The sequence below is a fragment of the Pseudomonas sp. AM14(2022) genome, from assembly GCF_036346455.1.
Classification (GTDB): Bacteria; Pseudomonadota; Gammaproteobacteria; order Pseudomonadales; family Pseudomonadaceae; genus Aquipseudomonas; species Aquipseudomonas putida_A.
Genome location: NZ_JAOTNY010000004.1, coordinates 395,700 through 510,725, shown reverse-complemented (window position 1 = coordinate 510,725; position 115,026 = coordinate 395,700). Strand labels below are relative to the sequence as shown.

The 115,026-nt window shown below is 60.0% G+C and carries 102 protein-coding genes and 5 pseudogenes (2 of these 107 running past the window's edge); 62 read left to right on the top strand and 45 right to left on the bottom strand.

What is annotated here, in order from left to right; translation table 11 throughout:
- The 9 genes and pseudogenes from V3W27_RS11880 to gap all read right to left on the bottom strand — a co-directional run.
- Positions 1-872, bottom strand: partial view of a CoA transferase gene (locus V3W27_RS11880; RefSeq protein WP_330206659.1) — the 5' portion only. Its footprint begins 475 nt before the window's first position; only the first 872 of its 1,347 coding nucleotides appear in the window; it begins with the start codon at positions 870-872; the stop codon falls past the left edge of the window.
- Between the two features lie 191 nt (positions 873-1,063).
- A pseudogene (locus V3W27_RS28155) lies at positions 1,064-1,588 on the bottom strand (methyl-accepting chemotaxis protein); the annotation flags it as partial.
- A gap of 333 nt (positions 1,589-1,921) precedes the next feature.
- Positions 1,922-2,938 (bottom strand): annotated as a pseudogene (locus V3W27_RS28150) (PDC sensor domain-containing protein); the annotation flags it as partial.
- A gap of 624 nt (positions 2,939-3,562) precedes the next feature.
- Positions 3,563-3,955: a YbaN family protein gene (locus V3W27_RS11870; RefSeq protein WP_139054334.1), complete on the bottom strand. Its 393-nt coding sequence runs from the start codon at positions 3,953-3,955 to the stop codon at positions 3,563-3,565.
- Between the two features lie 166 nt (positions 3,956-4,121).
- Positions 4,122-4,718 (bottom strand): biliverdin-producing heme oxygenase, encoded by a 597-nt coding sequence (locus V3W27_RS11865; RefSeq protein ID WP_222018562.1) that lies wholly within the window; start codon positions 4,716-4,718, stop codon positions 4,122-4,124.
- Positions 4,719-4,829: 111 nt separating this feature from the next.
- Positions 4,830-7,415, bottom strand: a complete 2,586-nt coding sequence (locus V3W27_RS11860; RefSeq protein WP_330206657.1) for a TonB-dependent receptor — start codon at positions 7,413-7,415, stop codon at positions 4,830-4,832.
- A 122-nt stretch (positions 7,416-7,537) separates the two neighbouring features.
- A complete protein-coding gene (locus V3W27_RS11855) occupies positions 7,538-8,503 on the bottom strand; it encodes a FecR family protein (protein WP_330206656.1) in 966 nt (321 codons plus the stop codon).
- Positions 8,504-8,627: 124 nt separating this feature from the next.
- A complete protein-coding gene (locus tag V3W27_RS11850) occupies positions 8,628-9,146 on the bottom strand; it encodes an RNA polymerase sigma factor (RefSeq protein WP_247269617.1) in 519 nt (172 codons plus the stop codon).
- 191 nt (positions 9,147-9,337) lie between these two features.
- Positions 9,338-10,339 (bottom strand): type I glyceraldehyde-3-phosphate dehydrogenase, encoded by a 1,002-nt coding sequence (gene gap / locus V3W27_RS11845; protein ID WP_095137054.1) that lies wholly within the window; start codon positions 10,337-10,339, stop codon positions 9,338-9,340.
- Between the two features lie 220 nt (positions 10,340-10,559).
- Between gap and edd the strand changes: the two genes are divergently transcribed.
- From edd to V3W27_RS11790, 11 genes are all read left to right on the top strand, one after another.
- Entirely contained in the window at positions 10,560-12,386 is a 1,827-nt protein-coding gene (gene edd / locus V3W27_RS11840) for a phosphogluconate dehydratase (protein ID WP_047599558.1), read from the top strand.
- A complete protein-coding gene (locus V3W27_RS11835; protein WP_330206655.1) occupies positions 12,383-13,342 on the top strand; it encodes a glucokinase in 960 nt (319 codons plus the stop codon). The genes edd and V3W27_RS11835 overlap by 4 nt, the downstream gene beginning before the upstream one ends.
- A gap of 178 nt (positions 13,343-13,520) precedes the next feature.
- The gene (locus tag V3W27_RS11830; RefSeq protein ID WP_007917879.1) at positions 13,521-14,252 is read left to right on the top strand and encodes a response regulator; all 732 of its coding nucleotides are present in this window, start codon (positions 13,521-13,523) and stop codon (positions 14,250-14,252) included.
- On the top strand, positions 14,242-15,711 hold the full coding sequence (locus V3W27_RS11825) for an ATP-binding protein (RefSeq protein ID WP_134787168.1): 1,470 nt from the start codon (positions 14,242-14,244) through the stop codon (positions 15,709-15,711). Before V3W27_RS11830 ends, V3W27_RS11825 begins: the two co-directional genes overlap by 11 nt.
- 212 nt (positions 15,712-15,923) lie before the next feature.
- Positions 15,924-17,183, top strand: a complete 1,260-nt coding sequence (locus tag V3W27_RS11820) for a D-mannose isomerase (protein ID WP_330206654.1) — start codon at positions 15,924-15,926, stop codon at positions 17,181-17,183.
- Positions 17,184-17,301: 118 nt separating this feature from the next.
- Entirely contained in the window at positions 17,302-18,603 is a 1,302-nt protein-coding gene (locus tag V3W27_RS11815) for an ABC transporter substrate-binding protein (protein WP_027612563.1), read from the top strand.
- A gap of 150 nt (positions 18,604-18,753) precedes the next feature.
- Entirely contained in the window at positions 18,754-19,662 is a 909-nt protein-coding gene (locus tag V3W27_RS11810; RefSeq protein WP_007917874.1) for a carbohydrate ABC transporter permease, read from the top strand.
- On the top strand, positions 19,655-20,500 hold the full coding sequence (locus tag V3W27_RS11805; protein ID WP_007969317.1) for a carbohydrate ABC transporter permease: 846 nt from the start codon (positions 19,655-19,657) through the stop codon (positions 20,498-20,500). Before V3W27_RS11810 ends, V3W27_RS11805 begins: the two co-directional genes overlap by 8 nt.
- A gap of 2 nt (positions 20,501-20,502) precedes the next feature.
- Entirely contained in the window at positions 20,503-21,663 is a 1,161-nt protein-coding gene (locus tag V3W27_RS11800) for an ABC transporter ATP-binding protein (protein ID WP_103369644.1), read from the top strand.
- Between the two features lie 191 nt (positions 21,664-21,854).
- Positions 21,855-23,204: a carbohydrate porin gene (locus V3W27_RS11795; protein ID WP_027612565.1), complete on the top strand. Its 1,350-nt coding sequence runs from the start codon at positions 21,855-21,857 to the stop codon at positions 23,202-23,204.
- Between the two features lie 285 nt (positions 23,205-23,489).
- Positions 23,490-24,344 carry a D-hexose-6-phosphate mutarotase gene (locus tag V3W27_RS11790; protein WP_007969321.1) on the top strand — a complete coding sequence of 285 codons (855 nt, stop codon included), beginning with the start codon at positions 23,490-23,492 and terminating at the stop codon, positions 24,342-24,344.
- Positions 24,345-24,481: 137 nt separating this feature from the next.
- Here the strand turns inward: V3W27_RS11790 and V3W27_RS11785 are convergent, their stop codons facing one another.
- Positions 24,482-25,342: a MurR/RpiR family transcriptional regulator gene (locus V3W27_RS11785; protein ID WP_169842436.1), complete on the bottom strand. Its 861-nt coding sequence runs from the start codon at positions 25,340-25,342 to the stop codon at positions 24,482-24,484.
- A gap of 226 nt (positions 25,343-25,568) precedes the next feature.
- On the opposite strand from V3W27_RS11785, the gene zwf reads away from it, so the two are divergent.
- The 4 genes from zwf (at position 25,569) to V3W27_RS11765 (ending at position 29,283) form a co-directional block, all read left to right on the top strand.
- Positions 25,569-27,035: a glucose-6-phosphate dehydrogenase gene (zwf, locus tag V3W27_RS11780; protein WP_027612566.1), complete on the top strand. Its 1,467-nt coding sequence runs from the start codon at positions 25,569-25,571 to the stop codon at positions 27,033-27,035.
- Positions 27,022-27,735 (top strand): 6-phosphogluconolactonase, encoded by a 714-nt coding sequence (gene pgl, locus V3W27_RS11775; protein WP_027612567.1) that lies wholly within the window; start codon positions 27,022-27,024, stop codon positions 27,733-27,735. Before zwf ends, pgl begins: the two co-directional genes overlap by 14 nt.
- A 17-nt stretch (positions 27,736-27,752) precedes the next feature.
- Positions 27,753-28,418, top strand: a complete 666-nt coding sequence (locus tag V3W27_RS11770; RefSeq protein ID WP_003227433.1) for a bifunctional 4-hydroxy-2-oxoglutarate aldolase/2-dehydro-3-deoxy-phosphogluconate aldolase — start codon at positions 27,753-27,755, stop codon at positions 28,416-28,418.
- Between the two features lie 175 nt (positions 28,419-28,593).
- Positions 28,594-29,283, top strand: a complete 690-nt coding sequence (locus V3W27_RS11765; protein WP_330206653.1) for an intradiol ring-cleavage dioxygenase — start codon at positions 28,594-28,596, stop codon at positions 29,281-29,283.
- Between the two features lie 41 nt (positions 29,284-29,324).
- Here V3W27_RS11765 and V3W27_RS11760 read toward each other — a convergent pair whose 3' ends face one another.
- Positions 29,325-30,506, bottom strand: coding sequence for an aminotransferase class V-fold PLP-dependent enzyme (locus V3W27_RS11760; protein WP_330206652.1), 1,182 nt, complete (start codon positions 30,504-30,506; stop codon positions 29,325-29,327).
- A gap of 27 nt (positions 30,507-30,533) precedes the next feature.
- The gene (locus V3W27_RS11755; protein WP_003227425.1) at positions 30,534-30,770 is read right to left on the bottom strand and encodes a DUF3820 family protein; all 237 of its coding nucleotides are present in this window, start codon (positions 30,768-30,770) and stop codon (positions 30,534-30,536) included.
- Between the two features lie 205 nt (positions 30,771-30,975).
- Between V3W27_RS11755 and V3W27_RS11750 the strand changes: the two genes are divergently transcribed.
- Positions 30,976-31,443: a ferritin-like domain-containing protein gene (locus tag V3W27_RS11750; protein WP_003227422.1), complete on the top strand. Its 468-nt coding sequence runs from the start codon at positions 30,976-30,978 to the stop codon at positions 31,441-31,443.
- 124 nt (positions 31,444-31,567) lie between these two features.
- Here the strand turns inward: V3W27_RS11750 and V3W27_RS11745 are convergent, their stop codons facing one another.
- Positions 31,568-32,038 carry a MaoC family dehydratase gene (locus tag V3W27_RS11745; protein ID WP_003227420.1) on the bottom strand — a complete coding sequence of 157 codons (471 nt, stop codon included), beginning with the start codon at positions 32,036-32,038 and terminating at the stop codon, positions 31,568-31,570.
- A 43-nt stretch (positions 32,039-32,081) separates the two neighbouring features.
- Positions 32,082-33,026, bottom strand: coding sequence for an alpha/beta hydrolase (locus tag V3W27_RS11740; RefSeq protein ID WP_330206651.1), 945 nt, complete (start codon positions 33,024-33,026; stop codon positions 32,082-32,084).
- Between the two features lie 243 nt (positions 33,027-33,269).
- Between V3W27_RS11740 and fadD2 the strand changes: the two genes are divergently transcribed.
- The gene (fadD2, locus tag V3W27_RS11735; protein ID WP_330206650.1) at positions 33,270-34,958 is read left to right on the top strand and encodes a long-chain-fatty-acid--CoA ligase FadD2; all 1,689 of its coding nucleotides are present in this window, start codon (positions 33,270-33,272) and stop codon (positions 34,956-34,958) included.
- A gap of 362 nt (positions 34,959-35,320) precedes the next feature.
- The gene (gene fadD1 / locus V3W27_RS11730) at positions 35,321-37,018 is read left to right on the top strand and encodes a long-chain-fatty-acid--CoA ligase FadD1 (RefSeq protein WP_183784121.1); all 1,698 of its coding nucleotides are present in this window, start codon (positions 35,321-35,323) and stop codon (positions 37,016-37,018) included.
- A 164-nt stretch (positions 37,019-37,182) separates the two neighbouring features.
- Here fadD1 and V3W27_RS11725 read toward each other — a convergent pair whose 3' ends face one another.
- Positions 37,183-37,560 carry a hypothetical protein gene (locus V3W27_RS11725; RefSeq protein ID WP_007969330.1) on the bottom strand — a complete coding sequence of 126 codons (378 nt, stop codon included), beginning with the start codon at positions 37,558-37,560 and terminating at the stop codon, positions 37,183-37,185.
- A gap of 196 nt (positions 37,561-37,756) precedes the next feature.
- Between V3W27_RS11725 and V3W27_RS11720 the strand changes: the two genes are divergently transcribed.
- From V3W27_RS11720 to def, 3 genes are all read left to right on the top strand, one after another.
- Entirely contained in the window at positions 37,757-37,948 is a 192-nt protein-coding gene (locus tag V3W27_RS11720; protein WP_027612573.1) for a CsbD family protein, read from the top strand.
- Positions 37,949-38,111: 163 nt separating this feature from the next.
- Positions 38,112-39,068 carry a YihY/virulence factor BrkB family protein gene (locus V3W27_RS11715; RefSeq protein WP_047599583.1) on the top strand — a complete coding sequence of 319 codons (957 nt, stop codon included), beginning with the start codon at positions 38,112-38,114 and terminating at the stop codon, positions 39,066-39,068.
- Positions 39,065-39,604 carry a peptide deformylase gene (gene def, locus V3W27_RS11710; RefSeq protein ID WP_103522058.1) on the top strand — a complete coding sequence of 180 codons (540 nt, stop codon included), beginning with the start codon at positions 39,065-39,067 and terminating at the stop codon, positions 39,602-39,604. The genes V3W27_RS11715 and def overlap by 4 nt, the downstream gene beginning before the upstream one ends.
- A 125-nt stretch (positions 39,605-39,729) precedes the next feature.
- Here the strand turns inward: def and V3W27_RS11705 are convergent, their stop codons facing one another.
- On the bottom strand, positions 39,730-40,146 hold the full coding sequence (locus V3W27_RS11705; protein WP_330206649.1) for a GNAT family N-acetyltransferase: 417 nt from the start codon (positions 40,144-40,146) through the stop codon (positions 39,730-39,732).
- A 325-nt stretch (positions 40,147-40,471) separates the two neighbouring features.
- Between V3W27_RS11705 and V3W27_RS11700 the strand changes: the two genes are divergently transcribed.
- From V3W27_RS11700 to V3W27_RS11685, 4 genes are all read left to right on the top strand, one after another.
- A complete protein-coding gene (locus V3W27_RS11700) occupies positions 40,472-41,413 on the top strand; it encodes a fatty acid desaturase (RefSeq protein WP_330206648.1) in 942 nt (313 codons plus the stop codon).
- Positions 41,414-41,555: 142 nt separating this feature from the next.
- On the top strand, positions 41,556-42,347 hold the full coding sequence (locus V3W27_RS11695; protein WP_330206647.1) for a phosphate/phosphite/phosphonate ABC transporter substrate-binding protein: 792 nt from the start codon (positions 41,556-41,558) through the stop codon (positions 42,345-42,347).
- Positions 42,348-42,472: 125 nt separating this feature from the next.
- Positions 42,473-43,000: a sigma-70 family RNA polymerase sigma factor gene (locus tag V3W27_RS11690; protein WP_330206646.1), complete on the top strand. Its 528-nt coding sequence runs from the start codon at positions 42,473-42,475 to the stop codon at positions 42,998-43,000.
- Positions 42,997-44,010, top strand: a complete 1,014-nt coding sequence (locus tag V3W27_RS11685) for an ABC transporter substrate-binding protein (RefSeq protein ID WP_330206645.1) — start codon at positions 42,997-42,999, stop codon at positions 44,008-44,010. Before V3W27_RS11690 ends, V3W27_RS11685 begins: the two co-directional genes overlap by 4 nt.
- Before the next feature lie 117 nt (positions 44,011-44,127).
- Here V3W27_RS11685 and gstA read toward each other — a convergent pair whose 3' ends face one another.
- Positions 44,128-44,721 (bottom strand): glutathione transferase GstA, encoded by a 594-nt coding sequence (gene gstA / locus V3W27_RS11680; RefSeq protein WP_330206644.1) that lies wholly within the window; start codon positions 44,719-44,721, stop codon positions 44,128-44,130.
- A gap of 99 nt (positions 44,722-44,820) precedes the next feature.
- On the opposite strand from gstA, the gene V3W27_RS11675 reads away from it, so the two are divergent.
- The 3 genes and pseudogenes from V3W27_RS11675 to V3W27_RS28140 all read left to right on the top strand — a co-directional run bounded on the left by V3W27_RS11675 (position 44,821) and on the right by V3W27_RS28140 (position 47,437).
- The gene (locus V3W27_RS11675; RefSeq protein ID WP_330206643.1) at positions 44,821-45,711 is read left to right on the top strand and encodes a LysR family transcriptional regulator; all 891 of its coding nucleotides are present in this window, start codon (positions 44,821-44,823) and stop codon (positions 45,709-45,711) included.
- 406 nt (positions 45,712-46,117) lie between these two features.
- Positions 46,118-46,894, top strand: a pseudogene (locus tag V3W27_RS28145) (PAS domain-containing protein); the annotation flags it as partial.
- 3 nt (positions 46,895-46,897) lie between these two features.
- Positions 46,898-47,437 carry a methyl-accepting chemotaxis protein gene (locus V3W27_RS28140; RefSeq protein WP_256214240.1) on the top strand — a complete coding sequence of 180 codons (540 nt, stop codon included), beginning with the start codon at positions 46,898-46,900 and terminating at the stop codon, positions 47,435-47,437.
- Positions 47,438-47,563: 126 nt separating this feature from the next.
- On the opposite strand, the gene V3W27_RS11665 is transcribed toward V3W27_RS28140, so the two are convergent.
- From V3W27_RS11665 to V3W27_RS11655, 3 genes are all read right to left on the bottom strand, one after another.
- Entirely contained in the window at positions 47,564-48,124 is a 561-nt protein-coding gene (locus V3W27_RS11665) for a hypothetical protein (protein WP_330206673.1), read from the bottom strand.
- Between the two features lie 155 nt (positions 48,125-48,279).
- A complete protein-coding gene (locus tag V3W27_RS11660) occupies positions 48,280-49,704 on the bottom strand; it encodes an MFS transporter (protein ID WP_330206641.1) in 1,425 nt (474 codons plus the stop codon).
- A gap of 125 nt (positions 49,705-49,829) precedes the next feature.
- Positions 49,830-50,270, bottom strand: a complete 441-nt coding sequence (locus V3W27_RS11655; RefSeq protein WP_096795052.1) for a PACE efflux transporter — start codon at positions 50,268-50,270, stop codon at positions 49,830-49,832.
- A gap of 120 nt (positions 50,271-50,390) precedes the next feature.
- Between V3W27_RS11655 and V3W27_RS11650 the strand changes: the two genes are divergently transcribed.
- On the top strand, positions 50,391-51,263 hold the full coding sequence (locus V3W27_RS11650) for a LysR family transcriptional regulator (protein WP_330206640.1): 873 nt from the start codon (positions 50,391-50,393) through the stop codon (positions 51,261-51,263).
- A 143-nt stretch (positions 51,264-51,406) separates the two neighbouring features.
- Here V3W27_RS11650 and V3W27_RS11645 read toward each other — a convergent pair whose 3' ends face one another.
- Positions 51,407-52,438 carry a LacI family DNA-binding transcriptional regulator gene (locus V3W27_RS11645; RefSeq protein WP_330206639.1) on the bottom strand — a complete coding sequence of 344 codons (1,032 nt, stop codon included), beginning with the start codon at positions 52,436-52,438 and terminating at the stop codon, positions 51,407-51,409.
- Positions 52,439-52,654: 216 nt separating this feature from the next.
- Here V3W27_RS11645 and V3W27_RS11640 point away from each other — a divergent pair, with 216 nt between their 5' ends.
- Together V3W27_RS11640 and V3W27_RS11635 are read left to right on the top strand one after the other, a co-directional pair.
- Positions 52,655-53,188 carry a gluconokinase gene (locus V3W27_RS11640; RefSeq protein WP_027612589.1) on the top strand — a complete coding sequence of 178 codons (534 nt, stop codon included), beginning with the start codon at positions 52,655-52,657 and terminating at the stop codon, positions 53,186-53,188.
- A gap of 82 nt (positions 53,189-53,270) precedes the next feature.
- Positions 53,271-54,626, top strand: a complete 1,356-nt coding sequence (locus V3W27_RS11635; protein WP_027612590.1) for a GntP family permease — start codon at positions 53,271-53,273, stop codon at positions 54,624-54,626.
- A 181-nt stretch (positions 54,627-54,807) separates the two neighbouring features.
- On the opposite strand, the gene alaC is transcribed toward V3W27_RS11635, so the two are convergent.
- The gene (gene alaC / locus V3W27_RS11625) at positions 54,808-56,025 is read right to left on the bottom strand and encodes an alanine transaminase (protein ID WP_095137080.1); all 1,218 of its coding nucleotides are present in this window, start codon (positions 56,023-56,025) and stop codon (positions 54,808-54,810) included.
- Positions 56,026-56,162: 137 nt separating this feature from the next.
- Between alaC and V3W27_RS11620 the strand changes: the two genes are divergently transcribed.
- The 3 genes from V3W27_RS11620 (at position 56,163) to V3W27_RS11610 (ending at position 58,204) form a co-directional block, all read left to right on the top strand.
- Positions 56,163-56,825 carry a LysE family translocator gene (locus V3W27_RS11620; RefSeq protein ID WP_330206638.1) on the top strand — a complete coding sequence of 221 codons (663 nt, stop codon included), beginning with the start codon at positions 56,163-56,165 and terminating at the stop codon, positions 56,823-56,825.
- Between the two features lie 68 nt (positions 56,826-56,893).
- Entirely contained in the window at positions 56,894-57,391 is a 498-nt protein-coding gene (locus tag V3W27_RS11615) for a GyrI-like domain-containing protein (RefSeq protein ID WP_247269593.1), read from the top strand.
- Positions 57,392-57,715: 324 nt separating this feature from the next.
- Positions 57,716-58,204 (top strand): GNAT family N-acetyltransferase, encoded by a 489-nt coding sequence (locus tag V3W27_RS11610; RefSeq protein ID WP_247269592.1) that lies wholly within the window; start codon positions 57,716-57,718, stop codon positions 58,202-58,204.
- Between the two features lie 137 nt (positions 58,205-58,341).
- On the opposite strand, the gene V3W27_RS11605 is transcribed toward V3W27_RS11610, so the two are convergent.
- Together V3W27_RS11605 and V3W27_RS11600 are read right to left on the bottom strand one after the other, a co-directional pair.
- On the bottom strand, positions 58,342-58,947 hold the full coding sequence (locus V3W27_RS11605) for a pyridoxamine 5'-phosphate oxidase family protein (RefSeq protein ID WP_330206637.1): 606 nt from the start codon (positions 58,945-58,947) through the stop codon (positions 58,342-58,344).
- Between the two features lie 18 nt (positions 58,948-58,965).
- A complete protein-coding gene (locus V3W27_RS11600) occupies positions 58,966-59,451 on the bottom strand; it encodes a GNAT family N-acetyltransferase (protein ID WP_098965211.1) in 486 nt (161 codons plus the stop codon).
- Positions 59,452-59,592: 141 nt separating this feature from the next.
- Between V3W27_RS11600 and V3W27_RS11595 the strand changes: the two genes are divergently transcribed.
- Genes V3W27_RS11595 through V3W27_RS11585 form a run of 3 tightly spaced genes read left to right on the top strand, consistent with a single transcriptional unit; the run spans position 59,593 to position 61,625 of the window.
- Positions 59,593-60,018, top strand: a complete 426-nt coding sequence (locus V3W27_RS11595; protein ID WP_027612596.1) for a YybH family protein — start codon at positions 59,593-59,595, stop codon at positions 60,016-60,018.
- A gap of 40 nt (positions 60,019-60,058) precedes the next feature.
- Entirely contained in the window at positions 60,059-60,403 is a 345-nt protein-coding gene (locus tag V3W27_RS11590) for a YciI family protein (protein ID WP_003227360.1), read from the top strand.
- Positions 60,396-61,625 (top strand): RNA polymerase sigma factor, encoded by a 1,230-nt coding sequence (locus tag V3W27_RS11585; protein WP_330206636.1) that lies wholly within the window; start codon positions 60,396-60,398, stop codon positions 61,623-61,625. The genes V3W27_RS11590 and V3W27_RS11585 overlap by 8 nt, the downstream gene beginning before the upstream one ends.
- A gap of 262 nt (positions 61,626-61,887) precedes the next feature.
- Here the strand turns inward: V3W27_RS11585 and V3W27_RS11580 are convergent, their stop codons facing one another.
- Positions 61,888-62,742 carry a LysR family transcriptional regulator gene (locus tag V3W27_RS11580; RefSeq protein ID WP_285373566.1) on the bottom strand — a complete coding sequence of 285 codons (855 nt, stop codon included), beginning with the start codon at positions 62,740-62,742 and terminating at the stop codon, positions 61,888-61,890.
- 89 nt (positions 62,743-62,831) lie between these two features.
- Between V3W27_RS11580 and V3W27_RS11575 the strand changes: the two genes are divergently transcribed.
- The gene (locus V3W27_RS11575; protein ID WP_330206635.1) at positions 62,832-63,263 is read left to right on the top strand and encodes a multidrug/biocide efflux PACE transporter; all 432 of its coding nucleotides are present in this window, start codon (positions 62,832-62,834) and stop codon (positions 63,261-63,263) included.
- A gap of 159 nt (positions 63,264-63,422) precedes the next feature.
- Here V3W27_RS11575 and V3W27_RS11570 read toward each other — a convergent pair whose 3' ends face one another.
- Positions 63,423-64,178 (bottom strand): SDR family NAD(P)-dependent oxidoreductase, encoded by a 756-nt coding sequence (locus tag V3W27_RS11570; RefSeq protein WP_123588718.1) that lies wholly within the window; start codon positions 64,176-64,178, stop codon positions 63,423-63,425.
- Positions 64,179-64,298: 120 nt separating this feature from the next.
- On the opposite strand from V3W27_RS11570, the gene V3W27_RS11565 reads away from it, so the two are divergent.
- Positions 64,299-65,195: a LysR family transcriptional regulator gene (locus tag V3W27_RS11565; RefSeq protein WP_330206634.1), complete on the top strand. Its 897-nt coding sequence runs from the start codon at positions 64,299-64,301 to the stop codon at positions 65,193-65,195.
- Positions 65,196-65,316: 121 nt separating this feature from the next.
- On the opposite strand, the gene V3W27_RS11560 is transcribed toward V3W27_RS11565, so the two are convergent.
- Together V3W27_RS11560 and V3W27_RS11555 are read right to left on the bottom strand one after the other, a co-directional pair.
- The gene (locus V3W27_RS11560) at positions 65,317-66,930 is read right to left on the bottom strand and encodes an inorganic phosphate transporter (protein ID WP_330206633.1); all 1,614 of its coding nucleotides are present in this window, start codon (positions 66,928-66,930) and stop codon (positions 65,317-65,319) included.
- Between the two features lie 383 nt (positions 66,931-67,313).
- On the bottom strand, positions 67,314-68,336 hold the full coding sequence (locus V3W27_RS11555; RefSeq protein ID WP_330206632.1) for a transporter: 1,023 nt from the start codon (positions 68,334-68,336) through the stop codon (positions 67,314-67,316).
- A 276-nt stretch (positions 68,337-68,612) separates the two neighbouring features.
- On the opposite strand from V3W27_RS11555, the gene V3W27_RS11550 reads away from it, so the two are divergent.
- Positions 68,613-70,235 (top strand): methyl-accepting chemotaxis protein, encoded by a 1,623-nt coding sequence (locus V3W27_RS11550; protein WP_330206631.1) that lies wholly within the window; start codon positions 68,613-68,615, stop codon positions 70,233-70,235.
- 110 nt (positions 70,236-70,345) lie between these two features.
- Positions 70,346-70,792, top strand: coding sequence for a hypothetical protein (locus tag V3W27_RS11545; RefSeq protein WP_330206630.1), 447 nt, complete (start codon positions 70,346-70,348; stop codon positions 70,790-70,792).
- 123 nt (positions 70,793-70,915) lie between these two features.
- On the opposite strand, the gene V3W27_RS11540 is transcribed toward V3W27_RS11545, so the two are convergent.
- The 3 genes from V3W27_RS11540 to V3W27_RS11530 all read right to left on the bottom strand — a co-directional run bounded on the left by V3W27_RS11540 (position 70,916) and on the right by V3W27_RS11530 (position 73,820).
- A complete protein-coding gene (locus V3W27_RS11540; protein WP_330206629.1) occupies positions 70,916-72,091 on the bottom strand; it encodes a GAF domain-containing sensor histidine kinase in 1,176 nt (391 codons plus the stop codon).
- Between the two features lie 160 nt (positions 72,092-72,251).
- Complete coding sequence (locus V3W27_RS11535; protein ID WP_007917758.1) at positions 72,252-72,557, bottom strand: PepSY domain-containing protein; 306 nt, start codon at positions 72,555-72,557, stop codon at positions 72,252-72,254.
- Between the two features lie 138 nt (positions 72,558-72,695).
- On the bottom strand, positions 72,696-73,820 hold the full coding sequence (locus tag V3W27_RS11530; RefSeq protein ID WP_330206628.1) for a glycerophosphodiester phosphodiesterase: 1,125 nt from the start codon (positions 73,818-73,820) through the stop codon (positions 72,696-72,698).
- 222 nt (positions 73,821-74,042) lie between these two features.
- Here V3W27_RS11530 and V3W27_RS11525 point away from each other — a divergent pair, with 222 nt between their 5' ends.
- Positions 74,043-74,369, top strand: coding sequence for a DUF2025 family protein (locus tag V3W27_RS11525; RefSeq protein WP_247267093.1), 327 nt, complete (start codon positions 74,043-74,045; stop codon positions 74,367-74,369).
- A 192-nt stretch (positions 74,370-74,561) separates the two neighbouring features.
- Here V3W27_RS11525 and V3W27_RS11520 read toward each other — a convergent pair whose 3' ends face one another.
- Positions 74,562-74,876 (bottom strand): antibiotic biosynthesis monooxygenase family protein, encoded by a 315-nt coding sequence (locus V3W27_RS11520; protein WP_027612609.1) that lies wholly within the window; start codon positions 74,874-74,876, stop codon positions 74,562-74,564.
- The gene (locus V3W27_RS11515; protein ID WP_330206627.1) at positions 74,873-75,574 is read right to left on the bottom strand and encodes a CTP synthase C-terminal region-related (seleno)protein; all 702 of its coding nucleotides are present in this window, start codon (positions 75,572-75,574) and stop codon (positions 74,873-74,875) included. The genes V3W27_RS11520 and V3W27_RS11515 overlap by 4 nt, the downstream gene beginning before the upstream one ends.
- A 52-nt stretch (positions 75,575-75,626) precedes the next feature.
- Between V3W27_RS11515 and V3W27_RS11510 the strand changes: the two genes are divergently transcribed.
- Positions 75,627-76,568: a LysR family transcriptional regulator gene (locus V3W27_RS11510; RefSeq protein ID WP_330206672.1), complete on the top strand. Its 942-nt coding sequence runs from the start codon at positions 75,627-75,629 to the stop codon at positions 76,566-76,568.
- Here V3W27_RS11510 and V3W27_RS11505 read toward each other — a convergent pair whose 3' ends face one another.
- The 5 genes and pseudogenes from V3W27_RS11505 to V3W27_RS11490 all read right to left on the bottom strand — a co-directional run bounded on the left by V3W27_RS11505 (position 76,569) and on the right by V3W27_RS11490 (position 80,594).
- Positions 76,569-77,102 (bottom strand): DUF1003 domain-containing protein, encoded by a 534-nt coding sequence (locus V3W27_RS11505; RefSeq protein ID WP_027612612.1) that lies wholly within the window; start codon positions 77,100-77,102, stop codon positions 76,569-76,571. It lies immediately after the preceding gene.
- Between the two features lie 144 nt (positions 77,103-77,246).
- Positions 77,247-77,684 (bottom strand): annotated as a pseudogene (locus V3W27_RS28135) (methyl-accepting chemotaxis protein); the annotation flags it as partial.
- A gap of 108 nt (positions 77,685-77,792) precedes the next feature.
- Positions 77,793-78,476 (bottom strand): annotated as a pseudogene (locus V3W27_RS28130) (PAS domain-containing protein); the annotation flags it as partial.
- A 303-nt stretch (positions 78,477-78,779) separates the two neighbouring features.
- Positions 78,780-79,829 carry a diguanylate cyclase gene (locus V3W27_RS11495; protein WP_027612614.1) on the bottom strand — a complete coding sequence of 350 codons (1,050 nt, stop codon included), beginning with the start codon at positions 79,827-79,829 and terminating at the stop codon, positions 78,780-78,782.
- Positions 79,830-79,985: 156 nt separating this feature from the next.
- Complete coding sequence (locus V3W27_RS11490) at positions 79,986-80,594, bottom strand: TetR/AcrR family transcriptional regulator (protein WP_027612615.1); 609 nt, start codon at positions 80,592-80,594, stop codon at positions 79,986-79,988.
- Positions 80,595-80,809: 215 nt separating this feature from the next.
- Between V3W27_RS11490 and V3W27_RS11485 the strand changes: the two genes are divergently transcribed.
- Complete coding sequence (locus V3W27_RS11485) at positions 80,810-81,886, top strand: MBL fold metallo-hydrolase (RefSeq protein WP_330206626.1); 1,077 nt, start codon at positions 80,810-80,812, stop codon at positions 81,884-81,886.
- A 112-nt stretch (positions 81,887-81,998) separates the two neighbouring features.
- Positions 81,999-83,516, top strand: coding sequence for an amidase family protein (locus V3W27_RS11480; RefSeq protein ID WP_330206625.1), 1,518 nt, complete (start codon positions 81,999-82,001; stop codon positions 83,514-83,516).
- Positions 83,517-83,525: 9 nt separating this feature from the next.
- Here V3W27_RS11480 and V3W27_RS11475 read toward each other — a convergent pair whose 3' ends face one another.
- Both V3W27_RS11475 and V3W27_RS11470 read right to left on the bottom strand, forming a co-directional pair.
- Positions 83,526-83,834: a hypothetical protein gene (locus V3W27_RS11475; protein ID WP_027612618.1), complete on the bottom strand. Its 309-nt coding sequence runs from the start codon at positions 83,832-83,834 to the stop codon at positions 83,526-83,528.
- Positions 83,835-83,927: 93 nt separating this feature from the next.
- Entirely contained in the window at positions 83,928-84,695 is a 768-nt protein-coding gene (locus V3W27_RS11470) for an AraC family transcriptional regulator (protein WP_330206624.1), read from the bottom strand.
- 112 nt (positions 84,696-84,807) lie between these two features.
- On the opposite strand from V3W27_RS11470, the gene V3W27_RS11465 reads away from it, so the two are divergent.
- Both V3W27_RS11465 and V3W27_RS11460 read left to right on the top strand, forming a co-directional pair.
- Positions 84,808-85,623: a sulfite exporter TauE/SafE family protein gene (locus tag V3W27_RS11465; protein ID WP_330206623.1), complete on the top strand. Its 816-nt coding sequence runs from the start codon at positions 84,808-84,810 to the stop codon at positions 85,621-85,623.
- A gap of 63 nt (positions 85,624-85,686) precedes the next feature.
- Positions 85,687-86,823, top strand: coding sequence for a hypothetical protein (locus tag V3W27_RS11460; protein ID WP_330206622.1), 1,137 nt, complete (start codon positions 85,687-85,689; stop codon positions 86,821-86,823).
- A gap of 3 nt (positions 86,824-86,826) precedes the next feature.
- On the opposite strand, the gene V3W27_RS11455 is transcribed toward V3W27_RS11460, so the two are convergent.
- The gene (locus V3W27_RS11455) at positions 86,827-87,810 is read right to left on the bottom strand and encodes a hypothetical protein (protein WP_330206621.1); all 984 of its coding nucleotides are present in this window, start codon (positions 87,808-87,810) and stop codon (positions 86,827-86,829) included.
- 275 nt (positions 87,811-88,085) lie between these two features.
- The gene (locus V3W27_RS11450; RefSeq protein ID WP_330206620.1) at positions 88,086-88,595 is read right to left on the bottom strand and encodes a BRO-N domain-containing protein; all 510 of its coding nucleotides are present in this window, start codon (positions 88,593-88,595) and stop codon (positions 88,086-88,088) included.
- 574 nt (positions 88,596-89,169) lie between these two features.
- On the opposite strand from V3W27_RS11450, the gene dcm reads away from it, so the two are divergent.
- The 3 genes from dcm (at position 89,170) to V3W27_RS11435 (ending at position 92,516) form a co-directional block, all read left to right on the top strand.
- Positions 89,170-90,606 (top strand): DNA (cytosine-5-)-methyltransferase, encoded by a 1,437-nt coding sequence (gene dcm / locus V3W27_RS11445; protein ID WP_330206619.1) that lies wholly within the window; start codon positions 89,170-89,172, stop codon positions 90,604-90,606.
- 160 nt (positions 90,607-90,766) lie between these two features.
- Entirely contained in the window at positions 90,767-91,978 is a 1,212-nt protein-coding gene (locus tag V3W27_RS11440) for a type II restriction endonuclease (protein WP_330206618.1), read from the top strand.
- 79 nt (positions 91,979-92,057) lie between these two features.
- A complete protein-coding gene (locus tag V3W27_RS11435) occupies positions 92,058-92,516 on the top strand; it encodes a very short patch repair endonuclease (RefSeq protein WP_330206671.1) in 459 nt (152 codons plus the stop codon).
- A gap of 94 nt (positions 92,517-92,610) precedes the next feature.
- Here the strand turns inward: V3W27_RS11435 and V3W27_RS11430 are convergent, their stop codons facing one another.
- The gene (locus tag V3W27_RS11430) at positions 92,611-93,861 is read right to left on the bottom strand and encodes a ribonucleotide-diphosphate reductase subunit beta (RefSeq protein WP_003227292.1); all 1,251 of its coding nucleotides are present in this window, start codon (positions 93,859-93,861) and stop codon (positions 92,611-92,613) included.
- 565 nt (positions 93,862-94,426) lie between these two features.
- The gene (locus V3W27_RS11425) at positions 94,427-94,687 is read right to left on the bottom strand and encodes a DUF2790 domain-containing protein (RefSeq protein WP_027612631.1); all 261 of its coding nucleotides are present in this window, start codon (positions 94,685-94,687) and stop codon (positions 94,427-94,429) included.
- Positions 94,688-95,162: 475 nt separating this feature from the next.
- On the opposite strand from V3W27_RS11425, the gene acs reads away from it, so the two are divergent.
- From acs to argR, 7 genes are all read left to right on the top strand, one after another.
- Entirely contained in the window at positions 95,163-97,118 is a 1,956-nt protein-coding gene (gene acs, locus V3W27_RS11420) for an acetate--CoA ligase (RefSeq protein WP_007963105.1), read from the top strand.
- 940 nt (positions 97,119-98,058) lie between these two features.
- Positions 98,059-98,832 (top strand): ABC transporter substrate-binding protein, encoded by a 774-nt coding sequence (locus V3W27_RS11415; protein ID WP_027612633.1) that lies wholly within the window; start codon positions 98,059-98,061, stop codon positions 98,830-98,832.
- Positions 98,833-98,923: 91 nt separating this feature from the next.
- The gene (locus V3W27_RS11410) at positions 98,924-99,613 is read left to right on the top strand and encodes an ABC transporter permease (protein WP_003227287.1); all 690 of its coding nucleotides are present in this window, start codon (positions 98,924-98,926) and stop codon (positions 99,611-99,613) included.
- On the top strand, positions 99,610-100,308 hold the full coding sequence (locus V3W27_RS11405) for an ABC transporter permease (protein WP_003227285.1): 699 nt from the start codon (positions 99,610-99,612) through the stop codon (positions 100,306-100,308). Before V3W27_RS11410 ends, V3W27_RS11405 begins: the two co-directional genes overlap by 4 nt.
- A gap of 1 nt (position 100,309) precedes the next feature.
- A complete protein-coding gene (locus V3W27_RS11400; RefSeq protein ID WP_330206617.1) occupies positions 100,310-101,422 on the top strand; it encodes a M14 family metallopeptidase in 1,113 nt (370 codons plus the stop codon).
- A 27-nt stretch (positions 101,423-101,449) separates the two neighbouring features.
- Positions 101,450-102,214 (top strand): ABC transporter ATP-binding protein, encoded by a 765-nt coding sequence (locus V3W27_RS11395; RefSeq protein ID WP_003227281.1) that lies wholly within the window; start codon positions 101,450-101,452, stop codon positions 102,212-102,214.
- Positions 102,215-102,446: 232 nt separating this feature from the next.
- Positions 102,447-103,439, top strand: coding sequence for a transcriptional regulator ArgR (gene argR, locus V3W27_RS11390; RefSeq protein WP_027612635.1), 993 nt, complete (start codon positions 102,447-102,449; stop codon positions 103,437-103,439).
- A 26-nt stretch (positions 103,440-103,465) separates the two neighbouring features.
- Here the strand turns inward: argR and V3W27_RS11385 are convergent, their stop codons facing one another.
- On the bottom strand, positions 103,466-108,511 hold the full coding sequence (locus V3W27_RS11385) for a dermonecrotic toxin domain-containing protein (protein WP_330206616.1): 5,046 nt from the start codon (positions 108,509-108,511) through the stop codon (positions 103,466-103,468).
- Between the two features lie 310 nt (positions 108,512-108,821).
- Between V3W27_RS11385 and V3W27_RS11380 the strand changes: the two genes are divergently transcribed.
- The 5 genes from V3W27_RS11380 to astB all read left to right on the top strand — a co-directional run.
- Entirely contained in the window at positions 108,822-110,042 is a 1,221-nt protein-coding gene (locus V3W27_RS11380; RefSeq protein WP_330206615.1) for an aspartate aminotransferase family protein, read from the top strand.
- Positions 110,043-110,243: 201 nt separating this feature from the next.
- Complete coding sequence (gene aruF / locus V3W27_RS11375) at positions 110,244-111,263, top strand: arginine/ornithine succinyltransferase subunit alpha (protein WP_059404897.1); 1,020 nt, start codon at positions 110,244-110,246, stop codon at positions 111,261-111,263.
- Positions 111,264-111,314: 51 nt separating this feature from the next.
- On the top strand, positions 111,315-112,340 hold the full coding sequence (gene astA, locus V3W27_RS11370; protein ID WP_027612638.1) for an arginine N-succinyltransferase: 1,026 nt from the start codon (positions 111,315-111,317) through the stop codon (positions 112,338-112,340).
- The gene (gene astD, locus V3W27_RS11365; protein WP_330206670.1) at positions 112,337-113,806 is read left to right on the top strand and encodes a succinylglutamate-semialdehyde dehydrogenase; all 1,470 of its coding nucleotides are present in this window, start codon (positions 112,337-112,339) and stop codon (positions 113,804-113,806) included. Before astA ends, astD begins: the two co-directional genes overlap by 4 nt.
- Positions 113,807-113,969: 163 nt before the next feature.
- Positions 113,970-115,026, top strand: the 5' portion of a protein-coding gene (astB, locus tag V3W27_RS11360) for an N-succinylarginine dihydrolase (RefSeq protein ID WP_115984193.1). Its footprint extends 290 nt past the window's final position; only the first 1,057 of its 1,347 coding nucleotides appear in the window; the start codon lies at positions 113,970-113,972; its stop codon lies off the right edge, out of view.

The following is a 115,026-nucleotide window of genomic DNA, read 5'->3' as shown; positions in this document are numbered from 1 at the left end:
CGGCGGCGTTCGGCGCCGAAACCGAGGTGTTCCAGGGCATCGGCGCGGTAGCCGTGCACGAGAATGTCGGCGTCCTTCAACAGGTTTTCGAACAATGCATGATCGGCCGGCTGCTGCAGATCCAGTCGCGCACAACGTTTGCCCAGGGTCATGTCAGGGATGACGCCCGGCTCGTTCCAGCTCGGCGGATCGATGCGCAGCACGTTGGCGCCGAGGCCCGCGAGAAAGCGGCTGGCGGTGGGGCCGGCGAGCACGCGGGTCAGGTCGAGCACCTTGAGCCCGGCCAGCGGTTGCGCCACCGAGCCTTGCCATGGTTTGAGTGTTTCGTCCTGATCGGTGCGGAAATGCACCAGCGGCTCGGCATTCACTGCCAACCCTTGCGGGTGCTGCTGCCATTGCGCCCAGCTGCGCATTTCGGCAGCGCAACCGTTGGCCTCGACCACTGCTTGTTCCAGGTCGGCGCTGCGCCACTGCGCGACTTTCTTCGCCATCGCGGAACGGTCGGCGCAGGCACCGAGCACGCGTTCAGCTGCGGCACGATGATGTGGGGCGTTGGTGTGCAGGCGGATCCAGCCGTCCTTGGTTGCGTAGTCACCAGCGACCGGATCCCACAGCGGCGGGACTTCCCAGCCGATCGGCCGCAACGAGGTGGCAAACCAGAACGACGCCAGACGCCGATCGACTTCCACGGCGGGCAAGTGCCCGGTCTGTTGCCGGAGCAGTTCGCTGACGGCCTGACCGGCAGCGCCGATGCTGGCGCAGGCCAGGTCGGTGACGGCAAACGCCGAGGGCAGGGCGCCACTGGCGGTGAACGGAATCGGCGTGTGGGGCAAGCCGAGTGCGGCTTGAATGGACGTGATTAAATCAGTCATCGAAGGCCCTCCGGGAGAGAGGGCGATGATAGTGCAAAAAAATCTCGGGCCAGATGAAAAAACCGAACGCCGAACACTCAACCCTGTGGGAGCGGGCTTGCTCGCGAATGCGGAGTGTCAGTCACTTCAAATGTCGCTGACATACCGCCTTCGCGAGCAAGCCCGCTCCCACAAAGGGACTGTGGTGATTTTCAGACGCGGAACTGATCCATCAGCTTCATCTGCTGGCTCGCCAGGGCATTGAGCTGGCTGCTGATCGCCGCCGACTCGGTGGCCTGCTCGGTCAGGGTTTCAGTCACGGTGCGAATCGCCGAGACGTTGCGGTTGACCTCTTCGGCCACGGCGCTCTGCTGTTCGGCGGCGCTGGCGATCTGCAGGTTCATATCACTGATCACGGTCACCGCATCGCTGATCTTGCCCAGCGCATCCACCGCCTGACGGATCTGCCCGGCGTTGTTGTGCGCCTGAGTCTGGCTCGAGTGCATGGTCGCGACCACGCCACGGGTGCCGGTCTGGATGCGTTCGATGACGATGCGGATTTCTTCCACCGAATCCTGAGTGCGCTTGGCGAGGTTGCGCACCTCGTCGGCCACCACCGCAAAACCACGACCGCTTTCCCCGGCGCGCGCCGCTTCGATGGCGGCGTTGAGCGCCAGCAGGTTGGTCTGTTCGGCGATGCTGCGGATCACTTCCAGCACCGAACCGATCTGCTCGCTGTTGACCGCCAGCGCTTCGACTTCGGTCACCGCTTTGCTGACTTCATCGGCCAGTTGATTGATGTCGCGGGTGCTGCGCTCGATGATCGACAGGCCGTCCCTGGCCGACTGATCGGCGCCCTTGGCGGCGTTGGCCGCGTTCGACGCGCTGTTGGCGACGTCGTGGGCAGTGGCGCTCATTTCATTGGAGGCGGTGGCGACCTGATCGATTTCGCGGAACTGCACCTGCATGCCTTCGCTGGTCTGGCGAGCGATTTCCGATGACTGATCAGCAGTGCCACGCGCTTCAGTGATGCTCTGTTTGATCTGGGCGATGGTCGGTTGCAGCTTGTCGAGGAAGCGGTTGAACCAGTTCACCAGTTCGCCCAGTTCATCTTTCTTGCTGTAGTTCAGGCGCTGGGTCAGATCGCCTTCACCGCTGGCGATGTTCTTCAGCATCTCGGCGACGCTGTTGATCGGGCGTGTGACGCCGGAAGCCGTCAGCCAGATCAGCAACAAGCCAATCAGCCCGGCGACGACAGCCACCGCCAGCGCCGTGATCACGCCGGTTTCCTGCGCGTCGTCGAGGACCGCTTGCAGCTTGACCGAGTCGGCCAGCAGCACCTGTTTCGGCAAGTCGATGACCACACCCCAGGCCCGCGAGTTGCCAATCGGATCGACCGGATACACCGCGCGAATCAGCTCGCCCTGTTCGAGAATCTTCGGCGTGCCGCTGCTGACCAGTTGCAGCAGATCCTTGCCGTCGGCACCGAGGGTATCGCTGATCTTTTTACCGACCTTGGTCGCATCGGAACTGTCGGCAGCGAGCACGCCGCTGCCCGAAACGATCAGCATGTGTCCGGCGTTGTTGAACAGGTTGCGTTGGGACTCCACCGCCGCCGCTTGCAGGGCATCAAGGGCGATGTCGACACCGACCACGCCGATGGCCTTGCCGTCGACGATCAACGGCACGGAAATGGTGGTCATCAACATTTCCTTGCCGCCCACGGTGTCGGCATACGGATCGAGCAGGCAAGTACGCTTGTTGTCGCGAGGGCAGGTGTACCAGCTGTTGTACGGCGTGCCGCTGACGCTGAGGGTGGTCTTGGTCATGTCTTCTTCGACCATGATCGTGTTCAGCGCCGAGCCGGCAGCGCGGCTCCAGTAGCTCGCAAAACGCCCGGCTTCGTTGGACTGACGCGCGGCATCGTTGACGAATTCGCTGTCCTTGCCGTCGAGGCCGTTGGGTTCGAAGGCGAGCCAGATGCCGAGTACCTTGTCGTTACGCTGGAATGCGGTTTTCAGGCTCTGGTTCAACTCTTCACGCAGGGCACCGGCGTCCAGCGAACGCTTGGCGGCCAGTGCGCGCATGTCCTTGATCTGATCGGCCAGCGCGGTGATCACCGTGAGGCTTTTGCCAAAGGTCTTCTGCACCCGCACTGCTTGTTCGGCCGCCTTGGCTTGCAACAGGTTCTGCACACTGGCAGTGAGCAACTGGTTGCTGGAGTTACTGACCAGTTCGTCGTTCTGGTTGGTCTGGTAAATGTTCATGCCGACGATCAGCGCAACCACCCCCAGCAGGCACAGGCCGGAGAGCAGGACGATTTTCAGGCGAATGGAGAGAGAGTCGAACATGGGGCGATCTCGTGAATGAATGAGCAGGTGGCCACGGGATGAACTACCCGGTTCGCCAAATCCATTCAGCGCCATGCATTGCTCATCGGCGCGCAGCGAGAGGGCATGAGCCGCTTGCCGACGAACGGTCAGCGCTAAACGTTTGCGCAGGGGAATGTGCTGAAAAGGCGATTAATTACAGGGAAGTTTCAGCCTGATGAATGACGGAGAGGTGATGAGGCTGTTGTGGCGAGGGAGCTTGCTCCCGCTCGGCGGCGAAGCCGTCGCAAACCCGGTAAACACGGTGAATCAGAAGAAATGCAGGGGAGCGCTTCGCACTCCAGCGGGAGCAAGCTCCCTCGCCACAGGGGGATCTGTGAGTCAGGAGGAGGGCATGGTTTCCGGGCGCGACCAGATCCACAGGTTGCCCAGACTCATCCCGGCAATCGCCAGATACACCGGCCAGCCGTGATCGAGCATTACCAGCATCAACGTCGCGCACAGCAGCATGCTGATCGTGGCGCTGACCTTGGCTTTGCGCGCGATGATCTTGCCGTTGCGCCAGTTGCTCAGGATCGGCCCGAACAGCCGATGGTTTTCCAGCCAGGCGCTCAGGCGCGGCGAGCTGCGAGTCGCGGCCCAGGCGGCGAGCAGGATGAACTCGGTGGTCGGCAGGCCGGGCACGACGATGGCGATCAGGCCAATGCCGAGGCTGACGTAGGCCAGCAGGCCGAACAGCAGGCGAGCGAGTTTTGAGGTGGCGGGTTGCGGCATGGGCTCAGTGGTTGCTTTTGAAGCGGGACGGGAATCTTACAGGCTTACACCGTTCCCCTGTAGGAGTGAGCCTGCTCGCGATGGCATCCGGTCATTCAACATTAATGTCGACTGATACACCGCCATCGCGAGCAGGCTCACTCCTACAAGGGGAATTTGCTGTGTGTCAGGCCGGTTCGGCCTCGGTGGCGTAAGCCTGTTCCAGCAGCACGGTGAAGCGGTTGAACGCGTCGATTGCGCCTTGCTCGACTTCGGCTTCCTCTTCGGCGGTGAACGGCAGGGAATCGAGGGTGCGCACGAAGCTTTTCCAGCCTTCGGCACGGCCGCCTTCCGGCTCACCCAGGTGACGGGCACCAAAGGTTTCGCTCAGCTCCAGCGCCACCGCACGTTTGATCAGGAACGCAGCGCCGAGCTTCGAACCTTCGGAGACGAAAATCCAGCCCAATGCACGGGCTTTGCTCGGGTTTTTCAGCGCACCGGCCACTGGTGGGGGGATATCGGTATCGAGATCCGCCAGGTCAGCCTTGGCCGCATCCGCGCGGCAACGGCCCGGCAGATCCGGGACGATGGCAGTCAGTTCGGCATTGTTATAGAGATCGACCAGTTCCGACTGGAACAGGTACTGCGCGACCACGAAACGCGCGAAGTTGGCGCGGGTTTCGAACGGCGCGTGGGCCTTGACCAGGGCGTCGAGCTTGCTGTGCGGCTCGTGGGTGATCTGGTTCAGGCGTTGTGAACGCAGGGCTTTTTCCGAAGTGGTCATGGGGGTGTCCTTGATAAAAGAGGCGCTTGATAACGAGACGAACGGGCAGGTGCCAAACCGTAAAAAAGCCCCGCGACGCGCTGATCAATGCGCGTCGCAGGGCTGTGCGGTTCAGATGTCCCAGACCAGATTGATCGCGAAGTTGCGGCCCGGCTGGGTCAGGCGATCGAGGTTGGCCGGTTGTGTCACCGAGGCTTCGCCGACGCTGTCGTAACCGCGCACGTCATCCCACAGCCAGTACTTCTTGTCGGTCAGGTTGTAGATGCCGCCGCTGACGGTGACGTCGTCGGTGACTTTGTAATAGCCGGCCAGATCGAGAATGCCGAAGCCCGGGGTCTTGAACTGGCTGCTGACGCCATCCGGCGATTTGAAGTTGCTGTCGTCGACGCGGTCCTTTTTCTTCACCACGGTCCAGCTCAGCAGGCCGCCGTAATTGTTCTGGTCGTAACCCAGACCGAATACGCCAGTCAGCGGATTGACGCTGTTGAGTGGCTCGCCGTTGTCGTTGTTGCGACCGTAGGCATAGGCGATCGAGCCTTGGGTGTAGAGGCCCTGCGGCGCGCCGAACGCATCGAGGTTCAGGCGACCTTTGACTTCGGCGCCCTTGATGGTCGCGTGCTTGATGTTGCTCGACTGGAAGGTCAGCTCGTCGTAACCGGGAGTGACCGCGTCTTCGTTGATGAAATCGCGGTACTTGTTATAGAACACCGCCACGTCGAACGAGCCTTGTTCGAAGTTGCCGCGCAGACCGGTTTCATAGCTTTTGCTTTTCTCCGGTTCCAGGTTCGGGTTGGGCGCCACGTTGTAGCCGGTGGTGCTGTTTTCAAAGCGTCCGTACAGCGCTTTAGCGGTCGGCGTGCGGAAACCTTCGGCGTACTGGCCGTACCAGGTGTAATTTTCGGTCAGGGCGTAGGTCAGGCCGAATTTGGGCGAGACTTTGTGCCAGCTCTTGTTCGCGTCGCTGACCGTGCCGTTGCCGTCGGCGGCCACGGTGTTGAGGAATTCCTGGGTGATGTGCGGCTTTAGCTGGGTGTGGTCGTAGCGCAGGCCCGGCAGGAAGGTCCACTTGTTCCAACTGATCTGATCCTGGGCGAACAGGCTGTAGGTGTTGATGGTCGGATCCGGGAAGTCGCTGGATTTTTTCAGCACATCCGCCGCGCTGGTGGCGCCGATGGCGGTGCAGCCACGGCCGACTGCCAGGCACTTGCCGTCGCCGCTGCGTGAGCCGGTGACTTTCTGCTGCTTGATTGTGGTGCCGTAGGTCAGCACGTGATCGGTGTCACCGATGGCGAAGGCCTTGTCCAGTTGCGCATCGAATATCCACTGTTTTTCCTCGTAGACCGTGTCGCGGGTGCGCAGCACTTTACGGGTCATCGGATAGTAGAACTCTTCGGTGCTCTGATCGGTTTTGGCGATCTGGTGATTGAGGCTCCACTTCACGTTGTCGGCCAGCAGGCTGTCGAGGGCGAAGCTGTGCTCGAGGCCGAAACGCTCGCGGGTGATGGTGTCGTTGCCGGTGCGCCACTGGTACATGCCGCCGGGCAGCACGCTGTTGGGGATGGTCGGGGCACCGTTGAAGTACGGGCCGCCGTAGGCACTTTTCTGATCAGTGTCGCGATCGTCCTTGTACTTCTCGTAGGTCAGGCCCAGACGCGAATCGTCGTTGTAGTTCCAGCCGATCTTCGCCAGGACGTTGGTGGCCTTGACGTCTTCCGGGTTGGCAGCGGTGCGCGCCAGGCCAGTGCCGTTGTTGCTGCCGTAGGAATCGGTTTCGTGACCGTCGCGCTGGCTGAAGTGCAGCAAGCCGTCGAACTGCTCGGCACGCCCGGCGACGGTGGCGGATTTCAGCCAGCTCTCATCGGCGGAGCTGTAACCGGTTTTCAGGCGAGCGCCGACGTCTTTGCCGGGCTTGATGATGTCGTCCGGGTCGAGGGTGTAGTAGCTGACGGCGCCGCCGATGGCGTTGCTGCCGTACAGCACCGAGGCCGGACCCCGGAGGATTTCCACGCGTTTGACGATTTCCGGGTCGACGTAATTGCGCTGGGTCTTGGCGTACGGGCCGTTGAAGAAACCGTCCGGCACTTCGACACCGTCAACCTGAGTCAGGATGCGGTCGCCGTCGATGCCACGGATGTTATAGCCGCTGATACCGCCACGCTGGCCGGCGCCGCCGACGGACACGCCCGGCTCGTAGCGCACCAGATCCTTGATGGTGTTGACGTTGTTGCGATCCAGATCCTGGCGGGTCTGCACAGTGACGGTGGCCGGAACGCTATTGACCGACTGTTCCTGGCGGGTGGCGCTGATGGTCACCTGATCCAGATTGAGTGCGCCGCTGGAGCTGCGCTTCTCCAGCACCACGTTGTTGTTGCTCAGCTTGCGGAAGCTCAGGTTGGTCCCCACCAACAGGCGTTCCAGGGCTTTTTCCGGCGGCAGCGAACCGCGCACACCCGGCGACGACACGCCTTGACCCAGTTCTGCCGGCAAGCCGACCTGCCAACCAGTGACGCTGGTAAAGGCATTGAGCGCCGACACCAGCGGTTGCTGGCCGATGGAGAACGAATAATCACCCATGTTGCGCGCCGGCTGTTCGCTGGCAGCCATCAGCGGTGCGGTGCCGGCCATGAGGATGGCGGCCGTCAGCAGCGACAATACGCGGGAAGGGGAAGCAGTCTGGCGGGTAAGGCGAGAGGACATCGATAGCGCTCCGTGTCGCACGAATCTTTATAGGTGCTGATTCGCCTCCGAAGATGCGAATCAATTGCATTGGCTATAACGAGACGAACGGGCTTTCGCTATCGAGTAAAAATAATTCTCATTTAGTTCAGGATCACCAGCGCGGGGAATTCCTGCAGGCGCGCCGAGGTGATGTGGGCGAGGGAACGCACCACGTCCAGCGGCTGGTCGAGGCGGTAGTTGCCGGTGACGTTGACGTCGGCCAACTGCTCGTTGGTGTTGATGATCCAGCCCGGGTAGTAGCGGCGCAGTTCGGCCAGCACCTGATTCAACGGGCAGTTCTCGAACACCAGGCGGCCCTGGACCCAGGCCAGATCAGTCGCAGCATCGAGCTTGGCCGGGCGATCGAAACCGTTGGGCCCGATACGGATGCTTTCCCCGGCGGACAAGCGCACCCGCGCGTCGTTGTGCGTGGCGCGCAGATCGACATCGCCGCGCTGCACATTGACCTGCGCAACGCCGTCCAGATAGCGCACGGCGAACGCGGTGTCGCGCACGCTGGCCTGCACCGGGCCGGCATCGATTTCCAGCGGTTGACCACGGTTGCTGGCCACCTCGAAAAACGCTTCGCCCTGATACAGCCGCGCCACGCGCTGGCGCTCATTGATGGTGCTGGAGAATGCCGAGTTCGTGTTGAGCAGCACCTTGGAGCCATCCTCCAGTTGCAGGCGCTGACGTTCGCCGACCACGGTCAGGTGATCGGCCTGAATGCGCATCGGCAGATTGCTGAAACTGAACAGGCCCAGAATCAGCACCGCAGCGGTGGCCAACGGTTTCCAGTGCGGACGCAACCGCTTGAGGACGGTGACTTTCGCCGGTTTGGTCGCGAGGCTTTGCGCGCACTGGGCGACTTGCGGCCCGTCCCAGACTGCCTGCGCCTTGGCGAACGCCTCGGCATTCAACGGAGCGGCCGCCAGCCAGGCATGGAACTGCCGGGTCTGTTCCTCGTCCGGGCTGCCGAGCACAATGAGCCAGTCGAGTGCCTGATCCATTGCACGGGCGGCGTCCTGCGCCGTTGCGGGCGAAGGCGAGCGGTGGGTGTCCGTCACGGTGTTTCCTCGGCAGTGTCTGTGCACGGCTGTTTTTTAAGTGAAGCGTAAAAGTCGGCCAAGGGTAGCAAAGCCCAATGATCAGTGCAGGCGATCCCGACACTTACAGAAAAGCCCTACGACTTCAGTCGCCATTCAGACGTTCGGCGACGCCAATACAAATGGTCATGATCAGCTTGAGTTCTTTCTGCACGGTGCTGAGGGAAACATTCAGTTCGTCGGCGATTTCCTGATAGCTGTGCCCGTGCAGGCGGCTGAGGATGAAGATCTGCTGCTGACGCGGGCTGAGTTGACTGAGGCTCACGTTCAGGCGCTCCAGCAATTGTTCGGCGTGGGCGGCGTCTTCGGCGCTGCTGACAGGGGCGGCGACGCTGTGCACCACATCCTGCGGCACGTCATCGACCATGGTCCGCGAATGGATCTTGCGCGCACGCAGGTGATCCAGCGCCAGATTGCGCGCGGTCTGGAACACGAAGGGTTCAAGGTGATCGATGGCGCGCTCGCTCAGCGCCCGCGTGACGCGCAGGTAGGTCTCCTGCAACAGGTCTTCGGCGGTGCTGTGGTTGTTGACCATCCGCTCGATCGTGCGCAGCAGGGACGTGCGCTGAGAGAGGAAGACATGATTGAAGCGCGATTGACTCACGGGGGAACCTGATCCATTTCGAGCGAATGATAATGCTTATCATCTAGTCGAGTGGTCAAGTGTTGATTTCAGATTGAAATCAGAAACCTGTGGGAGCGGGCTTGCTCGCGAATGCGGTGGGTCAGTCGATATATTAATTGCCTGACACGACGCCTTCGCGAGCAAGCCCGCTCCCACATGGGAGGAGGGAATTACTCCGCGTTGCAGAGCGCCAGGCAGTTATCCAGCATGCGGTTGGAGAAGCCCCATTCGTTGTCGTACCAGGCCAGCACTTTCAGCAGTTTGCCGCTGGCTTTGGTGTGGTTGGCGTCAAAGATCGACGACAGCGGGTTGTGGTTGAAGTCGCTGGAAACCAGCGGCAATGTGTTGTAACCCAAAATTTTCGAATGCTGGCTGGCGGCTTTCATCAGCGCGTTGACCTCATCGGCCGTGGCTTCCTTCTTCAACTGCACGGTCAGGTCCACCAGCGACACATTGATCACCGGCACGCGCACCGCCATGCCGGTCAGTTTGCCCGCCAGTTCCGGCAGCACCAGGCCTACCGCTTCAGCGGCGCCGGTCTTGCTCGGGATCATGTTCTGCGTGGCCGAACGCGCGCGGTACGGGTCGGTGTGGTAGACGTCGGTGAGGTTCTGGTCGTTGGTGTAGGCATGAATAGTGGTCATCAGGCCGCTTTCAATCCCCAGCTCGCGGTGCAGCACCTGCGCCACTGGCGCCAGGCAGTTGGTGGTGCACGACGCGTTGGAGATGATCTGGTGCGACTGGCGCAGAATGTCGTGGTTCACGCCGTAAACCACAGTGGCGTCGGCGCCTTTGGCCGGGGCGGAGATGATGACTTTGCGCGCGCCGGCAGTAAGATGCGCGGCCGCTTTGGCGCGGTCCGTGAACAGACCGGTGCATTCGAACACCACGTCGATCTTTTCCGCAGCCCATGGCAGCTCGGCCGGGTTGCGAATGGCGCTGACCGCAATACGGTCGCCATTGACCGTCAGGCTTTCGTTGTCGTGAGCCACTTCGGCGTCGAATGTGCCATGAACGGTGTCGTATTTGAGCAGATGGGCATTGATGGCGCTGTCGCCCAGATCGTTGATGGCTACGATCTGCAAATCCTGTCGATAGCCTTGGGTATACAGTGCGCGCAGGACATTACGGCCGATGCGGCCAAAACCATTGATTGCGATTCGAAGAGTCATTGAACAGCGCCGCCGTCGTTTTGTTGTTGGAATTACAAGATTATTCGCATAAAAATAGAAAACAAGCCTTTTTAGTGGCAATATTTTGTTTTATCTACAACGAGTGACCTGAATCAACTGGTCCGAATGGTCAAAAAAGCCGTCTGTCATTCCAACAACAACGGCGTTTGATCAGCATAGACAATCAGGTCGCCACATCCGTTAGCCTGGAGTTCTACACATGCATCCCCGCGTTCTTGAGGTCACCGAACGGCTTATCGCCCGCAGCCGCGCCACGCGTCAGGCTTACCTTGCACTGATTCGCGGTGCCGCTACCGACGGGCCGATGCGCGGCAAGCTGCAATGCGCCAACTTCGCCCACGGCGTGGCCGGGTGCGGCAGCGAAGACAAGCACAGCTTGCGGATGATGAACTCGGCGAACATCGCCATTGTTTCTTCGTATAACGACATGCTCTCGGCGCACCAGCCGTACGAAGTCTTCCCCCAGCAGATCAAAAACGCCTTGCGCGAAATCGGCTCGGTCGGCCAGTTCGCCGGTGGTACGCCGGCGATGTGCGATGGCGTGACCCAGGGCGAGCCGGGCATGGAGCTGAGCCTGCCGAGCCGCGAAGTGATCGCGATGTCCACGGCGGTGGCGCTGTCGCACAACATGTTCGACGGCGCGCTGATGCTCGGCATCTGCGACAAGATCGTGCCGGGGCTGATGATGGGTTCGCTGCGCTTCGGCCATCTGCCGACGATCTTCGTCCCGGGCGGGCCGATGGTCTCGGGGATTTCCAACAAGGAAAAAGCCGACGTCCGACAGAAATACGCCGAAGGCAAGGCGACCCGCGAAGAGTTGCTTGAATCGGAGATGAAGTCCTACCACAGCCCGGGTACCTGCACCTTCTACGGCACCGCCAACACCAACCAGTTGCTGATGGAAGTCATGGGCCTGCACTTGCCGGGCGCGTCTTTCGTCAACCCGAACACTCCGCTGCGTGATGCCCTGACCCGCGAAGCCGCGCATCAGGTCACACGCTTGACCAAGCAGAACGGCAACTTCATGCCGATCGGCGAAATCGTTGACGAGAAGGCGCTGGTCAACTCGATCGTCGCGCTGCACGCCACCGGCGGCTCGACCAACCACACCCTGCACATGCCGGCGATCGCCATGGCTGCGGGTATTCAATTGACCTGGCAGGACATGGCCGACCTCTCCGAAGTCGTGCCGACCCTGAGCCACGTCTACCCGAACGGCAAGGCCGACATCAACCACTTCCAGGCCGCTGGCGGTATGTCGTTCCTGATCCGTGAGCTGCTCGAAGCCGGCCTGCTGCACGAAGACGTCAACACCGTGCTCGGCCATGGCTTGAGCCGCTACACCAAAGAGCCGTTCCTCGATAACGGTGAGCTGGTGTGGCGCGAAGGCCCGATCGAAAGCCTCGACGAAAACATCCTGCGCCCGGTCGCCCGTGCATTCTCCGCCGAGGGCGGTCTGCGTGTGATGGAAGGCAACCTTGGTCGCGGGGTGATGAAGGTTTCAGCCGTGGCGTTGGAAAACCAGATCGTCGAAGCACCGGCCATGGTGTTTCAGGATCAGCAGGATCTGGCCGATGCGTTCAAGGCCGGTCTGCTGGAGAAGGATTTTGTCGCGGTCATGCGCTTCCAGGGCCCGCGCTCCAATGGCATGCCCGAGCTGCACAAGATGACGCCGTTCCTCGGCGTGCTGCAGGATCGCGGCTTCAAAGTCGCGCTGGTGACCGACGGGCGCATGTCCGGCGCGTCGGGGAAAATCCCGGCGGCGATTCACGTCAGCCCTGAAGCTTATGTAGGTGGTGCTTTGGCGCGGGTGCAAGAGGGCGATATCATCCGCGTCGATGGCGTCAAAGGCACTTTGGAACTCAAGGTCGACGCCGCCGAATTTGCAGCGCGTGAACCTGCCAAAGGCCTGTTGGGCAACAACATCGGCAGCGGTCGCGAACTGTTTGGCTTCATGCGTTTGGCCTTCAGCTCGGCGGAGCAGGGCGCCAGCGCCTTCACTTCTGCCCTGGAGACGCTTAATTGAAACTGGCTTTGGTCGGTGATATCGGAGGCACCAACGCGCGGTTCGCGTTGTGGAAAAACCAGCAACTGGAATCGGTTCAGGTGCTGGCGACAGCCGACCACGCCAGCCCGGAACAGGCGATCAGCCTGTACCTGAGCGGCCTCGGTCTGGCGCCGGGTTCGATCGGTTCGGTGTGCCTGTCGGTGGCGGGGCCGGTGAGTGGTGATGAATTCAAATTCACCAACAACCACTGGCGCCTGAGCCGCACTGCGTTCTGCAAAACCTTGCAGGTCGAGCAACTGCTGCTGATCAACGACTTCTCGGCGATGGCGCTGGGCATGACCCGCTTGCAACCCGGCGAATTCCGTGTGGTCTGCGAAGGCACGCCGGAGCCTTTGCGCCCGGCGGTGGTGATCGGCCCGGGCACTGGCCTGGGCGTCGGCACCTTGCTCGATCTCGGCGAAGGGCGGTTTGCCGCCTTGCCGGGGGAGGGCGGTCACGTTGATCTGCCGCTGAGCAGCCCGCGTGAAACCCAGCTCTGGCAGCACATCCACAACGAGATCGGCCATGTCAGCGCCGAGACTGCGTTGAGCGGCGGCGGCTTGCCTCGTGTGTATCGGGCGATCTGTGCGGTGGACGGACATGAACCAAAGCTTGATACGCCGGAAGCGATCACCGCAGCCGGCCTGGCTGGCGATCCGATCGCGCTGGAAGTGCTGGAGCAGTTCTGCTGCTGGCTCGGCCGCGTGGCCGGCAACAACGTGCTGACCACCGGTGGGCGTGGCGGCGTGTACATCGTTGGCGGGGTGATTCCGCGCTTTGCCGATTTCTTCGTCGAAAGCGGCTTCGCCCGCAGCTTTGCCGACAAGGGCTGCATGAGCGATTATTTCAAGGGCATTCCGGTGTGGCTGGTGACGGCGCCGTATTCCGGGTTGGTGGGTGCCGGTGTGGCACTGGAGCAAGCAATCCCTGCCTGAAACACGATCCAATTGTGGGAGCGGGCTTGCTCGCGAAAGCAGGGTGTCAGTCACCGTAGATGTCTCTGATACACCGCTTTCGCGAGCAAGCCCGCTCCCACAGTGGTTCTGTGGTGTTTGCAAGTTCGATGCTTAAGGCATAATCCGCCCCAATTCCAACAACAAGGATGCCTTCGAAGTGAGCTCAGTCAACAAGTCGATATTGTTGGTCGATGACGACCAGGAAATACGCGAGTTGCTGGAAACCTACCTGACCCGCGCCGGGTTTCAGGTGCGGGCCACGGCCGATGGCGCCAGTTTCCGCCAGGCCCTCAACGAGGCGCCCAGCGATCTGGTGATCCTCGATGTGATGCTGCCCGATGAAGACGGTTTCAGCCTGTGCCGCTGGGTGCGCCAGCATCCGCGCCAGGCGCAGGTGCCGATCATCATGCTCACCGCCAGTTCCGACGAAGCCGATCGGGTAATCGGGCTGGAGCTCGGCGCTGACGACTACCTCGGCAAACCTTTCAGCCCCCGTGAACTGCAAGCGCGAATCAAGGCTTTGCTGCGGCGTGCGCAGTTCGGTCAGGAACGCAGCGGCAGCGACGTGCTGGCCTTCGACGAGTGGCGGCTGGACATGGTCAGCCATCGACTGTTCCACACCGACGGCGAAGAAGTGATTCTCTCCGGCGCCGACTTCGCGTTGCTGAAGTTGTTTCTCGATCATCCGCAGGAAATTCTCGACCGCGACACCATCGGCAACGCCACCCGTGGCCGTGACCTGATGCCGCTCGACCGGATTGTCGACATGGCCGTCAGCCGTTTGCGTCAGCGCCTGCGTGACACGGAAAAACCGCCACGGCTGATCCGCACCGTGCGCGGCAGCGGCTACCAACTGGCAGCCAATGTGGTTGCCGGCAATGCTCACTGAGTCGCTGCGCCGGCTCGCCAGCAAAGTGCCGGTACCGCGTTCGCTGCTTGGGCGGATGCTGCTGCTGACCTTGTTGGCGGTGTTGTTTGCGCAGACGTTGTCGAGCGTGATCTGGGTTTCGCAACTGCGTGCCACCCAGCTCGAAGGCCTGGTCACCAGCGCCCGCAGCCTTGCCCATTCGATGACCGCCAGCGTCAGTTATTTCCGTTCGCTGCCAGTGGCTTACCGGCCGCTGGTGCTCGACCAGTTGCGCAGCATGGGCGGCACCCGTTTCGTGGTGACGCTCAACGACAAACCGCTGGGTATGGACGTGCTGCCGATCACTCCGCGAAAGGCCGCGGTGATTCAAGCGGTGGATGAAGTGCTGCGCCAGTCGCTGGGCCATGACACTGATATTTCGGTGACCTTCGTCAGCCCCGAGGATCTGCGGATCTTCAATGCCGGGCTGAAACTCGATGAGCTGCCGCGTTCGTGGGCGCATTACGCGCTGACGCTGGAACCGGTGAATCCGCCGGTGCTGGTCACGCAGATTCAGATGGCGCCGGGCGAATGGCTGTACATCGCCTCGCTGTTGCCCGAACCCTACACCAGTCTTGAAGAGCAAGGCCTGCCGGCGCAGCAGGTGTGGTTCATCGTCCTCACCAGCGGCTTTTTGCTGCTGTTCATCGGCCTGCTGGTGCACTGGCAGAGCCGGCCGCTCAAGCGTCTGGCGCGGGCGGCGCGGGATCTGTCGCTGGGTGCCGATGTCGAGCCGGTGGCCGAGGGCGGCGGCAGTGAAGTGGTGGAAGTGGGTCGTGCGTTCAACACCATGCGCGAACGCATCAGCCGTTACCTGACCGAACGCAGCCAGTTGTTCAGCGCGATTTCCCATGACCTGCGCACGCCGATTACCCGCCTGCGCTTGCGTGTCGAGCTGCTCGAAGACGAGAAACTGCAAGCCAAGTTCGGTCGCGATCTGGATGAACTGGAGTTGCTGGTCAAAGGCGCGCTGCAGTGCGTGAAAGACACCGACATCCACGAGAACATCGAACCGGTGGATCTCAATCATGTGCTCGATTGTCTGGTGGAGCCGTACCTGGCGCCCAACGGCAATGGCCGCGTGACCCAGCAGGGCAAGGCACTGGCGGCGTATCCGGGCAAGCCTCTGGCGTTGAAGCGCTGCATCGGCAACCTGATCGACAACGCGTTGAAGTACGGGCAGAACGCGCACCTGCACATCGATGACGATGAGCGCGCGTTTGTCCTGCACGTCGACGACGAAGGCCCGGGCGTACCGGAGCAGCGGCTGGAGCAGGTGTTCGAGCCGCACTTTCGTTTGGCCGGGCAGCAGCAGGGTTATGGTCTCGGATTGGGCATTGCGCGCAACATTGCCCACAGCCATGGCGGTGAGGTGACGTTGCAGAATTTGCGTGAGGGCGGGTTGCGGGTGACGTTGCAGTTGCCGCGCAGTGCTGACTGATACCGCCCCTGTGGCGAGGGAGCTTGCTCCCGCTGGACTGCGCAGCAGGCCTCTTTTGGTGCCGCTTCGCGCCACAGCGGGAGCAAGCTCCCTCGCCACAAGTAATATTTGAATGTCACGAGCTGGTGACAAAACCCGCCCCCTTCGTTACAAGCCCACCCCGGCCCGTTGTTTAGACTGCCCGCAGTCATAACAACAAAAAAGGGCCACTCATGGACACCTTTCACCCAGACTTCAGCAGTTGGCTGAATGCCCCTGCCCACCAGCAATGGCTCGCCGACGAAGGTCTGCGCCTGCTGGCATTCGCCAAGGCTTCCAGACTGCCCGAGGGTTTCGGCAATCTCGACGAGCGCGGCCGTTTGCCGGCGCACGCGCAAGCCGAAACCATGAACACTGCACGCATGACCCACAGTTTCGCCATGGCTCACATTCAGGGTCTGCCGGGGTTCGCGGAGCTGGTCGATCACGGCATTGCGGCGCTGCGCGGGCCGTTGCGGGATGCGCTGCACGGCGGCTGGTTTGCGGTCGCCGAACATCGCGATGGCAACACCGGCAAGAGCGCCTATCTGCATGCCTTTGTCGCACTCGCGGCCAGCTCGGCGGTGGTCGCGCAGCGTCCCGGCGCCCAGGCGCTGCTGGATGATGCGATCGACATCATCGACACGTATTTCTGGAGCGAAGAAGAGGGCGCCATGCGCGAATTCTTCAACCGCGACTGGCGCGAAGAAGAAGCCTATCGCGGCGCCAACAGCAACATGCACGCCACCGAAGCGTTCCTCGCGCTGGCCGATGTCACTGAAGATCCGCGCTGGCTGGTACGTGCGCAGCGCATCGTCGAGCGGGTGATTCACGGTCACGCCGCCGCCAATGGCTACATGGTCATCGAACACTTCGACCGCGACTGGCAACCGCTGCGCGAATACAACCGCGACAATCCGGCCGACGGCTTCCGCCCTTACGGCACCACGCCGGGCCACGGTTTCGAGTGGGCGCGGCTGTTGCTGCACCTTGAAGCCGCGCGGGTTCAGGCCGGGATGCTCACGCCGGGTTGGCTGGCGACCGATGCACAGAAACTCTTCGAACAGAATTGCCGAAACGGCTGGGACGTCGATGGCGCGCCGGGGATCGTTTACACCCTCGACTGGGGCAACAAAGCCGTGGTGCGTCATCGCTTGCACTGGACCCATGCTGAAGCCAGCGCGGCTGCCAGCGCCTTGCTCAAACGCACCGGTGATGCGCAATACGAAACCTGGTACCGGCTGTTCTGGGAATTCTGTGAAGGCCATTTCATCGATCGCTGCGACGGCAGCTGGCATCACGAACTCGATCCGCAAAACCGTCCGAGCGCCGATATCTGGCCGGGCAAACCCGATCTGTATCATGCCTGGCAGGCAGTACTGATCCCTCGTCTACCCTTGTCACCGAGTATGGCGACAGCTCTGGCGCAAATATCCCGGCCTGTTCCTGTGTAACCATGTGGTGACATTTGCGCGTCCCTTCGTTACCTGCGAAGGGAATCGCCCTGTTTAAACTCCTGTGCAGCGCAAGCACCAGACTTGCATGCATAACAACAAGAAAGGTACATCTCAGATGAATGCGATTTCTCGCCTCGCTACTGTCATTTCTGTCGCCTCCCTGTTCCCGCTCGCAATTCTGCCTCTCAGTGTTTCCGCTGCCGAATCCAAAGGTTCGGTCGAAGTCGTGCACTGGTGGACGTCCGGTGGCGAAAAAGCCGCTGTCGATGTGCTCAAGGCGCAAGTTGAAAAAGACGGTTTCACCTGGAAAGACGGCGCTGTCGCCGGCGGTGGCGGTGCCACGGCGATGACCGTGCTGAAAAGCCGCGCCGTTGCCGGCAACCCACCAGGTGTCGCCCAGATCAAGGGCCCGGACATCCAGGAGTGGGCTTCCACCGGTCTGCTCGACACCGACGTCCTGAAGGACGTGGCCAAAGAAGAGAAGTGGGACAGCCTGCTCGACAAGAAAGTCTCCGATACCGTGAAGTACGACGGTGATTACGTGGCCGTACCGGTGAACATTCACCGGGTGAACTGGCTGTGGATCAACCCGGAAGTCTTCAAAAAGGCCGGCATCACCAAGAACCCGACCACCCTCGAAGAATTCTACGCCGCCGGCGACAAGCTCAAGGCTGCGGGCTTCATCCCGCTGGCCCACGGCGGTCAGCCTTGGCAGGACAGCACCGTGTTCGAAGCCGTGGTGCTCTCGGTCATGGGCGTTGATGGTTACAAGAAAGCCCTGGTCGACCTGGACAACAAAGCGCTGACCGGTCCGGAAATGGTCAAGGCGCTGACCGAGCTGAAGAAAGTCGCGACCTACATGGATCAGGACGGCAAAGGCCAGGACTGGAACCTGGAAGCGGCCAAGGTCATCAACGGCAAGGCCGGCATGCAGATCATGGGTGACTGGGCCAAGTCCGAATGGACCGCCGCCAAGAAAGTCGCCGGCAAGGATTACGAGTGCGTGGCCTTCCCGGGGACCGACAAGGCGTTCACCTACAACATCGACTCCCTGGCGGTGTTCAAGCAGAAAGACAAAGGCACTGCGGCCGGTCAGCAGGACATCGCCAAAGTCGTGCTGGGTGAAAACTTCCAGAAAGTCTTCAGCATCAACAAAGGCTCGATCCCGGTACGTAACGACATGTTGAACAACATGGACAAACTCGGTTTCGACTCCTGCGCGCAGACCGCTGCCAAGGACTTCCTGGCAGACGCCAAGTCCGGTGGCCTGCAGCCGAGCATGGCGCACAACATGGCGACCACGCTGGCGGTGCAGGGCGCGTTCTTTGATGTCGTGACCAACTACATCAACGACCCGAAAGCCGACCCGGCCGATGCGGCCAAGAAACTGGGCGCGGCGGTTCAGTCGGCCAAGTAATCCTTGGCCCCTGTAGGAGTGAGCCTGCTCGCGATAGCAGTTTGTCAGGTAACAGATTCATCAACTGACACACCGCAATCGCGAGCAGGCTCACTCCTACAAGGGGACGAGTTGCCCAAGTAGTCCTTTTCTCTCGTACTGGATTTCCCCATGAGTTCTGTTGCTGTGTTCAGCAAGGCCTCGCCGTTCGATGCACTGCAGCGCTGGCTACCGAAACTGGTGCTGGCGCCGAGCATGTTCATCGTGCTGGTGGGCTTCTATGGCTACATCCTGTGGACGTTCGTGCTGTCGTTCACCACCTCGACGTTCCTGCCCAACTACAAGTGGGCCGGCCTGGCGCAATACGCGCGGCTGTTCGACAACGATCGCTGGTGGGTGGCGAGCAAGAACCTCGCGGTGTTCGGTGGCATGTTCATCGGCATTACGCTGGTGATCGGCGTGCTGCTGGCGGTGTTCCTCGACCAGCGCATCCGTCGCGAAGGCTTTATCCGCACCATTTACCTGTACCCGATGGCGCTCTCGATGATCGTCACCGGTACCGCGTGGAAATGGCTGCTCAACCCGGGCATGGGCCTGGACAAATTGTTGCGTGACTGGGGCTGGGAAGGCTTCCGTCTGGACTGGCTGATCGACCCGGATCGCGTGGTCTACTGCCTGGTGATCGCCGCCGTGTGGCAAGCCTCGGGCTTCATCATGGCGATGTTCCTCGCCGGCCTGCGCGGGGTTGATCAGTCGATCATCCGTGCCGCACAGATCGACGGCGCGAGCATGCCGACCATCTACTGGAAAGTCGTGCTGCCAAGCCTGCGTCCGGTGTTCTTCAGTGCGGTGATGATTCTGGCGCACATCGCGATCAAGAGCTTCGACCTGGTCGCGGCGATGACGGCGGGTGGCCCGGGTTATTCCTCCGACCTGCCGGCGATGTTCATGTACTCCTTCACCTTCAGTCGCGGCCAGATGGGCATGGGCTCGGCCAGTGCGATTCTGATGCTCGGTGCGATTCTCGCGATCATCGTGCCTTACCTGTACTCCGAGCTGAGGACCAAGCGTAATGACTAGTCTCGCTGCCAAACCCGCTTTCAGCCTGAGTCGCGTGGCGATCTACGCGGTGCTGATCCTCGCGGTCCTGCTGTACCTGATTCCGCTGGTGGTGATGCTGCTGACCAGTTTCAAGACCCCGGAAGACATCAGCACCGGCAACCTGCTGAGCTGGCCGACCGTGGTCAGCGGCATCGGCTGGGTCAAGGCCTGGGCCACGGTTGACGGTTACTTCTGGAACTCGATCAAGATCACCGTACCGGCCGTGGTCATCTCCACCGCCATCGGCGCGTTGAACGGCTACGTGCTGTCGTTCTGGCGCTTCCGCGGTTCGCAGCTGTTCTTCGGTCTGCTGCTGTTCGGCTGCTTCCTGCCGTTCCAGACCGTGCTGCTGCCAGCCTCGTTCACGCTCGGCAAGATGGGCCTGGCGAGCACCACCACCGGCCTCGTCTTCGTCCACGTGGTCTACGGTCTGGCGTTTACCACGCTGTTTTTCCGTAATTACTACGTGAGCATTCCCGATGCGCTGATCAAGGCTGCACGGCTGGATGGCGCGGGTTTCTTCACGATTTTCCGGCAGATCATTCTGCCGATGTCGACCCCGATCATCATGGTTTGCCTCATCTGGCAGTTCACCCAGATCTGGAACGACTTCCTGTTCGGTGTGGTGTTCTCCAGCGGTGATTCGCAACCGATCACGGTGGCGCTGAACAACCTGGTCAACACCAGCACCGGCGCCAAGGAATACAACGTTGATATGGCAGCGGCGATGATCGCCGGCCTGCCGACCCTGCTGGTCTATGTGGTCGCAGGCAAGTATTTCGTGCGCGGGCTGACGGCCGGCGCAGTCAAGGGGTAATCATGGCTACGCTCGAACTTCGCAACGTCAACAAGACTTATGGTGCCGGCCTGCCGGACACCCTGAAGAACATCGAACTGTCGATCAAGGACGGTGAGTTCCTGATCCTGGTCGGCCCGTCGGGCTGTGGCAAGTCGACCCTGATGAACTGCATCGCCGGCCTCGAGACCATCACCGGTGGCGCGATCATGATCGGCGATCAGGACGTCAGCGGCATGAGCCCGAAGGATCGTGACATCGCCATGGTGTTCCAGTCCTACGCGCTGTACCCGACCATGAGCGTGCGCGAGAACATCGAGTTCGGTCTGAAAATTCGCAAGATGAGCCAGTCGGCGATCGACGAAGAAGTCGCGCGCGTGGCCAAGCTGCTGCAGATCGAACACTTGCTCAACCGCAAGCCGGGCCAGCTCTCCGGTGGTCAGCAACAGCGGGTGGCGATGGGCCGTGCGTTGGCGCGTCGTCCGAAGATCTATCTGTTCGACGAACCGCTGTCCAACCTCGACGCCAAGCTGCGCGTCGAGATGCGCACCGAAATGAAACTGATGCACCAGCGCCTGAAAACCACCACGGTCTACGTGACCCACGACCAGATCGAAGCAATGACCCTGGGCGACAAAGTGGCGGTGATGAAGGACGGGATCATTCAGCAGTTCGGCACGCCGAAAGAGATCTACAACGACCCGGCCAACCTGTTCGTCGCGAGCTTTATCGGTTCGCCGCCGATGAACTTCATTCCGCTGCGTCTGCAACGCAAGGACGGTCGTCTGCTGGCGCTGCTCGACAGCGGTCAGGCGCGTTGCGAGTTGCCGATGAGCATGCAGGATGCAGGGCTGGAAGATCGCGAAGTGATCCTCGGCCTGCGCCCGGAACAGATTGTTCTGGCGAACGGCGAGGGCAATGGTCTGCCGAGCATCAAGGCCGAAGTGCAGGTCACCGAGCCGACCGGTCCGGACACCCTGGTGTTCGTCAACCTGAATGAGACCAAGGTCTGCTGCCGCCTGGCGCCGGACGTGGCACCGCAGGTGGGCGAAACCCTGACCCTGCAATTCGATCCGTCGAAAGTGTTGTTGTTCGATGCCAGGACTGGCGAGCGTCTGGGCGTTGCGGGCCAGGCGCAGACCGAAGCGCGGTCGGCGAACGTGGCCCAGTTCAAGGGTCGCTGAAGATCAATGTAGGAGTGAGCCTGCTCGCGATGACGGTGTATCAGTCGACAGAGATGTTGAATGTAAAACCGCTATCGCGAGCAGGCTCACTCCTACAAGGAGCAAGCGCTGCCCGGTCTGTCGAGCATCGCAATTTATGTAAACCGCGTTGGAAAAAAACAGTTAATAACAATAAAGACGAGGATGTAGGGATGAAAAAGAAACACGTCAATGCCCGGTTGATCTGCCAAGTGTCAGCTGCGGCGGCATTGGTGCTGGCCGGTAACGCCATGGCGGCGGATGCCTTCAGCTCCGACTCGAAATGGATGACCGGTGACTGGGGTGGCGAGCGGACCAAGCTGATCGAGCAGGGTATCGACATCAAGGCTGACTACGTTGGGGAAATGGGCGCCAACCTGCATGGCGGCTATAACGACGACAAGACCGGTCGCTACAGCGATCAGTTCGGTCTGGGCGTGGCGCTGGACCTGCAAAAACTCTGGGGCTGGGACAACACTCAGGCCAAGATCCAGCTGACCAACCGTAACGGGCAAAACATCTCCAACGACCGCGTTGGCGATCCGCGTGCCGGCACTCTGTCGTCTTCGCAGGAAGTCTACGGTCGTGGCCACATGGTGCGTCTGACCCAGTTGTGGATTCAGCACCAGTTCTTCGACAACAAGCTGGACGTCAAGGCCGGTTACTTCGGTGAAGGCGAAGACTTCAACACCTTCCCGTGCGACTTCCAGAACCTGGCGTTCTGCGGCTCGCAAGTGGGTAACTGGGCGACCAACATCTGGTACAACTGGCCGGTCAGCCAGGCCGCGATCCGTGTGAAGTACAACATCAACGACGAGCTCTACGCGCAAATCGGTGCGTACAACCAGAACCCGTCGCAGCTGGAACACGGCAACGGCTTCAAGCTCAGCGGCAGCGGCACCAAAGGCACCGTTCTGCCAGTCGAACTGGTCTGGTCGCCGAAGGTCAACAGCCTGCCGGGCGAATACCGCGTCGGTTACTACAAGAGCACGGCTGACGCCAATGACGTCCGTGAAGACGTCAACGGCTTCGACGCTGCAACCACTGGCGACGCGTACAAGACCCACAGCAGCAAACACGGCTACTGGTTCGTCGCGCAGCAGCAACTCACCAGCCACAACGGTGATGCTTCGCGCGGTCTGAACATCGCCGCCAACGCCACGTTCCACGACAAGGACACCAACTTCATCGACAACTACCAGTCGGTGATGTTTGTCTACAAGGGCCCGTTCGACGCGCGTCCTAAAGATGACGTCGGCATTGGTGCGGCGCGTATCCACGTCAACGATGACGTGAAGAAAAACGCCGAGTTCCTGAATGCTTCCAACGGTGTTTCGGACTACGACAACCCGGTGTTCTCGCCAATTCGTGAAACCGAATACAACTACGAGATCAACTACGGCTTCCACGTCACCAACTGGCTGACCGTACGCCCTAACCTGCAATACATCACTCACCCGGGTGGTGTGGATGAAGTGGACAACGCTTTGGTCGCTGGCCTGAAAATTCAGTCTACGTTCTAACGCTGTTGCGATAAGCTCCTCTCTATGTGCGCATATTTGCGGACAGCCAAGGCTGTCCGCTTTTTTTTGCGACTCGTATACAAGGTTTGTGTCGTGCCCATTTGTGGCGAGGGAGCTCGCTCCCGCTCGGCTGCGCAGCAGTCGTAAATCCTGATGATGAGGTTTAAATGACACACCGCAGTGAATGGTTTTGGGGCCGCTTCGCAGCCCAGCGGGAGCAAGCTCCCTCGCCACAAGAGCAATGTGGATTGTTGAGTACCCCCATGATTTTCAGGACCGTGGCCAATGCATGAGCATCCGCTGCAACGCTTCTTCAAATCCCTGCGCGAACGACCGGTGTTTGCCTGGGAGCGCTATCAGATGCGCGATGTGCTGGTGATCGACCATCCGCTGTGTCAGGCGGTGTTCAGCCGCCAGGGCGCGCAGTTGCTGCACTTTCAGCCACGCGGGCAGAAACCGTGGTTGTGGTGTGCGGCGAAGTGGCCGCACGTTGGCGCCATTCGCGGCGGCGTGCCGGTGTGCTGGCCGTGGTATGGCCGCCATCCGAGCGAAAATGCCTGGCCATCCCATGGCTGGGCACGACTGCTCGACTGGAAATTGCTCGACAGCAGCAGCGCCGAGGATGGCGTGCGACTGCACTGGCAATTGCAGTTGTGCGACTGGCAGGTTGACCTGCATGCGCACCTGGGTGAACGCATGGAGTTACGCCTGAGCACCGAGCATCAGGACGACATGCCGTGCCAATTGAGCCAGGCTTTGCACGCTTACTGGCGTATTGGTGATGTCGGTGAGATAGCGCTGTCTGGGCTCGAAGGTGCGCAGGGTTATGACCAACTGAGCCGCCAGTCCTGTCAGCAGGAAGGCGAGCTACGCGTCGATGGCGGTTGTCAGCGGGTGTTCCAGCACGACGGCGAATTACAGCTCAAGGATCACGCCTGGCAGCGCGAGTTGTGCATCGATACCGGTGACAGCGGAGACACCGTGGTCTGGCATCCGGGCTCGCGCCCCCTGTTGGGCGTGAGCTGGGATGAAGTGACGGAGTTTGTCTGTGTCGAAGCGGCGGCGGGCGGTACCGACAGCCTGCATCTGGCGCCGGGGGAGAAGGCGCATTTGAGTTTGCAGGCGTGGGCGGCGGCCTAGATTTGCGGTGAGTCGACTGGCGCCTTCGCGAGCAAGCCCGCTCCCACAGTAGATGGCATTCCAATTGAAGGAACCCGATCACCTGTGGGAGCGGGCTTGCTCGCGAAGAGGCCGGATCAATCAGCCTAAATTCTGGATCAGTTGAACTCATCACCCACCGGATACCGGCTGGCATTCAAGCTCTCTTTGATCTTGCGCAGATGCGGCTGGAAATCCACCCCGCGACGCAGCGTCATGCCGGTCGCCAGCACATCCAGTACCGTCAACTGAATGATCCGCGAGGTCATCGGCATATAGATGTCGGTGTCTTCCGGCAGCGGAATGTTCAGGCTCAGGGTACTGGCTTTGGCCAGCGGTGAATTCTCGGCGGTCAGGCCCAGCACCGAAGCGCCGTTCTCCCGGGCGATGCGCGCCACTTCCACCAGTTCGCGGGTGCGGCCGGTGTAGGAAATGATCACGAACAGCTCACCGGTATGCGCCACCGAAGCAATCATTCGCTGCATCAGCACATCGGCATGGGCGGTGACGGCGAGGTTGAAACGGAAGAATTTGTGCTGCGCATCCAAAGCCACAGGCGCTGACGCACCGAGGCCGAAGAAGTGAATCTGCCGCGCCTGAATCAACAGGTCGACGGCGCGGCTGATCAGGTTCGGATCGAGCGCCTGACAAGCACTGTCCAGCGAAGCGATGGCGCTGCCGAAAATCTTCTGCGTGTACGCCTCGGGATTGTCATCGGCCTCCACTGCACGGCTGACATACGCTGCGCCACTGGCCAGGCTTTGCGCCAGTTGCAGCTTGAGTTCAGGGTAGCCGCTGACACCGAACGAACGGCAGAAACGGTTGACCGTCGGCTCGCTCACCGATGCGGCCTGGGCGAGGGCGGCGATGCTGAAGCGGGTGGCCTGCTGCGGGTTGAGCAGGATCACCTCGGCGACTTTGCGTTCGGCCTTGTTCAGCTCTTCAAGGCGACTCTGGATCTGTTCCAGTAAATTTCGCACGCGGTCCATATGGAATTCCTAATTCACCTGCGCAAAGGTGCGCCGGGCTATGCAAATTGGGCCTTTGATGTGGCCCGTAACGGTGGCCTATCCTACTGGTGGCTCCGACCGACCACCACTCGGAATCTGTATTTTGCGAAAATGTTGTGGTTATTACTACATTTTCCCTTGAGTGATGCCTTGAAAAAAGGTATTTGTAGCTTAACTTGATAAAAGAACAAACATCATGCCTTCGATTACGGTTGAACCGTGCACCTTTGCCTTGTTCGGCGCTCTGGGCGATCTGGCCCTGCGCAAGCTGTTTCCTGCCCTTTATCACCTCGATGGCGCCGACCTGTTGCACGAAGACACGCGCATCATCGCGCTGGCCCGTGAACCCGGTTCCGAGCAGCAGCACCTGGCGTTCATCGCCGCCGAATTGCGCCGTTACGTCGGCAAAGAGCTGGACGAGGCCGTGGCCGAGCGCTTTCTGGCGCGCCTGAGCTACCTGCACGTCGACTTCCTCAAGGCTGAAGACTATGTGGCTCTGGCCGAAGCCGCCGGCAGCGCGCAACGCATGATTGCCTACTTCGCCACACCGGCAGCGGTGTACGGCGCGATCTGCGAGAACCTGGCGAAAGTCGGTCTGGCAGAAAACACCCGCGTGGTCCTGGAAAAGCCGATCGGCTCCGATCTGGAATCCTCGCGCAAGGTGAACGACGCCGTGGCGCAGTTCTTCCCGGAGAACCGCACCTACCGCATTGACCACTACCTGGGCAAAGAGACCGTCCAGAACCTGATCGCCCTGCGTTTCGCCAACAGCCTGTTCGAAACCCAGTGGAACCAGAATTACATCTCCCACGTGGAAATCACCGTGGCCGAGAAGGTCGGCATCGAGGGCCGTTGGGGCTACTTCGACAAGGCCGGCCAGCTGCGCGACATGATCCAGAATCACCTGTTGCAGCTGCTGTGCCTGATCGCCATGGACCCGCCGGCCGACCTGTCCGCCGACAGCATCCGTGACGAAAAGGTGAAAGTGCTCAAGGCCCTGGCGCCGATCAGCCCGGAAGGCCTGACCACCCAAGTGGTGCGCGGTCAGTACATCGCCGGGCACAGCGAAGGCAAGTCCGTGCCGGGCTACCTCGAAGAGCCGAACTCCAACACCCAGAGCGACACGGAAACCTTCGTCGCCCTGCGTGCCGACATCCGCAACTGGCGCTGGGCCGGTGTGCCGTTCTACCTGCGCACCGGCAAGCGCATGCCGCAGAAACTGTCGCAGATCGTCATCCACTTCAAGGAACCGTCGCACTACATTTTCGCGCCGGAACAGCGCCTGCAGATCAGCAACAAGCTGATCATCCGTCTGCAACCGGACGAAGGCATTTCCTTGCGGGTGATGACCAAGGAGCAGGGCCTGGACAAGGGCATGCAGCTGCGCAGCGGTCCGCTGCAACTGAATTTCTCCGACACCTGGCGCAGCGCACGGATCCCCGATGCCTATGAGCGGTTGTTGCTGGAAGTGATGAACGGCAATCAGAACCTGTTTGTCCGTAAAGATGAAATCGAAGCCGCGTGGAAGTGGTGTGACCAGTTGATCGCCGGCTGGAAGAAGTCCGGTGACGCGCCCAAGCCGTATGCGGCCGGGTCGTGGGGGCCGATGAGCTCGATTGCACTGATCACGCGGGACGGGAGGTCGTGGTATGGCGATATCTGATGTGAAACTGCCCGCGGGCGTGAATGCCCACGAATTCAAGAGCCCGGTGCTGTTGGCCGAAGGTCTGGCGCTGAACGTCGCCAAGCAGTTGAGCGATGCCATCGCTGCACGCGGCAACGCGGTGCTGGTGGTCTCAGGCGGTCGCAGCCCGGTGGCGTTTTTTCAGCACCTGGCCAAGCAGGAGCTGGACTGGTCGAAGGTCGTCGTGACCCTCGCCGACGAACGCTGGGTACCGGTCGAACACGCCGACAGCAATGCCGGTCTGCTCAAGCAGTACCTGCTCAAGGGGCCGGCGGCGAAAGCAAAGTTCCTGAGCCTTTATAGCGCGGCGGCCAACGTCGAGCAGGCTGCGGAACAGGCCGACCGTCTGCTCGCGGAATTGCCGCCGATCGACGTGCTGGTGCTGGGCATGGGCGATGACGGTCACACCGCGTCGCTGTTCCCCGACAGCCCGAACCTGACTGAAGCCTTGCAGGCTGACGGCAGCCGTCGCTGCTGGCCGATGCTGGCGCCGAGCGTGCCGCGTCAACGCCTGACCATGAGCCGCGCGCTGCTGGCTTCGGCGAAGCACAAGATTCTGTCGATTTCCGGTCAGTCGAAACTGACCACTCTGAATGCCGCACTGGCATCCGACGACGTCGCGGCCATGCCGGTGCGCGCGTTTCTGCAACCTACGTTAGAGATTTACTGGTGCCCATGAGCCAAGGATCAGCCGCTATGAAAAATCCATCCCCGACCGTTTCCATGGCGGACAAAGTTGCCCTGATCGACAGCCTCTGCGCCAAGGCGCGGATCCTGCCAGTGATCACCATCGCCCGTGAACAGGACGTGCTGCCACTGGCCGACGCGCTGGCCGCCGGTGGCCTGACCGCGCTGGAAGTGACCCTGCGTTCGCAGTTCGGTCTCAAGGCGATCCAGATCCTGCGTGAGCAGCGTCCGGAACTGGTGACCGGTGCCGGCACCGTGCTTGATCGCAACATGCTTGCAGCAGCGGAAGCGGCGGGTTCGCAATTCATCGTCACCCCGGGCATCACCCGTGACCTGCTCGAAGCCAGCGTCGACAGCCCGATTCCGCTGTTGCCCGGCATCAGCAACGCCTCTGGCATCATGGAAGGCTATGGCCTGGGCTATCGCCGCTTCAAGCTGTTCCCGGCGGAAGTCAGCGGTGGCGTGGCAGCGATCAAGGCCCTCGGCGGCCCGTTCGGCGAAGTGAAATTCTGCCCGACCGGTGGCGTCGGCCCGGCCAACATCAAGAGCTACATGGCGCTGAAAAACGTCATGTGCGTGGGCGGTAGCTGGATGCTCGATCCCGAATGGATCAAGAACGGCGACTGGGCGCGCATTCAGGAATGCACCGCCGAGGCCCTGGCGCTGCTGGACTAAACGTTTTACCTGACACTTCGTTGTGTGTTCTACGGCTTTACGGTGCGCTTGGTCGGTGCACCGTTTTTTTTTGCCCGGCAAAAATACTCATGGAAACGGCGCGACACATAGTTACCGCACCGCGGGGCTCGTGCGCCGTTAATCTGCGTTCATCTTATGGAAAAGAGAACGCGTCATGGAACGAGACACTTCAACCGCATCGTCATCATCAATCTACCAGTTGGCCCCCGAGCAGATCGCCGGGCCGTACTTTCGCAATCCCAAATTGCTGCGGCGCAACATCAGCGAAGGCGCCGAAGGGCTACCCTTACTGTTGCGCCTGAGCATTGTCGACGCGATGACCGGTCAACCGGTGAGCGGAGCATTGGTGGACATCTGGCACTGCAATGCACGAGGCGCCTATTCGGGGTGGAGCCGGATCAATCCGGATCTGGAGGTCGACTCCGATGCTATCGGCTCGGTGCCGCGCACCGACGATGACACCTATCTGCGTGGCAGCCAGTTCTGCGATCAGCAGGGGCGGGTGCGCTTCACCACCATCTATCCGGGGTTCTATGCCGGTCGGGCGCTGCACATTCATGTGGCGGTGCGCATGGTCAGCGGCAGTGAATATCTGGAGGAGCGCAACGTGGCCTGGGTCGGTCAGCTGTATTTTCCCGAAGTGGTGTCACGCGCGGTGCTCAATGCCCGTGACTATCGTGGGCGTGCCTCGGCACCATTAAACAACGCCGATGACAGCTACTACAGCAACATGCGCGGCGAAGACTCGACCCTGACCGTGTGGCCGATCGGCCGCGACTCTCACGAGGACGGTTTCTTCGGCCACCTGACCATCGGCATCGACACCTTTGCCGCCTCGTCGTAGATCAAACCCGAGGACTTCGACAAGTACACCGTGTGAACCGATCAACGCAGCTCGTTGAGTGCACGGGTCAGCAACTGCATGTCAGCCGCAGTGGTGGTCAGCCCCGGCGTGATGCGAATGCTCGGCCCGCTCGCTGCGCCGTTGCGTACCACGGTGAACAGGTCGTACTCGTTGAGCAGGCGCTCGACCATTGCCTGTTGATCGGCGTGGCGAGTGAAACGCATCGAGGTGATCCCGCAATACAGGCGCGGATCGTCCGGGGTCATCACCTCGATCCCCGGCAGGTGCCGCACCGCGCTGACCCACAGATTGCGCAGGTAATTGAGCCGGGCGCTTTTGGCCGCAGCGCCGCCGAGCGAGCGGTGCTCCTCGAGCGCCAACGGCAGTGACATCAGCGCGGGAATGTTCGGCGTGCTGTACGGCGTGCGCGCGCGGACGTCGGTGGCCGGAAAGTGCATTTCGCCCATGTCCGGATCGATGTCGGCCAGACGCTGCGGGGCGATGTACAGAAAGCCCAGGGTCAATGGCGCGCCAATCCACTTGTGCAGGTTGAAACCGGCGAAGACGATGCCCATTGCCTCAAGGTTGAACTCGATCTGGCCAAGGGCGTGAGCGCCGTCGAGGATGATGTCCACGCCATGCTGTTTCGCCAGTTCGGCGACGGCCTGCACCGGCATCACCAGACCGGTGCGGTGGGTAACATGGGTCAGGGCCATCAGTTTGAGTTTCGGATAGCGGATGAAGGCTTCGCGGTAACTGTCCAGCAGGCTGTCGAAACTGGCCGGGTGAGTGTGGTTGATCTCGATCACGTCGACGCCGCGATGGCGTGACAGCCAGCGCATGGCACCTTTCACCGTGTCGTATTCCAGGTCGCTGATCAGCACCTGATCGCCCGGAAGCAGGCGATTGTAATTGCGGATCAGCGATTGCAGCGCATCACTGGCGTTGCGGGTGAAGGCCACGCTCTGCGCGCGCACACCGATGGTCTCGGCCAGTTGCGCACGGATCTCCAGGCTGTCGTGTTGTTCGAAACGCTGGCGCACGTACACCGAGTTGCTGGTGTTGATCAGCTCGATATTGCGCTGATAGTCCTCGATCACTGTGCGCGACATGCGCCCGAAGTAACCGTTCTCCAGGTTCAGCGGGCCGGTTTGCGCTTCGTAACGATCGGCGAAGGTTTGCCAGAACGCTTCGTCACGGGCACGGCGGGTGTTATCAGGCATGGTCGAGGCTCTAGGGAGGAGGGCGCTTCAGTGGCGCGGGGCAGGTTTGCCGTGTTTGGCGCGTAACGGTTCGAGCAGGTCCGACAGGCCGTTATGGTCGATTTCCTGCATCAGCGCCAGCAGTCCGCCGAGTTCGCCGTGAGGAAAACCCTCGCGGGCAAACCAGTTCAGGTAAGGCCCCGGCAGGTCGGCAATGATTCGGCCCTTGTACTTGCCGAAGGGCATTTCACGGGTGATCAGCAGTTCAAGTTTTTCAGGATTCATCAGTGGCAGTCATCTGGATTCAATCAGTCAGGAAAATACAGGCATTCTGCATGCAGGCCAAATGACAGATCATGCAAATAACCGTGATACAGATAGTTCAAATATCTTTAAGTTGTTGAAAAATAACGATTTATTTTTGAATGAAAAGCTGGCACGCACACTGCAATAACCCTTGCATCTTCAACCAACCGCAAGGAATTGAAAAATGACTGACATGAATAAAGAAGCGATCTCTGTACTCAACGACCTGATCGAAACCTGCAAGGACGGCCAGGAAGGGTTCAAGACTTGCGCTGAAGACATCAAGCATCCAGAACTCAAAACCCTGTTCGTGACCCGTTCTGCCGATTGCGCGACTGCCGCCGCTGAACTGCAGGCTGAAGTGCGTAAACTGGGCGGTGATCCGGAAACCTCTACCAGCGTCAGCGGTGACCTGCACCGTCGCTGGGTCGACGTCAAAGCCATGTTCACTGGCAAGGACGAAGAGGCTGTGCTGAACGAAGCCGAGCGCGGTGAAGACCACGCCCTGAAGGCCTATCGTGAAGCCATCGAGAAAATCAACAAGCACGGCCTGGTCGGTATTCGTGACCTGGTTGAGCGTCAGTACCACGGCGTACAACGCAACCACGACCAAGTGAAAGCCCTGCGTAACCAGGCTCGCGCTCGTTCGTAAGCCACGCTAAAAAACTGTGGGAGCGGGCTTGCTCGCGAAGCGGTGTGTCATGCAACGATGCTGTTGCTGACACGACCCCTTCGCGAGCAAGCCCGCTCCCACTTTCGTTTTGTGTACCTGATGATCAGCCGATGCTGATCGCCGGCAACGTCGGCAAGGTCACGGTCTGCTGCTTGCGCGGTGCCAGAATCTCGGCCTCGCCATCCACCACCAGCTCATCACGCTGGTTGAACACGCGAGTGGCGATGCGCACGCGAAACTTCGGCAGCTTCTCGAGAATTTCCAGGCGTACGGTCAGGGTGTCGCCAATCTTCACCGGCTTCTGAAAGCTCATCTGCTGACCGATGTAGATGGTGCCCGGCCCAGGCAGCTCGCACGCCACGGCCGCACTGATCAGTGCACCGCTGAACATGCCGTGGGCGATGCGTTCCTTGAACATGCTGGCGGCAGCGAACTCGGCATCCAGGTGCACCGGGTTGTGGTCGCCCGACATCGCGGCGAACAGCTGAATGTCGCGCTCTTCGACAGTCTTGCTGTAGCTGGCGGTCTGGCCGACTTCGAGGGCTTCGTAAGGGATGTTGGTAACCTGGGTCATCGGTCTTGATTCCTGTGACGGATTAAAGTGAATCCACAAAAAATTATTCGCTGCGATGGGGGCGGCGATGGCTCAGCGCCTGGTCGATCCAGGTCAGCACATCGGCAATCACTTCGTCGCGATTGGTTTCGTTGAACAATTCGTGCCGCGCCTGCGGGTAGATCTTCAGTTGCAGGTTCTGGCTGCCGGCCGAGCGCAACGCTTCGGCCAGATCTGTCAGACGCTTGCCTTCGCTCACCGGATCACATTCACCGCCGATCACCAGCAGCGGCAGGCCCGGGTCGATCTGGGCGAGATTGGACGCTTTGCTGATCTGCTGCAAGCCGCCGAGCAAGTCGATCCACAATTGATTGGTGCAGCGGAAGCCACACAACGGGTCGTTGGCATACAGATCGACCTCGACCGGGTCGCGGCTCAGCCAGTCGAACGGCGTGCGCGCCGGTTTGAATTTCTTGTTGAACGAGCCGAACGACAACCACTCGATCAGCGCACTGCGGCCCTTGCCACCCTGACGCAGTTTTTCGAAACGGGCGATTTGTCGCGCCGCGCCGTAAAGCGCCACCGGCTGGAAGTTCGAACCGCTGAGAATCGCCCCATGCAGGCTGGCGCTGTGATGCAGCAGGTAACCCTGAGCGAGGTAGCTGCCCATGCTGTGCCCGAGCAGGATGATTGGCACGTCGGGATGCTGCTGGCCGATGTGCTGATTGAGGCTGGCCAGATCGCCGATCACCTTGCACCAGCCGTCGTCATCGGCGAAATGCCCGAGCGTCCCGTGTTCGGCGGTTTTGCCATGGCCGCGCAGATCCGGGGCGTACACACCATAGCCTTGAGCACAGAACGCATGCGCCAGCCGCTCGTAGCGGGCGCTGTGTTCGGCCATGCCGTGGGCCAGCAGGATCAGCGCTTTCAAGGGCGCAGCCGGCAGCCACTGGTTGACGAACAGGCGGCTGCGGTCACTCGCGTCCAGCCAAAAGCCTCGGTGGATCATGGCAATTCCTTTTTTATCGAGCGGTATCGGCCCGCAGTCGTTGCATTGTATAGCGCGTCCGATCAGCTCACGCCACGGCAGGAAGATTCATACGATCAATGTCGCCATCGCCCATATTTGCCTCAATGGCCATAACTGCTAGTGTCCGTGAAGCTCCGCTTTTTGCTTTGTGCCCTCAGGGATCAGCGCGAAACCACAGAAAAGCGGCTCCCGGATCGATTCAGGTAAAAGAGGACAAGAACAATGCAACCTGATTTCTGGAATGACAAACGCCCCGCCGGCGTACCACTGGACATCGACATGGGCGAGTTCAAGTCGGTGATCGAGGTGTTTGAGCGTTCCTGCAAGAAATTCGCGGACCGTCCGGCCTTCAGCAATATGGGCGTGACCCTGACCTACGCTGAACTCGAGCGCTACAGCGCGGCGTTCGCCGGTTACCTGCAAGCCCACACCGATCTGGTGCCGGGGGATCGCATCGCGGTGCAGATGCCCAACGTGCTGCAATATCCGATTGCCGTGTTCGGTGCCTTGCGCGCCGGGCTGATCGTGGTCAACACCAACCCGCTGTACACCGCGCGCGAGATGCGCCACCAGTTCAAGGATTCCGGTGCCCGCGCGCTGGTGTACCTGAACATGTTCGGGCAGAAGGTCCAGGAAGTGCTGCCGGACACTGACATCCAGTACCTGATCGAAGCGAAGATGGGCGACATGATGCCCACCGCCAAGGGCTGGCTGATCAACACCGTGGTCAGCAAAGTGAAGAAAATGGTCCCGGACTATTCGCTGCCGCAGGCGATCTCGCTCAAGAGTGCGCTGCGCCTGGGCCGTGGTCTGGGGATCAAGCCGCTGAAAGTCGGTCTCGACGACATCGCCGTGTTGCAATACACCGGCGGCACCACCGGCCTGGCCAAGGGCGCGATGCTGACCCACGGCAACCTCGTGGCGAACATGCAGCAGGTGCGCGCGTGTCTTGCGCAGTTGGCGCCGGACGGTCAGCCATTGCTGCGCGAAGGGCAGGAGGTGATGGTGGCGCCATTGCCGCTGTACCACATCTATGCCTTCACGGCGAACTGCATGTGCATGATGGTTTCCGGCAACCACAACGTGCTGATCACCAATCCGCGCGACATCGCAGGCTTCATTAAAGAGCTGAAGAACTGGCGCTTCTCGGCGTTGCTCGGACTGAATACGTTGTTCGTCGCGCTGATGGAGCACCCGGACTTCAAGACCCTGGATTTCTCCAGCCTCAAGCTGACCAACTCCGGCGGTACCGCGCTGGTCAAGGCCACCGCCGAGCGCTGGGAGCAGATCACCGGTTGCTGCATCACCGAGGGTTACGGCCTCACGGAAACATCGCCGGTGGCCTGCACTAACCCGTATGGCGACAAGTCGCGTCTGGGCACCGTCGGTCTGCCGGTGCCGGGTACGCTGCTGAAGGTCATCGATGACGAGGGTGTCGAGCAGCCGATGGGCGAGCGTGGCGAGCTGTGCATCAAAGGCCCGCAGATCATGAAAGGCTACTGGCACAAACCCGAAGCCACCGCCGAAGTGCTGGATGCCGAGGGCTGGTTCAAGTCCGGTGATATTGCGGTGATCGACCCGGACGGTTTTGTGCGCATCGTCGATCGCAAGAAGGACATGATCATCGTCTCCGGCTTCAACGTGTATCCCAATGAGATCGAAGACGTGGTGATGGCCCACCCGAAAGTCGCCAACTGCGCGGTGATCGGTGTGCCGGACGAGCGTTCGGGCGAAGCGGTGAAGCTGTTTGTGGTGGCGCGGGAAACCGGGGTCAGCCTCGAAGAACTGAAGGCGTACTGCAAAGAGAATTTCACCGCTTACAAGGTGCCGAAACACATCGTGCTGCGTGAGTCGTTGCCGATGACGCCGGTCGGGAAGATTCTGCGGCGGGAGTTGCGCGATATCGCCTGATCGGTGAATGGCCGCGCGTGGCGCGGATCGCGGGCAAGCCACGCTCCCGCAGGGATCTCCACCAACCTTGTGAGAGCGGGCTTGCCCGCGATGCTTTTTTGGGGGGGAAGGCCCGGAAAACCGGGGCTTTCAGGGGTGTATAGGATTTTTGCTCTAAAATGACTGCTGGAAAGTCTTGAGTCACTAAAGTGACCATGGAGGCCGCTTTTGGCTCTAGTCGGCCCTCGGCAAAGCTGCTACTCTCGGCGCGCTTTGTGACTTCTCGGCCTGTAGAAAAGCCAGATTCACCAATACAAAACACACACCAATAATAATCGCATCAAATGCGGTGAAGAATTCGCGTTGCTGAGGAGTGGGCTTCCATGATCGAAGACTTTTGGAAGGATAAATACCCGGCTGGAATTGCTGCCGACATCAATCCAGACGAGTACCCGAATATTCAGGCAGTGTTGAAGCAATCCTGCCAACGCTTCGCCAACAAGCCGGCTTTCAGCAACCTGGGCAAGACAATCACCTACGGTGAACTGTACGAATTGTCCGGTGCGTTTGCCGCGTATCTGCAACAGCATACCGACTTGCAGCCCGGTGATCGAATCGCCGTGCAACTGCCCAACGTTCTGCAGTACCCGGTGGCCGTCTTCGGTGCGATCCGCGCCGGGCTGATCGTGGTCAACACCAACCCGCTATACACCGCGCGGGAAATGGAACACCAATTCAATGACTCCGGCGCCAAAGCCCTGGTGTGCCTGGCCAACATGGCGCACCTGGCGGAAGCCGTGGTGCCAAAAACCGGGGTCAAGCACGTCATCGTCACCGAAGTCGCCGACCTGCTGCCGCCGGTCAAGCGCCTGCTGATCAACAGCGTGATCAAGTACGTGAAGAAGATGGTGCCGGCCTATCACCTGCCCAAAGCCGTCAAGTTCAACGACGTGCTGAGCAAGGGCCAGGGCCAGCCGGTGGCCGAAGCCAATCCGCACAGCAGCGATGTCGCGGTGTTGCAGTACACCGGCGGCACCACCGGCGTGGCCAAAGGCGCGATGCTCACCCATCGCAACCTCGTCGCCAACATGCTGCAGTGCAAGGCGCTGATGGGCTCCAACCTCAATGAAGGTTGCGAGATCCTGATCACCCCTCTGCCGCTGTACCACATCTATGCGTTCACCTTTCATTGCATGGCGATGATGCTGATCGGCAACCACAACATCCTGATCAGCAACCCGCGCGACCTGCCGGCGATGGTCAAGGAACTGTCGAAATGGAAGTTCAGCGGTTTTGTCGGCCTGAACACGCTGTTCGTCGCGCTGTGCAACAACGAAGGTTTCCGCAAGCTGGATTTCTCCAACCTGAAAGTCACCCTGTCCGGCGGCATGGCCCTGCAACTGGCCGCCGCCGAGCGCTGGAAAGCGGTGACCGGTTGCTCGATCTGCGAAGGTTACGGCATGACCGAAACCAGCCCGGTGGCCACGGTCAACCCGATCCAGAACATTCAGATCGGCACCATCGGCATTCCGGTGCCGTCGACCCTGTGCAAAGTCATCGACGATGCGGGTGTCGAGCAGCCCATGGGCGAAATCGGCGAGCTGTGCGTCAAGGGCCCGCAAGTGATGAAGGGCTACTGGCAGCGTCAGGAAGCCACCGACGAGATCCTCGACAGCGAAGGCTGGCTGAAGACCGGTGATATCGCGCTGATCCAGCCCGATGGCTACATGCGCATTGTCGATCGCAAGAAAGACATGATCCTGGTATCCGGTTTCAACGTTTACCCGAACGAACTGGAAGACGTGCTGGCGACCCTGCCGGGCGTATTGCAGTGCGCGGCCATCGGCGTGCCGGACGAGAAGTCGGGCGAGGCGATCAAGATTTTCATCGTGGCCAAGCCGGGCGTGACCCTGACCAAGGAAACCGTGATGGACCACATGCGCGCCAACGTCACCGGTTACAAGGTGCCGCGTTCGGTGGAGTTCCGCGATGCGCTGCCGACCACCAACGTCGGCAAGATCCTGCGCCGTGAGTTGCGTGATGAAGAGCTGAAGAAGATCAAGGCCAAGTCCGCCGCCTGAAGCAAAAAGCCCCGCAGATGCGGGGCTTTTTGTTGGAATAGGTGGTGGATCTGTAGTGACTGTGATGCCGCCTTCGCGAGCAAGCCCGCTCCCACATTCAACCGCGTTCCTCCAGTTGGAATACAGTCAAATGTGGGAGCGGGCTTGCTCGCGAAGCTTTTCGGTTACTGCCGGAACGGCGCGAAATTCACGTTGGTTCCCGCCGGACGCATGTCCTGCAGATACGAATCCTTGTCTGCACTCAATTCCAGGCTCAACGCCGCCTTGCGCTTGCCTTCGTTGCGAATCACCAGGCCTTCGAGCTTTTCCCGCAGGAACACGGTCGGCACTTTCAGGTGCAGCAGTTCGTCGGTGGCCGGGGTGTGCATCAGCAGGTGAATCCACTCGTACTGACCGACGGCGAGGCGCGTCACCGGCAGGTCGAACCACCAGATGTTGCGGTTGCGGTTCAATTCGGCGAAGTGGCAGTTGTTGGTGCCGAGCACAGCGCCGCCCAGTTCCTGGTTGCGACGGGCAATGGCCTGCTTTTTATCGAGTTTCATAACATTCCTGCGGGATCTGATCGTTGGCGCACGGCGCCCATAGCTGCGCATTCTCGGGGCTTGCGGGGCAAACATAAAGCCCAACCTGCATGGCACGACGAAATGAAGGGCAAAAATAAATGAAACTCGTGGCAAACCCGGCCAGTCAATCTTTACGTACTGACTTTTCCCCTTCAATGCACCAAGGAGAAACACCATGAGTAGCACTGGCGATAAAGTAAAAGGCATGGCTAACGAAGCAGTCGGCAACGTCAAGCAAGGCGTCGGCAAAGCCACCGACAACACCAAGCTGCAAGCCGAAGGCAAACTGCAAGAGAAAAAAGGTGAAGCCCAGCAAGCTGTCGGCAAAGCCAAAGACGCCATCAAGAAAGGTGTCGACAAGGCGTAATTCCGCCTTGAACGAAACACACGAGCGGCCATCCAAGGATGGCCGTTTTTGTGTCAAAACCCGACAGCCATCCACGAAGGTCGCCAAGTAGGCTACCGTGATGTAGAAAACGGCCCCTGAGTCGCCACGACTTCAACCTGTAATGCGGCGAAAGGAGACGCGAATGATTTTTCCAGACATGAAAGGTCTGCCACTGCACCGGGTGATGGTGCGCACGGTCACTGAATTCGTCGACGACGAGATGTCGACCTACGCCTCGGCACTGGCCTACCAGATGCTGTTCTCGCTGTTCCCGTTCATTCTGTTTTTGATCGCCCTGATCGGTTTCCTGCACCTGCCGGACTTCTTTAGCTGGTTGCGCCTGCAGTCGGAACTGGTGCTGCCACCGCAGGCGCTGGAACAGGTCAACCCGGTGATCGATCAGTTGCAGCAGTCCAAGGGCGGCTTGCTTTCGGTCGGTATCGTCATCGCCCTGTACACCGCGTCTGCCGGCGTGCGGCTGATGATGAGCGCGATGAACGCCGCTTACGACGTGGTCGAGGGCCGGCCGATCTGGAAGCGTTTTCCGCTGTCGGTGTTCTACACCGTCGGCATTGCCGGCATGTTGCTGGTGGCGGCCGCACTGATGGTGCTCGGGCCGCAAGTGATGGGCTGGATTGCCGCGCAGGTGGGGCTGGAAGACTTCATCGTCACTGTGTGGACGATTGCGCGCTGGCCGGTGATCGTGTTTCTGATGATGGTCGCGGTGGCGCTGATCTATTACGTGATGCCCGACGTCAAACAGGAATTCCGTTTCATCACCCCCGGCTCGGTACTCGCCGTGGTGGTGTGGATCATCGCCTCACTGGGCTTTGCGTTCTACGTCAAAACCTTCGCCAACTACAACGCGATGTATGGCAGCATCGGGGCGATCATCGTGCTGTTGCTGTATTTCTACATTTCCTCGGCGGTGCTGCTGCTCGGCGCCGAGATGAATGCGGTGATCGAACACATGTCCAGCGAGGGCAAGGACGAGGGCGAGAAAGTCCCCGGCGAACTCGATGAACATCCCAAACAACATGTCTCTGGCCTGGGGCGTGACCACTCGCTCAAGCCGGACACTGACGAAGCCCGACCATGATCCGTGAAATCCTCAAAATGGGCGACGAACGCCTGCTGCGCATTGCTCCACCCGTGCCGCCGGAAATGTTCGACAGCCCCGAGCTGTGGCAACTGATCGATGACATGTTCCAGACCATGGAAAGCGTCGGTGGCGTCGGCCTGGCTGCGCCGCAGATCGGCGTCGACCTGCAACTGGTGATCTTCGGTTTCGAGCACAGCGAACGCTACCCGGACGCCGAGGCAGTGCCGCAGACAATCCTGATCAATCCGCTGATCACGCCGCTGAGTCCGCTGACCGAGGAGGGCTTTGAAGGCTGTCTGTCGGTGCCCGGCCTGCGCGGTGCGGTGGATCGTTATCAGCAGATTCGCTACGAAGGCTTTGATCCCAAGGGCGAGCCGATCGTACGCGTGGCGTCAGGCTTCCATGCGCGGGTAGTGCAGCACGAATGCGATCATCTGATCGGCCGCTTGTATCCGTCGCGGATTACCGATTTCAGCAAGTTCGGCTTTACCGAAGTGATGTTCCCGGATCTCGATCCCGCAGCCGACGACTGATCCTGAGAACACCTCTATCCCAATGTGGGAGCGGGCTTGCTCGCGAAGGCGTCGTATCAGTCAATTGATGCAGCGACTGACACGACGCCTTCGCGAGCAAGTTCGCTCCCACATTGGGATTCGCATCAGATCGAAGGTGTCAGCCCCATCGCAATCATCGGCTTGCTCCGCGCATACCGGCTCAACCGCTCGGCCAGTGCGTAGGGCAGGGCGGGATCGAAACTGAAACCGCGCCGCTCGTAAAACCCGCGCAAGTCCGGATGACAGAACAGCCACACCGGCTCCTGCAAATCCTTCACCGCCGCCGTGATCAACTCTCCGGCAATCCCTTGCTCACGGCAACCCGGATCAACAAACAATCCGGTCAACCAGTACCCGCCCGCCACCGGCCGCAAGCACAATGCGGCAACGATGTCCTCTCGACGGGCCACCCATAACTGCGCATCGCGCACCGCCTTCATCGACGATTGGTGGCGGCGGTAAAACTTGTTCATCAACGGCCACAAAGGCTCGTCGAGCAGGACGTATCGGGTATCAGGCATGGGATCGGACTGGCGGAGGGTCAAAGCGCCGATTATAAAAGAACGGGCGATGCTGGATAGGTGTATACCTGAGCCTACATCCCTGTGAGTGGAGTACGCATCATGTCCAAAGGTATGGATTCAAAGAAAGCCGCGAAGAAGAAACCGGTGAAGACGGCGATTGAAAAGCGTGCAGAGAAGAAAGCCAAGAAGGTCGATATTTTCGGTCATTGATCACGTCCTTCGGGAGCCCGTCCCCCGGGCTCCCGTTTCAGCGCAAAAATAATCTGCAAGATTGCTCGGCTTCGTTGCACAGAAGGGGAAGATTCCCGTTCCGAGCCACGCCATGCCGAATTACTTCGACGCCGACCATCGCCAGCAGATCGAAACCCTGCGCCAGCGCTTCACTGCCCGCACCGAGTGGCCGACGTGGCTGCTGCTGATCGGCGTGTATGGCGGCTGGTTCGCAATCATCCTCAACAGCCACTGGCTCGGTCGCGGCTTGAGCACATTGCTGCTGATTCCGCTGCTGGTGCTGTGGTTGTCAGTGCAGCATGAATTGCTGCATGGGCACCCGACCCGCTCGGTGCTTTTCAATAAAATCCTCGGCTACGCACCTTTTGCGGTGTGGTACCCGTATACCTTGTATCGCGACAGCCACCTGCTGCATCACCGCGATGAACACCTGACTGTGCCCGGTATCGATCCGGAAAGCCGTTATCTGACGGCCGCGCGTTGGCAGGGCAGTTCCTTGTTCGAACGCAGCCTGCACTGGCTGAATAAAACCGTAATCGGCCGCTTCATCATTGGTGCGCCGCTGGGATTGATCGCGCTGGCTGCCGAAGAACTGCAACGCCTGAAAAACCGCGAGCGTCAGGCCTGGTCGATGTGGCTGACCCACGGTGCGTTCAGCGTGTTGATGCTGTGGTTTATCGCGCGCTTCAGCGTGTTGCCGGTCTGGCATTACCTGCTGCTGATCAGTGTGCCGGCACTGTCGATCACGATGATCCGCTCCTACTATGAACACCGCCCGCACGCACAACCGGAGCAGCGCACCGTGCTCAACGAAGCCGGTTGGCCGTGGCGCTGGCTGTTTCTGAATCTGAATTTTCATCTGGTGCATCACGACCTGCCGGGGCTGGCGTGGTACGACTTGCCGGCGGCCTACCGGATGCGCCGCGAACAATGGGTGGCGCGCAGTGGCGGGTTTCTGGTGCAGGGTTATGGGCAGTTGTGGCGGCAGCATGGATTCAGGCCGATCGACAGTCCGCAACATCCTTACCACTAACCTCAAAAACACCACAAAACCCCTGTGGGAGCGGGCTTGCTCGCGAAAGCGGTGTGTCAATAACGCATATGGAGGCTGACACACCGCATTCGCGAGCAGGCGAAGGCCTACAGTGGAAATCTGTTGTCCGGGAATAATGTGTATGACCCAACACCACCTCGAACTGCTGATGTACACCGCCCCCGAGCCCATTCGCGCGGCCAACGAACGCTGGATCGCCCGCATTCTTGAACACCTCGGCCATTCCCGCCTGAACGCCGCAAGCCTGTCGCTCCCCGAGCTTTGGTTGTCGCCGGATCTGCTGCTGACCCAGACCTGCGGCTATCCCTTGATGACCTTGCTGCGCGATCAGGTACGCATCGTCGGTCGCCCGCGCTACGAATTGCCCGACGCCACTGCCGGCAATCATTGCAGCCTGATTCTCAGCCGTGCTGACGATACGCGCAAAACCCTGGCGGATTTTCGCGGCAGCCGTGGGGTGATCAACAGTGACGACTCCAACAGCGGCATGAACCTGTTGCGCCAGCGTCTGGCGCCTTTACACCGCGACGGGCAGTTTTTCGCCACGGTCGGCATCAGTGGGGCGCACCGCGAAAGTCTGCGTTGGTTGCGTGAAGCGCGCGCCGATCTGGCGGCCATTGACAGCGTGACCTATGCCTGCCTTGCGCAATACGCACCTGAGGAGGTCAACGGATTGCGGGTTGTGGCGCGTAGTGCGTTCAGCCCGACGTTGCCGTTTATCACCGCCGCGACTGCCACGAATGAGCAGATCGAACAGTTGCGCCGGGTAATGAATCAGGCGTTGCGTGAATTGCCTGATGTGGCGCAGATCCTCGGCTTGCCTGAAGTGTTGCCCGCCAGCGAAAGCGATTATCAGATCTTGCTCGACTATCACCGTGAGGCTGAAGAGTTGGGCTACGGCCGCTTGCGCTGAACAGCCTTATATCTCCAAAAAGAATATAAGAATAAAATATAAATATTATTAATGCATAAGGCGCCTTGCTACGATCGCGCCACCGGATCACCGGACATTCAGCGACCCCTTACCCAGGAGCCCTTATGTCCGGCGCCGACACCGCTCATCGCAATCATCTCGACGCACTGTTCCGCGCGCACTACCGCTGGCTGTGCACTTACCTGAGCCGACATCTGCACGACGCCGCAGGCGCGGAAGACATCGCTGCCGAAACCTTCGCGCAATTGCTGCAGGCGCCCAGTATCACGGCGATTCGCGAACCCCGCGCGATGCTCACCACGATTGCTCAGCGCTTGCTTTATCAGCGCTGGCGCCGGGCGGATCTGGAGCGCCGGCATGCGCAGCAGGTCGACATCGATGCTGCCACCTCGCCTGAAGACCTCGCGCAACTGAGCCAGACCCTCAAGCGCCTCGATCACAGCCTGCAACGCCTGCCCGGCAAGGTCCGCTCGACCTTTCTGCTGGCGCGGATCGATGGCCTGACCTACCCGCAAATCGCCGCCGAACTGGGCATCTCTCAGCGTTCGGTCAGCGTTTACATGAGCCGCTCCCAAGCCCTGTGCGATCGCCACAGCGCCAACCAAATCCTGACAGACAAGAGGTCCGCATGAGATCGATCAAAACCCTGCTTGGCCGTTCGTTACTGGCGCTGAGCCTGAGCGTCGGCGCTGTTTCGGCGGCGGAAAAAACCGCACCGATCCACTTCGGTGACATCACTTGGGAAAGCGGCAGTTTCATCACCGAAGTGCTGCGCCTGATCGTCGAAAAAGGTTACGGCTACCCGACCGACACGCTGCCGGGCAGCACCGTCAGCCTGGAAGCGGCGCTGGCGAAAAACGATATTCAGGTGATCGGCGAGGAATGGGCCGGGCGCAGTCCGGCGTGGGTCAAGGCTGCCAATGAAGGCAAGGTGTTCGGCCTGGGCGATACGGTCAAGGGGGCGACCGAGGGCTGGTGGGTGCCGGAATACGTGATCAAGGGTGACCCTGAACGCGGGATCAAACCGCTGGCCCCGGAGCTGAAGTCGGTGGCCGACCTGCCGCGCTACAAAGACGTCTTCCGCGACCCGGAAGACCCGCGCCGTGGACGCTTCCTCAACAGCCCGACCGGCTGGACTTCGGAAATCGTCAACAGCCAGAAGCTCAAGGCCTATGCGCTGACCGACAGCTACGTCAACTTCCGCACCGGCTCCGGCGCGGCGCTGGATTCCGAGGTGGCATCGTCGATCAAACGCGGCAAACCGGTGCTGTTCTATTACTGGTCGCCGACACCGCTGCTCGGTCGCTTCAAACTGGTGAAGCTCGAAGAGCCACCGTTCGATGCTGAAGCCTGGAAAACCCTGGCCGATGCCAACAACCCGAATCCCAAGGGCACCCGCTCGATGCCGGCCAGCCTGGCGATTGGCGTGTCGGCGCCGTTCAAGGCGCAATACCCTGAGCTGGTGTCGTTCTTCGAAAAAGTCGATTTGCCGATTGATCTGCTGAACCAGACGCTGGCCGGGATGAGCGAAAAACGCCAGCCACCACGGCAGGTAGCCGAAGCATTTTTACGCGATCAGCCGCAGGTGTGGAGGGCGTGGGTGCCGGGGGAGGTGGCGAGCAAGGTGACGGCGGGGCTTTGAGTTTCTCCCGGTTGATCTGCGTTGTTTGAACGGACGCCTTCGCGAGCAGGCTCGCTCCCACACTGGATTTTTGACGTGCACAAAACTCCTGTGGGAGCTCGCGAATGATCTAAAGACTTACGCCGCTTCCGCAGCCAACGCCGCCGCCACGGTCGGCCTCTGCTCAATCCGCGCCTGAAACCGCGCCAGTGCCGGCCACTGCCCCAGTTCGATCCCGAACAACCCGGCCCAGCGCAACACCACAAACAGCAGCGCATCCGCCACGCTGAAACCACTCGGCAGCAAATAATCCTGCTGCTCCAGCACTGCGACCAACACCGCAAAACGCTTGAACAACTTCTCCTTGATCACCTCGGCCGGCAGTCGCTCATCGAACAGCGCACCAAGGCCGCCATGGATCTCGCTCGAAATGAAATTCAGCCACTCCTGCAGACGCAGTCGTTCGAAACTGCCGGGCGCCGGGGCCAACCCTGACTGTGGTTGCAGATCCGCCAGATATTGCAGGATCACCGGGCCTTCGGTCAGCACCGCGCCGTTGTCCAGTTGCAGTGCCGCGACGTACCCCTTGGGGTTGATCGCGAGAAAGTCTTCACCGCTGGCGGTGCGCTTGCTGCGGTTGTCGACGCGAATCAGCACGAAGGGCAGCTTAAGTTCGCGCAAGACAATGTGCGGCGCCAGTGAACAGGCTTGCGGGGCGTAATACAGCTTCATCTGCAGCTCTCTGGTGAGGATTTGGCGCCAGTGTCATAGTGCGCCGCACTCTCGGTAAAATTAATCTTTCAGAAAGCCGCCATAAGGACAGCTACTGCCATGATGAACCTGATGCATTGGCGGCTGGTGGTCGCCGTGGCCGATCACGGCAACATCACCCGCGCTGCCGAGCGGGTCGGCATGACCCAGTCCGGCGCGAGCCAAGCCCTGGCGCTGATGGAAGAAACCCTCGGCGTGCAACTGTTCAGCCGCGAAAGCCGACAGACCTTGCCCACCGCCATCGGCCTGCCGGTGATCGAGCAGGCGCGGCTGATGCTCGGTGCGTTGGAGACCATTCGCCAGACCGTCGACAGCGTGCGCCCGATGCTGCGCGGGACGATCCGCCTGGCGAGTTTTCCCATGGTGCTGGCGAGTTTTCTGCCACCGCTGCTGCGCCAGTTCAATCGGCTTTACCCGGGGATCGAAGTGGTGGCGCTGGAGGTCAGCGATGACGAGGTGGAAACCCTGCTCGCGGCCGGGCTGGTGGATGTCGGCGTGGTGCTCAACCCGGCACCCGAACGCAACGCCGGGCCATTGGGTCGCGACGCATGGGTGGCGGTCGTGCCGGCAGGGCATCCGCTGGCGCTGCGAGGAACCGAGCAGGGCGTCAGCCTGCAAGAACTGACGGCGCTGCCTTTTGTGCTGGCCACCGGCGGTTGCTCGACCAACGCCCGCAGCCTCGCCGCCGAGGCCGGGTTGCAGTTGCAGGATGTGCGGGTCGAAGTGCGTGAATGGAGCAGCGCCTTCACTCTGGTTCGAGAAAACCTCGGCGTAACGCTGGTGCCGGAAATGACCTTGCCGGCCGAGCGCCAGGGCTTGCGCGTGATTGCCCTGCAGCCACGTATCGAACGGGTGTTTTCGCTGGTGCTGCCTGCGGGGCAGACGCCGTCAGCGACGGTGCAGGCGTTGCTGGATCTGGTGGCGGAGACGGCGGTCGCGACAGCTCGCTGAACCGTTTCTTGTGCAAAAAGTGCCAGATACTGGCCGACTAGTGGCCTTGCGCACGGCATGGCGCTGGCTATGCTAGCTGTAACTAACTATGTCGACCGTCATCTGTTAGCCGTGATTTCAACGCTGCCAGAGTGCGCAACCCAAGGCACCGGACACTGAACCAACAAGGAGCAAGTTGTACATGGAAGTTGTCTGCACGTTAGGGCTGGCCCGCTGCTGGGCTATCAAGAGAAGGATGTCTTGATTAGAGCGTCGCTGCATGGACCCTCGGATTAAACATCATTTATCACCTGACAACTTCCTCCCGTGGAGGAATGCGTGTGCCTGTTCTGTGGAACGTAGTGGTGGATGCTGAAAGACCTGAACTTTCATCAAATCAAAAGACCGCGCGGAAGGTGATACAACCATGTTCAACCTACATCACAAGGCTGACCTGCAGGAAATCGAGCGTTTCAGCTGCGCCTTGACCGAAGCCAACGCCAAGCTCGAAGCGATCAGCCGCTCCATGGCGATGATCGAATTTACCCCCGAGGGCATTGTTCTGGATGCCAACGAAAACTTCTGCAAGACCATGGGTTACAGCGCCGAGGAAGTGCGCGGCAAACATCACCGGGTGTTTTGCGAAGAAGCGTTTTACCGCAGCGAGGAGTACGCCAGATTGTGGCGCGACCTGGCCCGGGGTGAGCCGATCAGCGGCACGTTCCTGCGTTTGAACAAGTCCGGCAAGGAGATCTGGCTCGAAGCCAGTTACATGCCGGTGTACGGCCCGGACAAACAAGTCAAAAGTGTGATCAAAGTGGCGTCGGACATCACCGCCCGGGTCAACAAAGAACACGAAGAAGAAAGCATGCTGGCGGCGATCAGCCGTTCGATGGCGGTGATCGAGTTCACGCCCGAGGGCAATGTGATAACCGCCAACGACAACTTTCTGAAAACCATGCAGTACTCGCTCAACGAAATCGTTGGCCATCACCACAGCATGTTCTGTCACCGTTCCGAATCCGAATCGGCGCAGTACAAGGCGTTCTGGGCGTCGCTCAATCGCGGCGAATATCACTCGCACCGTTTCGAACGCAAGAACAAGTCCGGGCAGATGGTTTATCTCGAAGCCTCGTACAACCCGCTGTTCGACACCAAAGGTCGTTTGTACAAGGTGGTGAAGTTCGCCAGTGACATCACCAACCAGATGACCACGCTGCAGAACGCCGCGGAATCGGCCCACAGCACCTCGGTACAGAACGACGCCTGCGCGCAAAAAGGCTCACAGGTGGTGCAGCAAACGGTGCAGATCATTCAGGACATTTCCCGCGACCTCAACGAAGCGGCGCTGAGCATTGATGCGGTCAGCAAGCAGTCGGACATCATCGGCACCATCGTCCAGACCATCCGCGGCATCGCCGACCAGACCAACCTGCTGGCGCTCAACGCGGCCATCGAAGCGGCGCGAGCCGGTGAACACGGACGCGGTTTTGCGGTGGTGGCGGACGAGGTGCGCAGTCTTGCGGCGCGTACCAGTCAGGCGACCCTGGAGATTGTCGAAGTGGTACGCAAAAACCACGACCTGTCGCTGAGTGCGGTGTCGAGCATGCAGTCGAGCCTGAGCCGCACCGGGCTGGGTGTGGAGTTGGCGAATGAGGCGGGGGAGGTGATTCTGGAAATTCAGCAGGGATCGCGACATGTGGTGGATGCGATCGGGCAGTTCAATGCGACGTTGCAACTAAACTGACACCCATCAACAACGGTAGGAGTGAGCCTGCTCGCGATTGCGGTGCGTCAGTCACTGGATAAGTAACTGATGTATCGCTATCGCGAGCAGGCTCACTCCTACATTGGTTTCTAAGCAACTTTCAGATCAAAGCGCCGCGAGAAACTTGTCCGCCAGTTTGTCGCTGTCTTTGACGTCATTGACGTTGTCTTTTTCCGCTTGCGCCAGCTTCATCTTGTCCTGCAGACGCTCGGCGATCTCTTTGCCGATGGCCAGTTGTTTCTCCGGCGGCATGGCTTTGATGTCGTCTTCGGTGATGCCCATGCTCTGAAAGATACTGTCGCGCAGGCGCTGTTCCGGCGACTTGCTCATGTAGTCCTTGAACGCGTCAGTGGCCGAGGTCCCGGTGGTGGTGCCGGCCGCCGTGGCGTCGGTGGTTTGCAGGCCGACACGGGTCTTGGCGAACGCTTCGTCGACGTTATCGCTGATGCGCGTGGCGGCGGCCACTTGCTGGGTGGCGATCTGCGTGGCCGAATCCTCAACCTTGGAGGTCGCGTCGGTCGCCTGCGACTGGGCCTGGTTCTGCAGCGATTGCAGCATGGCGCCGTGCAGGCCGCTTTGCAGACCGGCAGCGGCGGTCGTGGTCGCGTCATCCGCCAGCCGCTTGGGCAGGTGGATGGGCTGCTGCTGTTTGGCACTGACCAACATCATGATGGAGACCTTTGGATAATTGCTGACGGGCGTATCCGAGCAATTAGCGTGCCTTTAAAGAAAGTTATTTTATTTCAACGTGTTAGTGATCTGGCATGTGCAACAAAGCGGTCATCCCTTGCCGTCGGGCGGCAGAGGATGACCGTGTAGCCTCAGCGGTGGGCAATGTTTTCCAGCGCCAGATTGCGCGTGCGCGGGCCGAACCAGCCGATGGTCAGCATCACGATCAGCATGCTGCTGACAATGAACGCGAGCACCCCGGGCGTGCCGAAGTTGTCGAGGAACAGCCCGATCAACAGGCTGCTGAACACCGTCGACAAGCGACTGAACGAATAACAGAAGCCCACCGCCCGGGCGCGGATGTTGGTCGGGAACAGTTCGCTCTGGTACGAGTGATAACTGAAGCTCAGCCAGGCATTGCAAAAGGTGATCATCACTCCGCAGACGATCAGGCCGAAGGCGCTGGTCTGCAACGCGAACAGAGTGCCGAAGGTCATCGCGCCGAGGGCTGAGCCGACGATCTGCCATTTGTTCTCGAAACGGTTGGCAAACTTCACGAACAGCAACGGCCCGAGCGGGTAGGCGAGGGTAATGATGAACGCGTACATCAGGCTGTGGGTGACGCTCACGCCCTGGCCGGACAGCAGCGCTGGCAGCCAGTTACCAAAACCGAAGAAACCGATCGCCTGGAACACGTGAAACACGATCAGCATCAATGCGCGACGCCGATATGGCGGCTGCCAGATGTCGGCGAAGCGACCCTTGCCCTCGACATCCACGGGCACCGTTTCTGGAGCATCCAGTGGTTGGCGGTAATCCTTCTCGCAGCGGGCTTCGATGTCGTCGAGAATCCCGTTCGCTTCATCGAAACGCCCATGTTGCGCCAGCCAGCGCGGCGACTCGGGAAGACGCTTGCGCAGCCACCAGATGAACAGTGCAAACACCGCGCTCGCCAACACCACCCAACGCCAGCCGGACACGCCGAACGGCGCCTGCGGCACCAGCCACCACGACATCAATGCCACCGCCGGCACCGAGAGAAACTGCACAAAAAAGGCGAAGGCGAACGCTGAACTGCGCATGCGTTTGGGCACCAGCTCCGAGAGGTAGGCGTCGATGGTCACCAGCTCGATACCGAGGCCGATGCCCACCAGAAAGCGCATGCAGATGATCCCCAGCGCCGAACTTTGAATGCCCATCAGTACCGTGGCCACGGTGTACCAGACCAGCGCAAAGGTGAAGATCGAGCGACGGCCGAATCGATCGGCCAACGGGCTGAGCAGGCTGGCGCCGAGGAACAGGCCGAGGAAGGTCGCCGACGCGAACGCCGCCTGATCGGAGAAGCCGAACACGCCCTGATTGCCGGTGGCGAAGATCCCGTCACGGATCAGTCCCGGACTGATGTAGGCGGTCTGGAACAAATCGTAGAGTTCGAAGAAACCACCAATCGACAACAGCGCCACCAGTCGCCAGATGGTGGCGACGGCGGGCAGGCGGTCGATGCGGGCGGAAATCTCGGCGGCGCGTATCGGGTCGATACCGTCGCGTTGCACGGCGGCGGGAGCGTGAGCAGTCATCGGCGGATCCATTTTTTATTGATGGAAAAGCTTAGCCTGCTATCGGAGTTGATGGATTGTGAATTTCGGCGGTTAGCCCCGGAGAACCGCCGATTTCTTGCAATAACTGCTTACCAATTAACGATTTATGCCGCAGCAGTCGAATCGGGCAGCGCCGAGGCCGGCAAGCCGAAGACGCGATCGAACAGCCAGTTGAAGGCAAACGTGTAACACGGGATGAAGATGATCAGCGCCAGATCCAACAGGAACGCCTGCACCAGACTGATGTTCATCCACCAGGCAATCAGCGGAATCAGGAACACTATCAGCGTCAGTTGAAAACCCACTGCATGAGCGATGCGCCGTTTGACCGTGCGGGTGCGTGACTGCTGGCGGCTTTCCCAGTGCTCGAACAGCGAGGTGTAGATGAAATTCCAGGTCACGGCGATGGTGGTGATGATCACCGCCAGTGGGCCAGTGCTGCCGGGCGAAGTGCCGGATAACAGCGCCAGGCCGAGGGCGGAGAAGGTCATGCCGATCACTTCGTAGAGCGACACGTAGACCAGTTTGCGTTTGACGCCTTGCATGGGGATTTGCCTCTGTCTTGAACTCGATGGCCAGCGGGACTGGCGAAGGCGGCGAAAGATAGCTTCAATAGGCGTGACAGAAAAAGTCAGTAGCTTTCAGTTTTGGTGATAGGTGGTGTTTTGAATTTCAACAGCGACAGCATCGAACTGTTCCTCGCAGTGATCGAGCGTGGCTCGTTTTCCGCTGCTGCCCGCGCTTTGGGGCGGGTGCCGTCGGCGGTGAGCATGGCTATCGGCAATCTGGAGGCGGAGCTTGGCTACGCCTTGTTCGACCGCAGCCATCGCGAGCCGCAGCCGACAGCGATGGCACTGTCACTGGTGCCCCACGCGCGGCTGATTGCCGAGCAGCTCAAGCAACTGCAAGTGCATGCGGTGGAGTTGTCGCTGGGGCTGGAGAGCAGGCTGTCGATAGGCGTGGTCGCGGACGTCGACCGTCGCCGCTTGCTCGCCGCGATCAAGGTGATTGCCGAGCGTCATCCGCTGCTCGACATCGAAGTGCTGACCGCGCCGCAGGACGATGTGCTGGCGATGCTGCACAGTGGCCGCGTCAGCGTGTGTCTGGCGTTCGCCGGGTTGAGCATGAACGTGCTGGAGCGTTTTCAGTTTGTCGGCAGCGAACGGATGATCGCCACGCTCGCAGCGGACAGTCCGCTGTTACAGGGGCAGGATCTGTTTCTTGAAGACCTGGTACATGTGCGGCAGATCTTCGTCGCCAGCCGCGACTTGCCGATCAGCGAAACCCGGCCGCTGGTGGCCGAATCGCATTGGCGCACCGACACGCTGGAGACCGCGTTGGAGATGGTCGAGGCAGGGCTGGGCTGGGGCAATTTCCCGTTGTCGGTGGTGCAGCCGTGGCTGGACAGCGGGCGCTTGAAGCGACTGAATTTTTGCAACATCGAAAACGGCCTGGTACTGCCGGTGCACGCGGTGTGGCTCAAGAGCCAGCCGCTGCAGAAGGGCGCGCTGGCGCTCGTCGAACTGCTCAGCCACTGAACCCGACTCAGATCTCCTGTGGGAGCGGGCTTGCTCGCGAAGGCGGTGTGTCAGAAAAGTATGTGCTGACTGATCCACCGCTTTCGCGAGCAAGCCCGCTCCCACAGGATTTTGCAGTGTGCAGGCGATCCTTGTAGGAGGTTTCAGGTACTCTCGCGAATCTTCAATTCAAAACCCATATCTTCAACGGGCCGCGCCACGCTGTTGCCCGCCATCAACGTCAACATCTGCTCCGCCGCACGCCGGCCGATCGCTTCACGCGGGGTGTTAATGCTGCTCAGGCGCGGCACCATGTGTTCGGACATCGGCAAGTCGTTGAAGCCGAGAATCGCCACCTGCTCGGGGATCTTGATCCCGTTGCGCAGCGCCTCCAGCAGCGCACCCTGCGCCAGGTCGTCGTTGCCGAAGAAGATCGCATCCACATCCGGATGCGCTGCCAGCAGTTGCAGGAACAGCTCACCGCCCAGGCCCACGGACGAGGAGCGCGGCGTCAGCACTTCCAGATCCGGGTCGTAGCGCCCGGCCTTCTGCAGGGCTTTGCGGAAACCTTCACCGCGCAACAAGGTGCGCTGATCGAGTTGCGCACCGATGTAGGCCAGACGCTTGCGACCGCGCGAGAGCAAATGTTCGGCCGCCGTTTCGCCGGCGCTGAGCTGGGAGAAACCCACGCAATTCACGCCGGCGGCGCTGTCTAGTTCCATCATATACACGCAGGGAATATTGCTGGCCTCGATCATCCGCCGCGAACTTTCCGTGCGGTCGAAGCCGGTCAGCAGCAAACCACGTGGCTGATAGGCCATATAGTTGCGCAGCAGGTTTTCTTCTTCATCGCGCGAATAGTGGAAGTTGCCGATCAGCACTTCGAAGCCCTTGGGTGTCAGCACCCGATGAATGGCTTCCAGCGTATCGATGAACAGCAGGTTGGACAGCGATGGCACCAGCACCACCACCGAATGGCTTTGCGCCGAGGCCAGGGCGCGGGCGGCAGGGTTGACCACGTAGTTGAGTTCACTGGCTGCTTTCTGCACTTTTTCCACCAGCTCCGTGGCCACGGTGCTGACCCCGCGCAAGGCGCGGGAGGCGGTAATCGGGCTCACGCCGGCGAGGCGGGCAACTTCATTAAGGGTGGGACGGCCGGTGGTGCGAGTGTTTTTATCGTTTTTAGGGGTGGTCATCGGGCGGCTTGCCAAACAAAAATCAAGGCACTAAGGTAGCGCTGTCCTGATGCAGCTGCAAATGCGTAAGCGAGGTCCTGCCTGATCTTCGCTTTTTGGCGTTGGGAACAAACCTGCTGCAACCCAAAAAAACGACAAGAAGGCGTCGGCAACTTCTGCCTGTGCACTAGAGTCATAGCTAGCAAAGGTAGCGCTGTCTGCGCGCTGAGGTGTTATATGAGTCATCCCATCACCGCCCTGGTCATCATGGGCGTTGCCGGTTGCGGCAAGACGTGCGTCAGCGAGGCCCTGTGCCAATTGAGCGGCGCCACTGCCATTGAAGGCGATACTTTTCATCCGGCCGCCAACATCGAAAAGATGAGCGCGGGGATCCCCCTGAACGACGACGACCGTGCCGGCTGGCTCGACAGCCTGTGCGATGAACTGCGTCGCGTCGATGCATCGGGTAAACGCCCGGTGCTGACCTGCTCTGCCCTTAAACACAGTTATCGCGAAGTGCTACGCAGTGCCTTGCCGGGCCTGGGCTTCGTGTTTCTTGAGCTGACCCCTGAAGTCGCCGCCGACCGCGTATCGCATCGTCCGGGCCACTTTATGCCGGCAACGTTGATCGAAAGCCAGTTCGCCACCCTCGAATCGCCGGTAGGTGAGCCGTTGACCCTGGCGCTGAATGCTTCGATCCACAGCGTCGAAGAATTGGCTGCCCAGGCGCACGTCTGGTGGCAGGCCCACGGTTTGAAACAGGCGGTATGAGTGTGTTGAAAGAGCTAGCGCTGTCCTCACGAATTCTGTTTAACCCGCTTTAATAACAACAACAAGCCAGGAGACACCCCCAATGTTTGGCATGTCCCACGACGCCTACCTGCTGCTCGATGCAGTGGTCACGGTAATCGGCCTGATTATCCTGATCACCAAATTCAAGATTCACCCCTTTATCTCGCTGACCATCGCGGCCGCGTTCCTCGGCCTGACGTCCGGCATGCCGATCGGCACCATCATCAAGGCGTTCCAGGACGGCTTCGGTGGCGTGCTCGGTTTCGTCGGCATCATCCTCGCGCTGGGCACCATGCTCGGCAAAATGATGGCCGAATCCGGTGGTGCCGATCAGATCGCCCAGACACTGATCCGCGCCTTCGGCAAGGACAAGGTGCAGTGGGCAATGATGTTCGCCGCGTTCCTCGTCGGTATCCCGCTGTTCTTCGAAATCGGCTTCGTGCTGTTGATTCCGCTGGTGTTCATCGTGGCCCGGCGCACCGGCGTGTCGATCATCAAGATCGGTATCCCGCTGCTCGCCGGCCTGTCCGCGGTACACGGTCTGGTGCCACCGCACCCGGGCCCGCTGCTGGCCATCGGCGTGTTCGGCGCTGACATCGGCAAGACCATTCTCTACGGTCTGATCGTCGCACTGCCGACCGCCATCATTGCCGGTCCGATCTTCGGTACCTTCATCGCCAAGCACATCCCCGGTCACCCGAATCAGGAACTGGTTGATCAACTGGCCCGTGAAAGCGACGACTCAACCAAGTTGCCGAGCTTCAGCATCACCCTGATTACCGTGCTGTTGCCGGTGTTCCTGATGCTGCTGAAAACCTTCGCTGACGTCGCGTTGCCGGACGGTCACTTCTTCCGCACCTGGATGGACATGATCGGTCACCCGATCTCGGCCCTGCTGCTGGCCTTGCTGCTGTCGCTGTACACCTTCGGTCACAAGCAGGGCATCGGTTCGCAGCAGATGCTCAAGTGGCTGGACGCGAGCCTGGCGCCGACCGCCGCGATCATCCTGATCATCGGTGCTGGCGGTGGCTTCAAGCAGATGCTGGTGACCAGTGGTGTGGGCGACGTGATCGGCCACATGGCAGTCAGCGCGCAGATCTCGCCGATTCTGCTGGCATGGCTGGTGGCGGCGGTGATTCGTATCGCCACCGGTTCGGCCACCGTGGCGACCATCACGGGCGCCGGCATCGTGGTGCCGGTGGTGGGGATGATCCCGGGCGTTAACCGTGAGCTGCTGGTGCTGGCCACCGGTGCCGGTTCGTTGATTCTGTCCCACGTGAACGACGCCGGTTTCTGGCTGGTGAAGCAGTACTTCAACATGACCGTGGCCGAAACCTTCAAGACCTGGACCGCTATGGAAACTATCCTGTCGGTGGTGGGCCTGGGCTTTATCCTGCTGTTGTCGCTGTTCGTCTAAGCAGCTTCTTGCACACACAAAAAAACCGCAGCGATGCGGTTTTTTTGTGCCCGACGATATCAGGATGAATGCATTACCCCTGTGGGAGCGGGCTTGCTCGCGAAAGCGGTGTATCAGTCGCTGAAAATGTTGACTGACACGACGCCTTCGCGAGCAAGCCCGCTCCCACAGGGGGGAGGTGTCAGGCAGTGGTTTTCGGGGCCAGGCCATCCGCCCGGAACATCCCGCGAATCCCGCGCACCGCCTGACGAATCCGGTCCTGGTTCTCGATCAGCGCGAAGCGCACGTGATCATCGCCATACTCACCAAAACCCACCCCCGGCGAGACGCAGACCTTGGCCTCGGCCAGCAGCTTCTTGGCGAACTCCAGCGAACCCAGATGCGCGTACGCCTCGGGAATCTTCGCCCAGACATACATCGAAGCCTTCGGATTCTCGACCATCCAGCCCAGCTCATGCAGGCCTTTGACCAGCACGTTGCGGCGCTGGCGGTACTGCTCGGCGATGTCGCGCACACATTGCTGATCGCCTTCCAGCGCGGCAATCGCCGCCACTTGCAGCGGAGTGAAGGTGCCGTAGTCGTGATAGCTCTTGATCCGCGCCAGGGCGTTGACCAGCTCCGGGTTGCCGACCATGAAACCGATGCGCCAGCCAGCCATGTTGTAGCTCTTGGACAGGGTGAAAAACTCCACCGCGATGTCCTTGGCGCCGGGTACCTGCATGATCGACGGGGCTTTCCAGCCGTCGTAGACGATGTCGGCGTAGGCCAGGTCGTGAATCACCAGCACGTCGTACTGCTTGGCGAGGGCGATCACCCGTTCGAAGAAATCCAGCTCGACGCACTGCGCGGTGGGATTGGACGGGAAACCGAGGATCATCATTTTCGGCTTGGGGATCGAACCGCGAATCGCCCGCTCCAGTTCATCGAAGAAGTCCACGCCCGGCACCAGCGGCACCGAACGCACCTGGGCGCCGGCAATCACCGCGCCGTAGATGTGAATCGGGTAACTCGGGTTCGGCACCAGCACCGTGTCGCCCTGATCCAGGGTCGCCAGCATCAAGTGCGCCAGGCCTTCCTTGGAACCGATGGTGACAATGGCTTCGCTTTCCGGGTCGATATCGACCGCGTAGCGTTGCTTGTACCAGTTGGAAATAGCCCGGCGCAGGCGCGGAATGCCCTTGGACGTGGAGTAACCGTGGGTGTCTTCACGTTGGGCAACTTGTACGAGTTTTTCGACGATGTGTGGCGGCGTGGCCCCGTCGGGGTTGCCCATGCTCAAGTCGATGATGTCTTCACCACGGCGCCGCGCGGCCATCTTCAGCTCGGCGGTGATGTTGAAAACGTAAGGGGGGAGTCGATCTATGCGCGCAAAGCGGCGCGGCGAACCTTGTTCAGCCATTGTTGCCTCGGATAACGTAAGCGCCCGGAACCGTCCGAGCGACGCTGGTCACTGCGGTGACCTGTGGCGGAAGATAAGGGCAGCGATGGCAGACTGTCCAGCGTGCACGACAATAATTTTTTCCAAGGAAATGCTTAATGGAATTCACCAGCGGCTTCTTGCTGAGCCTTTCGCTGTGCCTGGACATCGGCGTAGCCAACATCGCGATGATCACCCTGGCGATGCAGCGCGGTTACTTTCAGGGCTTCGCGCTGGGCCTCGGCACTTGCGTCGGCGACCTGATCTACGCGGTGCTGGCGCTGGCCGGGATGACCGTGTTGCTGCAGTACGAAAGCGTGCGCTGGGTGCTGTGGATCGGCGGGTCGGCGCTGCTGATCTACTTTGCGGCGAAGATGATCTATTCGGCGATTCACCACGAAGCGCAGTTGGCGGCGACGGCGGAGGTGGGGCAGAACTCGCATCGCAAGGAATTCTTTCGCGGGATCTTCCTCGCCATGTCCTCGCCCAGCGCGATTCTGTGGTTCGCCGCGGTTGGCGGCACCCTGATCGCCCGTTCCGGTGGCGGCGGCCCGCTCAGCTCGGCGCTGTTTCTCGGCGGTTTTCTCTGCGCCGGCCTGCTGTGGTCGGCCGGTCTGTGCTTTGCCGCAAGCCACAGCGGCAAGTTGCTCGGCGACAAGCTGTTGCGCTACTCCTACATGGCATCGGCGGCGATCTTCTGCTATTTCGCGGTTTACGTGATCGTATCCGGTTATAACGAGTTCGTTGGCTCCGGCGCTGCCGACCAGTTGCACACCTTGTGACATTGCGAATCGTGTTTGGCTTCTATACTCAGCAGCCGAACCCCTAATTTTGTTCCAGGAGTCGAGTCATGGATGAGCAAAAACGCGTCGAAGTGGCGGAACCTCGCTTCGAACATGGACACTTCCTGCTGATCGCGGGATTTCGTGGTCGATTTACCCAGGGCACTGCTACCAAGGACATCCCCGCGCTGTGGGAAAAGTTCTTGCCGCACTTGGGAAACATACCGGGACAAAAGAACGAAGTGACCTACGGCGTCTGCAGCAATTTCGACGGCAAGGGTGGCTTCGACTACATCGCAGGGGTAGAAATCAGCAAGCTCGATGACCTCGACCAGAAGGTCTATCAGTGGGTCGAAGTGCTGCCCCGGCAGTACGCGGTGTTCGAGCACAAGGGACCGCTCGACCAGTTGCCCCAAACCCTGCAATACATCTACAAGACCTGGCTACCGACTTCCCATTACGTGGAACTGAATGCCCCGGAACTGGAACGCTACAGCGCCGATTTCAATCCGCGACTGCACACCGGCAAACTGGAAATCTGCGTCCCAGTCGACAGCAAAGCCTGAGCCCATGACGATGAGGCGGATCACTGATCCGCCTCATGCTGTTCAACCGCGTTTGCCCTTGCCCAGCCGTCGCGCCCGCAACAGGTCGATGCCCAAGGTGATAAAGCCGAACGTACTGATGCCCAACACCATCAACAGGCCGATTTCAACGCTGCTCATAAGCGGTTACCCCCAAGGATGATCAGAGACACACCGCAGGAATAGCCTGTCACCGGCACGAAGAAAAGCGCTTATACGCAGGCTTTACACCCCTGGCGCGGATCGATATGAACACCTTATTCCTTTATGCTTTGCGCACTTTTCTCCGCTGATTTTCGAGCTGCCATGAACACCGTCATCCGCAACGTCACCGCCGCCGACCTGGACCGCTGCTACGCGATCGAAACCGTTGCCTACGAAGGCGATGAAGCCGCCACTCGCGAGAAGATCGCCACGCGCATCGCCACCTGGCCCGAGGGTTTCATCGTCGTCGAAGTAGACGGCGTAGTCGCCGGGTTCATCAACTCGGGCGCGGCGTTTGATGTGCAAATGTCCGACGAGGCGTTCAAGGAGCTGATCGGTCACGACCCGCAAGGGCCGAACGTGGTGATCATGTCGGTGGTGGTGCACCCGGACTATCAGGGCCAGGGTTTGGCCAAGCGACTGATGGCCGAGTTCATCGAGCGCATGCGCGGGATGGACAAGGCGACGATTCACTTGATGTGCAAGGAACAGCACATTCCGTTGTACGCCGGGTTCGGCTTTGCCTACATCAAGCCGTCGGAGTCGGATCACGGCGGGATGGCGTGGCACGAGATGATTCTGACCCTCTGAAAATCGCTGCAAGCCCAAATGTAGGAGCGGGCTTGCTCGCGAAGGCGGTGTGTCAGTTGCCAATGATTTATCTGACACGACGCCTTCGCGGGCAAGCCCGCTCCCACAGGGGAGCAGTGGTGACTCGTTGATAGGTGTCAGTAGAGAGTGTCGCTTACTCTTTTTGGTGCTTCGCGGTCGTAGGTCTCGGCGTCAAACTGCCCGTCATTCAGGCGCTTGTGGAAGGCGCCGGCAGAGGGCAGGGCCGAGCGCGGCAGGTGGGTTTCCGGGTTCCAGGCGTCAGAGCGCACAAAGGCTTTCGAGCAGTGGAAAAACGCTGCCTCTACCGTCACCAGCAACACCGTTTTCGCCGGTTTGCCGTTCACCGCAAAGCTTTCCAGCAGCTCAGGATCGGCGTTGATGGTCGCGGTGCCATTGACCCGCAAGGTCTCGCCAATGCCCGGAATGATGAACAGCAACGACACCCGTGGATCGTGCAGCACATTGCGCAGTGTATCGATGCGATTGTTGCCCGGGCGGTCCGGCAGGGCCAGGGTGTTTTGGTCAATGATCCGCACGAACCCGGCTTTGTCACCGCGCGGCGAATTGTCGAGACCGTCGGCGCCCACCGAGCTGACGATCACCAGCGGCGACAGGCGCACCATCGCCTGATAATCCTCGTTGAGAAAACCGATCTGCTTGCGCACCGCGCGGTCGTGGGGCAGGCCGTAAATAGCTTCCAGTGCTTCGATTGAATCGATCATCGTGCATCCCTCGATGATTTAGAAAAACAGTCCCATACGCCGTTCGTAACCGACCCGGCCCTTGTACGCTTCGCCGCTGTCGACGAAACCGTGTTTGGCGTACAGCGCGATGGCGGCATCGTTATCGGCATCCACCGACAGTTCCAGCCCCTTGATCTCCGGCCATGCTTCACGCGCCACCTCGGGCAGCGCCTGCAGGCAAGCCTTGCCGTAACCTTTGCCCTGCGCCCGGTGATCGACCTGCAAGGCGTGCAGGGTGGCGCTGTGTTCATCGGCCCAGTCCGGCAACACCGGTGGGCGCTTGAGCAGCAGAAAAGCCACCGGCACCTGATCGGCCAGCAGCGCGAAACCTTTGACGCCGGGGCCGGGTCTGGACAGCAGCGTGTGCAGCGCGCCATGGATGTCGCCGGAGAACTTGATCTGCTCGGGATGGATTTCAATCGCCTCGACTTGCTGACGCTGCAAGGCGTTCAGGCTGTCGTACGGCACGAGTTGGGCTGACACGGGAATTTCCTTTTTCCTACAAAGATGAGCCTCGGATTCTAGCGATTTTGTGTTCGGCGGAAATTTTTTGTTTCGTCTGTCGATCCGTACGATGGCCGAACGACTAAGGGTGTCTTCAGCACAAAAACCACGGAGAACACCATGAGCGCACAGACTGAAATCCAGACCCTGATCAATACCTACCGCGACGCGGTAATGACCAAGAACGTCGACAAGGTCATGACGTTGTACACCGACGACATCGTCTCCTTCGATGCGATCAAGGCCCTGCAATTCAAGGGCAAAGCGGCCTACCGTGCCCACTGGGAAGCCTGCATGGAGATGTGTTCCGGCCCGCACGTTTTCGAGTTTCACGAGATCGCCATCGAGACCGCCGACAACCTCGCCTTCGCCCATTGGGTGACGCATTGCGGCGGCACCAACGACAAGGGTGAAACCCAGAGCTGCTGGATGCGCGCCACCGCGTGCTATCGGCAGGTCGGCGGGACGTGGAAAATCGCTCACGAGCACTGGTCGGCACCGTTCGATCCGATGAGCGGCAGCACGCTGTTCGATGTGCAACCCTGATCTTCAGCCATAGTTGATCCGTTCGAATCAGGAGAAAGCCATGAAGTATCTATGCCTGGTCTACAGCGATGAGCGCCTGCTGCACACCTCGCCCGACAGCCCGGAAGACGCCGAGTGCTGGGCCTACGCCGAGTCGATTCAGGGCAGCGGGCGGATGGTCGCGGCCGAAGCGCTGGAGTCGGTGCAGACCGCGACCACCGTGCGCATGCGCAACGGCAAGCTGTCGATCACCGATGGCCCGTTCGCTGAAACCAAGGAGCAACTGGCCGGTTTCTACCTGATCGATGCCAAGGATCTCAACGAAGCGATTCAGGTCGCCGGCCACATTCCGGCGGCTCGGGTCGGCAGCGTCGAAGTACGCCCGGTGCGGCAGTTGAATGTTTGAAGTCCGGGCGCGGGTCGAGCAGGTCTATCGCGAAGACTCGCGGCGGATTCTGGCGACCCTGATTCGTCTGCTCGGGGATTTCGATCTCGCCGAAGAAGCCTTGCACGAGGCGTTCTTCGTCGCGGTCGAGCGCTGGCAGCGCGACGGCGTGCCGGACAATCCGCGCACCTGGCTGGTGTCCACCGGGCGCTTCAAGGCCATCGATGTATTGCGCCGCCGCGCCCGGTTCAAGGCCTCGCAGCCGTTGTTGCTGGCGCAGCTCGAAGAACTGGAACAGGCCGACTGGAGTGGCGAAGACGTGGGAGACGACCGCCTGCGGCTGATCTTCACCTGCTGTCACCCGGCGCTGGCGGCGGATGCGCAAGTGCCGCTGACCCTGCGTGAAGTCTGTGACCTGACCACCGAGGAAATCGCCCGCGCGTTTCTCTCGGCACCGGCGGCGATTGCCCAGCGCATCGTCCGTGCCAAGGCGAAGATTCGTGACGCCAAAATCCCTTATCAAGTACCGAGTCTGAGCGAGTTGCCGGAGCGCCTCGACAGCGTGTTGCGGGTGATTTATCTGGTGTTCAACGAAGGCTATTCGGCGTCGATGGGCGCTGAGCTGACCCGTGAGGATCTGACTCGCGAGGCGATTCGGCTCGGGCGGTTGCTGATGGAATTGCTGCCGGAGCCGGAGGTCATGGGCCTGCTGGCGTTGATGCTGTTGCATGAGTCGCGGCGGCCGGCGCGCACGTCACCCAGTGGAGAATTGATCCTGCTGGATGACCAGGATCGCTCGCGCTGGGATGCCGGGTTGATTGCTGAAGGTTGTGCGCTGGTGGAGCGGGCGCTGACCACCCGAAGGTTCGGGCCGTATTGCCTGCAAGCGGCGATTGCCGCGGTGCATGCCGAAGCGCCGTCAGCGGCAGAAACCGACTGGCAGCAAATCGTCGGGCTGTATGACGTGCTGTTGCGGGCGGTGCCGTCGCCGGTGATCGAGTTGAACCGCGCGGTGGCAGTGGCCAAGCGCGATGGCGCGTTGGCGGGGCTGACGCTGATCGAGGGGATCCTGGATCGCGGTGAGTTGCAGGATTACCACCTGGCGCATTCGGCGCGGGCGGAGTTTTGTCGGCAGTTGGGTCGGGTGGAGCAGGCGCGGGCGGCGTATCGGCGAGCACTGGAACTGACCCGGCAAGAGCCGGAGCGGCGGTTTATCGAGGGGCGGCTGAGCGAACTGGAATGATCCGAGGAATTCATTGGCAATACTGGCCCCTTCGCGAGCAAGCCCGCTCCCACAGGTGAGCGCATTCCAACTGTGGGAGCGGGCTTGCTCGCGAAGGGGCCAGTGAAGTCAGCATGAAAAGTTCGGGTTTGCTCGCGATTGGGAGCTTCTATTCCAGCATCTCCCACAGGTGAGCGCATTCGAACTGTGGGAGCGGGCTTGCTCGCGAAGGGGCCGGTAAAGTCAGCATGAAAACATCAGGCTTGCTCGCGATTGGGAGCTTCTATTCCAGCATCTTGCTCAGCAACCAGCTCCCCGCCGGCCCCGGCGGATAAATCCGCGACCACAACGCATCGACATACACCGGCCGCGGCCAGCCGCGCACCGTCAGTTCCACCAGCGAGCCATTACCGAAACGCGCCACCAGCCAGCGCGGCAGCGCCGCCCAGCCAAAGCCCATCTCCGCCATTTCCATCAGCATCAGGTAACTCGGCGCCGACCACACCCGGCCCTTCGCCCGGCTGTCGTAGGGATTGACGATGGTCGCCAGGCGCAACTCGCGATGCTGCTCCAGCACCTGCTGGTCGACCCGCTCGACACGGGTCAGCACATGATCATCTTTGACGAACAGCGCCAGGTCAGTGCGCTCGGCGACGGTCGAGGTCACCAGATCCGGTGGATAGGTGTCCTGCATTTCGGCAAACGCCAGGTGCGCGCGGCCACGCTGGACCAACTCGATCAGGTCGTCGCACTCGGCGATCAGGCATTCCAGTTCCAGATCCGGGTAACGCTGCTCGAAGCCGACCAGCGCCGCTTCGAAACGCGCCGATTGATAGGTGTCGGAAATCGCCACGGTTAGCTTCGGCTCAACGCCTTGGGCCAGTTGCCGGGCGCTCATTTCCATACGACTGGTGGCCGCCAGAATCGCCTCGGCCCGTTGCAGCATCACATGGCCGGCCGGAGTCAGGGTCGGTTTGCGGCTGCTGCGGTCGAACAGAATCAGATCCAGATCGATCTCCAGGCTGGCCACTGCGGCACTGATGGTTGACTGACTGCGCCCCAGCTTGCGCGCCGCTGCCGAAAACGAACCCTGAGTGGCCGCTTGCACGAACGCCAACAGCACTTCTTGCGAAGCCATGAACTATCGCCTTGGTCGATGGTTATTGGTTATGAAGTATCGGTGTGGTGGCCGATCATGGCAACCCTCTTCACTCAAGGAGTCAGACCATGACTGCCAACAAATCCATCACTGAACGTATCTTCCAGGCCATCGGTTTCGAGTGTCTGGCGATCCTGATCTGTACGCCGTTGCTGGCGTGGATCATGGACAAACCGCTGCTGGACATGGGCGCGGTGACCGTGCTGATTGCCCTGCTGGCGCTGGCGTGGAACGTGCTGTTCAACGGCTTTTTCGACCGCATGCTCAAGCGCCTGCACGTCGCGCACAACGCCTGGACCCGGGTGGTCCATGCGCTGCTGTTTGAGGGCGGATTGATCGTGATGGGCGTGCCGCTGATTGCCTGGTGGTTGTCGGTCAGCCTGTGGCAGGCGTTTTTGCTGGACATCGGCGTGCTGCTGTTCTTCCTGCCGTACACCTATGTGTATCACTGGGGTTATGACGTGGTGCGCGAGCGGTTATTGACGGCCCGTGCTGCTTGAGTCTGGAAGACAAACTGTGGCGAGGGAGCTTGCTCCCGCTCGGCTGCGTAGCAGTCGTAAACCCGATAAACGCGGTCTGTCTGTCAGACCGCATTGGCCGGTTTTGGGGGGCGCTTCGCACCCCAGCGGGAGCAAGCTCCCTCGCCACACTGTTTGGGTTTAGAGGAACATGCCGCCGGATGCTTCAACCCGCTGCCCGTTGATCCACTGCGCCCCCGGCGCCAGCAGCATCGACAGCGCGCCACCAATATCATCCGGCTGCCCGGCGCGACCCAGTGCGGTATTGCTCGCGACCATCGCGTTCAACGCCGCGTTGTCGCGCACCGCACCGCCACCAAAATCAGTCTCGATCGCGCCCGGCGCCAGTATGTTCACGCCGATCTGCCGCGCGCCCAGCTCTTTGGCCTGATAGCGGGTCAGCACTTCCATCGCGCCTTTCATCGCCGCATAGGCGGCGTAGCCCGGCAGGCTGAAGCGGGTCAGGCCGCTGGAGATGTTGATGATCCGGCCGCCGTCATTGATCAGCGGCAGCAGTTGTTGCGTCAGGAAGAACGGCCCTTTGAGCTGGATATTCATCAGCAGGTCGAACTGTTCCGGGGTGGTCTCGGCGAACGCCGCGTGCACACCGATACCGGCGTTGTTGATCAGGAAGTCGAAGCGCGGACGGTCCAGTTGCTGCAACGCTTGTTCAACTCGTTTGGCGAAATCGGCAAAGGTTTCGCTGCGACCGACGTCCAGTTGCAGCATCACGGCTTTGGCACCGCGTTGTTCCAGTTCAGCCACCAGCGCCTGGGCTTCATCGGCGCGGCTGTTGTAGGTGCCGATGATGTCCACGCCTTCGGCGGCGAGGTGCAGGGCGGCGTTCTTGCCCAGGCCACGGCTGGCACCGGTGATCAATGCGATTTTGCGGCTCATGTGAAATCCTCGATTGCGGTGAGTGGTGATGAGCAAAGTTTATTTATCCGCCATGGGGTGATAAACAGACTGAAACCGGAATCACTGATCGACTCAGCCGAACAATCAACGGGTGTCCTCATGAACAAACTGGAACTGCTGCGCACCTTCGTCCGGGTCAGCGAACTGTCGAGTTTCACCCTGGCCGGCGAGAGTCTCGGGTTGCCGCGCTCGACGGTGTCCGAACATGTCCAGGCCCTGGAAACCCTGCTCGGCACCCGCCTGCTGCAACGCACCACGCGCAAGGTGCAGGCGACTCAGGACGGTCTGGTGTTATACGAGCGCAGCAAGGATCTGCTGTCGCACATGGATGAGATCGAGGGGCTGTTTCGGCAGGATCCGGCCTCGCTGAGCGGGCGGATTCGTGTCGACATGCCGAACATCCTCGCGCGGCGCCTGATCATGCCGCTGCTGCCGGAGTTCATGGCGCGGCACCCGAATCTGGAACTGGAAATCAGCAGCACCGACCGCCGCGTCGATCTGCTCAGCGAAGGTTTCGATTGCGTGGTACGCATCGGCGCGCAGCCGGATCAGTCGGTGGTGGCGCGGCACTTGGGCGACTTCCCGATGATCAACTGCGCCAGCCCGGCGTACCTTGAGCGTTACGGCGTGCCCCAGACGCTGGAGGACCTGGCGCAGCATCGGCTGGTGCACTACGTCGGGGTGCTCGGTTCGCGCTCGGAAGGGTTTGTGTATGAACAGGACGGACAGGTGCGGCGATTGCCGATGGCTGGCAGCGTCACGGTCAACAGCACCGATGCTTACGAGTCGGCGTGCCTGGGCGGCTTTGGTCTGATCCAGGTGCCGCGCACCGGCATGCAGCCGCATCTGGACACCGGTGAGCTGGTGACGGTGCTGCCGCAGTTCACCGCGCCGGCGATGGCGATTTCAATCCTGTATGCACGGCAACGGCATTTGCCGCTGCGGGTGCGGGTGTTCATGGAGTGGTTGGGCGATGTCATCCGTTCGACGTTGTAACTCGCCGCAGATCAACTGTAGGAGTGAGCCTGCTCGCGATGGCGTGCTGTCAGTCGATGCAGATGTGACTGAAGCGCCGCTATCGCGAGCAGGCTCACTCCTACAGGGGGGGCCGGGTTGTTCAGAAAATCTGGGTGAACAGCCAGTACAGGCTGCCCGACAGCAAAATCGCCGCCGGCAAGGTCAGCACCCACGCCATCAGCAGATTGCGGATGGTCTTCATCTGCAAACCACCGCCATTGGCGACCATGGTCCCGGCCACACCCGATGACAGCACATGGGTGGTCGATACCGGCAAGCCGAACATGTCCGCCGCGCCGATGGTCAGCATCGCCACGGTTTCCGCCGAGGCGCCCTGGGCGTAGGTCAGGTGAGTCTTGCCGATCTTTTCGCCGACCGTCACCACAATTCGTTTCCAGCCAACCATGGTGCCGAGGCCCAGGGCGATGGCCACGGCGATCTTCACCCACAGCGGGATAAAGCGTGTGGCGTTGTCGATCTGCTGTTTGAACAGTTGCAGTTTGTCAGTGGTGTCGGCGTCGAAGTTGCCGACCTTGTTCTTGTCCATCAGGCGAATGCTTTCGCTGGCCAGGTACATGTCGTTACGCACGTTGCCCATGGCCTCGGCCGGGACTTTCGACAGCGAGCCATAGCCTTTCACCTCCTCGCCAATATGCCCGGTGAGAGCGGCGAGGGCGGGGATCAGTTGCGGCGTGGCTTGCTTGCTGCGCACGTAATCGGACAGTACCGGACGCGGATCCACCGGGGCTGGCAGCGGGGTGTTTTTCACCAGCGCTTGCTGGGTGACTTCGGCGACGGCAGCGAACTGCAGCGCCTGATCGGCGGGCATGGTGCGGTTCAACGCGTAAGCCATCGGCAAGGTGCCAACCAGAATCAGCATGATCAGGCCCATGCCTTTCTGCCCGTCGTTGGAGCCGTGGGCGAAAGACACGCCGGTGCAAGTGGCGATCAGCAAACCGCGAATCCACCACGGTGGCGGGTTGTTGCCTTCCGGCGCCTTGTACAGCGCGCGATTCTTGATGAAGGCGCGCATGGCCAGCAGCAACAGCGCCGCACAGCCGAAGCCCACCAGCGGCGACAGCAGCAGGGCGTAACCGATCTTGGTCGCCTGCGCCCAGTCCACGCCACTGGTGCCATCGCGTCCGTGCATCAAGGCATTGGCCACGCCGACGCCGATGATCGAGCCGATCAGTGTGTGGGAAGAGGAGGCCGGCAGGCCCAGCCACCAGGTGCCGAGGTTCCACAGGATCGCCGCGATCAGCAGGGCGAAGATCATCGCGAAACCGGCGGACGAACCGACCTGCAGAATCAGCTCCACCGGCAGCAGGGCGATGATGCCGAACGCCACGGCGCCGCTGGACAGCAGCACCCCGAGGAAATTGAAGAACCCCGACCAGACCACCGCCACGTTCGGCGGCAGCGAGTGGGTGTAGATCACCGTCGCGACCGCGTTGGCGGTGTCGTGGAAACCGTTGACGAACTCGAAACCCAGCGCAATCAGCAGCGCTACGCCGAGCAGCAAAAACGGGGTCCAGGTGGTGACGGTGGTGCCCAGTTCATGCATGTCGTGCATCATGCTGTAAGCGGTGAACAGCATCCCCATGGCGAGCACCGCGAAGAACACCACGTAAGTGAACGGCCCGGGTTTTTTATCAAGTGCCGGCCGGCCGCTGGGGGCAGAGGCCTGGCGGGCGGTCAGGGAGGGAGTAGCCATGAGCGGACAATCCTGAGCGAGGGAAGGAGTGTCGGTCATGATCGTTGCTAAATATTACAGAGAGACTGCGGCAGGTCAGTGTTTGGCGGATTAGCTCACCGCTGATCTGAAGGCTGATGAAGATCTTAATGTGGGAGCGGGCTTGCTCGCGAATGCGGTCTGTCATTCAGCGAAGATGTTGGCTGACCTGACGCCTTCGGGAGCAAGCCCCCTCCCACAGGAGATGGGCCGTGAATGAAGTATTTTGGCTGGTCGCGATCCGGGGTGGGAGCGGGCTTGCTCGCGAATGCGTTCTGTCATTCAGCGATGATGTTGGCTGACCTGATGCCTTCGGGAGCAAGCCCCCTCCCACAGAGATCTGTGGTGAACACATAAATCAGGGGTCAATAATCCCCACGCTTGCGAAACGCCCAGCGCCCGGCAATCACGGTAAACGTCGCGACCAGCGCCACCAGAATCCAGAACCCCTCGGGATCCGTCGCCAGTGGCACTCCCCCCACGTTCATGCCGAAAAAACCGGCAATGATGTTGATCGGCAGCGCCAGCACCGTGACCACGGTCAGGGTGAACAGCGTGCGGTTGCTCTGTTCGTTGAGGTTGGCGGCGATTTCTTCCTGGAGCAGTTTGATCCGCTCGCCGAGGGCGGTGAGGTCGTTGATGATCAGCGCGAACTCCTCGGTGGATTTGCGCAGCTCCTTGACGTCCTCCTTCTGCAGCCACGGCGGCGGACGATTGAGCAGGCGCAGCAGCGAACCCGGCTCCAGCGCCAACAGCCGTTGCAGGCGCACCAGTACCCGGCGATTGGCGCCGAGTTCGGCGCGGTTGGTCGACAGGCGTGAGGAGAGCAATTCGTCCTCGACCAGATCGACGCTCATGCTGGTCTTGCGCACGATCTGCGTCAGCACTTCACCCTGATCACGCAGCAAGTGCACCAGCAGTTCCGACGGCGAGCGAAAACATTCGCCGGCCTTCACCGACGAACGCAATTTGTCCACCGAGTGCAGCGGTTGCAGGCGTGCGCTGACGATCAGTTTGCTGCGCACGCAGACCCACAGCGTCGACACGTCTGAGGAAACCATGCTGCTGAGGTTGAACACCACGTCGTTGACCACTGCCAGCAACGCCGAGTCAACGTGTTCGATGCGCGTCGAGCGCGAACCTTCGTGCAGCGCCTCGAAAAACTCTTCGGGCAATTGCAGATGACTTTTCATCCAGCGCTCGCACGCGGCGTGCGCCAGGTTCAGGTGCAGCCAGAGGAATTCATCACTGTCGCTGTCGTCTTGCAGACAACGCAGGGCGGTCGCCGAATCGACTTCGCGGCCACGTTCACCGGGACGAAAACGGAAGCCGTAAAGCAAACCGAACAAATCAGGATCGCGATGACTGATGTCGAGGCTGTGGTTCATGGAGGCTCGCTGCGAGGAGGGGGCGCCGGTCGCGGAATGGCAGGTTCACTGAGCCGCATCATCGCAACCGCAGATGACACTTGTGTGACGACAAAGTGACGCCAGATCAATGTCTTACCGGCGGTCGGATTTTCTTCAAGAAGCGCTCTGGTACGCCGATCACGCTTGGGTTACGTTGCGCGCGCTTGGCCATGAGCCAAGGCTCGCCGACACGGATGTCCGGCAAAATTCCACGCCTTACCGGGCGTGCCTCATCCCTGTCCTGAGTATCTCGCGATGCTGCATAAATCCTTGAGAGCACAAATTCTCGCCCTGCTGGGCGGCAGCCTGCTGGCGATGCTGTTGATCGCACTGGCCTGCTTTCATTTCCTGTCCAACGGCGTGCAGAACTACAGCCAGTTGATCGCCGGCCCGTTGCACACCTCGCAACTGATCGACGAGGCCAACCTGCAATTCAAAGTGCAGGTGCAGGAGTGGAAAAACGTCTTGCTGCGCGGCAAGCAACCGGCGGACCTGGCCAAGTACTGGAGCCAGTTCGAAGATCGTCAGCGCGATGTGCAGAACATTCTCGGTGAACTGGCCGGGCAGAAAGGTCTTGAGCCGGCGCTGAAATCCCGCATCGAACGCTTGCGTGATGAGCACCGCCAACTCGGCAGCGCTTACCAGAAGGGCCGCGATGCCTATGTCGCTGCGGGTGCCGATCCAACGGCTGGCGACAGCGCCGTCAAAGGTGTGGACCGTGCCACCAGCGATCAGATGAGCGAACTGGTCGCCGAGCTGCGCAAGCAGGGCACCGAACAGTCGGCGCAAATCAGCGCCAGTGCTGACAGCACCGTGCTGCTGGGGATTCTGGTGATGCTCGGCTCGGGTCTGCTGATCGGTTTGCTGAGCCTGTGGCTGGTCAACCGCAACCTGATCGAGCCGATCCGCAAGCTGATCGACTACGTCACCCAGTTGAGCCGTGGGCGCCTCGCCGAGCGCGTTGCCAACGACCGTCAGGACGAGTTGGGCAACCTCGCCGCCGCGGCCAATACCCTGCGCGATTTCCTCGCCGAAACCTTTACCCACCTGCAACGCAGTGCCAGTGATCTGGACAGCGCCAGCGGCGAACTGAATGCGATCGCCACGACCATGGCCGGCGGCACCAACGAGCAGTTCAACCGCACCGATCAGGTGGCCACGGCGATGAACGAAATGTCTGCCACTGCCCAGGAAGTCGCCCGTCACGCGGCGGATGCGGCGCGCGCTGCCGACGATGCCGACCAGTCTGCCCAGCAGGGTGAAAAGGTCATGCAAGGCACCATCCACACCATCACTCAGATGCGTGGCGAAATCGCCAACACCGCGGAAGTGATTCGTCGTCTGGAAAGCGACAGCGGCCGCATCGGCAAAGTGCTGGAAGTGATTCGCGGCATCGCCGAACAGACCAACCTGCTGGCGCTCAACGCGGCGATTGAAGCGGCGCGGGCCGGTGAAGCCGGACGCGGCTTTGCGGTGGTCGCCGACGAGGTGCGCAATCTGGCGCAGCGTACGGCCGAGTCGATCATCGAGATCAATCAGATCATTCAGAACGTGCAGACCGGTGCCGTGGACGCTGCGCAAGCGATCGAAAGCGGTCAGGCGCGCAGTGACGAAAGTGTCGAGCAAGTGACCCAGGCCGGTGCGATGCTGGAGCGCATCACCCACGCAGTGGAAGCGATCCGCGACATGAACCGCCAGATCGCTACCGCCGCCGAAGAGCAGACCTCGGTGGCCGAAGACATCTCGCGCAACCTGACAGAGATCACCTCGATCGCCAGTACCAACCTCAACAGCGTGCAGCGCACTGAAAGCGCCAGCCAGAACCTGCACGGCCTGTCCGGGCAACTCAACGAAGTCACTGCACGCCTGAGCGCCTGACGTCCGCCGACGTGTACCGGTTCGGATACCGAGTCGGTACACAGTCGATCTCAAATCCGTACGACTGCCGCCGATGGCCGGTTATCTAAAACCGGCATTGGAGCCAGCCCATGGTCAGCATCACCTCCGTTTCGATCAATCAGACCGTCAGCACCGCCACCAGCAAAACCAGGATCAGCGACGCCAGTGACGACACCTCGACCCCTGCCACCAGCAGCACTGGCGTCAGCGCCGATACCAGCAAAGTGGCGGCTGGCGGGGGCGCGGCTCCGGCAGGCGACAGCAGTTCCGACAGCAGCGGTGAATCGGATTCGGTGAAAGCACTGCGCAAGCAGATCGCCGAGTTGCAAAAGCAATTGCAGGAACAGCAGCAAGCGCTGCAAGCGGCTCAGGCCAAGCAGGAAGACGCTGATGCCAAGGCTGCCGACGTGGCCTCCGCCGAGTCGCAAATCTCCAGCACTTCGGCTTCGTTGCAGACGGCCACGGCGGCGTTGTTGCAGGCGTTGCAGGATTCCGGATCGAGCAGCTCGGGCTCGCTGGTCAGCACTTCGGCTTAAGCATCACGCGATTCCCCTGTAGGAGTGAGCCTGCTCGCGATAGCGGTATATCTGCCTTATTCATGGTGACTGACACACCGCTATCGCGAGCAGGCTCACTCCTACAGAGAACTGCGGTGTGTTTCAGAGGGTTGGCAGGCTGAAGGTGAACAGCGTGCCGCTCTGTGCGGTGGACGCTACATGCAAATGCCCGCCATGGGACTGGGCGATCTGGCTGGCGATATACAGCCCCAGACCGAGCCCGGCCTGGGGCGTGCTGGCGCTTGGGCGCGAGTATGGCTGGAACAGATGCGGCAAAACCGCCTCGGGAATATGCCCCTGATTCTTCACCCCCAGCATCAGCGCACCGTGCTCGACTTGCGCGATGACCTCAATGTCGCCCTCCGGGTCGCCATGGGCCACGGCATTGGCCAACAGGTTCGACAGCAGTTGAGCGATCCGCGCGCGGTCACAGGGCAAGCCCTGCAAGTCGCCGATGGACGCACGAATTGTGCGCTGCGGATGCACATTGCGAATCTCCGTCACCACTTGCTGTACGGCTTCGGTCAAATCCGCGCAGGGCTGGATATCCACCGGAATACCCTTGCCCAACCGTCCGCGAGCAAAGTCGAGCACGTCATCCACCAACCGCGTTGCCCTTTGCGCACTGCCAAGGATATTGCGTATCCGCACTTCGATGGCCGGATCCGGATGCTTGCGCAGAAGCATTTCAGCGCCGGCGCTGATGGCGAACAACGGGTTGCGCAAGTCGTGGCCGAGCACGGCGATGAACTGTTCGCGCAACTCGGCGGTTTCGCGCTCCTGCAACAACGCGGTTTCGGTGCGCTGCGCGTTTTCCTCGGCTTCGATCTGCAATGCGAGCATCCGCGCGAACGACTCCATGGTGCTCTGGATGCTGCTGGACTTGAGTTGCGCGGGGTTCGGATCGAGCGCGCAGATCGTGCCGAAAAACCGCCCGTCAGTGCGGAACACCGGCACCGAGATATAACTCTCGAATTTGTACAGGCGCGGGGTGTGATGATCGCGGTAGAGCGGGTCTTCGCTGGCCTTGTCGATCACCACCGAGGTGTGCGCAGCACGGATTTCATGGCACAGCGTGGTGACCACATCCAGCTCGCCACCAACCTGCAGGCCGAAATCCAGCTGATCGAGGACCGCGCAGGCTGTCCACGAATCCTCGGTAACCCGCGCTACGGCGGCAAAGCGCAGGCCGGTCAGTTCGCGGATCACTTGAAGGATCGCCGGAACCGCGCTGATCCGTCCGATTGTCGCGATGTCTGCTGCCGCTGTCTGCCTCATGCCCATCGTTCTCGGCTGCAATCGTTATCTGATGGTCGCCATACTAGCGGTCTGATGGCGGTTTTGGCATCCCTTCAGGCTGCATCCGCGTGATTCGCCGGGCAACGGACGCAAAAAAGCCGCACGATCGCTGATCGTGCGGCTTTGCTTTGGCGGTGTATCAGGTGTCTTGCTTGTTGCTCAGCACTTTGCCAGTGGTGGCGTCGAAGTCGACGTCGAACTCTTTGCCGTCGGCGGTTTTCAGCTCGACTTCGTACTCGTAACCGTTGAAGTGGTTATCCAGATCGGTGTCGGTGATGGTCGCACCCGGGTGCAGTTTCAGCGCTTCGGCGTTCATCGACTCCAGCGACTTGATCTTGCCGGATTTGACCAACTCAGGGATCTGGTCGACACGCACATCGGCTTGGGCCAGGCCAGCAGTCAGGGTCAGGGCTGCGGCGGTAAACAGGGCAGTCAAAGTTTTCATCGGGTCATTCCTTGGGTTGTTCGTTGAAGTGGGCTCAGGTTAACCACCGCAACTTAACTCACCCTTAAAACCCCACATCGCGTGCAGCGCTCTTGTAGGAGTGAGCCTGCTCGCGATGCGGACAACCCGGTCTGCCGATCAGAACCCGTTGTTCTTCAACACCTGATCAACACTGGCCGTCGCCGGACGCTTGTAGAACTTCAACAGTTCGCTGGCACGGTTGGTGAAGATGCCATCAACCCCGGCCGCCATGACTTTCTCGAAGTCCACCGGCTCATCGACGGTGTACACGTGCACCAGCATGCCCTGATCGTGGGTGTACTGGTTCATCCACGGTTGCACCAGATCCGAATAGCTCTGGTCGCCACTCTTGGTCAGCTTCGCCGAAGGGCCGGTGCCGATGGCGCCGTGAGCCTTGGCGAAATCAACCCACTGTTTGAACTCGGCGTCGGACTTCGGCTCCTGCTTGCCGTAGAACACGTTTTTGTCCTTCTCGCCGGACTCGGCAAAGGTCACCTTCGATTTCGGCTCGATGCTGCCTTCGCCGACCCACAGCAGCAGGATTTTCGGCACTTGCGGCATTTCCTTTTGCAGCAGTTCGAGGCTGTTCTTCTCGAAAGTCTGCAGGATCACCTTGCCTTTGCCCTGGCCGACGGCCAACTCGCTTTTCGCCAGTTTCGAACCGGCCGGGCTCAGCCAGCCGCGATCTTGCAGCTTCTCTTTCAGGTCATGCTCGATGCCCGGAAACAGCTGCGGCTCCTTGGTTTCGATGTACAGGCCCGGTTTGTGTTTCGGGTTGGCCTGGGCGATGTCGATGATTTCATCGAGGGTGAGGATTTTCAGCCCGGCGTAGGACGGACGCGCGCGATCCGGGTAAGCCTTGTTGTACCAGCTGCCGGCGTCGAGGGTTTTCAGTTCGGCCATGGTGAAGGCGGTGGCCGGGCTGTCCTTGCGCTCCGGGAACTTGGTCGCGACGTCTGTGGTGCGCTGCAGGTTGTTATCGTGCAGGGCGAACAGCACGCCGTCCTTGCTGCGCTGCAAATCCATTTCCAGGTAGTCGGCGCCGAGGTCGCGGGCCAGTTTGTAGGAGGCGGCGGTGGACTCCGGTGCATCAAAGGACGCGCCACGGTGAGCGATCACGGCTGGATGCGGGATGCCATGGGCGGCGGCAAGCGCGTTGACGTCAGTCTGGGCGGCGTGGGCCTGGCCGAGACCGAGCAGCAGGCTCAGCATGAGGGCGCTTTGGGTGAAAGTGGCGGGCATGTTCGAGTTCCTTTCGCAGGGCATTTTCAAAGACGTACCTTTTAACAACTGAATCGATTGGGTGCTATCGCCAGACCGACATAAACGTATTAAAAGCGATTTTTCCTGCACTTTTGTGGCGCGGTTTGCAGTACGCTTGCCCTCGGCAGACGCTCCGGCAGAGGGCGCGCCGATTCTGTTGCCCTGCGTGTAAACCATCGATGATTTTTCGTGAGGTTTACCATGCGCATCACTTCCCAACTCATCTGTCAGGCCGCCGATGACCTCAAGGGTTTTGTCGGCCTCAACCGCAAGACCGGCCAGTACATCGTGCGATTCAGCGAAGATTCGTTCGGCATGGACGTGGCCGATGACGGCATTATTCCTGTGAATGAATTCGTCTGGGCGCCGGCCTCTGAGACGACCATGACCTTGAAGCGCGAGCTGATTCAGTTGTTGCTGGATCAGAACATCGATGAGCGGATCAACATCAGCGAGCCGTTGCGGGTGTACATGAGCAAGGTTGAGGTGCCGGAGATTGTGGCGGTGCGCAGTCTGGTGAAGGGCTGAAGTTTTGTAGTGGCTGTTCCGGCCTCTTCGCGAGCAAGCCCGCTCCCACATTGGATCTGTGGCGTTCACAAATCCCTGTGGGAGTCAGCCTGCTGGCGAGGCCAGTGAGAACACCACCAAATTCAAAACCCAAACGCGGTACCTGTGGGAGCGGGCTTGCTCGCGAAGAGGCCAGTCAGCGCGCCGCCAAAGTCACTGCCCAAACCGGTACTCCCGCTCCACCCGACACACCCGGGTCTGAAACTTCGAATACCACTGCGCCCGCCCGCGCGCCTGAATCACCCGGTGCTCCGGATGCTCGCGCCAGGCCAGAATCGCCGCCTCGCTCTGCCAGTACGAAATGGTGATCCCGACCCCGTCTTCCCCACGAATCGAATCAATGCCGAGAAACCCCGGTTGCTGGCTGACCAGTTCCATCATCCGTTCCGACGCCGCCGCATAACCGTTGTCACCCTCGGTGCGGGTCGAGGTGAAAATCACCGCAAAGCAAGGCTCGTTCGGCTTCATGGACGTTGCTCCGCACACGCTTCGACGAACGCCCGCACCAGTGGCGGAACCAGGCCCTTGAGCGCCGCACGTTCCGGTTGAAACAGCGTGGCGACAAAAAACACATGGTCAGTCAATTCGATCGCGCGCAAGTCGCCAGCCGAATCATGCCCCACGGCGCGTAGCTGATGGCTCAGCAATTCTTGTTCGAACTGCGGATTCACTCCGAATCGGCAGCGATAGCCTTCGTGAATCTGCGACGTTTCGTACGCCTTGGCGATCAACGAGCCGGCGACCAGGTGAATGCTGTCCACCGCCTCCACCAACGAACAGGTCAGCGGTGTGAGCACGGCTCGCGGTGAATCCGGCGATGTTTCGCCATGCTCGGCATCGGCCCAGCCCAGCACATTGCGGGAAAATTCCAGCAGCGCATGCTGAAAACCACCGCAGGTGCCGAGGAAAGGGCGCTGTTGTTCGCGGGTAAAACGGATGGCCCTGAGTGCACCGGCCTCACTTTTGTAGGGGCTGCCCGGGACGCACCAGAAGCCGTCAAAGTGATCCAGCGCAGTGTCGGCGTGGATCTGCTCGGTGGGCAGCCATTCGAATTGCACATCGCGGCCGCTCTGCTCGGCGATCAGGCCAAGGGCAACGGGGATCGCTTGGTGGGCGGTGACTTGCGGATCGTGATCGCCGATCAGGGCGATGGAAATGGCGTCCATGGGATTTCCTTGATTTGAGTGAGTGATGAACCTCTGTGGTGAGGGTGTGCAGTTGTCGATCACCGGGGCTCACTATAGATTGGCGTTCACGCACTCAATATTGGCGTTTCCCCAAGTGATCAATGCAGCGACGCACTATCGACTCGACTACCCGGATCTGGCGCTGATCCTCGCGTTGGTGCGGGGCGGCTCTCTGGCCCGGGCGTCGCAGCTGCTCAGGGTAGATGTGTCTACGGTGTTTCGCGCAGTGCGGCGGCTGGAGTCGGCGCTCGGTCAGCAGTTATTCGAAAAGAGCCGCGCCGGTTACCTGCCAACCACCCTCGCGCAGACCTTGGCCGAGCAAGCCGAGCGCGCCGAACAGGCACTGGAAGCGGCGCGAATCGGTGTCGAGCAGGGCGGCGAAGTGGTCAGCGGCACGGTGCGCCTGACCTGCACCGACTCGGTGCTGCAAGGCCTGCTGTTGCCGGCGCTGGCGCAGTTCATGCCGAACTATCCGGCGTTGACTCTCGAGCTGAGCACCTCCAACGATTTCGCCAACCTCAACCGCCGCGATGCCGACATCGCCCTGCGCCTGACGCGTACGCCGCCAGAGCATCTGGTCGGACGGCAACTGGCGAAGATTTCCTACCGGGTCTGCGCCAGTGCGCGTTATCTGCAAAACGTCGATGCAACGGATCTGGCGACGCTGACCTGGATCGCCCCGGACGAGTTTCTGCCGGATCACCCGACCGTTGCCTGGCGCCGCCAGCAGTTGCCCGGCGTGACCCCGGCTTATCGCTGCAACAGCATGCTGTCGGTGACTGAACTGGTGCGCGGCGGACTCGGTGTGGCGGCGTTGCCGGATTTTCTGATCACTGAAGGTTTGCAGGCCCTCAGCGAACCGCTGCACGGCTACGACACCGCGCTGTGGTTGCTGACCCGCCCAGATTGCCGAGCATTGCGCTCGGTGGTCACGCTGTTCGATGAACTGGGGCGGGCACTGCGGTTGCCATGATCAGCGTTGCGGGTTCTGGCAGATGTGCGCATGCAGTTCGCGGGTCAGGCCTTCGATGCGTTCGGTCAGGCTCTTGGTCATTTCGGTGAGGCGGGTGTTCTGCTCCAGCAGTTCGAGCAGTTGCGCGGTGGTCTGCGCGGCCTGCGCCTGGCGCTCACTGTTGGCCACCGCCAGCGCTTCACGGTGTTGCGCGTCGGCGTCCGATTGCGCCTTGTCCCGCGCGGCTTGCCGGGTTTGTGCCAGCAGGATCAACGGTGCGGCGTAGGCCGATTGCAGGCTGAACGCGAGGTTCAGCAGAATGAACGGGTACACGTCGAAAGTGGTGATCCCCGTCGCATTGAGGCACACCCACAACAGCACGATCAGGGTTTGTGCGCCAAGAAAGGTCGGCGTGCCGAAGAACCGCGCGAAGGCCTCAGCGCGCAAGGCGAACGTGTCGTTGCCGAAGGTGGTGTTGAGGTGGGCGTGGGGGCGGTGGAAGCGCAAGTGGTCGACGGGGGCGGGCGCGGGGACGTCGGGTTTTTCTGTGGTCATGATGGGCTCGGCAGGACTTGGGACTGAAGGTCACTATAGTCCTGCATCGAGGCTTATGGCCCTTTCGCGAGCAGGCTCGCTCCTACAGGGGAACGCATTCCAATGTGGGAGCGAGCCTGCTCGCGAAGGCCGCGACGCGGTCTCTCAGCCCGGCGCCCGCTCATTGGCAAACATGCTCACCGCCTGCACCGCTTCACTGGCGCCATCGCGGATCTGCAGAATCACGCTGCCAGCCTGATCCGCCAGTTCAACGCCTTGCGCCGCACGCCCGCGAGTGCCCTCCATGCTCTTGATCGCCTGACGGGTTTCGCTCTGAATCAGGCCGATCATGTTGGAAATCTCCGCCGTCGAACCGCTGGTGCGCGCCGCCAGTTGCCGCACCTCGTCCGCCACCACCGCGAACCCACGCCCCTGATCACCGGCACGCGCCGCTTCAATCGCTGCGTTGAGCGCCAGCAGATTGGTCTGGTCGGCAATCGCGCGGATAGTGTTGACGATCGCGGTGATCTGCTCCGAGCGCTCGCCAAGTTGCGCGATCAGCGTTGATGACTGCGCGATATCGTCAGCGATTTCGCGCATCTCACTGGCCGCCTGCTGGATCACCTGAGTGCCTTGCTCGGCGACTTTCCGGGTTTCCACGGAGATGTGATAAGCAGCGCTGGCGCTGCGCGCATCGTGCTCGTGCTGCTCGACGCGGGCGGTGACGTCCGTGGCGAATTTCACCACTTTGCACAACCGCCCGGCAGCGTCGTATACCGGGTTGTAGTTGGCCTCCAGCCACACACTCTGGCCGCGCTTGTCGACGCGTTCGAACTGACCCTGAAACAGCTCACCCTGATTCAACCGCCGCCAGAAATCCTCATAGGCGCTGCTGTTGACCAGCTCCGCGCGGCAGAACAAACGGTGATGTTTACCCTTGAGTTCAGCGAGCGTGTAACCCATGCGCGTCAGAAAATTCTGGTTGGCGGTGAGAATGCCGCCGTTGAGGTCGAATTCGATCACCGCCATCGCCCGGTCGATCGCCTGCAGCTTGGCGTTGGCCTCGCTTTCCTGCTGGACCTTGGTCGTCACGTCCATGGCGAACTTGACCACTTTGACCACGCGTCCCGACGCATCCTTGATCGGGTTGTAGTTGGCTTCCAGCCATACCGGCTGGCCCTGGCTGTTGATCCGCTCGAAGGTACCGGACTGGAACTGGCCGTTTTTCAGGCGCGACCACAGTTCGGTGTATTGCGCGCTGCGGCCAAACTCCGGAGTGCAGAACAAGCGATGAGGCTGGCCGATCACCTGTTCGGCGCGGTAGCCCATGGTTTTGAGGAAGTTGTCATTGGCCTTTAACACTACGCCTTCAAGGTCGAACTCGATCACCGCCATGGAGCGATTGATCGCTTCAAGCAGGCCGTTCTGTTCGGTGATGGTGTGTTGAAGGTCGTTGAGTTCGGACTGGTGGCGTTTGAAAAACATAGGGGCAGTACCTGGAAGTAGGGAAAGACGAGGTTTGTGTCCCTGTTTCCGCGCTGGCAGAGCAAATGCTGGATGAGCATTTGTCATTGACTGCAAAGTGCCAGCATCCAGGCTGACGAGCTGATCTTATACAAACTGCGTTGAGTTGTACAAGAAATTGCGAATCAACCTGTTTGCAGCCTTTTCAAGGCTGAGAGAGGGGGGGGCGTCTTCTTAGCCCGGACTGCTCAGCGCCACGCTGATGGTGTTGCGCCCCGTGTGTTTGGCGGTGTACAGCGCTTTGTCGGCGTCATCCAGCCAGGCAACCGCGTCGCTGTACGACGGCTGAAACCGGGCCAGACCGATACTCAGGCTGACGCGCAGCTCTGGCACATCCGGGTGCCGATATTGATCCATCGCCTGACGCAATCGTTCCATTTGCGCCTCGGCTTTATTGAGTGGCTGGTCGGGCAGGATCAGGCAAAACTCGTCGCCGCCATAACGGCCGGCCCGTTCACCTTCGGCCAGCAGCCCTTTGAGTGCCTGGCTCAACTCGCGCAGCACGGCGTCGCCAACGATGTGCCCATAGTTGTCGTTGATGGTCTTGAAATGATCGATGTCGATCAGCGCCAGAATGTCCTGGGTGTTGTTATCTCGGCAGCGGGTGAAACGCGTATGGAGCAGATCCTTCCAGGCGCCGTGATTGAGCAGCCCGGTGAGGCTGTCGGTGCGGCTCAGGTCTCTGAGTGCACGTTTGTGTTGTGCAAGTTTGATCGCCAGTTGGTAACTGACCATGCCCAAGGCCAAGGGGTACAAGGTCAGCATCGGCAGGCAGGCCCAAACCTCGATTTGCGTCATCGTCAGGCTGAACTTGAAGCCGAACAGTAAACAGCCCAGCAGCACGCCGGCGATTTGGGCCAGGGCACCGAGCAGGAACAGACGTCGTCCACCAGCGGCTACATTGTTCATGGTCATCATCGACAGGATGGTCACGGTGGTCAGCGGATTGAACTGAAAGCACGCGGTCCAGAACCCCCCGCACAATGAGTCGTACAACAGGTTGCGGCGTTCGGCGTGGTAGGGGAAGGTCGAGCGGGTCGAAATCTGATAGGCCAGATGCGGCCAGATAAAACCGTTGAACACCAGCAGCGCCCAGAGCCAGTTCGGCATGTGCAACGGATACAGCGCGGCCGCGACGCTGAAAAAGCCGACACCCAGACCGATAATCCTGGGCAGATAAATGCGTCTGGCGAATGACAAGCCTTTGCCGCGTTGATTTTCCATGATGTCCTGCGCCAGATTCATCCTGAAATACTTTGAAGTGTTTTTTCAGGTTGACCGTTCGTCGGTCAATTGTCGGACATTGTCATTTATTCCAACGGGAATAATCAGTGTCCTTCCGAGCCATTTAATCGTGGCGGGGCGCAGGAGAAGGCCGGTTTAGAGCTGATATCTGGCCAGAAACATCTCCATGGCCGACTCGGCCACGGCTTTTTGCGTGTCTGCATCCAGCGGCGGCAGGCCCATGGAAATCTGCGGCCAGAAACCGAACGACTTCAACAGCCCTTGCACCTGTTGCGCGGCGAATTCTGCGTTCACGGTTTTCAGTCGACCATCCGCCAGCGCCGCGCGAATCCACACCGTCAGGCCCTCTTCGCGCTCGCCCATGCGCGCCACCATGTCCTGCGCGCGCTCCGGGGAATGAATGGTGGCGGCAATCGCCACCCGTGCCAGCCCGAGAAAGTTGTCATCGGCCATCATCTGCAGTTTAGCCAGCAACATGGGCAGCAGTTGCTCGCGCAACGGCTGATCCGCGCGATAGGTCACGGCTTGCTCGTCGGTAATCCGTGCCCAGAGTTGGTTGAGAATTTCGGCGAACAGCTCTTCCTTGCTGGGAAAATGGTTGTACACCGTGCGCTTCGACACCCCGGCGGTGGCCGCGATCTTGTCCATGCTGGTGACCTCGAACCCGTTGGCACGGAATTCGGCAATTGCCGCTTGGATGATGGCTTCGCGTTTGCGGTCGGTGAGGCGTTGTGGAGCTGTCATAAGTACGCTTCGGCAGAGAAGGGGTGGAATTACACTTGGCAGTTTACTTGTCATCACGTTTCATGCAACCTAGAAACTACACCGCCCAGTGTAATGTTGCGTTAATCCGCGCAACCTAAAAACAGACAGTTCGGCTGATGCGTGCGTGCCTTGGCCATTTATCGTCCCACCGTGAAAAACCGTGAATTGCGCGGTTTTTCTGGAGTCTCTCAGTCATGGCCAATCCAGATTTTTCTGCGGATCAAACTTCCACGCCTGAAGCCTCTCGCCAGGATCAAGGGCTGTTCCGTAACCATGCGCCAGTGCAGCGCGAAGGTGGGCGCAAGATGCTGCGGATCATGTGGAACATGATCTTCCACAAGCCGCGCAATACCCGCCCGGCCGCCGCGATCCCCGTGCAACCGCTGACCCGTGAAGACCTGCTGGCGGCACCCAACCACAGCGTCTACCGCCTCGGTCATTCAACCTTGCTGCTGAAAATGCGCGACAAATTCTGGATCACCGACCCGGTCTTCGCCGAGCGCGCCTCACCGGTGCAGTGGGCCGGGCCCAAACGCTTTCACCAGCCGCCGATCAGCATCGACCAGTTGCCACCGATCGAAGCGGTGATCCTGTCGCACAACCATTACGACCACCTCGATTACCAGGCGGTACTGAAACTGGCGGCCAAAACCAACTATTTCCTGACCCCGCTGGGCGTCGGCGACACCCTGATCAAATGGGGCATCGACGCCAGTAAAGTTCGCCAGTACGACTGGTGGCAGGGCACCGAAATCGCCGGCATCCGCTTCGTTGCCACTCCCTCGCAGCACTTCTCCGGCCGCAGCCTGTTCGACAGTAACAGCACCCTGTGGGCCTCGTGGGTGATGATCGATGGCGATACGCGGATCTTCTTCAGCGGCGACAGCGGCTACTTCGACGGCTTCAAACGGATCGGCGAACAATACGGCCCGTTCGATCTGACCCTGATGGAAACCGGCGCCTACAACGTCGAATGGCCACACGTGCACATGCAACCCGAAGAAACCCTGCAGGCGCACCTCGACCTCAAGGGCCGCTGGCTGTTTCCGATCCACAACGGCACCTTCGACCTGGCGATGCACGCCTGGCATGAGCCGTTTGACCGGATTCTGGCGCTGGCCTGGGAGCGTAGTGTTTCGATTACCACGCCGCGAATGGGCGAGGCGTTTAATTTGATGCAGCCGCAGCGGGGGCACACGTGGTGGCTGGATATGGAGCAGGATGTGTCGGAAAACGCCCCAATTGCTGGTAGCGGCTACAAGTCGGGATGACTTTTCCTACTGTCGGTAGTCCAGCTGGCTGACAGCTCTTTCCTATGTCCTCGGTAGGCTTGGTCGCGAGTGAATGAATCACTCGTGATTAGCCTAAACAAGGACGATAGACATGACGCATTTCTTCAAACGTCGCGTGAATACGCTGACGAAATCCATATTGGTCGCACTGGCAGCGACAGGAGTCGCTGCCAGTGCCCATTCGGCCACTGATCTTCATTACGCCAGCGTCAGTGAACTCAGCAAAATGATGGCCGACAATGAGCTCACTGCTGTTGAGCTGGTTGAACACTTTCAACAGCGAATTGCCGAGCTGGACAAGCAAGGTCCTGCTATCCACGCCATCGTCGAACTGAATTCACAAGCCATCGAAATAGCTACCGCGCTGGATAACGAGCGTAACGAGGGACAGTCGCGTGGCCCGTTGCATGGTATTCCGGTGCTGCTCAAAGACAATTTTGATACCGCCGACAGCCTGCAAACCAGCGCCGGCTCCTTGGCCATGGTCGGCCAGCCGGCAGCCAACGATGCTTTTGTGGTTAAACAGTTACGGGATGCCGGCGCGATTATTCTGGGTAAAGCCAACATGAGCGAATGGGCTTATGTGCGGGAAATGGGGTTACCCCATGGTTGGAGCGGACGTGGTGGGCAAGGGAAAAACCCGCATGCACTGAGCGAGGAAATCTGCGGTTCCAGTTCTGGATCGGCCGCTGCCGTGGCTGCCGGTTTCGCGCCGATCTCCTTGGGCACGGAAACCAACGGTTCGATCACTTGCCCGGCATCGGCCAATGGCGTAATCGGCGTCAAACCCACCTTGGGTCTGTTCAGTCGCACCGGGGTGGTGCCAATCACCCGTCTGCAAGATACCCCTGGTACTTTGACACGTACTGTCCGTGACGCAGCGTTGATGTTCAACGTGTTGCAAGGCACGGATGCGACAGACTCCGCGACATCGATCGCCCCGACAGGAATCGACTACACCGCTTTACTGGCAAACGATGCCCTGCAAGGCAAGCGTATCGGTTATCCCGCCGCTTACGAGGGAACGGACGGCGTGGTTCTGACTCCCGGAGTGGAGTTTCAGAAGGCAATGATCACACTCGAGAAACAAGGTGCGACGCTCGTGCCAGTGACCGTTCGTTTACCTGATATCGATAATTTCGTACCCGGTCTGATGGGCGCGATGAAGTACGAATTGCCTGAATATCTCGTCAGCCGTTCCGGTCTGCCGATCCAGTCGTTGCAGGACCTGATCGACTTCAATCAGCTCAATCCCGGCAAGGAGGGCTATGGGCAGGCCACGCTCGAAGCGATGAATGCGCTGGATATGACTCACGAACAGGCCAGCGGATCGATCTTGAGCATCAGCAAAAACTTCAAGGACGCCATTGACGAGCAACTGCGCGAACACAACCTCGACGCAATGGTTGCCGAAGCGGATGGTTACTCGCAATTTTCTGCCGCAGTGGCTGGTTATCCGGCGGTAACCCTGCCATCGGGCATGAGCGCTAACGGTATACCCACGTCCGTGTTCTTTTTCGGCAAAGCATGGAGCGAGCCGCAATTGTTCGCCATGGCCTACAGCTATGAACAAGCCTCGGCCGAGCTGCGGCACCCTGCGTTCAAGTAATCATTCCACCTAAGCAAAATCCCCACGCTCTGCAACGTTCTGTTGCATGGCCTGGGGATTCAATTTGCGACCCGGCGCAAACCCGGGAAAAAACACCAACCCCTGTGCCTCAAACCGATAAGCCAACGCCAGCCGCGTCGCATCCGCCACGTCCTGCTGCGCTTCAAACCGCTGGATATCATCCACCGCAACTTCCGCCTCGCGCGACAGTTGTTCCACGCTCCAGCCCAGCATCGCTCGGGCCTGGACGCAGTGCGTCGGGGTGAACTGGAAAAGGGCAATGCGTTCGAGGATGTGGTTCATCGCAAGAGAGGCCATGGTGTGCTCCGGGCTCAAGAGTGCTGATTGAAAATGTACTGTGTTTTTGTACAGTTGTTTTCGGCCGGGATCAAACGCATTTTTTGATTTGCCCTAGTTCGCCGCCTCCAACCAGACGGACGGTGCCTGTCCGAGGATGCGCCGGAACATCGTCGAGAACGCCGCCGGGCTCTCATAACCGAAGTCCAGGGCGATCCGCGTCACCGCTTCACCGGCCGCCAGCCGCGCCAGCGCCAGCACCACGCAGGCCTGTTGCCGCCATTGGCTGAAGCTCAACCCGGTCTGCTGCCGAAACAGTCTGTTGAAGGTGCGCAAGCTTATGTGCAACTGCCCGGCCCAGTGTTGCGGCGACTGATGGGCGTCGGGTTGATGCAGAAAGGTCTGACACAAAGCCAGGAGCTTTCCGTCAGTCGGCAGCGGAATGTGCAAGGGCAAGGGCGCACTGCGCGCCAGTTCATGCAGCAGCAGGTCGATCAGTACGCCGTCGCGTCCTTCGAGGTCATAAGTCAGCGGCACTTCCACGGCTTCCATCAACAAGTGCCGCATCAACGGTGAAACGCTGATCACTTGGCAGCGCTCGCCCAAATCCACCGCGCGCGGCTCGATGTACAAACTGCGCGTACTCACGCCGAGCATCAGCACCTCATGCGCCACTCCCGGCGGAATCCACACCGCTCGTTGCGGCGGCACCACCCAGTTGCCGTCATGGGTACGAACCTGCATTACCCCGGTCGCGCCGTACAACAACTGCGCCCGCCGATGCGTATGAAATGGCAACAGATGGCCGTGGGAATAATCCGTACCGATCGCCACCACCGGGCGCGGCGTGTCATCCAATTGACTGATCGAAATATTGCGCATCGAGGGCGTCCCAGTGATTGGCGTAAACGCAAACATTATTGGCTGAGTTGCTGAGGCAGGCCAAGCCGCGTCGCTCTATCGTCGACCGCTCCCCAATACAGGAAGACGCGCCATGTTCTACTTCCTTCTGACTCTCTTCGGCTGTATGACCGGCATCACCGCCGTGCTCTTCGGCTTCGGCGGCGGCTTCGTCGTCGTGCCGTTGCTCTACCGCATGCTCAGCGCCAGCCACGGCGCCGACGACCCCATCAGCCAATCGGCCATGCACATCGCCGTCGCCACCTCGACCTGCGTGATGATCGTCAACGCCCTGATCGCCACCGACAAACACCGCCGCGCCGGCAACCTGATCCGCCATTACCTGTGGCCGCTCGGCGGCTTCATCGCCCTCGGTGCGATCATCGGTGCGATAGCCGCGGTGTGGGTCAGCGGCGAGGTCATTCGGTACGCCTTCATCGCCTACCTCGGCGTCACCATCATCGACTGCTTGCTCAGACGCGGCTTCCTCACCCGCAGTGAAGGCGTCATCCCACGCCGTTTGGATCGCAAGGAAATATCCGCCGGCGGTGTAGGCATCGGCGCCATCGCCACGTTTCTCGGCGTAGGAGGAAGCGTCATGACTGTGCCGCTCCTGCGCCGCTGCGGACTGAGCATGTCCCAGGCCACGTCCATGGCGAACCCGTTGAGCGTGCCGGTGGCAGTGGCCGGGACGTTGACGTACATGGCACTGGCCGGTTTCAGCGAGACGGATCTGGGCGCGTGGTTTGTCGGGTATGTGGATTTGCTGGCGTTTGCGGTGCTGACGCTGGGGTCCTTGGTCGGTATTCGGTTAGCCACACCGTCGATCGGGCGAATACCGGATCGGGTGCATGCTTGGGTATACATCGCACTGCTGATCATCGTGATGCTGGGCATGCTGCTCAAGTAGAGCCTCGATTCCTGCGCGCATCCTCTGCATACTTCGCAGCCTCATTCATTCAGGGATCGATCCATGCTCAAGGGACTGCTGCGCCTGGCGCCATACGCTGCGGCGCTGTTCACACTGATTTCCACCGCCCATGCCGAAGATGGCCGACGCGTGTTCACCGGTACGCTGGGCAAGATGCCGATTGTGGTGGAGCTCAACACCACGCAGCAGGACGAAGTTACCGGCCGCTACTTCTATGAGAAGTATCACCGCGACCTGGAGCTCAGTGGCTCGCTGCAAGACAGCACGTTGAATCTGGTTGAGGGTAACAACCGCTATGGCGACGACAAACCGTTGCCAACCTTGAAGCTGGAAGAAACTGCCAATGGCTGGCAGGGCGAGTGGCAAAACCCCAAGGGCAAGAAGCTGCCGGTGCAACTGACCGAAGCCAAACTTCCTGCGCCGAGCGCAACTACGCTGCCCTTTATTGCCACTTTGCCGAAGAACGATTCCTACGAGTATTTGCGCTTACAGGGGCTCAAACTCAAACCGGAGAAGAAAGAAAACTTCATGGGCTACGACCTGCAATGGTGGACGGAGCCTGAGTCGAAGATTTCGCTGTTCAGTGTCGAGTCCGGCTATACGAAAGAAGAGCAGCAGCGGATCAACAACCACTTGCTCGGACGGCTCTGGACTGAAGTCATCGACTATCACCGCTGCATGATGGATGGCGGGGAATACGCCGAATTCGATCAAGGTGCTGCCCCTGAGTTTCTCTCGCCCGACGTGGTCAGCCTGGACATCTCCACCGGTTACAGCTGCGGCGGTGCCCACCCGGATTTTGGCAGTTCGCCAATCAACCTCGACGTCCACACCGGCGAATTGTTGAAACTCAAAGATGTACTGTGGATTGGTGAACCGAATAGCGCGGCCACCGAATACGATCAGCTGAAAGTCATGGCGCCGTGGCTGGTCAAACAGTTCACCACGTTCTATCCCCAAGAGATGAAGAAGCCCGCGGAAGATGACGGCAGTTGCGATTACACCGATGAAAGTGTCTGGGGCTATTCCAACTGGCACTTCACACCGAAGGGGATTTACCTGGGCGCTTACTTCGCCCGTTACCAACGTAACTGCGATAACCCTGATTGGTCAGTGCTGCCGTACTCGCTGGTCAACCAGCACCGTGGCGCAGCCAAACTGCAGTTACCCAAAGGCTAACCGTCACGCCAACCCCGGCGCCTCCCGCACAATGAAGTGATCCAGGTTCTCGATGTTGGCACTGAACACCCCGAACGTCTGTTCGGGGTTCTTTTTGCTCGGCACCTGCTTCAACTCCGGCGTTACGCCATAGAAGAAACAGAACAACTCCTTATCACTGTCGATCGCGTGCTTGATCTCTTCCAGAAACGCCTTGCGCTTGCGGTAGTTGTCGATCAACTTCTTGCTCAAGTAAACGTTCACCGAATACGGCTTCTTCTTCGCCTCATCCGCCTGCTTGAACCAGACCTTCTGCTCGAAATCGATGCGAAAACTCTGGGTGTAATCCTTGATCTCCTTGATCTTGCCCCAGTAAATCAGCCCCTTGTTGTCCGTCAGATACTCGATCTTCTTGAAGAACGAGCCATAAGGCGCGGTATGCTCACCGATCTTCAACGGCATGCGCTTAAGCAACTCCTTGTCGGCGAAGTTCGACACAAAACACTCCACCGGATGCGCAAACACACTGGTCTTGTCCGGCGCCGTCTCACTCCCCGGCGACTCCCTGGAACTCACCTGCGCCACCCGCACCGGATCATCCCGCAACACATCCGCCGCTCCCGCAGGCGCAGCAGGCTTGCGCACATACTCACGCCGCGCCAGCAACAACTCCGACGGAAAATGCTCCTCCCGCCCGTCATCCACCTCGCCATCCGCCGCCTCAACTCCCGACGCCGACGCCTTCAAACTCGCATACGGACAACCCGCTACATGCCGCGTACCGGGCAAGTTTTTGAAGTGCGGTGTACGCACGTAATTCACGTTCTTGGCGTTGAACGTGCCCAACTCGTTCGACGCATCAAACGCCGAACGACAGGCATCGTTGGGGCACTGGAAGTGTTCCTTCGCAGAATCGAACGCCACCGTCTCATCGAAATTGAGATCGCGAACGTCATAGATCGACAACTTGTCGTCGAGGCTGAGGCAGTAGGCGAGATCGAATTTCATGGCGGGGCTCGGATCCTTGAGTGGGGGAGGGGTATTAATAGCGGGAGGCGGCGCGGGTTGCACTGATTGTTTTCAGGATGATGCGGAATCTGTGGGAGCCAGCCTGCTGGCGATTCCAGGCATCAACCAGATTTCAATCCTCACCCCGCAACTGCGGGCCACACATCCCCCCTGTGGCGAGGGAGCTTGCTCCCGCTGGGCTGCGAAGCAGCCCCAAGCATTTTGAAGCACAAAAAAACCGCTGCTTGAACCTCAAACAGCGGATCTTGAAACCCTCAGCAACCACGCAACAATCGCGAAGCCTTACGCCACCAGGTCTCCTGTCGATTGAACGGATCCTCCGCCAGCAAACGAGGCATATCCCGCAACCGAATCCACGGCTCGTCCTGCCAGTGCAGCGTACTAAGCGACATCTGCGGCCAACTCAAGACACTCAGCGTCGGCCGCTCAACCGAGCGCGCCGGACGAGCATCGCGCAGCGCAGGCACGACATGATGCGTCAGCCACTCGCGAAGCTGTCGATACTCAGGACAGTAGTGATAGATCAGCAGTGCATACACACCGGACTCACTCACCATCATGTGGTCCTCGGTTTCGCCATAGATCTCCACGCACATCATCTGACGCTGATCAGAGTCGAGTTTGCGCAACTGGCGCTCATCGAGATGTTTGCCCATCAATCGCCCCAGCTCATGGACGCAGAACCACGCCTGGTTCTCGACCAGAAGGGCGTGCAGGTGGGTTTTGTTGCGGGTGAAACGAGTCGGGAGAAGTGGTTCAGACATGGCATGCCTCCAGACCTGAAAGCACGGGATTCGAATGGCGAGTACAGCGAATCACCTTCATCATGAAGGTTGGATAGTCAGGCATTTCCATTTACCTCTGGCTGCTTTCTTAGGGCATTCGTTAGGGTGTCGGGAGCTAAGAAACCCACCAGAGACGGGCCGGACATATTCCCCTTTCGGGTCTTGTATTCGCCCACTCCCGACATAACGGGATTTTTCGCAGGCGTAGAGAAACCGCAGACGAAAAAAAGCCGCATGACTGTCGGGTGCGGAGGGCCGCTCTGGTTTGTAGAGTTTCTTAGGCTCGGAGCTGAGGGTAGGGGGGAACAGGGATGGTCGTCAACCAGCGACTTTTCCTACTTATCGTGAGGTAAAACGAAATCTGGACAATGGCGCAGAGTAAATTATGCTGTGTTTATATCCAGTGTTTGGTCTCCGCTGTTCTTCCAATTCACCCAACCCGTGTCGCCATGACTGATCTCACGGATTACGGGAAATTTCATTTACTTTGGAGTTTCTAGGGCTAGAATGGTGACCATTCGTCACAGCTTTGACCCAGAGGAAATTCCGGCTCATGAATCTTTTTGAAACAGCATCTTTTGAATCCTTGAGCGAAACGACCTCGGATTCTTATGAGCCTGAAACCCATCCTGTTACCGACCTTGCGTTACTGCACAAGCTGCTGGAGATCTACGACCAAGGGCAGTTGGCCGAAATTCTCAACGATGTGAGCCCGAGTCATTGGTGCCGTGAAACCATCAATCGATGGATCAAGGGCAAGGCTTCGCCGAAGCTTTCCCACATTGAGTTCACTCGCCTCAAGGATCTGCTGCCCAAGCGTTTGAACCACAAACCTTCATTCACCTTTATCGATCTCTTTGCCGGTATCGGTGGTATCAGAAAAGGGTTTGAAGCCATCGGCGGCGAGTGCCTGTTCACGTCCGAATGGAACAAGTACGCGGTCAAGACCTACAAGGCCAACCACTTCTGCGATCCGGCTCGTCACCGCTTCAATCTCGACATCCGCTCGGTCACGCTTTCGGACAAGCCCGAGGTCAGCGACGAAGAAGCGTACAAGAACATTGATCGCGAAATTCCTGATCATGATGTCCTGTTGGCAGGTTTCCCATGCCAGCCGTTCTCGCTTGCAGGTGTTTCCAAGAAGAACTCTCTGGGGCGCAAGCACGGTTTCGAATGTGAGACCCAAGGCACCCTGTTCTTCGACGTAGCGCGGATTATTGCCGCGAAACGCCCGGCTGCATTCTTGCTTGAGAACGTGAAAAACTTGAAAAGCCATGACAAGGGCAATACGTTCCGGATCATTTGCGAAGCGTTGGATGAGTTGGGTTATGAGGTAGCAGACGTGAATGCACCTAAAGGCTCAGACCCGAAGGTCATCGATGCGAAGCACTTTGTCCCTCAGCATCGTGAGCGAATTGTACTGGTCGGTTTCCGTCGTGACTTGAATGTCCACCAGGGATTCACTCTAAGCGACATCAGCAAGCTCATACCGAAGCACCGACCTAGCTTCGGTGATCTGCTTGATAAGGAAGTGGACGAAAAATATATCCTCACTCCTAAGCTCTGGGATTATCTCTACCGATATGCCGAGAAACATCGCGAAAAGGGTAATGGTTTTGGCTTTGGTCTTACCCGTTCAAACGATGTCGCTCGTACGCTTTCGGCGAGATATCACAAGGATGGTTCGGAAATCCTGGTTGACCGTGGGTTTGTCGATACTTTGGACTTCAACAATGAATTGAATCAGCTCAATCGCCCGCGCCGACTGACTCCGCATGAGTGCTCGCGCCTGATGGGTTTTGACAAGCCGGGGGAAAGCAAATTTGTGATTCCTGTCTCCGATACCCAAGCCTATCGACAGTTTGGGAACTCTGTGGCGGTTCCAGTTTTTGAGGCTGTGGCTCGGTTGATGAAGGACCGCATTTTGGCGGCGAAGGAAAAAACTGCTGACAAGGAGCGTCCTCAGCTGGAGTTTGCTCTTCCTGAATAATGCGCTGCCTTCTCTCTTGAGCGGTTGATGTTCAAAAGCCCTGACATCAATCGCAGGGCTTGGCGTCATCACCTTATCCCTATCTTGAGGCTTCTCTCGGAAAGGCAATTCTGCGAACCTGTCAGGGATTTCACTCCTTAATTGTTCAGCGGCCTTACCCATGACAAGCCTTTCCCAATGGATTGAAGAAAAGAATCAAGATGAATGGTGGATATTCATTAAGCGGCTTTCAGCCAACGATACAGGGCTTACGGGGGGCAACGGGGTAGGTATCTATGTGCCCAAAGCTGTTGTTGCGAAAGCGCTACCGTCCATTTCAAGCACCTGTTGTCAGAATCCTGATTGCAGTCTGACTGCACAAATCACTTCGCATGGTCTTCCCGAGCAAACGCTAAGGGGCATCTACTACAACAATCGCCATTTCGAAGGACCTGGGTCACGCAACGAGCATCGTTTGACAAGATGGAACACAGATTTTAGAAACAGCCCGGCCCAAGATCCTGAGAATACTGGCGCGTTAGCGATTTTTGCTTTTCACGTGCCACATTTGGGCCGAGATTCCGAGTTTTTGGATATTTGGATCTGCAAAGGACTGGAAGAGGAGGAGTTCGTAGAGAGCAAGATTGGCGAAGTCATCCCTGGCAGCTCGCTTTTCGACAGAGGGGATAGGTTGTTCGCTGGTTTCGCAATAAGTCCAGCAAAAGAGCCAACCAACGTTAGAATTCCGCAGGCTTGGGAGGACCGCTTCCCCAGCGGTGAAGAGATTATTACCTTTCTGCTTGAGGCATTTAGTTCGCAGAAGACAACACCTGATGAGCTCATACTTGAGCGCCGGGAGAGCGAATATAGACTTTTTCGCCAGATTGAAGAGTTTCACATTCTGCATCAGGTTCAAAAAGGGTTTCTTTCGGTAGACGAGTTCATGCAGATGGCGAATTCGGTCAGCAATCGCCGTAAGTCGAGATCAGGTAAATCACTTGAGCTACATCTGGAGCATATCTTCCGACAGTTCGGACTGAATTCATTCAGTATTCAGTGCCAAACGGAGGGTAGGAAAAAACCCGATTTTATTTTCCCTTCCTGTGTCGACTATCACGACTCAGGATTTCCAAGTCACAATCTGCGAATGTTAGCTGTCAAGACGACATGCAAAGATCGTTGGAGACAGGTTTTGAATGAAGCGAAAAGGGTGAAATCTATTCATCTATTTACGCTTCAAGAGGGCGTCTCCCCGCACCAGATGGAAGAAATGACAAGTGAGAACGTCAAATTGGTAGTGCCTAAACCACTGCACACAAAGTATCCAGATGAAGTGCGAGGAAAACTTATGACGCTTGCTGATTTTATTGTAGAAACTAAATCCATACGGTGAGGTTTCTGCGGGCTCCCATTGGGGCGGATGAGCCCTTGGGTCGTACTTAAAGCGGCAGATGCGAATAGGTAGCGGAATGATAGATGTTGTAGATAGTGCGACGAGGTCTCGAATGATGGCCGGTATTCTTGGAAAGAATACAAAGCCCGAGTTGGTCGTTCGGCGTTATCTGCACATGCAAGGTTATCGTTATCGACTGCATCGGAAAGATCTGCCAGGTAGGCCTGATTTGGTTTTGCCGAAGTACAAGATAGCCATATTTGTACATGGATGTTTTTGGCATCGCCATCAAGGCTGCCTATATGCAACTTCTCCTCAGAATCGTCACGATTTTTGGGAGGAAAAATTAAATGGGAATGCTTTGAGGGACCAAAAACACATATCTAAACTGCATGAAAAAGGTTGGAGAGTTCTTGTCGTGTGGGAGTGTGCGTTGAAGCATCTTCTTGGAGAGGTTGATATCCTGCAGAAAATGGTCTGCAATTTAGATGAAGCCTTACAGGTTTGGCCAGAGATTCCTCCAAGGGCTAAGCTTTAGTTTCCATTTTTAATGTTGTACGTGGTTCAAATAAAAGGGGCTACCAATTCTGGCAGCCCCTTTTTTATCCGTGCGGTATAGAGTTGAGAATAAATCAATCCCAGCTCAACGCACCACCAGTTTGGTATTCGATCACTCTCGTCTCAAAGAAATTCTTCTCTTTCTTCAAGTCCATGATCTCGCTCATCCAAGGGAACGGGTTAGTGGTTCCTGGGTACTCTTCCTTCAAACCAATCTGCGACAAACGACGGTTAGCGATGAACTTCAGGTAGTCCTCCATCATCGCCGCGTTCATGCCCAGTACGCCGCGAGGCATGGTGTCGCGGGCGTATTCGATTTCCAGCTGCGTACCCTGCAGGATCATCTGGGTCGCTTCTTCCTTCATCTCGGCATCCCACAGGTGTGGGTTTTCGATTTTGATCTGGTTGATCACGTCGATGCCGAAGTTCAGGTGCATGGATTCGTCGCGCAGGATGTATTGGAACTGCTCGGCGACGCCGGTCATTTTGTTGCGGCGGCCCATGGAGAGGATCTGGGTGAAGCCGCAGTAGAAGAAGATGCCTTCCAGAACGCAGTAGTAGGCGATCAGGTTGCGCAGCAGTTCTTTGTCGGTGTCCGGGGTGCCGGTTTCGAACTTCGGATCGGAGATCGAGCGGGTGTATTTCAGGCCCCAGGCTGCCTTTTTCGCGACCGACGGGATCTCGTGGTACATGTTGAAGATCTCGCCTTCATCCATGGCCAGCGATTCGATGCAGTACTGGTAGGCGTGGGTGTGGATCGCCTCTTCGAAGGCCTGGCGCAGGATGTACTGGCGGCACTCCGGGTTGGTGATCAGGCGGTACACGGCCAGGACCAGGTTGTTGGCAACCAGGGAGTCGGCGGTGGAGAAGAAGCCGAGGTTGCGCATCACGATGCGGCGCTCGTCGTCGGTCAGGCCTTCCGGGTTTTTCCAGAGGGCGATGTCGGCGGTCATGTTGACTTCTTGCGGCATCCAGTGGTTTGCGCAGCCGTCCAGGTACTTCTGCCAGGCCCAGTCGTACTTGAATGGCACGAGTTGGTTGAGGTCGGCGCGGCAGTTGATCATGCGCTTTTCGTCAACGGCGACACGGGCGGAGGCGCCTTCGAGTTCGGCGAGGCCTTCGGCGACGTCGAGGGAATCCAGTGCTGCCTTGGCGCGGGCCACGGCGGCCGAGTCGTCGGCGGTCACGGCGCGGGCTTCCAGCGCTGCGGCACCGCCGGCGCTGTCGAGGCGATCCATGTTGGCTTCAGTAGCGTGGCCGGCGTTGGCGCCTTTCACGGTTGCTACTTCACTGTCTTCTTTGTCGAATTCGTCCCAGCTCAGCATGACGTGTCGTCTCCTGCGTGAGGGCCTGTCGCCCCGTGTGAAACCTGATTGGTTGGTTGTTCACACGGTCGTACAGACCGCGTTGGATCTTAAGGAATCGTTTTTTGCGGCAGCCAAGGCAGGCAATAAAACAGAATTTTGTACGGGTTTCCGAGAGCCTCTGACGGGCGCAGATCAGCGTTGACGCTGCTGCGGGGCTTCAGAATGGCTTTTGCTCCCTGTAAGGGAATATTGCTGACCCGATTAGGGCGGCATTATAGGGAAAAAAACACGGGCGTGGGGGAGGGCGAAACACCGCAGGGCGTTCGATTGGCCGGGTGATTTCGATCGGAGCGAGGGTTTACAGGGCTTTCGCTGGGATTGGCCGGCGAGAATTTTTTTTCATTAATTTTTTTGCGAGGCTTCGGTTGCTCAAGAAATGAGCAAAAAACCGGGTTTTTCACTATATCTTGTGTTTTGCAACCCTTTTGAGCGACTCCAGACACAACTGAGCCCGACCGAAGCCGGGCTGGAATCGACCCTCAAATGAGGCGCTGAGCGGTCCGATTCGGTGCAGTCTCAATCATCAATTGGTGCAGCCGTTGCCCATGACGCTGTAACGCAGGATGTGGCGCTGACCCTTGGAGTCGTCGTACTCCATTTTGGCCGGTACCACTTCGCAGACATTCGGCACTTCGCTCATCGATACAACTTTGGCGATGTCCAGGTGAGTGGAGTAAGTGTATTCCTCGATCACCGGTTGTTGCTGTGCGACATCAGTCGGGACCTCGTCTGCCATGGCGGTTGCGCACAGACTGCTGAGGGCCAGAACCAATAAAGCTTTCATTTCAGATTTACCTTTTTGAGGTCGAGTAGGGTCACGCAACCTTTTTAGGGTTGCGTGTGGAACTTCATCATTTGCAGTTATTACTTGAGAGCTGGATTAACGGCCTTCGTGGGGGCTGTAACGTTGTTAATCGCGTTTGCCTTGTCGGCGAGGTGGATTTTAGGCAGGTGGGGTGGGGGTAAACAGGTGGGGTTTTGATAAACACTTTTGGCGGTTTTGGTAACAATCGGTCGTTAGGGTGGGGAAGAGCGTTTTCTGGCGATGCAATTTGTCTGGGGAACCGAGTTGTCTGGATCGCTTGCAGGCAAGCTCCTACAAGGGGGTTGGGGTGTTTGGGGGTAGTGCGTCGGGCTTGCTGTCTGGGTATCGCCATGTTTTGTAGGGGCTTGTTACTACCATCGTCGAATGGTTCTATGGGCCCGGCCCGGCTACAACGGGGTCATACAAAAACAACTATTCCACCGAGGTAAGAAAGATGAGTGCGGCTTCTCTGTATCCCGTTCGTCCCGAGGTTCTGGCCAATACGCTGACTGACGAGGCGACCTACAAAGCCATGTACCAGCAGTCGGTCGTCAACCCTGACGGTTTCTGGCGCGAGCAAGCCAAGCGCCTCGACTGGATCAAGCCTTTCACCACGGTGAAGCAGACTTCCTTCGACGATCACCATGTCGACATCAAATGGTTCGCCGACGGCACCCTGAACGTTTCCTACAACTGCCTCGACCGTCATCTGGCCGAGCGCGGCGACCAAGTCGCAATCATCTGGGAAGGCGACGATCCTTCCGAAAGCCGTAACATCACCTATCGCGAACTGCACGAACAAGTGTGCAAACTGGCCAACGCCCTGCGTGGTCAGGACGTACACCGCGGCGATGTGGTGACTATCTATATGCCGATGATCCCCGAAGCCGTGGTCGCCATGCTGGCCTGCACCCGGATCGGCGCGATTCATTCGGTGGTGTTCGGTGGTTTCTCGCCGGAGGCGCTGGCGGGGCGGATCATCGACTGCAAATCGAAAGTGGTCATCACCGCTGACGAAGGCATCCGTGCCGGCAAGAAGATCTCGCTGAAGGCCAACGTCGACGACGCGCTGACCAACCCGGAAACCAGCAGCATCCAGAAAGTCATCGTGTGTAAGCGCACCGGTGGCGACATCAAGTGGAACCAGCATCGCGACATCTGGTACGAAGACCTGATGAAAGTGGCGGGCACCGTCTGCGCGCCAAAAGAGATGGGCGCCGAAGAAGCGCTGTTCATCCTTTATACCTCTGGCTCGACCGGCAAACCGAAGGGCGTGCAGCACACCACCGGCGGTTATCTGCTGTACGCGGCGATGACCCACGAGCGTGTGTTCGACTACCGTCCGGGCGAAATCTACTGGTGCACCGCCGACGTCGGCTGGGTCACCGGCCACAGCTACATCGTCTACGGCCCGCTGGCCAATGGCGCGACCACGCTGCTGTTCGAAGGCGTGCCGAACTACCCGGACATCACCCGGGTGGCGAAGATCGTCGACAAGCACAAGGTCAACATCCTCTACACAGCGCCGACCGCGATCCGCGCGATGATGGCGTCCGGCACCGCCGCCGTTGAAGGCGCGGATGGCAGCAGCCTGCGTCTGCTCGGTTCGGTCGGCGAGCCGATCAACCCGGAAGCCTGGGACTGGTACTACAAGAATGTCGGCAAGTCGCGTTGCCCGATCGTTGATACCTGGTGGCAGACCGAAACCGGCGGCAACATGATGAGCCCACTGCCGGGGGCGCATGCACTGAAGCCGGGGTCGGCGGCACGTCCGTTCTTCGGTGTGGTGCCGGCGCTGGTCGACAACCTCGGCAACATCATCGAGGGCGAGGCCGAGGGCAATCTGGTGATTCTCGATTCGTGGCCGGGTCAGGCGCGCACGCTGTATGGCGACCATGACCGCTTCGTCGACACCTACTTCAAGACTTTCCGTGGCATGTACTTCACCGGTGACGGTGCGCGGCGTGACGCTGATGGCTATTACTGGATCACCGGGCGTGTGGACGACGTGCTCAACGTCTCCGGCCACCGCATGGGCACCGCCGAGATCGAAAGCGCGATGGTTGCGCACCCGAAAGTCGCCGAAGCGGCGGTGGTCGGTGTGCCGCACGACATCAAGGGGCAGGGCATTTATGTCTACGTCACCTTGAAGAATGGCGAAGAGCCGAGCGAGCAACTGCGCCTGGAGCTGAAGAACTGGGTGCGCAAAGAGATCGGCCCGATTGCTTCGCCGGATGTGATCCAGTGGGCGCCAGGGCTGCCGAAGACCCGTTCGGGCAAGATCATGCGGCGGATTCTGCGCAAGATTGCTACGGCGGAATACGATGGGTTGGGCGATATCTCGACCCTGGCGGATCCGGGTGTGGTGCAGCATTTGATTGATACGCACAAGACGATGAATGTGGCGTAAGCCTGTCTGATGCATTGAAAAGCCCTGTCCGGTGATGCCGGGTGGGGCTTTTTTGTGTCTGGAGGTTTTGGGGTGGCAGGGCTGGCCCCTTCGCGAGCAAGCCCGCTCCCACAGGTTGAAGTGTGTTCTGTCTGGAAGAATGCAGTCCCGCCGGGGCTATTTTGTCTGGTGGGGTTGTGGTGGTTTTGCTGGCCTCTTCGCGAGCAAGCCCGCTCCCACAGGTTGAGGTGTGTTCTGTCTGGAGGAATGCAGTCCAGCCGGGGCTATTTTGTCTGGTGGGTTTGTGGTGGTTTTGCTGGCCTCTTCGCGAGCAAGCCCGCTCCCACAGTGGGCCTGCATTATTTCAGACAGAATGCGATCAACCTGTGGGAGCGGGCTTGCTCGCGAAGACAATCTGTCAGACGCCGCAGTAATCCCCTGTCAGAAACCCAAACCCACCCAACCAATAATTATCGATTTCCTGTGCAAGCCATTTCCCGCTGTTACCCATGCCTACCCGAGTAACCAAATGTGTAACCGCCCGCCCCGCCGCGGGGCGAAGGGAAACGCAATGCCCCGTTTTAGAGCCTTAAAACCCCCAGTGAAAAATAAGACACAACGCTGCGCTTGCCGGATTAGAAGGGTTTGCGAATAATAGGCCCGCAATTTGCAGCATAGATCGGTTCACTGTCTTTCGCTCTTGCATGAATTTGCAATGCTGTCAATGCGCTCAAGCGGGTTTCTCTGTGCATCTGTAATTAGTTGTCGCATTGAAGAAATATCGGCTTCGGGCCTGTCGTTAGAATGCCGATCACTCGCTCATCGTGGCTGACGTTGAAACCCCTGGAGGTTTCACCGGGAAATTTCCCACCGATGCTGCACCGCTTTCCCGATTCACCCATTCGCATATTGGGCTGTCGCTCACTCTGCCGTTTTTGCCCTTTACCGATGGAGTCCCAAGATGAAGAAACTTGTGCTGCTTGGCGCCCTGGCACTGTCCGTGCTGTCGCTGAATTCCTTCGCTGATGAAAAACCTCTGAAGATCGGTATCGAAGCGGCTTACCCTCCGTTCGCTTCCAAAGCGCCGGATGGCAGCATCGTTGGGTTCGACTACGACATCGGCAATGCCCTGTGTGAAGAAATGAAGGTCAAGTGCCAGTGGGTCGAGCAAGAGTTCGACGGTCTGATCCCGGCACTGAAAGTACGCAAGATCGACGCGATCCTGTCGTCGATGTCGATCACCGAAGACCGCAAGAAGTCCGTGGACTTCACCAACAAGTACTACAACACCCCGGCCCGTCTGGTCATGAAGCAGGGCACCGTTGTCAGCGACAACCTGTCTGAGCTCAAGGGTAAAAACATCGGTGTACAACGTGGTTCGATTCACGAGCGTTTCGCCCGCGAAGTCCTGGCCCCGCTGGGTGCCGAGATCAAGCCATACGGTTCGCAGAACGAAATCTACCTCGACGTGGCCGCCGGTCGCCTCGACGGTACTGTGGCTGACGCCACTCTGCTGCAAGACGGCTTCCTGAACACTGATTCCGGCAAAGGCTTCGCCTTCGTTGGCCCGCAGTTCACCGACGTCAAATACTTCGGCGACGGCGTAGGCATTGCTGTGCGCAAGGGTGACGCGCTGAAAGACAAGATCAACGCTGCGATCGCGGCCATCCGTGAAAACGGTAAATACAAAGCTATCCAGGACAAGTACTTCGCCTTCGATATCTACGGCAAGTAACACGTCTCTGCGACAAGTCAGAAATGGCGCAAGCAACAGGATCTCTGCGGTTTGCGCCATTTTTTCATCCCAACTTTCGAGGACCTGAATCATGTTGAAAGGCTACGGGGCTGTCATCCTCGATGGCGCATGGCTGACGCTTCAGCTCGCCTTGTCGTCCATGGCCCTGGCCATCGTTCTCGGGCTGATCGGGGTCGCGTTGCGCCTGTCGCCGATTCGCTGGCTGGCGTGGCTGGGCGATCTGTATTCCACGGTGATCCGCGGGATTCCCGACCTGGTGCTGATCCTGCTGATCTTCTACGGCGGTCAGGACCTGCTCAACCGCGTCGCGCCGATGCTCGGCTATGACGACTACATCGACCTGAACCCGCTGGCCGCCGGTATCGGCACCCTCGGTTTCATCTTCGGTGCGTACCTTTCGGAAACCTTCCGTGGCGCGTTCATGGCGATCCCAAAAGGCCAGGCCGAAGCGGGCATGGCCTACGGCATGAGTAGTTTTCAGGTGTTCTTCCGGGTGATGGTGCCGCAGATGATTCGCCTGGCGATTCCTGGCTTCACCAACAACTGGCTGGTTCTCACCAAGGCCACCGCGCTGATTTCGGTGGTCGGTCTGCAGGACATGATGTTCAAGGCCAAGCAGGCGGCGGATGCCACCCGCGAGCCTTTCACCTTCTTCCTCGCAGTGGCGGCGATGTACCTGGTGATCACCAGTGTCTCGTTGCTGGCGCTGCGTCACCTTGAGAAGCGCTACTCGGTAGGCGTAAGGGCGGCTGATCTATGATCTTCGACTACAACGTCATTTGGGAGGCCATGCCGCTGTACCTCGGCGGCCTGCTGACCACCCTCAAACTGCTCGCGCTGTCGCTGTTGTTCGGTCTGTTGGCGGCACTGCCGCTGGGCCTGATGCGCGTCTCCAAGAACCCGATCGTTAACGGCGCCGCGTGGCTCTACACCTACGTGATCCGCGGCACGCCGATGCTGGTGCAGCTGTTTTTGATCTACTACGGTCTGGCCCAGTTCGAAGCGGTACGTGAAAGCTTCTTGTGGCCGTGGCTGTCCAGCGCGACGTTCTGTGCGTGCCTGGCGTTCGCGATCAACACCAGCGCCTACACCGCCGAGATCATTGCCGGCAGCCTCAAGGCTACGCCGAACGGCGAGATCGAAGCCGCCAAGGCCATGGGCATGTCGCGCTTCAAACTGTACAAGCGCATCCTGTTGCCATCGGCCCTGCGCCGGGCGCTGCCGCAGTACAGCAACGAAGTGATCATGATGCTGCAGACCACCAGTCTGGCGTCCATCGTGACCCTGATCGACATCACCGGCGCGGCCCGTACCGTCAACGCGCAGTACTACCTGCCGTTTGAGGCGTACATCACCGCCGGCGTGTTCTACCTGTGCCTGACCTTCATTCTGGTGAAGCTGTTCAAGCTGGCCGAGCGCCGCTGGTTGAGCTACCTGGCCCCGCGGAAGCACTGATATGGAACGCATCGACCACGTATTGCCGTGGAGCCATCTGGGCAGCGAGCGCAAGATCTCGGTCTTCCGCTTTGGGAGCGGCGAGCGCAAGGCTTACATCCAGGCCAGCCTGCACGCTGACGAACTGCCGGGCATGCGCACCGCCTGGGAGCTGAAAAAACGCCTCGGCGAACTCGAAGCCCAAGGCCTGCTCAACGGTGTGATCGAGTTGGTACCGGTCGCCAACCCGCTGGGCCTCGGCCAATTACTGCAAGGCAATCATCAGGGGCGTTTCGAGGCGGGCAGCGGCAAGAATTTCAACCGCGATTTCGTCGAGCTGAGCGCACCGGTTGCGGCGGCACTGGCTGACAGCCTTGGTGATGATCCGCACGCCAATATTCGCCTGATCCGTCAGGCCATGGCTGATCATCTGGCGACATTGCCCGAGGCGAGCAGCCAGTTGCAAGGCATGCAGCGCGTTTTGCTCAGCCACGCCTGCACCGCCGATGTGGTGCTTGATCTGCATTGCGACGCTGAAGCGGCGCTGCACATGTATGCACTGCCGCAGCACTGGCCGCAGTGGCGCTCCCTGGCCGCACATCTGAATGTGAAGGTCGGTTTGCTGGCGGAAGATTCCGGCGGCAGCTCCTTCGATGAAGCGTGCTCGTTGCCATGGTTGCGGCTGTCGCGGCAGTTTCCGGACGCGCAGATCCCACTGGCGTGCCTGGCGACCACCGTCGAGTTGGGCGGTCAGGCCAATACCGACCGCGTTGATGCGCAAGCCTGGGCTGAAGGCATTCTGGCGTTCCTTGCCGAGCAAGGCCTGATCACTGGCGAATGGCCGAAGCCGGCCAGCGAACCGTGCGAAGGCATGCCGTTCGAAGGCACTGAATTACTGTTGGCACCGCACCCCGGTGTGGTGAGTTTTCTGCGTAAACCCGGCGAGTGGGTTGAAGCCGGGGATGAGATTTTCGAAGTGATCGACCCTGTGTCCGATCGGGTCAGCACGGTGTGTGCTGGTACGTCCGGGGTGCTGTTTGCCATTGAACGGCTGCGCTATGCCCAACCCGGTTTCTGGCTGGCCAAGGTGGCGGGGCGCGAAGCGCTGCGTCACGGGCGCTTGCTCAACGACTGACTGACTGTTTTTGTGAGAACCGACCGCATGTACAAACTTGAAGTCCAAGACCTGCATAAACGCTATGGCAGTCACGAAGTGCTCAAGGGCGTGTCCCTGAAAGCGGCAGCCGGCGATGTGATCAGCATCATCGGCTCCAGTGGCTCCGGCAAAAGTACTTTCCTGCGCTGCATCAACCTGCTTGAGCAGCCGCACGCGGGCAAGATCCTGCTCAACAACGAAGAGCTGAAGCTGGTAGCGAACAAGGACGGCGCGCTGAAAGCCGCTGATCCGAAACAGCTGCAGCGCATGCGTTCGCGCCTGTCGATGGTGTTCCAGCATTTCAACCTGTGGTCGCACATGACTGCGCTGGAAAACATCATGGAAGCGCCGGTTCACGTACTGGGCGTGTCCAAGGCCGAAGCCCGCGAGAAAGCCGAGCACTACCTGAACAAGGTTGGCGTCGCCCATCGTAAAGATGCGTTCCCGGGACACATGTCCGGTGGCGAGCAGCAGCGTGTGGCAATTGCCCGTGCGCTGGCGATGGAGCCGGAAGTGATGCTGTTCGACGAACCGACTTCGGCGCTCGACCCGGAACTGGTCGGCGACGTGCTCAAAGTCATGCAGGCCCTCGCTCAGGAAGGCCGCACCATGGTCGTGGTCACACACGAAATGGGTTTCGCCCGTGAAGTGTCGAACCAGTTGGTGTTCCTGCACAAAGGAGTTGTGGAAGAGAGCGGCAACCCGCGCGAAGTGCTGGTCAATCCGCAATCCGAGCGCTTGCAACAATTCCTGTCGGGCAGCCTCAAGTAATCGCTGCCGTTATGCACCAGATTAGGTCATGCTTCGCGACCTGAAGGCTGGCTCGGTCCCCCTGTGGGAGCGGGCTTGCTCGCGAAAGCGGTCGATCAGTCAACATCATTGCTGCCTGAACCACCGCCTTCGCGAGCAAGCCCGCTCCCACAATGGATCTGCGACAGCTTCGATTACGGGCTAGCATTGGCCCATGCCTTCATCACCGTTCTTCGTTTCGGATTGCCCGCCCATGACTGCCCATCGAATTGGTTTCCTGATTTGGCCCAGCACTAAAGCTTTGACGCTGGCGCTGGCGGAGGAGGCCTTGCGTGTTGCTCAGCGGGTGCATCCGGAGGTGGTTTACGAACTGTCGTTCCTCCAGGCCGAAACCGTGACAGACGTTGCGGCCGAGGGGGCGTGGCAACTGCCGGGCGAGGCGTGGACCGGCAAGCTGGAAAACTTCCAGAAACTCTTTTTGCTCGCCGACGAGCCGCCGACCACTCTGGCCCCGGCCCTCAGCAGCGCACTCAAGCAACTGGTGCGGGCCGGTTGCGTGATCGGTGGTCTGTCTGCCGGTGTCTATCCGTTGGCGCAGCTCGGTCTGCTCGACGGTTATCGTGCGGCCGTGCATTGGCGCTGGCAGGACGATTTCGCCGAGCGTTTCCCGAAAGTCATCGCCACCAGTCACCTGTTCGACTGGGATCGTGATCGCCTGACCGCGTGTGGCGGCATGTCGGTACTCGACCTGCTGCTGGCGGTGCTGGCCCGTGATCATGGGGCAGAACTGGCCGGTGCGGTGTCCGAAGAACTGGTGGTCGAGCGCATCCGCGAGGGCGGTGAACGCCAGCGCATTCCACTGCAGAACCGCCTCGGTTCCAGCCATCCGAAGCTCACCCAAGCGGTGCTGCTGATGGAAGCCAACATCGAAGAGCCGCTGACCACCGACGAAATCGCCCAGCACGTGTGCGTGTCCCGTCGGCAACTGGAGCGGATCTTCAAGCAATACCTCAACCGCGTGCCGAGCCAGTACTACCTGGAATTGCGCCTGAACAAGGCCCGGCAGATGTTGATGCAAACCAGCAAGTCGATCATCCAGATCGGCCTGTCCTGCGGTTTCTCCTCCGGGCCGCATTTCTCCAGCGCCTACCGCAACTTCTTCGGCGCCACGCCGCGTGAAGATCGCAACCAGCGGCGCAGCAGCAGTCCGTTCGAACTGTCGTCAGTGCCGCCGGAGCGCGGTTGACGCACCCCGGCAGAACCCGCTGAGCGTTACTCATCGACCCCGGAATCTTCGGACGTGGACACCTCCATTTCCGCCCGTTCGATGACGGCGTCCACGCCAAAATCGATGCGGTGCTTTTTGAAGTAGGCGATCAGCCGTTGCACGCTGAGCTCAGAGAGCGGATTGCTCCGCAGGCTGAATTTGTCCGCACGCTCTTCTGGCAACTCCAGGATATCGCTGGGAACCTGGGTGATTGCGTTGTCGCTCAGGTCGGCGATTTCCAGGTGTTCGAGTTGCAGCAGGCCCGGTGGCAGGCTGGTGATGCCGCTGTTGTCCAGCATCAGCGTTTGCAGATGGGTCATCTGGCTGACATCCGGGGTCTCACCCAGCGGGTTATCACTCAGATCCAAGTGATCCAGGCGCTCCATTTGCGCAAGCTCAAGGGCGGCTTGAGGCGTGAGCGTCAAATCGCAGTGTGAAAGCGACAAATAGGTCAGCTCAGCCATGCGAAACACCGCCGGCGGAATGTGTTCAAGCCGATATTGATAAATCGTCAGTCCTCTGAGGCTGGCGAACGTCTCGACAAACCTGTCGATTCCAAACGTCTGACCCGGCAGGCTTCTGAGGTACAGATGCGTGACATGGCTGAAATCGGCATTGAGTACGGGCAAGTCGCCGCGGATGATTGTCGCCAGGTTCAAGTCATGCAGTGGCTGGAGGTTCTGATCCGGTTCGTCTTGCTCGGTTTCCCGGCGCCAGCACTGTTCAATGAGCGATTTGAATTCGTGACGTGCGGCGTGCTCGTTCAGCACTTGCTCAATCGTGAAGGGCTCGCCACTGATCGGGTGCAAGGCCGGATGGTCGGTCGCCCAGTGGGCGAGGTTGCTACTCAAGTCGCTGTATTCACGCTCAAGCCGTGCAAGTTCGATTCGACCCTCGGCCAGGGTGCCGGGTAGCAGATAGAAAAATTCACTGGCCTGTTCCAGATCCATGTGTGTGTACAGCGCCTGTACGCGCAGCAAATCAGCCTGTTCGGCCATTACGCCGAAGTCCTGGCGGGTGTCGTTGAAGTGGCGTTTGATGCGCTCCCGGTCTGCGCTGGCAATCGGATTGCCGCTCAGGTCGAAGCCTTCCGGAACGTTGTAGGGCAGCTCGAAAAGGGCGGGCGACAACGATCGGATCTGGTTGTCGTTGAGCAGTGCGGTGCGCAATAGCGGGCGCGTGAGCAGGCCGGGTGGCAGTTCGGATATGCCGGTCTCCGACACATCGATGTAATTGAGTCGGGGCATTTTTTCGACGTTGGGGGTGAGCCCGAGCGGGTTCCTGAACAGGTCCAGGGTTCTCAGTTGAGTCAACGCCGCCAGTGTGGTTTGGCTCTCGGCTGTCAGGGTGATGCTGCAGTCGCTGAGAATCAGCTCGCGCAGTTGTGGCGAACGGCTGATCGACTCCGGCAGGTTGCCCAGCTGGAAATTGCGCAGCGCCAGGCGACGCAAGCCGGAGAAGCAGTTCAGAAAACCGTGTATACCCTGAGTGCTGCCGACCCCTTCGACGGTCAGGTAGTCCACGTGACTGAAGTTCACCTCAAGTTGTGGCAGCTCTCCGATGATTGACTGTGACAGGCGCAGATCGATGGTCTGCTCGGTGTTCTCCGGCAAGGAAACCTGCTGCTTCCAGCAGTCCAGGATGTCGACCCGCATCTGCCGTCGGCGATGACGCTGGATCGCGTATTGCTCGGTGGTGAGGCGGGCGCCGGACTGCGGATGAACGAGGGGAATACCCTCAGTCCACGGACTCAGCACCGCGTCGAGGCGGTTGCGTTCAGTGATCAGACGGCTCAGCTCCGCTCGCGGGCCGTCCGGATGGCGTTGCAGGCGCTCGACGAACGCGTTGAGCTCTTCAGGCAGCAAGTGCGGCAGCAGCCAGTGGGCATGGGCGTGCAGCGTCGGCGTATTGGTAGGCATGCGCCGATAGCCACTGGTACCGCCACGCAGGCGCATCACGGTGGGGTCGTAAGCGGGTTTGCGAATCGGATTTTGCGACAGCAGGTTCAGCAACGCTTGACGGTCGAGCGCGTGGTCACGAATCAGCTGCTTGAGCTGCAGGTCTTGCGTGATGTGGATGTTCAGCGCCGAACGTTCTGCGTCGGGCAGGGCATGCAGCAGACTTGAATACAGTGACCCCGGCGCGCTGAGCGACTCACCGCTAGCGTCGAACGGCTGATAGTCGCCCTGTTCGGTCAGTACCAGCACCTTGCGAATGAGCGCGTCCTGCGCGCCGAGGCTGTCGATCAGTTGCCCGCTATGGCTGTAGTGCCTGAGCTCCATTCGTATCGACGGCGACCAGCCCGGCAAGCGTGGCAGCGAGTGGAGGGCCAGCCGATCCGTATCCAGATTATTGACTGTCGCTTGCAGCTCCAGCCCTTCAAAGGCTCGGGTTGCGCGCACTTGCAGACCCGTTTCCTGGGTCAGAGCGACCAGTCTTGCGGAGAGTGTTCCACGCTGTAGTTGCAGGTATTCAGCATCACTTGCCGTTTCCAGTATCGATTGCGCCAACGCCTTCGGCAGGCCGGGTTCGGCATCCATCAGTACCTGTACCAGCGGGCTAGCGCCGCGCTGTAACTGACGATATCGATCCTCGAACAGGCTTTGGCGTTTGCGCTTTGCCAGCTCGGCGACGCTGCGCCGCAGACTAGTTGCGCGGGCCTCGGCCGAGGGTGCGGGCGTATGCAGGGCTTCGCTCAATAGCCGCCTTCGTTGCGATTCTGTCAGGCGTTGCAGGCAGGTCTTGAGCAGGTCGCCATCGTCCAGTCGTGAGCCCTCGATTTGTATGAAGGGCACGTCGGCGACGGGGCTGCGCCACAGGGTTCTGCCCTGACGGTCGATCAGTTGCAGGCCTCGGTCGGCAGGCCAGTCGCCGTTGTCGAAAAGCAGTTGCAGTTGGGTGGCCGGGTCGGCCTTGAGGTAATCCTCGGCATGCGGGCTGCCGATCTGCTCGATGAACAATTGAATGTCCTGATCGATCTGCCAGCGCTGCAGCGTGTCACTGAGTAAGGGTGGCAATTGATCGCGCTCGACGTGCATCTGGCGCAGGGTGTTTTCCTCGCAGCCACTGATATTCAGCAGGCGCTCCCGCAGAACAGCGGGAAGGCGCTGCATCTGCGCACTGCTGCGGCTCAGCACGGTGGCGCGATCCCAAGCCAGTGGCTGGTCAATTTCGGTTTGCCAGGCGCCTGCGGTGTTGTGCCTGAGTGCGGGTTTGTAAGCCTCGGGGCGCGTCGGATGGTCGATGCGATGGGCGCCCGTTTCGGGGTCAAGGCTGACGGCATACAACTTGTCTTCCAGGGCCAGCAGGCTCTTGCCCTGGTGGGTTTGCAGGCCCAGTGCATCGGTTCGGATGTCTTTGGGCAGCGTGCCGGGCCACTCGTAAGGGCGCAGGTCGGGTTTCCAGTAGCGGGTCTTGCCATTGGCCGTTTTCACCGGAATGAAGCGGTCGATGAACTGGACGACATTGGCAGGCAACAGCGCGCGAAACTCGCTGACGGCGATAGCGCCGCCAGCGGCGAAAGTGCCGACCTGCACCATGGACTCTACGACGCCGATCAAATGCGCGAACGCTTCGCGGGGCTGGCCTTCGGCCCAGTCAACGATGCTTTCGAACGTCTCGTCGAGCAGTTGATAGGCCGTGTAGGCAAGCATCAGCTCGCCGAGAAATGGCACGAATGGCAAGGCGACAAACGCGACGAGGTTGAGCAGCGACTGTGCAATGTCCGTGAAGGAATCCCAGAGTGCCCAGCGCGCCTTGCGATCGACCATGGCCGTCGAGACGGCGATGACGCGGGCATCGTTGAGCATCTTGTCGAGCTTGCGCTGGTAGAGGTAAACCCACAGCTCACCCCGGATTGGGGTCGCGACGATCTGCAGAGCAGGCCGCACGGTTGGATGCTCGCGCCAGGTGGGGCGTGGATCGCCGACCGGTACGGGTTGCCAGGTGACGGGGCTGAGCATGGCCCGCAACTGGCCGAAGAAAGCGCCGCGATCGGCATGGTCGATGAAACGGCTGAAGAACACCTGATAGTCCGGATCGCGCAGGCGTTGCGCCAGCTCCTCAGCGAAGGCAGCGGAACTGGCGTATTCCTTGACTGGGTGTTGTGGGTCATCGGGAATGTAAACCACGACTCGCGCTGCTGCGTGTGCAGCCTCAAGATTCGGCGCGAACAGCACGATGCCGGTCAGGCTGACTTTCATCATCGTCAGCGCATGGCAATGCCACGCCTGACGATTGAGGCGCAAATGCTGCAAGCCATCGAGCAGCCCGAGGATCAGGCGATGGACATCGGCCCCCAGCAGCTTTTGCATGTAGGCCATTTGCAGGGCAGCGACCAGGGCGGCTTTGTCACTCGTGCAAACCTGCGGTTGCAGCACGGCTGCGACCAGCGGATTGCTGACGCCCAAATTGTCTTGCAGATAAGTGTTGTAGCGGCGGCCGATATCCAGCTCGCGACACAGGCGGGTGAAGGCAGGGATCGACATCGCCTTGGGGATGTTCGGCAGCACGCTGAACTGACCGTCAGGCGAGGGCTGGCTGACATAACCCGAGGCGGACTCAAAGGCGTCAGCGCTGGTCTCGCTGCTTTCAAAATTGTGCAGCGCGGCGTCCAGCAGCGAGACCGTCCAGGTGCGTGCGGCGCCGGATTTGATGCGCAGCCACGGAACATGGTCGGGCAGGTACAGGCGCAGGAAGGTCTGTCGTACATCCAGATTCAAGCCAAAGCGCTCTGCCAGTTCGGCGCGCAGCAACGGTTCGGCGAACGCTTTGGCATCCTGCAACCGGGCAAGGCTTCGTTCGACGCGGTTGTGTGCGGTCCAGTGCGCGGCATTCAGTGCGCGAAGTTTTGCATGCTCGGTGCGTGATGCCTGTTTGAGGTTGGCGGGCAGTAGCGGACTGGCCCGTTTCAATGCCGCGCGTTTGTGTGCCGCAGCCTGACTCAGCCATGTCGGGATGGCCTGGAGCAGCGGTTGATAGTGTGCGTCCTGCCGGGGTAGCAGCAGTGAGTCGGGCAGTGTCGCGAGGGCAGGTGTGGTTTCTTGAATCATGGGGTGAGGCCGTTTACCTGGAGAAAGGTCCCTAGCAAACACCGGCCGTTGATTCGATGTGCGGTACATATATACCGCACGCCACAAAACTCTCTTGATTAAGATCCCCGGTACGTCTGCGCAAATGGCGGCGTGCAGTTTAAACTGCGCCTTTGCGACGCTATATGTCGCATTGCCGTAAACCCGGGAAAATCCGGGGTTTGCGCTATAAGAAGTTGTCGCTTGGCGGCAAGGCCGGGCTGAAAACTGTCCTTACAATCCCCCCATCGCTCGCCAGTTTCAGGCGGGTGTTCCTCTTCAGGAGACTCCGATGTCCGTTGAGCACGCTGCGGTACAACGCGCCGATTTCGACCAGGTAATGGTTCCCAACTACGCGCCTGCCGCTTTCATTCCGGTGCGTGGCGCCGGTTCCCGCGTCTGGGACCAGAGCGGTCGCGAGCTGATCGACTTCGCCGGCGGGATTGCCGTAAACGTATTGGGCCACGCGCATCCGGCGCTGGTCGGTGCCTTGACCGAGCAAGCGAACAAGCTGTGGCACGTGTCTAACGTGTTCACCAATGAGCCGGCCCTGCGCCTGGCGCACAAGCTGATCGACGCCACGTTCGCCGAGCGCGTGTTCTTCTGCAACTCGGGCGCCGAAGCCAACGAGGCCGCGTTCAAGCTGGCCCGTCGCGTGGCGTTCGACCGTTTCGGCAGCGAAAAATACGAGATCATCGCCGCGCTCAACAGCTTCCACGGTCGTACCCTGTTCACCGTTAACGTCGGTGGCCAGTCGAAGTACTCCGACGGTTTCGGTCCGAAAATCACCGGCATCACTCACGTCCCTTACAACGATCTGGCCGCGCTGAAAGCGGCGGTGTCCGACAAGACCTGTGCGGTCGTGCTCGAACCGATCCAGGGCGAGGGCGGTGTGCTGCCGGCCGAACTGGCTTACCTGCAAGGTGCCCGCGAACTGTGCGACGCGCACAACGCGCTGCTGGTGTTCGACGAAGTGCAGACCGGCATGGGCCGTACTGGCCACCTGTTCGCCTATCAGCATTACGGCGTGACTCCGGACATCCTGACCAGCGCCAAGAGCCTGGGCGGCGGTTTCCCGATCGCCGCGATGCTGACCACCGAAGCGCTGGCCAAACACCTGGTCGTCGGTACCCACGGCACCACTTATGGCGGCAACCCGCTGGCGTGCGCCGTCGCCGAAGCGGTGATCGACGTGATCAACACCCCCGAGGTGCTGAGCGGCGTCAACGCCAAGCACGACAAATTCAAGACCCGTCTGCAGCAGATCGGCGAGAAGTACGGCCTGTTCACTCAGGTGCGTGGCCTCGGTCTGTTGATCGGTTGCGTGCTGAGCGATGCCTGGAAAGGCAAGGCCAAGGACATCTTCAACGCCGCTGAAAAAGAAGGCCTGATGATTCTGCAGGCCGGCCCGGACGTGATCCGTTTCGCCCCGAGCCTGGTGGTGGAAGACGCCGATATCGATGCCGGTCTGGACCGCTTCGAACGCGCCGCGGCAACACTGACGCAAGCCTGATTGACCCTTCGGCGCCCGAGGATTCGGGCGTCGATCAAAATTTTATGCCGAACCCGATCCACTGTAGGAGTGAGCCTGCTCGCGATTGCGGTCTGTCAGAAACCAATGAGTCGACTGACATACCGCAATCGCGAGCAGGCTCACTCCTACAAGGTCCGGTGTTTTTTCTTCTGTAAATTTATAAGAGAAAGGAGTGACACCATGCTGGTGATGCGCCCTGCGCAAATGGCTGATCTGGGCGAGGTACAGCGTCTGGCTGCGGACAGTCCGATTGGTGTCACTTCCTTGCCGGATGACGTGGAACGTCTGAGCGACAAGATCGCCGCGAGCGAAGCCTCGTTCGCCGCCGAAGTGAGTTTCAACGGGGAGGAGAGCTACTTTTTCGTCCTCGAAGACTCCGCCACCGGCAAACTGGTCGGCTGCTCGGCCATCGTTGCCTCGGCCGGTTACTCCGAGCCGTTCTACAGCTTCCGCAACGAGACCTTCGTCCACGCCTCCCGCGAGCTGAAGATCCACAACAAGATCCACGTGCTCTCGCAATGCCACGACCTGACCGGCAACAGCTTGCTGACCAGTTTCTACGTGCAGCGTGAGCTGGTGGGGTCGCCGTGGGCCGAGCTCAACTCCCGTGGTCGCCTGCTGTTCGTCGCCAGCCACCCGGAACGTTTCGCCGATTCGGTGGTGACCGAGATCGTCGGTTACAGCGACGAAAACGGTGACTCGCCATTCTGGGACGCGATCGGGCGCAACTTCTTCGACCTCAACTACGCCGAGGCCGAACGCCTGTGTGGCCTGAAGAGCCGCACGTTCCTCGCCGAACTGATGCCGCATTACCCGATCTACGTGCCGCTGCTGCCGGATTCCGCTCAAGAAGCGATGGGCCAGGTGCACCCGCGTGCGCAGATCACTTTCGACATCCTGATGCGCGAAGGCTTCGAGACCGATCACTACATCGACATTTTCGACGGTGGCCCGACCCTGCATGCGCGTGTTTCGGGGATCCGTTCGATCGCCCAGAGCCGTGTGGTGCCAGTGAAGATCGGCGAGCCGGTGAAAGGCGCCGGGCGCCAGTATCTGGTGGCCAACGCGCAGTTGCAGGATTACCGCGCGGTGCTGCTGGAACTCGATTACGCGCCGGGCAAACCGGTGACCCTGGATCTGGAAGCAGCCGAAGCCCTGGGCGTCGGTGAAGGTGCCAGCGTGCGCCTGGTGGCGGTTTAACGCCTTAGCGAGTTTCACGGGTGGCGAAGGCGGCCCGTTTGAGGAGATAGCATGATTGTTCGTCCCGTACGCAGCAGCGATTTATCCGCGCTGATCGACCTGGCCCGCAGCACCGGCACCGGCCTGACCACCTTGCCGGCCAACGAAGAGCGCCTGACCCATCGGGTCGGCTGGGCCGAGAAGACCTTTCGCGGCGAAGCCGGCCGTGGCGATGCGGACTACCTGTTCGTGCTCGAAGACGACAACGGTCGCGTGGTGGGGATTTCCGCCATCGCCGGCGCGGTCGGTCTGCGTGAGCCGTGGTACAACTTCCGCGTCGGCCTGACCGTCAGCGCCTCGCAAGAGCTGAACATCTATCGCGAGATTCCGACGCTGTTCCTCGCCAACGACCTGACCGGCAACTCCGAGCTGTGCTCGCTGTTCCTGCATGCCGATTACCGCACCGGTCTGAACGGCCGCATGCTGTCCAAGGCGCGCATGCTGTTCATCGCCGAGTTCCCTGAGCTGTTCGGCAACAAGATCATCGCCGAGATGCGCGGCGTCTCCGATGAGGCCGGTCGTTCGCCGTTCTGGGAAAGCCTGGGTCGGCACTTCTTCAAGATGGAATTCAGTCAGGCCGATTACCTGACCGGCGTTGGCAACAAGGCGTTCATCGCCGAACTGATGCCGAAATTCCCGCTGTACACCTGCTTCCTGTCGCCGGATGCGCGCAACGTCATTGGCCAGGTACACCCGGACACCGAGCCGGCGCTGGCGATGCTCAAGAGCGAAGGTTTCAGCTATCAGGGTTACGTCGACATCTTCGACGCCGGCCCGGCCATCGAATGCGAAACCAGCAAGATCCGCGCAGTCCGCGACAGCGAAGCGCTGGTGCTGGCGATCGGTACACCGGGCGATGACGCCACGCCGTTCATCATCCATAACCGCAAGCGCGAAGACTGCCGCATCACCGCTGCCCCGGCCCGCCTGGCCGCCGGCACGCTGGTGGTCGATCCGCTGACCGCCAAACGTCTTCAACTCAACGCCGGCGATCAAGTGCGCGCCGTGGCGTTGTCTGCTGCTCGGGAGTCGAAATAATGAATTCGCTATACATCGCAGGTGAATGGCTGGCCGGTCAGGGCGAAGCCTTTCAGTCGCTGAACCCGGTGACCCAGCAAGTGCTGTGGTCGGGGGAGGGCGCGACTGCCGCTCAGGTCGAGTCGGCCGTGCAGGCTGCGCGTCAGGCCTTTCCGGGTTGGGCGCGGCGTTCGCTGGACGAGCGCATCAGCGTGCTCGAGGCCTTCGCCGCCGCCCTGAAAAACCACAGTGACGAACTGGCCCGCACCATCGGTGAGGAAACCGGCAAACCGTTGTGGGAAGCCGCGACCGAAGTTACCAGCATGGTCAACAAGATCGCGATCTCGGTGCAGAGCTACCGCGAACGTACCGGCGAGAAGAGCGGCCCGCTGGGCGACGCCACCGCCGTGCTGCGCCACAAGCCACATGGTGTGGTGGCGGTATTCGGCCCTTACAACTTCCCCGGCCATTTGCCGAACGGCCACATCGTGCCGGCGCTGCTGGCCGGTAACAGCGTGCTGTTCAAGCCAAGCGAGCTGACGCCGAAAGTCGCCGAGCTGACGGTCAAGTGCTGGATCGAAGCCGGTCTGCCGGCCGGCGTGTTGAACCTGTTGCAAGGCGCTCGCGAAACCGGTATCGCCCTGGCGGCGAACCCGGGCATCGATGGCTTGTTCTTCACCGGTTCGAGCCGCACCGGCAATCACCTGCATCAGCAGTTCGCCGGGCGTCCGGACAAGATTCTTGCTTTGGAAATGGGCGGCAACAACCCGCTGGTGGTTGATCAGGTGGGTGATCTGGACGCGGCGGTGTACACGATCATTCAGTCGGCGTTCATCTCCGCCGGTCAGCGCTGCACGTGTGCGCGCCGGTTGCTGGTGCCGCAAGGCGCATGGGGCGACAGCCTGCTCAAGCGTCTGGTGGAAGTCAGCGCAACGATTGAAGTCGGTGCGTTCGATCAACAGCCGGCGCCATTCATGGGCTCGGTGATTTCCCTTGGCGCGGCGAAAGCGCTGATGGATGCCCAGCAACACCTGCTGGCCAATGGCGCGGTGTCGCTGCTGGCGATGACTCAGCCGCAAGCGCAGTCGGCCTTGCTGACCCCGGGCATTCTGGATGTGACCGCCGTGGCTGAGCGTCCAGACGAAGAACTGTTCGGCCCGTTGCTGCAAGTGATTCGCTACGCCGATTTCGCTGCGGCGATCGCTGAGGCCAACGACACCGCTTATGGCCTGGCGGCTGGTTTGCTGTCGGATTCCGAAGATCGTTATCAGCAGTTCTGGCTGGAAAGCCGCGCCGGTATCGTCAACTGGAACAAACAGCTGACCGGTGCCGCGAGCAGCGCGCCGTTCGGCGGTGTTGGCGCTTCGGGCAACCATCGCGCCAGCGCCTACTACGCGGCGGACTACTGCGCGTACCCGGTGGCCTCGCTGGAAACCCCAAATCTGGTGTTGCCTGCGGCCCTGACGCCTGGCGTGAAAATGGCGTAACGGCCATCGCGAGCAGGCTCACTCCTACAGGATTTGTGTCGTACACAGCATGTGTGAACACCGCCAAACCTGTAGGAGTGAGCCTGCTCGCGATAGCCGCGACGCGGTCTGACTGAATTGTTACTTGAAGCCTATAACAACAGATTCTCGTGGAGCCTCGCTGATGAAATCCTATGAAGTCAATTTTGACGGTCTAGTGGGGCCGACCCATAACTACGGTGGTCTGTCCTACGGCAACGTTGCGTCCCAGAGCAACAGCCAGCAATCCTCGAATCCGAAGGAAGCGGCGCTGCAAGGTCTGGCGAAAATGAAAGCGCTGATGGAAATGGGCTTTCAGCAAGGCGTGCTGGCGCCGCAGGAGCGTCCGGACGTGGCCGCGTTGCGCCGTCTGGGTTTCAGCGGCACCGACGCGCAAGTGATCGAGCGTGCAGCGAAGGAAGCCATGCCGTTGCTGGTTGCCAGTTGCTCGGCATCGAGCATGTGGGTGGCCAACGCCGCCACCGTCAGCCCGAGTGCCGACACCGCTGACGGTCGCGTGCATTTCACCGCCGCCAACCTCAACTGCAAATACCACCGCAGCATCGAACACCCGACCACCAGCCGCGTGCTCGGTGCGATGTTCGCCGATCAGCAGCACTTCGCCCATCACGCCGCGTTGCCGGCGGTGGCGCAGTTCGGTGACGAAGGCGCAGCCAACCACACGCGTTTCTGTCGTGAGTACGGCGAGGCCGGTGTCGAGTTCTTCGTGTTCGGTCGCAGTGCCTTCGACACCCGTTACCCGGCGCCGCAGAAGTACCCGGCGCGCCAGACTCTGGAAGCCTCGCAAGCGGTGGCGCGTCTGCACGGTCTGCGTGACGAAGGCGTGGTTTACGCGCAGCAGAATCCGGCGGTGATCGATCAGGGCGTGTTCCACAACGACGTGATCGCGGTGGGTAACGGCGAGGTGCTGTTCTATCACGAGGACGCGTTCCTCGACACCGAACAGATGCTGGCCGAGTTGCAGGGCAAACTGGCCAAGGTCGGCGGCAAGTTCCAGTCGGTCTGCGTGCCGCGTTCGGCGGTCACCGTGGACGATGCGGTGCGCTCCTACCTGTTCAACAGCCAGCTGCTGTCGCGTCCGGATGGCTCGATGCTGCTGATCGTGCCGGAAGAATGCCGTGGCAACGAGCGCGTGTGGAACTACCTGCAAGGTCTGACCAGCTCCGGCGGGCTGATCCGCG

Coding starts and splice junctions, on each gene's coding strand:
- V3W27_RS11870 (WP_139054334.1), bottom strand. CDS start 3,955: ATGCCGCAACCCGCCACCTCAAAACTCGCTCGCCTGCTGTTCGGCCTG.
- V3W27_RS11865 (WP_222018562.1), bottom strand. CDS start 4,718: ATGACCACTTCGGAAAAAGCCCTGCGTTCACAACGCCTGAACCAGATC.
- V3W27_RS11860 (WP_330206657.1), bottom strand. CDS start 7,415: ATGTCCTCTCGCCTTACCCGCCAGACTGCTTCCCCTTCCCGCGTATTG.
- gap (WP_095137054.1), bottom strand. CDS start 10,339: ATGACTCTTCGAATCGCAATCAATGGTTTTGGCCGCATCGGCCGTAAT.
- edd (WP_047599558.1), top strand. CDS start 10,560: ATGCATCCCCGCGTTCTTGAGGTCACCGAACGGCTTATCGCCCGCAGC.
- V3W27_RS11825 (WP_134787168.1), top strand. CDS start 14,242: ATGCTCACTGAGTCGCTGCGCCGGCTCGCCAGCAAAGTGCCGGTACCG.
- V3W27_RS11820 (WP_330206654.1), top strand. CDS start 15,924: ATGGACACCTTTCACCCAGACTTCAGCAGTTGGCTGAATGCCCCTGCC.
- V3W27_RS11815 (WP_027612563.1), top strand. CDS start 17,302: ATGAATGCGATTTCTCGCCTCGCTACTGTCATTTCTGTCGCCTCCCTG.
- V3W27_RS11810 (WP_007917874.1), top strand. CDS start 18,754: ATGAGTTCTGTTGCTGTGTTCAGCAAGGCCTCGCCGTTCGATGCACTG.
- V3W27_RS11805 (WP_007969317.1), top strand. CDS start 19,655: ATGACTAGTCTCGCTGCCAAACCCGCTTTCAGCCTGAGTCGCGTGGCG.
- V3W27_RS11800 (WP_103369644.1), top strand. CDS start 20,503: ATGGCTACGCTCGAACTTCGCAACGTCAACAAGACTTATGGTGCCGGC.
- V3W27_RS11795 (WP_027612565.1), top strand. CDS start 21,855: ATGAAAAAGAAACACGTCAATGCCCGGTTGATCTGCCAAGTGTCAGCT.
- V3W27_RS11790 (WP_007969321.1), top strand. CDS start 23,490: ATGCATGAGCATCCGCTGCAACGCTTCTTCAAATCCCTGCGCGAACGA.
- zwf (WP_027612566.1), top strand. CDS start 25,569: ATGCCTTCGATTACGGTTGAACCGTGCACCTTTGCCTTGTTCGGCGCT.
- pgl (WP_027612567.1), top strand. CDS start 27,022: ATGGCGATATCTGATGTGAAACTGCCCGCGGGCGTGAATGCCCACGAA.
- V3W27_RS11770 (WP_003227433.1), top strand. CDS start 27,753: ATGAAAAATCCATCCCCGACCGTTTCCATGGCGGACAAAGTTGCCCTG.
- V3W27_RS11765 (WP_330206653.1), top strand. CDS start 28,594: ATGGAACGAGACACTTCAACCGCATCGTCATCATCAATCTACCAGTTG.
- V3W27_RS11760 (WP_330206652.1), bottom strand. CDS start 30,506: ATGCCTGATAACACCCGCCGTGCCCGTGACGAAGCGTTCTGGCAAACC.
- V3W27_RS11755 (WP_003227425.1), bottom strand. CDS start 30,770: ATGAATCCTGAAAAACTTGAACTGCTGATCACCCGTGAAATGCCCTTC.
- V3W27_RS11750 (WP_003227422.1), top strand. CDS start 30,976: ATGACTGACATGAATAAAGAAGCGATCTCTGTACTCAACGACCTGATC.
- V3W27_RS11745 (WP_003227420.1), bottom strand. CDS start 32,038: ATGACCCAGGTTACCAACATCCCTTACGAAGCCCTCGAAGTCGGCCAG.
- V3W27_RS11740 (WP_330206651.1), bottom strand. CDS start 33,026: ATGATCCACCGAGGCTTTTGGCTGGACGCGAGTGACCGCAGCCGCCTG.
- fadD2 (WP_330206650.1), top strand. CDS start 33,270: ATGCAACCTGATTTCTGGAATGACAAACGCCCCGCCGGCGTACCACTG.
- fadD1 (WP_183784121.1), top strand. CDS start 35,321: ATGATCGAAGACTTTTGGAAGGATAAATACCCGGCTGGAATTGCTGCC.
- V3W27_RS11725 (WP_007969330.1), bottom strand. CDS start 37,560: ATGAAACTCGATAAAAAGCAGGCCATTGCCCGTCGCAACCAGGAACTG.
- V3W27_RS11720 (WP_027612573.1), top strand. CDS start 37,757: ATGAGTAGCACTGGCGATAAAGTAAAAGGCATGGCTAACGAAGCAGTC.
- V3W27_RS11715 (WP_047599583.1), top strand. CDS start 38,112: ATGATTTTTCCAGACATGAAAGGTCTGCCACTGCACCGGGTGATGGTG.
- def (WP_103522058.1), top strand. CDS start 39,065: ATGATCCGTGAAATCCTCAAAATGGGCGACGAACGCCTGCTGCGCATT.
- V3W27_RS11705 (WP_330206649.1), bottom strand. CDS start 40,146: ATGCCTGATACCCGATACGTCCTGCTCGACGAGCCTTTGTGGCCGTTG.
- V3W27_RS11700 (WP_330206648.1), top strand. CDS start 40,472: ATGCCGAATTACTTCGACGCCGACCATCGCCAGCAGATCGAAACCCTG.
- V3W27_RS11695 (WP_330206647.1), top strand. CDS start 41,556: ATGACCCAACACCACCTCGAACTGCTGATGTACACCGCCCCCGAGCCC.
- V3W27_RS11690 (WP_330206646.1), top strand. CDS start 42,473: ATGTCCGGCGCCGACACCGCTCATCGCAATCATCTCGACGCACTGTTC.
- V3W27_RS11685 (WP_330206645.1), top strand. CDS start 42,997: ATGAGATCGATCAAAACCCTGCTTGGCCGTTCGTTACTGGCGCTGAGC.
- gstA (WP_330206644.1), bottom strand. CDS start 44,721: ATGAAGCTGTATTACGCCCCGCAAGCCTGTTCACTGGCGCCGCACATT.
- V3W27_RS11675 (WP_330206643.1), top strand. CDS start 44,821: ATGATGAACCTGATGCATTGGCGGCTGGTGGTCGCCGTGGCCGATCAC.
- V3W27_RS28140 (WP_256214240.1), top strand. CDS start 46,898: ATGACCACGCTGCAGAACGCCGCGGAATCGGCCCACAGCACCTCGGTA.
- V3W27_RS11665 (WP_330206673.1), bottom strand. CDS start 48,124: ATGTTGGTCAGTGCCAAACAGCAGCAGCCCATCCACCTGCCCAAGCGG.
- V3W27_RS11660 (WP_330206641.1), bottom strand. CDS start 49,704: ATGACTGCTCACGCTCCCGCCGCCGTGCAACGCGACGGTATCGACCCG.
- V3W27_RS11655 (WP_096795052.1), bottom strand. CDS start 50,270: ATGCAAGGCGTCAAACGCAAACTGGTCTACGTGTCGCTCTACGAAGTG.
- V3W27_RS11645 (WP_330206639.1), bottom strand. CDS start 52,438: ATGACCACCCCTAAAAACGATAAAAACACTCGCACCACCGGCCGTCCC.
- V3W27_RS11640 (WP_027612589.1), top strand. CDS start 52,655: ATGAGTCATCCCATCACCGCCCTGGTCATCATGGGCGTTGCCGGTTGC.
- V3W27_RS11635 (WP_027612590.1), top strand. CDS start 53,271: ATGTTTGGCATGTCCCACGACGCCTACCTGCTGCTCGATGCAGTGGTC.
- alaC (WP_095137080.1), bottom strand. CDS start 56,025: ATGGCTGAACAAGGTTCGCCGCGCCGCTTTGCGCGCATAGATCGACTC.
- V3W27_RS11620 (WP_330206638.1), top strand. CDS start 56,163: ATGGAATTCACCAGCGGCTTCTTGCTGAGCCTTTCGCTGTGCCTGGAC.
- V3W27_RS11615 (WP_247269593.1), top strand. CDS start 56,894: ATGGATGAGCAAAAACGCGTCGAAGTGGCGGAACCTCGCTTCGAACAT.
- V3W27_RS11610 (WP_247269592.1), top strand. CDS start 57,716: ATGAACACCGTCATCCGCAACGTCACCGCCGCCGACCTGGACCGCTGC.
- V3W27_RS11605 (WP_330206637.1), bottom strand. CDS start 58,947: ATGATCGATTCAATCGAAGCACTGGAAGCTATTTACGGCCTGCCCCAC.
- V3W27_RS11595 (WP_027612596.1), top strand. CDS start 59,593: ATGAGCGCACAGACTGAAATCCAGACCCTGATCAATACCTACCGCGAC.
- V3W27_RS11590 (WP_003227360.1), top strand. CDS start 60,059: ATGAAGTATCTATGCCTGGTCTACAGCGATGAGCGCCTGCTGCACACC.
- V3W27_RS11585 (WP_330206636.1), top strand. CDS start 60,396: ATGTTTGAAGTCCGGGCGCGGGTCGAGCAGGTCTATCGCGAAGACTCG.
- V3W27_RS11580 (WP_285373566.1), bottom strand. CDS start 62,742: ATGGCTTCGCAAGAAGTGCTGTTGGCGTTCGTGCAAGCGGCCACTCAG.
- V3W27_RS11575 (WP_330206635.1), top strand. CDS start 62,832: ATGACTGCCAACAAATCCATCACTGAACGTATCTTCCAGGCCATCGGT.
- V3W27_RS11570 (WP_123588718.1), bottom strand. CDS start 64,178: ATGAGCCGCAAAATCGCATTGATCACCGGTGCCAGCCGTGGCCTGGGC.
- V3W27_RS11565 (WP_330206634.1), top strand. CDS start 64,299: ATGAACAAACTGGAACTGCTGCGCACCTTCGTCCGGGTCAGCGAACTG.
- V3W27_RS11560 (WP_330206633.1), bottom strand. CDS start 66,930: ATGGCTACTCCCTCCCTGACCGCCCGCCAGGCCTCTGCCCCCAGCGGC.
- V3W27_RS11555 (WP_330206632.1), bottom strand. CDS start 68,336: ATGAACCACAGCCTCGACATCAGTCATCGCGATCCTGATTTGTTCGGT.
- V3W27_RS11550 (WP_330206631.1), top strand. CDS start 68,613: ATGCTGCATAAATCCTTGAGAGCACAAATTCTCGCCCTGCTGGGCGGC.
- V3W27_RS11545 (WP_330206630.1), top strand. CDS start 70,346: ATGGTCAGCATCACCTCCGTTTCGATCAATCAGACCGTCAGCACCGCC.
- V3W27_RS11540 (WP_330206629.1), bottom strand. CDS start 72,091: ATGAGGCAGACAGCGGCAGCAGACATCGCGACAATCGGACGGATCAGC.
- V3W27_RS11535 (WP_007917758.1), bottom strand. CDS start 72,557: ATGAAAACTTTGACTGCCCTGTTTACCGCCGCAGCCCTGACCCTGACT.
- V3W27_RS11530 (WP_330206628.1), bottom strand. CDS start 73,820: ATGCCCGCCACTTTCACCCAAAGCGCCCTCATGCTGAGCCTGCTGCTC.
- V3W27_RS11525 (WP_247267093.1), top strand. CDS start 74,043: ATGCGCATCACTTCCCAACTCATCTGTCAGGCCGCCGATGACCTCAAG.
- V3W27_RS11520 (WP_027612609.1), bottom strand. CDS start 74,876: ATGAAGCCGAACGAGCCTTGCTTTGCGGTGATTTTCACCTCGACCCGC.
- V3W27_RS11515 (WP_330206627.1), bottom strand. CDS start 75,574: ATGGACGCCATTTCCATCGCCCTGATCGGCGATCACGATCCGCAAGTC.
- V3W27_RS11505 (WP_027612612.1), bottom strand. CDS start 77,102: ATGACCACAGAAAAACCCGACGTCCCCGCGCCCGCCCCCGTCGACCAC.
- V3W27_RS11495 (WP_027612614.1), bottom strand. CDS start 79,829: ATGGAAAATCAACGCGGCAAAGGCTTGTCATTCGCCAGACGCATTTAT.
- V3W27_RS11490 (WP_027612615.1), bottom strand. CDS start 80,594: ATGACAGCTCCACAACGCCTCACCGACCGCAAACGCGAAGCCATCATC.
- V3W27_RS11485 (WP_330206626.1), top strand. CDS start 80,810: ATGGCCAATCCAGATTTTTCTGCGGATCAAACTTCCACGCCTGAAGCC.
- V3W27_RS11480 (WP_330206625.1), top strand. CDS start 81,999: ATGACGCATTTCTTCAAACGTCGCGTGAATACGCTGACGAAATCCATA.
- V3W27_RS11475 (WP_027612618.1), bottom strand. CDS start 83,834: ATGGCCTCTCTTGCGATGAACCACATCCTCGAACGCATTGCCCTTTTC.
- V3W27_RS11470 (WP_330206624.1), bottom strand. CDS start 84,695: ATGCGCAATATTTCGATCAGTCAATTGGATGACACGCCGCGCCCGGTG.
- V3W27_RS11465 (WP_330206623.1), top strand. CDS start 84,808: ATGTTCTACTTCCTTCTGACTCTCTTCGGCTGTATGACCGGCATCACC.
- V3W27_RS11460 (WP_330206622.1), top strand. CDS start 85,687: ATGCTCAAGGGACTGCTGCGCCTGGCGCCATACGCTGCGGCGCTGTTC.
- V3W27_RS11455 (WP_330206621.1), bottom strand. CDS start 87,810: ATGAAATTCGATCTCGCCTACTGCCTCAGCCTCGACGACAAGTTGTCG.
- V3W27_RS11450 (WP_330206620.1), bottom strand. CDS start 88,595: ATGTCTGAACCACTTCTCCCGACTCGTTTCACCCGCAACAAAACCCAC.
- dcm (WP_330206619.1), top strand. CDS start 89,170: ATGAATCTTTTTGAAACAGCATCTTTTGAATCCTTGAGCGAAACGACC.
- V3W27_RS11440 (WP_330206618.1), top strand. CDS start 90,767: ATGACAAGCCTTTCCCAATGGATTGAAGAAAAGAATCAAGATGAATGG.
- V3W27_RS11430 (WP_003227292.1), bottom strand. CDS start 93,861: ATGCTGAGCTGGGACGAATTCGACAAAGAAGACAGTGAAGTAGCAACC.
- V3W27_RS11425 (WP_027612631.1), bottom strand. CDS start 94,687: ATGAAAGCTTTATTGGTTCTGGCCCTCAGCAGTCTGTGCGCAACCGCC.
- acs (WP_007963105.1), top strand. CDS start 95,163: ATGAGTGCGGCTTCTCTGTATCCCGTTCGTCCCGAGGTTCTGGCCAAT.
- V3W27_RS11415 (WP_027612633.1), top strand. CDS start 98,059: ATGAAGAAACTTGTGCTGCTTGGCGCCCTGGCACTGTCCGTGCTGTCG.
- V3W27_RS11410 (WP_003227287.1), top strand. CDS start 98,924: ATGTTGAAAGGCTACGGGGCTGTCATCCTCGATGGCGCATGGCTGACG.
- V3W27_RS11405 (WP_003227285.1), top strand. CDS start 99,610: ATGATCTTCGACTACAACGTCATTTGGGAGGCCATGCCGCTGTACCTC.
- V3W27_RS11400 (WP_330206617.1), top strand. CDS start 100,310: ATGGAACGCATCGACCACGTATTGCCGTGGAGCCATCTGGGCAGCGAG.
- V3W27_RS11395 (WP_003227281.1), top strand. CDS start 101,450: ATGTACAAACTTGAAGTCCAAGACCTGCATAAACGCTATGGCAGTCAC.
- argR (WP_027612635.1), top strand. CDS start 102,447: ATGACTGCCCATCGAATTGGTTTCCTGATTTGGCCCAGCACTAAAGCT.
- V3W27_RS11385 (WP_330206616.1), bottom strand. CDS start 108,511: ATGATTCAAGAAACCACACCTGCCCTCGCGACACTGCCCGACTCACTG.
- V3W27_RS11380 (WP_330206615.1), top strand. CDS start 108,822: ATGTCCGTTGAGCACGCTGCGGTACAACGCGCCGATTTCGACCAGGTA.
- aruF (WP_059404897.1), top strand. CDS start 110,244: ATGCTGGTGATGCGCCCTGCGCAAATGGCTGATCTGGGCGAGGTACAG.
- astA (WP_027612638.1), top strand. CDS start 111,315: ATGATTGTTCGTCCCGTACGCAGCAGCGATTTATCCGCGCTGATCGAC.